Here is a 113,235-nt window from a genome sequence, read left to right as displayed (position 1 = left end):
TCCCACCACTCGACGTCATTACCCCAACTGTCGAACATCGCTTCGTCCGCTCCGTACCCGACGGTTACGCCGTCGATTTCGGGCACGTCCGCAGCTGTCTCGTCAGACTCGCCTTCGAGCAGCCGAAGGACGCCGTACCGCAGGTACTCGTGCGCTGGCTGATCCGTCGATCGCGCTATCTGGTCGTGTTGTTCTGCAACTCGTTCCGCCTCGTTGAGGACAGCGGACAGATACGGTTCACTCATAGTTCGTAGAGGCGTGACTGCGCCTCCGCCCCTCGGCGGGCGCTGATAGACTTAACCAACGAAATACCGTCTTACTGCCAGCTGTTGGTTAACTAGAAGAACCGCGTGTTCAGCCCTCTACAACCGTGTCGATGATCTCCTGTGCGGTCGAACTGATCCGCCCGAGACGCTCCTGAATGCCCTCTGCATCGTCGTCCTGCCACGCGGCGAGATAGAACGCTGATCCGCTCGTATCCAGGTCGAAATACCGCCCGACAATGTACGCAACGGCTTCCGCTTCGACCTCACGCTTCGCGCGCTCTGGCTCGTCGTCGACATCGAAATGGAGCAGCGCGTGGGCGTACTCGTGAACCAATGTCACCGCGAGATCGGCCTGATTCGAGCGGGCTTTCGCTTCGACGACGGGCTGGCCCTCGTGGAAAGTCCGGTGTTTGCAGACGCCTTTCGCGTCGCCATGCTCCCACTCAGCAGCATCGATGACACGCACGTCTATCTCGAGCGTAGCTGCCGCATCAAGGAGCCCTGGCACCAGGTCGTCGGCGTTACCAGTGGCCTCGGTTTCCAGCTCGGGGAGCGGTTCGCCCTCGGTTTGAGACACATCGAAGACTGCCGTTGGTTTGAATCCAACCAGTCCTTTCGACCACTCCTCGGGCGATGTCTCGTCGTAGTCACAGTCGCTTTGCTCGTGGTAGCTCGGTGAGTTCTCGCACTCGGGGCACTGCTTCGTAATAATGGGTGCCCAGATCCAGATCGCCTGTTCGCCCTCTTGGACGTGCCGGTCGAACTCCGATCTCCACGTATTGTAGCCCGCCACGCGGGTCGCCTCGGGACATTGGAGCTTGATCAAGAGGGTGTTGCGATGGGAGTAGTCGTGGAATCGGGACTGGACATCGAGCCACTCCTGGAACTGCTGGCTGGCTTTTGCCTCGTCGACATCTGCGACGAGCTCGTCGATCCAGTCTTCGATGGTACTGTGCATCTCGTCGTGTCGGGTGTCGGTCTCCTCGAACGAGACCTCCGACTCACTGGTTGTCAGCATGGATTGCATCACATCGAGTACGACGACGTCTCCGAGAAGTCAGGACGCGCCGCGCCCCTCGGGGGCGCACGATAAACATCGGCGCGACTTCGGGGGGTTTAGATCGGGGCTGCTATCGGAGGCTAGGATTAACAGCCAGTGCGACACAAGCACAGGAAGGATGGGTCTCGTCGAAACGCTCCGCGGGATCGTTGGGACTCGTGTGTCCACGATCTCCACCCTGTATGAGTGCCGACACTGCGGAACGACCCTTTCCGAGGACGCTGAAACGTGTCCGACCTGTGGTGGAGAAGACGTTGCATGCTACCGGTTCTAAGTACACGTCCTCCTATCTGGACAAGTTGCGGTCAGACCCGTTTCTGTTCGAGCTAGTACCCGGTCAAACACCCCGTAGTGTGAATGGCGGACCGGTTATCGAAGCGCTGCCTTCTCGTCAGCGAAGCCGATCGTGACGAGATATTCGAGGAACGCATCGAACTGGTTGACATCGCTGGGTGTGTCCGCCGCGAGGTGTCGTGCCCATTCGATGGCCCACTGGAACGCAGGATCGGTTCCGCCCTTACCATGTATATACCACCAGCGGGCGGCCTTCAGGACGACGAGCGGATTCGTCGGCGGCTGCTCGCTCGCGAGTCCACGAGTGATCGACCGGATCTCCTCGGGTACCTCAGCGGGATCGACCTCGCCTGATTGGGTGTTCGATACGTCGACTGGAATGTCGTCAATCGAGACATCGTTCGGACGCTGTTGTTGACTCACGGAAAATCACCATCTCTGAGGACTCTCTGGATCGAGCCCTCGCCCTCTCTGGAGGGCACGAAAAACAGCTCGCTGCGTCACGCCGGCGGGAGGTAGACGCTCTGCTCGCCGGCGATTTCCTCAAGGTTATTTCGATGGCGGTGGGCAAAGTAGCAGTCGTAACTGCAGTATCCACAGACTGCGCCGGTATCATACTCGGCGACGAATGGACCGCGCTGAGTCGTCCAGACGTTCGCTTCGCATTCGGTACACGCAGCACCATCGAGATCCCTCGGCGATGGCCCCTCATACTCGATCTCGAAGGAGTCGTCCTGTGGTGTCGATTCGGGCCACACACCGTGAGACTGCCAGAAGGCCTTGATCCGGACGAGACTGTGTCGGACTGTCTTCCGAACTGTGACGTGGGAGGCGTCACGTCCGCTATCATCCCACCCATCAGCTGTCCAGAACTCCCCGAACTGCGCGCCGCGATGCAGCCCGTTCCAATCGAGGCCGACGATGTCGGCCGGTGGGTCGTCGGTTAGTGTCGGTCGGGTCAACTGCTGGATAACGTCCCACTGTTTGGGTGGGCTTCCCCCGAGAATGTGCACACGGCGGCCACGCCAGTCGGTCGGCTCGGAGAACTCGTGCGCCAATCGATCGGCATACCCCCGCGAATAGCCGAGCACAAGGTCGTTCGGGATCGTGTCGATCACCTCGCGGCACTTTGGGACGATGACGAGTTCTGCGTCGGGATAACTCGCCTGAATTTCGCGGGCAGCGGCCACGTACTTGTCGACGTCGTCTCCATCGTACACATCTCCGACCACGCCAACCGTGGGTTCGTATTCGAAAAATCGGGCGACGTACCGATCCAGATCGGGATCCCGAAAGTCGTTATCCAACATTCCAACGGGGATGTTCAGGTCCTGATACTGGGTCTGCTGGTACCCACAGTCTTCTCGGAATCCGGGCAAGAATCCGAGCCGATACGCATCCAGAGCGAACGGCGCTCGATGGAGGAACGCCACGACGTCGGCTTGTCTGGCAGCGGTGATGTCGCGATCAGTACTGCTGCTGGAGTTGATTTCGAGCGACATGAACATGGGCTGCGAGGGCGAATCCAGCCGCCCTGCACCCTCTTGGAGGGGCAATAAACGGAGCCGCAGTCCGATATTAACCAACACCAGTCTCCAGGACCTGCATATTGTTGGTTAATACAGAGACGACGTAGCCACCGTGTCCGCTCAGCGGAGTCAAGTCTTCATTCGAGTCGGTGGGGAACGACACGATGCCCGCACGGCGCGACTACTGCTTCACTCGGCCCGACGATCGTCACGCTCGCGATTCGGCGATCACAGACCGGACACTGCTGGTGGGCGTTTTCGTTTGCCATATGGAAACGCGAAAAAGGATGATTGCGCTAGTTCGTCACCTGCTGGAACCGCTCGCGAAGCGCCTCTTCACGCGCTTCGAACTGCTCGACGTTGGCCTGCAGGTCCTCGTTCACACGCTCGATGCTCGCGAGGGCCCGCTCGCCGGCGAGCGACGCCTGCGACCCGTCGTCGCCGTCCGCCTCCAGCTGCTCCTCGTAGGCTCGTTCGACGCGCTCGATGGTGCCCTCCGGGTTGAACAGGATGTCGTTCGCAACGCGAACGTACTGATCGAGGGACGTGCCCTCTTTCCCCTGGAAAAAGTGGGTGAGCGCGTACGTTGCGCCGGAGTGCAGCGTCCACATATCGATCTCGAACGGTGACGCCGCGTTCGCCTCGGTATCCTCGGCAGCACGTTCTGCGAGGTAGTCCGGGAAGCCAAGCAGACTGTAGAACTCCGTGACGGTGAACGGGAGCTCGGAGAACTCGAGATCGATCTCCTGCGCATCTCGGATGAACTCGAAGAGATCGTCGGCGACGAGTTCGACCTGTGTGAGAATTTCCTCCCACCAGGTTCGGAAGTCCCGCACGTCCCCGACGTGCTTGATGACCTCTTTATCGGTGAGCGAGCGCATCGAATTCGAGCAGTACCCGTCCTGAGCGAACCCCTCGACGTAGACGGCGTGTTCACCGAAGAAGTCGTAGCCGGAGGTCACGCCCATCGTGATCGGGTCCGACCGCCCCGGCAGCCGGACTTCGAGGCCGTCGAACATCACGTCCATATGGACTTCGCCGCCGCCCCGGTAGCGCCGGATCTCACCGAACATCACGTCGCCGAGCGGCGACCCGTCGATGGTCTCCTCGCGAAGGACCTCTTCCAAGGGCCTGTACACGTCGACCGGATTGATGATCGCGTAACTGTCCGTAGGGACGTGAAATAGTGGGTCTGCGTCGGGCTCAGCGTCTGTCGCGTGGTCGCGCGCTCTCGTCGGCTCGACTAGGGCATTGAAGCGCTCCGTTTCGACCCACTCGTCGGAGTAGGGATTCCGGTATGCGACTGTCGTCTCGACGGCCTGCGGGAGGTCACGAATCGTCTCGGCGAAGGATTTCGGTTCGTCGACCGTTTTCTTCCGGCGATACCAGTCGGGTAGTTCTGTATCGGTTCGTCCGTCGACGCCAGCGAACACGGTTCTGGATTCTGGGTCTTTCATTGCAGTCACCTCGAAATCGAACTCGTCACCCGCGCCGGCGCTCTCCTCACGCGCCCTGCGCCCCTCTCACGGGCGCAAAAACAACCACTCTTAACCAACATTCTACCCAAGAATCCAGTACTGTTGGTTAATCATCTGGACGGTCCCGACACCTGGCTTCGGCTCTTCAATTCACTCGTCGGCGTGGCGTCGACGGCGCACCTGTTCAGGATTCGGTACCCACGGATGGTCGTCCCAGCAGTGGAGGGCGTGCTCTTGTGCCGTGTCGCACAGCGCCTCACACGACCCACACTCGTAGGTGGTCTCGGGCCAGCGTTCTGTGACGAACATCGCCGTCACCGTCGACCTAACTGGATCTGGTGCGGCCGACCGCTGAACGTAATCATAGCCGATCACAGTCCGTCGACGAAGTGCCGACTGCGCCAGCCGTTCGGGCCGGTCTGCTGGGAGGTACACCCAGCGGACGAACGCGTCTTCTGAGTCCTTCGCTGAGGGTTGAAGGATGAACCACCGGTCATAATCGTCGCGGAAGAGATACCGTTCTGTTCCCCGATTTTGGAGATAGAGCGGATCGCCGTACCCGGCAATCACCCGCAGACCGATGGACGGGGAAATTGGGGTGAGGAGTCGCTCTTCCAGTGAGAGCGAGCCGGAATCTCCGGATGATGTCTCGCTCTCGAAGTCATCAAGCGTCGCTTCGCCAGTCATGATTCGCCGGGATTCGTCTCGTCTGTGTCTTTCCCAGCTGTTCGCTCGTGCCGGTCGTTGTATCGCTTGAGTTCTCGGCCGATGCACTCCAGCGCCGTGACAGCGCGTTCGATGAGCTGGTACGTTGCTCGCGAAAGTCGGAATTTCTCCATCAGTTGGCCTCCTCTGGCTCGACGAGGTCGTTACTCTCAGCGACGAGTGCCTGAACAGCTGAGGCAGGGTCGTTCTCGACCGGAAGTGTTCGATGGTCAAGCGGGGCGGGATACGCCCGGTCCCCCTGCGCACAAAGTATGATCAACCACTCTTCGCTCCCTTCGGCGAGGACGACGTAGTGGTCGATATCTCGACGTTGGAAGACTGTCCGATCTGTCCGGCTCACCGCACTCCAATTCGCCGGCAGTGACGATGACGGCGTCCCACCATCTGGCGTGAGTGCTCGGTACTCTTCGAATTCGGCAAGTGCCGCCTCGATATCCTCCCCGGTGAGGTGCCAGCAGTCGGCCGGGCCATCACACACCAGCTGACTGACCACGTCGTTGCGGAACTGGATGTAGTGTTGCTGGGCGACGGTTTCGTTGTCGGTGGAATCGAGGAGGAGCGCACAGGCGAGCTGTGCCGGTCCGCTCCCAACGTAGCCCCAGTCGAATCCCGCCGGGCTATGCCGCACGAGACCGAGACTTCGATTTGGGGAGAGGCGTTCGTGTGCGGTGAGGTTCAGGACCACTGGCGTTCCCTCGACACGCATTCCGACGTACTCAACGCAGTCTGCACTCGCCTGCCATCGCTCACTCGCATCCTGTACGACTGCTCGTGGGTCGGTAGTCGAATTCGTCTCCATCGGTTGAATGCGGGCGTTCGGATTCCCCGCACCCCTGCTGGGGGTCGAAAAACCACCACCGGTTGTTAGCCCCTCAGCGTCGCTTCAAAGTTAGAACTCAGACTATTATAGTTCAAACTATAATATTTCTACAGATAACTAATCAATAGGGACTGTTTATTCTTCGAAGAGACAGCGAGCGGCTGCATCGTCGCCAGCGAGGGTCTGCTGATCCTCGTCCGTATCAGCGAAGAGTGTTGACTGATCTCCTTCGGTTGATTGCTCAACTGCGGGTCGATCGTCGACGCCGAACTCACTCGCCTCGGGCTGATCAAGACGCGAATCCCGGTCACGATGATCCACGTCAGCGCCGAAATCCTTGAGTGAGGTCTCGACGCTCGTTTCGGTTACTTCGAGTTGGCCATCGTCACCGAACGCGGTCTGTCGTTGAATCTCGATCTCTGGTCGATCGCTCATTTCATTCGAGCCTCCACCCACCGAGGCTCCGACAGACACCTCCGACTGCTGCGTCAATCGTCTTGTGTGCGGATTTCGCTGGCCCGATCTTTGAGCTGGCGAAGAATCGGGATCCGTTGCTGATTCGCGTTCTCGTAGGCGACACAGGCTCGCAGCGTCTCCATATCGTTGATCGTCACGATACCAGCGTTGATGAGTCGCGTATTCGGGGGCTCGAGCCGTTGTTCTGGCGAAAGCTCGCTTGCGTCTGTTGTTTGACCGTCTGGATTGCTCACTGATAATCGCCTCCGCCACTGCTGAGGCGACAAAAAACAGCCCTCGTCGTTACCCGTCTTCTTCGGGTTGGATTTGGCGAGCGTCCTCCGCGAGATCGTGGATGTACTCCCGAAGGGTTTCCATGTCCTCGCGAGCGTCTTCGAGGGTCTTGCCTTTCGCTTTCGCGATTACCTCGTCCTGGTCCCTGGTGCCGGTTCCCCGCTTGAGCTTTACGGTGAGGGAGACGCCGACATCACTGCGTTCGACGTACTCCGTTCGTGTCGCCTGTTCACTGGTTTCGGCCGATTCGCCATCCGCACGAGATGGTTGGGTATGTTCTGACATGGGTTACTTTCGGTGATTGGTATTCAGATGGACGGTGCAACCGGCTCGCCGGGTGTTTCGTGAAGGACTGCGTCGATCTCAGGCCCGGTGAGTCGCCAGCTTCCAGCAGACCCAGCACAGTCCAGCTGGCTCACGACCTCGGTTTTGAACTCCTGGTAGTGGTCGAGGGCGAACGCCTCGTCTCCCGTGTAGTCGAGGAGGAGTGCGAGCGCGAGTTGCGCCGGACCACTACCACCATATCCCCATTCGAATCCCGAGGGACTGTGATTCACCAGCGCGAGACTCCGCTCTGGTGTGAGCCGTTCTTGGCCGGGACGTTTCTCAACGATAGCCTGCCCACTCTGCCGATACCCGACGTAGGCGATGTCGCAGTCGCTCGCTGGGCGCGTCTGTTCAATCGGATGTGTGTCGCTAGGTCTACTCATCGGTCTGTTCGGGAGCTACTCGTTCGAGCACCCCCGCACCCCTCAGGGGGCGAAAAACAGCCACAGGAACTGCTTTCCCCTACGCGAGATGGGAGACATCGGCTGGTTCGTCGACATCGTCGAACTCGCCTTGTTCGACCGGCTGCCAGTCATCGCCGGGTGCTGGACTCCACCAGTCGACCTTGTAGGCACCCGGTGCGCCGAGGATCTTCACCCGTGCCGACCCATCGGGTAGGTCGCGACGGAGCTTTTCGTCGACGTGGAGGTTCCACGTCGAGTGGGTGTCGAAGCAGGCGAGGACGGCCTCCTCGTAGCCGCGTGTCTCTCGGGATTCTTGGAGTTCGACCTGCGTGTTGCAGTTCTTGCAGAACACACCTTCGAACGGAATGTGACTGAATACCTCGTGCCCGCAGACGGGACACCAGAGGAACTCGAACAGTGCTTCGCTGTGACGGTCGATGATTTCCAGACTCATCTGTGGATCTGGCCCGATTGAGACGGGCCACCCATCCCGGCCCAGAAATAAACGCCATCGCAGATGCGCCCTTATCAATCAGCGCTCGGCGCCGTAGACAATTCGCGAGGGGGCTTCGCACCCGCAGTTCCGACACTCGAACCAGCGCTGAACCTTCGCACCGTCAGCCGTTTTCCCACCGATTGCTATATCGCTGTTCGGACACTCGGGACAACTCAGTTCGGGCGCTGGCCGGTCACGGAGCTCGTCACGGAACGATTTCGCGTCTTTCGTCTCGTACCCCCGCGACCACACCGGGTAGCCGTCGACGAGGATTACGCCACGCCACTTGTAGCGGTATGAATCCGGCGCTCGGTGTAAGACCGCCCGAGCGCCGGTCTCGGTATTCCGGTATGCGAGTGTGGGCGTGCGGCTCTCGCGCTTCCAGTTTGTGATCCGGGACATCTGTTAGAAGTGGACGTCGGCGGGCACGATCCAGAGCTCCTCGCTCTCCTCCAGCACTCGATCCAGCTGCTCACGGTGACGGATCCCGTTCGCATATTCGTTGTACAGGAAGATCGTTGGCCCGTCGTAGGCGCCAACCTGGTGGAAGGCGTGCCGAGCGAGATCTTCGTCGCGCATGATCTCCTCATCGGAAAGTTCGTCAAGTGCTTCCCTCACCCGGTCGAGGTTGCGCTCGAACTCCTCTTTCGTCGCCTCCCAGCCACGCTCAAGCAGGTCTTGGCCGTCATCGGAGTCGACGGGGGCTGCAGTCGGCAACTCACCCCATCGCGCCTTCCCCGCAACGGACGTGTCCTCCTCATCAAAACAGACGTAGTAGTCGAAGACGGCGCTGGCATGTGGGTCCGCGCCGACCAGGCGGTCGAACACCGTCTTTCCGGTGGCCAGTGCGTCGTCGTGGGTCGATTCTTCTACCAGAGCGTAAATCACCATGTGCATCTCGAACACCTCGAAGCGCCGACGCACCGGGAGTCGTTGCTCGCTCCAGCTGCGCCGGCACCCATCGCCGGCGCTCGAAAAACCCATCTCGAAATACGTGCGTTTCAGAATTTTCCGCACGCTCAACGGATGGAATGATCCCAGATTGTTACCTTTGTTTTGGCTGTTAAATCCCTATGAACGGTGGTCTAAGTCAGAAATCCTCAATCTGATATTTCTCATTCAGCGCTGAACGATCCGATAACGCTGAATCTGTCACCGTCACAATCACCTGATACTCCGGCAATTCTTCTGGCAACGCCAATACAAAGTTTGTAATATCGGGTGCATTTCCTGTGTCCGGGATATCGAAATATGGAGAGTCAAATATGAACATCCGGATCGGCAGCGTGTTCGACTGCTCTGCCAGCTGCTTCAAGACGGCCGTATGGAACAGTAAGGCCAGAATCTTCCCCTCGTTCGAGTACTCGTTATGCCGATCGGACGGGACATCATTCCCGTCCTCGATCACGACGGTGAAATCGTAGCCCCCCTGTGGATTGAACACAACATTCTGGGCATCGGCAAACCGACCATGTTCGAAGTAGGAGAGAAGGTTATTCATCTCCTCCCGTAAGCTGTTCTTGAGATCAGTTCGCTCTTCCTCAATATGCCGACGAACGATCCGCTCGAAAGTTTGCAACGCTTGTCGTTTCTCCACCTTCTCACGGCGGCGTTCGTACGCCCCTTCTAAATCTTCAATACATCCAGTAGTGTCGTCAAGTTCGTCCTCCTTGGCATTGATCTCCACTTGGACCGATGTCGCATCCCGCTCCAGCGAAGATATTTCTGTTTCCAATTCATCCCGCCGGTCGATTAACTGGGTGACATCGCTCTCCGCGATCTGTGATTCTATCGTTTCCAGCTGTTCCTGATGATCTTGAACCCGTGACTCAAGAAGATCTAGTTCCCCCTCGAGTTTTCGTTCCCGGGATCGCAACTCGGTCAGTTGCTCTTCCACCTCTTCGCGTTCCATGGCCGATTCACGTACGTCCCGCTCGGTGGCCGTTTCAATCCTCTTGTCTGGGACCTCCTTACGACACAGCGGACAATCTCCATCATTCAACAGCCGGCGGCGTTGCGAATCATCGACATCGTTTGTACAGATTGGGCACCGTTCCGGGATGCTCATCATCTCCTGCAGGTCCTGAGCTGTTGAATGAACCTCTTCCCCCATCTCCATCTCCTCATAACGCTCGATACTCAGCCGGGTTTCCCGCAAATCACCGCGTGTCTCCCGTTTTTCGGACTCCAAGTTGTTTATTTGCCGTTGCAGCCGCAGCTTCTCTGACTCCAGCTGTTCCAGCTCATTATCCTGTTCTAGCGTTTCATTGATAGAGCGAAGTTCCGCTCGACGATCCGCTAATTTTGTTTCAATCTCCTTCTTGTTCTCCTGTAATTCGGCCAGCCGTTCCGCCAATTTCTTCTCTCGGCTCTGGGCGGTTTTAAGCTCTTCTGCGGCTGTTTCTTCTTCTTCGGTCAGCTCATACTTCTCAGATCGCCGTTTCTTGCTCTGGTTGATCACAGCGGCTAGGTTAATGCCGAACAGAAGGTCAATGAAATCCTCTTTGTCCTGCCAGCGGAGGAACTTCTTGTACTCTGGCGCCATCAAGCAGAACAATGAGAAAATGTTGTACCGACCAAACTCCCGGGATTCAACCGGCCAGATACCGAACGCCTCGGAAACATCCTGCTGTGTGTTCCGGGCTTGGAAGGGGATGTCATCCTCCGACGATGGATCTGTATTCAGCTTTGGCCGATCGTCACCTGAATACCCGCGGCCGTCCCGGTTTAAAAGCCGTTGAACCAAATAGTGGTTCGTATCGACCGACCAATTCCCGGTTGTTTCTAGCGAATCCTGCTCGGACTGGATCGGATCGGTCAGTGTAATTCGTTGTTTTTCCTGACGGCCGAACAGGTTAAACCGAATTGCCTCAAGGATCGCAGTCTTTCCCTGATCATTTGGGCCGTAGAGAGCTGTATCAGTGTCATCTAGCCGGACCACCCGGTCATCCAGATTTCGGAACTGTTGCGCCCGAATCCGCCGTATCGTTACCCTATCAACGGGAAACTCCGGTTCGTGGTAGTTCGCTTCGAGCAGCTGGCGGCACTCGTCAATCTGATCCGGCTCCATGTCCTCTGCCTCCAACGCCTCAATGATACTCACAATGATCTCCTCACGCTCAGGCATGTGCGAACTCCCCCGTTAACTCGTCTAAGAACTCGATTTCGTTCGCTTTGAATTTTCTCCGCGGGCCGACGAGGAGTTCTGCTCCAGTCGAGGCCTTCTGGAGACGGTCCCCCTCACTAATATACTGAACAAAGTCATCGTGCGTCATGTGGGCGATTTCGTCGATTACCGTTTGCTGGGCATAGTTCCAAGATGAGAGCATCATACTATCGGCGTGTTCGATCCGGTCGTAGAACTCGTTCACCATGATTTCGCCCGCAGGCGCTAATTCGACACCATAGCGGCGTTCGTGTTCTCCGACCTCCCCCGTCCCCTTCTGACCGATAACAGGTTCCTCAATTAGTTGCCAGGCGAACAAGCGGTTCTTATCTTCGTAGACGTCGGACGAGAAGGGGCCGGAGCTACGTTTCGTGAAGCGGTAACGGTATCCAGTACGGTCAAGCATTCCGAGATCGCCTTCTAATTCTCCGATGGCAGCGTAGTCATCTTGTTGCGCGATCCTACGGTTCACGAGGTAGACCAGCTTCTGTAGGCGGTACCGCGATTCAATCATTCCAGTGTCGGACCGGTCGCCGTAATCCTTCACCAGCTTCAGTAGCATTGCGAAGTCAATGAGCTCGTCAATCCGGAACCGGAGCTCGTTCCACGTTTTCACCAATTCGTCGCTGGCGATCGTCCCGTCGCGGAATGCAGCCAGTTGCTCCTCCGAGAGCCCGAAACTGCTGAGGGTTGAGATGACGCGGTCGTCCGAGAACACCTCTCGATTCAGGAACGAGTAGTACTCCTCTCCGAATTCCTCAAACTCGCTCCTAGTCGCCATGGCCTCGCCGTAGACTTCGGTGATGGTCCGGACGTATTCCTGCCGTTGCTCGGGATCCAATTCGAACCGGTCAACTGCGCGTTCGAGGACTTTCCATTCGTTCGGCATCAGGGCACCCCCAGTTCATCACAAACCTCGTTGTTCCACTCGATCACCTTTTTCGTCCCACCTGAACAGGCCGGATTCGCCGTGTTCAGGTGGCCCAGCGCGTACGCCACGAGGTATTCCTTTGACGGAGCGACGGAAACTCGCGGATAGCGAGATCCAACTGTTTCCGCCTTGTCAGAGCCGTTGACGCAAAGAATAATCTCGCCTTCATTTGGGTAACTCCGCGTCTCAAGATAGTGCTTGAGATGAGGATACGGTTCGTTTTCAAGGCATTCCTGCCAATGGATGATCCAGACGCTGTTCTGAATCAATTTGTCTCGGTCTACGAGGTTGTCTAGTGAGTGGAAGTATTCCTGGATCAGGAGCTTGTCGCCGTGGATTCCGTCCCGGATCTCCTGCACGATGTCGGTGAAGTCTTGGCCGTAGCAGCCGCCGCTCTTGGTGAGAATCAGTAGATTTTCTTCGTGCGGGACGGCATCTTGTGGCGAGTTATACCGGGTAATCATTTCTGTTCTCCAGCGATAATCCGGAGCCTTCGTTGGATCGATTCCAGTTTTTGATGCTCCTGCTCCAAACGTTCATTCTTGTTCTCTCCTTGTCCTTTGATAATGGTTTCCTTCGACAGTTCACTGTGCGTCTCAAAATCGTCTCTCCATGCCTCGAAATCACGTCGTAGCTCTCTCCCGTGGACCGTCTTTGCGTTCGATAACAGTTCTGATAAATCGTTCATCCGATCAGTGAATTCATCATATGCGTCTTGCTTGGCGTGGCTACGATCGTCCTCGCTGACCCATGCGAGGGAGTCTTGCCACGCTGTGACTGTCCCTGTGATAGTCTCGCGGTCGGGTTGTTTGTCAACGACCCGTGCGTGGTACCCGACGGCGAGTAAGGCGGCGAATAGGGTAGTGAGCATTACGGAGAAGATGTAATCCAGACGGCCGATACCAGTTCTACCGGTTGTGGCGAGAATGAGGAGGAGGTAGCCAAATGTGATGACAACGCCTGATGCGGCGATGTAGCAAAGGATGGAAATGGCGAGGCGACGCACTTGTTGGAGTGGTGGGGAAAAGGTGCGTTTCCTCATTTTGGCTGTGAACAGGATGAGGATGCCAAGGAAGATGACAGAAGTAGCGGCGTAGACGCCAATGAAGAAATTGGGGTTTGATATTTGGAGGAGGAGGGAGCTGGAGAACTGGAAGGTAAGAAAGACGGAGGCGAATTCAAGGAGAAGAACTTGAAGGAACAGATGGATCCCGTGACCGAATGTTATGTGATCGATGAGGCGTTGGATTGTCCGCTGAGCCTCCATATGGCTTCCATGGATGCACCTGACATATAAAAAAGTGGACCTGCCCCAGAGTTTCCTTTCTCAGGCCTCCTCCACTCGTTCGACAGTGATGGTCAGGTCGCCCGATTCGTAGTCGGCCTCGAAGTCGACGGTGAACGCATCCGAGTCGTACGCGGCGTGGTAGGCACGGTGTCGTTCGAGCGACCCCGTCGCCTTGAAGTGGAAGAACGCAGCTGAGGTGTAGGGCTTGCTCTGGGTCTCGACCTGCGTCTCGACAGAGGCCGGGAGCGCGATTTGTGGTGTGTCCGTGTCGATACTCGCAGCGAATTTCTTCGCTTCCTCGACGGTCGCCTGCGAATGTGCAGGCGTCTCGCCGGTTAGCACGTTCACCGGTGTTTCCGTGTCGTCGGTGAACAGGATGTCTTCGAAGGTGCGTGTCCCGAGGACAGCGGCGGGACCTAACTCGCAATCGTGGAATGGGTCGTCGTCTGGTTTCTCGGGCATCAAATCACGAGCCTACGATGGGGGTCAGTCCTTTCTGCCCCAGAAAAACCACCATCTGCTTCGACGCAAATCGCCCTACGAGCGGCTGAGTGTCGCGTCCGGAGACGGTGCTTCACCGCTCGGGATGCGCAACTCTTGGCGCTTCCCGATCCACTCGCCGAGCTTCTGTGTGAGGTACTGGCGAGCCGTCGACCGGGTGAACACACCCTTGTTGACCATATCGCCAACGACGTCTTTCAGTGCCCGGAACTGCTCCTTCAGATGGCCGTCGCCGACCGGCTCGCCGTCGTGCCACCGAACGGTCGCGAGCGCACCGTTCCCGACCGTCTCGCCGTGGTCGATTGTCTCCGAATCGTACTGCAGGCCGAACCACAGCGTCCGATAGGCGGTCACCTCGAAGGTGGGTGACACCACGAAGAACGCCTCGTGGTGGAGGTAGTCGAGGTGGTCCGCGACGATCTCGTCGAGGGTAAGCCCGGTGGCGCGTGGCTTCGGCTCGACGACCGTCGACGGGCGGTCTTCGCCGGCGAGGTAGCCGTCGACGGCATCTGCCTCGAGGCCATCGGCCAGCTCTGCCAGCAGTTGTTTCGCCCACTTGGAGTCGGTGTCCTCGCCACCGAACGGCGACTCAGCCGAGATTCGGTGCTTGAGCTTGAGATTCGCTGCACCCCAATGAGAGTAGTGGAGCGTGTACTGTCCGTCAGTTCGTTCGTACGCAACGAGTGCGCGGTGGCCCATTGAACAATCACCTCGCAGGACGACCCACGACTGGATCGCCCCGCACCCCTCCCGGGGGATGAACAACGCTACTCGTCGATCGGGTCGGGGGAACTGAGGTCCGCGTACAGCACCTCACCGTCGCGGACGACGTACCGCTTCGCCAGCACGGGAAAGCGGCACTTGGTAAATCCGGCTGTCTGAATGTCGAATTCTTCGTCCGGTTCGAGATACTCCGCGAGCGACCGGAGGAACTCGTGGGTGACGATGCCACCGTCGTAGTCAGGAAGTCCGTTCTCACGAGCCTCGTACACTTCGAAGCTGTCGTAGCCCCAGATGATCAGTTCGCCGTCGTCGTCCACCTCCCAGTTGAGCGTCCCGAAGCAGTGGTTCTCACAGAGCTCGCGGACTGCCTGTGGATCCGATACGAGCGCGCCGGTCGATGTCGTTGCGGCTTGGAGTGTTGCCATGGGTTGTTCTCGGGAGCGGTCTCGCGCCCCCGCACCCCTTCAGGGGGCGAACAACCGCTCACGCTGTGTCAGCCACAGGACGTTGCGCTGCCGACGCGTCGAGCTGTCAGGATTCTCTGTTGACGTCACCGTCCCTCGTCGTATTCGGTTGGGTGAGAACATCCACCTGCTCGAGGAGCGTCGTCGCGGTGCTAATTCGCTCTTGATCGGCGGGCTCCAATTGGTCGCTGTCGATACTGGTGAGGCTACTGAGCGCGCGGTGGACTCGATAGCCAGGGGTGTCTCGTGGGACCATGTGTGCGCCTCCGCCAATTCTCGGCGCCGAAAAACACCGGCGGGCAGTCAGCAGGTGTGGTATCGTCGGGTGGTCGCGAGCTGGCTTCTGTTAACCAACAACTCCGAGCCGACACCAGGATTGTTGGTTAATTTGACGTCGTCTTTACTGACCGGCTTCGGGTTCGGGCCCGTAGCGTGGCGTGCCGCACCGCTGACAGCCCCACATTGGCTGCCCGGTCCACTCGTCATCGGGGACAGCCTCGAATTCGCGGAATCGATGCTTAGTCTCCCGATCACACTCTCGACACTCGAGGTGAGTTCTGTTTGGACGCTCACGTCGTGGCTGTTCGGTATCGGTCTTGTCAACGGATTCCTGGAGCGCAATCGCTGGCACCAGCCAGAGGTCGTCGTCTGCGTCCTCACGTAGGCTTGCAAGACGAGCTTCGGTGCGAACCACGCTCCCGGTTTCGTCGTAGAGAAACGTCGCGTGCTCGCCGTCGTGACGGGACTGCGTCGTCTCTGTCCACGCCGTCCGCTCACGAGCAGCCGCGAGCAGCTGATTACCACATTCAGACGTGACCCGTGTCGCCGAGGGGAGTGAGGGCCACTGATCGACAAGCTGTGGGGCCGGTTCCTCGTCGAGATCGTAGATTAGCTTGCAGTCATCGACTACTGGGTCATCATCTCCCTTCGCGAGGAGGGTGGCCGCAGCAGATCCCTTCCCGACGGCGCCGTAGAACGTCGACGCCTCTACGAGCAGCTGGATGACGTGGAGGAGAGTCCGTTCGACATTCGATGTGTCCTGGTCGTCGGCTCCTTCGAGATGGTTGGTGAGACAGAACCGGCACTTCGACTGGCCAGCGGGGATTGACGCTCCACAGGAAGCGCACTCGGTCTCATCTGCTGTCGGGTCGTCTGGATAGTCCGTGTCGACGCCACCAGAGCGTTGCCGCCGGGGCTCGCCACTACTACTGGCGAGTTGGTCATCGGGAACGTGGGTCGCTTCGCCGAGCGGTCGGAGGGCTTCGTAGTCGGCGTACTGGTCGGTCATAGAGTGATCTGGCCGTATCATGCTTCGTCTTCGGGTTTAAACAATGGCTCTCACATCAATCAGCCTACAGACATACAACCGAAAATCAGCAGTGTGGGCTCTACACAGCCAGCTCGTCCAGCGTGTCGCGGTGGGTCCGCACGGTGACCACCGAGACGTTCGCAACGTCAGCGACGTCCGACTGGGTGAGCCACTGTCCGTCTTCGCGTCCGGCCTTGTACAGACAGGCTGCGGCGAACCCGGATGGTCGAACCCCCGTGGTTGCTCCGGTCGATTCGGATGCTTCTGCCAGCTGCCGAGCCCGCTGCCGGATTTGATCGGAGACGTCGAGCTCAGACGCCAACTGCGGAACGAACGCACTGGGCGTCACCGGCTGGGCCGGCAGGCCAAGTTCCGTATTCAGCGTCGTGTATGCGTTCGTCACCCGCGATTGCTCGACGCGCGCCGACTCGGTGATGTCGTCGAGCGTTCGTGGTCGTCCGTTACACCGACACGCGCCGTAGACGCTCGCGGCGGCCATCGCCTCGATCGACCGGCCCTGCAGGAGGTCCTCGTTCTGGGCACTCCGGAAGAGCTGGCAGGCCTGGTCACGAAGCGTCTCGGACAGTTCGAGTGCACTACTGATCCGGCGAACTTCACTGAGTCCGTGTGCAAGGTTGCGTTCAGCTTTCGACTGAAACCGCCCACGGGTCTGTTCACGCCGCATCCGAGCGAGCCGCCGTCGCTTCTGTCCTGAGAGTTCGTTCCCGTTTGCATCGGTCCCGCGGCCGATCTCCGTCGACAACCCTCGATCGTGTCGTGCCGCCGTCAACGGAGCGCCCGTTCGCTCCCGTTCGTCTTCGTCGAACCCTCGCCACTCTGGCCCGTGGTCGATCCGCTGCTCGTCGATGACCAGCCCACAGTCTTCACAGACCGTTTCGACCGCGTTCGTGGTGACCCGGCCGTCGCACTCGGGACACTGGTTCGCACTCGATTCCGTTCGGACGTCTTCGTCGAATCCGCTCTCGTAGATGTCTCTAGTTGCCATCGTTCTCACCGTGGTCAGGGAACTCGCCAGTACAGCGAGCCCCTCGCCCATTGAGGGGCCGACAGAAACCGATGGTATCGGTACTCCAGTCAACTAGAACACAATCCAGCTGATGATCTACATGTAATGGTAGTAATGGATGTCCAGACTGGTGTTTTGAGCTTCGGCCTCAGCTAAGATGTTCCCAACGGCATCTGAAATTCCGATTGTAACCGGAAGCTTCGTGCAGAAATCCGAAGTGTTCCAGTCCAGTTTCGTGAACGCCAGCATTTCTCGGCACAGCTTCTGTGGCGATGAATCACTGACCTCCGGATCCGGCTTGACCACGATCGGCTCAGGGATGTTCGATGCTGGATACGTCGACAACGCCGGGATGTATCCCTTCGTGTACAGGTAGTGCTCCTCGTTGTTCGGTGCGGAGACCATTGTGCCTCGAAGCGCTGGATAAATCCCGGAACTCAAAGCCCGGACTGGGTGCCGCTCTCGGACCGTGACGAAGTCCATCAACTCGATGTTCCCAGCACCTTTGATGAAGCCCTCTCGCTCCTCTTCCCAGAACTCCGACCGCTTGTGAAGCACCAGTCGTCGCGGCTCAGTCTTCTTGTGACTGCGGTAGTGCCTGAGAATCTTCTTGACCAGTTGCTCGGCATCGTCTTCCGCGAGATGGTTGTTCCCTGGGCCGTGTTTTTCTCCTTCGACGGGGTCACCTCGAAGGATGAAGTTCTCCCCGGTCTCCAGGAAGACTTGAGCCATAGCTGTCCGTGTCCGGGACTGGTCTCCGCCTCGCTCTTTGTAGAAGGATATCCCGGCGAAGCACGTCCCGTCCTCCAGCTCTGTTAGTTTCCAGGGATGCCCTCGCTGCGCCTTGTACAGTGTTCCAACCGCGATGTTCCATGCAATCTCAGATTTATCTTGGACGTCCTCACCGCGGAGGGTCTTCGGCTGCATCAGTTGGGTCGGCACCCCGACTTCCATCCCCAGCAACTTGATTCGGTTATGGAAGTCGCTGGTCTCTGACTGCATCCGGGCATGGTCCTGGTGGGATGGAGTGCATGCGTCCCACATTGCTTCGGGAATCGCGATGAACACGACGTCAGGCGGCGTCTCCTTAGCGTACAGGACTTCGAGGTTGATCTTGATGATCTCGACCGCTTCTTCCAACCGGTCTTTCCGGCTGCGGATTTGGTTCAGGTCCCGGATCTCGCCTCGAGTAATCGTCTGCCGCCACCGCTTCTGCGTATTGAACGTAAAGTTCAGCGACGATCGCTCGCCGAGGCCAGGGAACGGTGGTTTCCACCGCTTCGACTTGTCTTCGTCGGCGGTGATCGCCAGCTCCATGTCCTTGAACAGTTTCTCGATTGCGCCGAGAGACCGTCCAGATCCGATGTATCCGATGTTGATGACCTGGTGTTCGGATTTGCCGGAAGGTGTTCTCGGGCCGTACTCCATTAGCCCGACTCGGGGGTCGATGGCTTCCTCGCCGTTGGCAAACATCAAGCCTGGTTCGTCAAGGACTTCGGCTGTGAACTCGTTCATTGGAACTCTCCTAGCCACTTGTTCTGCATGGTGTCGTCCCGTTCGTCGGTGTCTCTGGGCGGTCTTTTGTTGACTTCGAGCATCACGGGTTCTGTCCCGATATCCAGCTCGTCCTGTTTGGGGCCGCCATAGTCCAGGATTTTCCACCAGTGGTTGATCCGGCTACGTGTTTTCCGGTTGTTCCCGTGTCGGCTGGGGCTGAACCTGTCGTGTAACGGCTTGGCTTGTTCTCCAGTGATTCGGTTCTCTTTCCCGTTGGAGGTGAACAGAATAGCTGGTTTCAGGGTCAGGAAGTACTGTCCCGAGTATTCGAGGATGCCAATACGAAGTGAGTGGTGCCGGAAGAACGGGGAGTCTCCGTCACCGAAGTACCTAGAGACCTGTCGTCCCTCTTCTTTCCGGACCTCCGCTTCAGGATCTTCGTGTGGGAAGTAGAGGTGGTAGTCGCTACGGTAGTTTATCGCGATGCAGCCACGGTCTTCACCCTTCGAGAGGACAACGGCTCGGATCAGTCGTTTCCCGATATCGGCGTTCCCTTGGTCGGCTTCTACCCACGACCGGAACGCGATCTCCTTGACAGTGTCCAGGTCGATAAACTGCTTGACCGCTCTCGGCATTTCCTCTGGCGGCAACAGGCTGTACACCTTGTTCGACTTGAACCACGTCGGTACCGTGAAGGGGCGTAGCTTGAATGCGACCTCTTGTGTCGCTCCCTCCACCTGATCTCCGATGTACAGAGTTTCAGGGTACTCTGTTATCTCGACGAGGTTGGTGGTCAGCTCTGACCTGTCGGTGATGGGTTCGGCTTCACGCTGGAAGAAGTCGGGTTTGAACCGGTCGTCTTTCTCGAACTCCTCGATCTTCATCAGGAGCGAGTCGTAGTCGGCCTGGTAGACGTGGGTGTCACTCAGGAACTCCTCGAAATCGTCCATCTGATAGCTCTTGATCTTCCTCCGGTGGTCCTCCGAGAGCTTGTCGTTCTCGCAGACCCGGTCGTAGAACTCTTGGATGGCTTCGTCGGTCTGCTTGGTGACGTCGAAGATCTTCCGCCACTCTTTGAAGTTCTCGAGATTCCGCCCGAAGATGGCCACATCGAACCGTTTCTCAGGAGGCCGATCCATGTAGTGGAGGAAGTACTTCCCCATCTCCTCCAGGAATTTCTTCCCGTGACGGCGCTGATCTGTCCACTTCAGTTCGACCCAAACCTCCCGGTCTCCCCTAATCTCTGGGAGTTCGTATTTCTGGTCGACAAGCCCGCCATGGGTGGGCGATGTTTCCGTGATGTAGTATCCCATCGCCTCCATGTACTCTTGGACCTTGTCACCATAGATTTCCGAGTTTTTAGCGAGAGCCTCGCGTTCGCCTAGGAGGTTGGTGAGCGCCACGTTATTCCGAACCTCACAATGGAGTACCTAAATCATTTCGTCGCAGTGAACGGTCCCGGATTCAGGCTGAGAATTGGATGCCTAACTACCGTTTTGGGGGTTCATGATTCAGATTCACTGTTTTCAATACAGTAATTAGATGGGGTCCTGTTAGTCTCGAATAAGCATGACCTCTACACTAAGCGTAGGGGAGGTAACGGCTCTTCTCTTGGACGAGAGATTCTACTCGAACCCATTACGCCCTAAAACCTTCTACAAACTGCTATACTTCGCGGACAAGGAACTCGACGACGTAGGATTGGACACGGATATCCAGCACTTCTGGTACAAGTTCGGAACCATGGCGAAGACCGGTGGATCCCCGGTCACGGTAGACTGGAGTGACGATAGCCGAGAAGTCCGTTGTAACCTTTCAGCTTCTCAGGTCAGCCTCCCCAGGGAGGAAGAGACAAAGGCTCGACTCGCACTCTCCCGAGCACTCAACCGTCTGTACGAACAAAATACGGAGGGGCTGACCGATGACATGTACGAGGACGCGCCTTACGACGTCCAACGCCACTACCGACGACTCGACAAACAGCTCAGTGACGCTATCGACGACAAACCAGATTACCCCGAAGTAGACTCCAGCAGGGAAGCAGTCATCAACACGGTTTTCGATATCATCGATACCTTCCCGGTCGACGACTACCCGTGGCTGGTGCAGGACCTGGATCTCTGGTACTCGGTCGTAAGTGCTGAACTTGATGCCGAAGAGTACCGGCCGCAGAAGGCCCTGAAGGTCTCTGAATTGTTCTGGACCATCTTCTGCATCGACCTCGCCCAACGCGAAAATACCGGGTTGACCCCCGAAGAGATCGCCGAGGAACTAGACACGCAGGACCTCGAAGGCCGACAAGAGGATATCCGGAAGGAACTCGAACTGATAGAGCGAGAACGCTCCCGGCTACACACAGACCTGGAAGAGAACCAAGTAGTGTCCGAAGCCGCTGACGGGGTTGCAATCGCCCTCCTCGGTCTCTCACCCGCCCCCTAACCAACCCCCTCCATGACCCGGTACTTCGTAGACACCAACTGCCTGCTCGGACTCACCTTCATCAATGACCGGTGGTACCCTGACGCCAAACGATTGTTCGACACCGACAACACGATCTACACCGGGAAGAACGCCGTCTACGAGTACTGCTCCAGCACCGGGGACAACAGTCGGCGTTCCGCTGACATCCGGTTAGACCGGGACGAAGGCCTGTACGGGGAGAAACGGGCGAAGCTCCGGTTGAAGCTGAGGCAGTTCGGGAAGATGCTGCAAACCTACAGTGACGACGAGCTCGATATTGAGACGGTGATGGACGAGTACGTCGAGCGGTTCGACATGAAGGAGTCCGAGGAGAAGGAAGTGCGGCCTCGGCTCCAGAAGTACTTTGAGTGGTACTTCGAGAAGGAGGGCGAGCTCACTCGGCGGACAGCTCGGGAGGCTGCTCGGAAGCTGAAGGACGTCTTGATGGAGCGGTCGATCAAGCACAAGGACCAGATCGAGGCCCGTGTCTATCTGGAACCGATGCGGGACCGCGAGTACCCCGACGTCGAGAAGCGGTTGAAGGAATGGCCAGTCCATATGAAGAACAACGCGGATATCGCGTTGATCTGTGACGCCGTGTTCCTGAAGGAGGAAATCGGTATCAGCCACTTCGTAACCGGCGACTTCACGGACATCTACTCGAATCAGGAGTGGATTCATGAGAATCTCGGGTTCAGTGTTCTGTACTTACTGGAGACGTTCGCGGGTGAGGAAACACCAACTGCCTCAATAGACTTGGACAATTAGAGTAGTATATCAATTGGATCCTCTGATGTCGATTTAAGAACGATACTCTAGGTCGTGGCTGCGCGCGCAGCGAAGCGAGCACGGAGCGGAGGGTGGGGCGGCGGGGTCAGGGCCGGTCCGGCACACAGCAAAAAAGAAGGCTGCGCTAACTGGCTATTCTTCCCACCACCGACCGCGCTCCGGGAACTCGATCCTGCTCCAGCCCGTGATGGCGAGACTGCACCGGCCCTGGTACCAGTTCTTCTTGACCGCTCTGAACCTGACCGTCTGCCCCTCTCGAACCACCGTTTTCCCGCTCTTCTCCCAGACCGTGAATTTTGTTCGCCCGCTCTCGTCCTCGATGAGCCCGACTTGTTGGATCGAGTTGTCACTTGGAGTCCAGAGCTCGGTGATTTCACCCTGGACCGTCACCTCACCGACGGGCACGTCCGGCACATCTGCGATGGGCACGATTGCACCGGGGACCGCCTTCTGCTCCTCCAACGTCTCCAGCACCGCCTTCGTCACGTCCTGGCCGCGCTGCACCTTCTCGGCCAACTGCTTCGCGACGACCGCTCTCGACCAGCCGCCCTGCACTTCGTCGCTGATCCGCATCGCCTGCTTGTTCACCGCCGCGAGTTCCTCCTGCGTCAGATTCTCTCGGGGATCCGTGCGCTCCACCGGTTCGGGCTCGTCCCGGCCACACTGCTTGGTGACGACCTCCCGCGTCCGCTTCGCGCGTCCCTCCTGCTCACTGAGTTCCGCCTGGGCACTGATGTGCTCCAGCTCGGCTTCCCGGGCCTCGATGCGCTCCTCCTGTTCGAGAGTCTTCCCGAACATGTGATCCGGGCCTTCCTCGACCCGCGCATCTGGGTGGTTGGAATCGACTTTCGCCTGCACTTCCATGTCGACCGTCGCCCGGAACTCCGGGGTCTCGTCGACGACTTCGAATCCGTCCTCGTCGACCTCGGCTTCATCGTGTTTCTCGAAAGCCTGTTCATCGACCGAAACTACTTCACTGGAGACGTTCTTACTTGACATTGGAACTCACTGGTTCCTGAAGGCGCTCACGCGCCCGACACCGCGATGCTCCAACATCGCGGATTCCTCGACGACAACGACCGACAGAACCATCTGCGCGCTCTCGCTCGCGCCTTCGCGAGCGCCCTGTGGGCGCGAGCGAGAGCGCGCCCGAGGCGGACGACCATCCAGCACCGCGCGCCGACCCGCCCGGAGCGAGCGGCCAGCGGGATATGCCCGCTCGTGTCCGGCCCGATGTGCGGGTTCGTGTCCAGAGCGACTGTCGCCGAGAACGCGCGCCGCGGTGTGGCGCGCGACAGCGCAGGCGGCACCAAGCGCTGGAACGCGAAAGCCCGCAAGGGGCGCAACCGACGGGGATACCCGCTGGCGCCGAGGGCACATCCATTTTAGCCCGGAACGGGCGCGGGCGGTGCGGAGAGCGCCCGCACGCCCGGAATGGTCGGTCGCGAGCGACGCGGAGGGCGGCAGCGGCGAGCGGGGCGGGCCGTAGAGAAACACCGTTCAACCGAGCCCGACGCTCAGTGACACAGCCGATATCCTGGTGGACTCAGAAAGGGCGAGGCCGCCTCGGTCGTCCCCCGACCCCGCTAGCACCACAGGAACGAGGAGCGCAGCGTGGGGCGCGGGATGCCGAGCGGCCGAGGGCTTTCGACAGTGATGCTTTACAATCGCGTGCTCACTATCGGCACCCGAATGTCTGGCCTCTATGATGCGATTATGTCCTGGGCTGCGGACAGTGAGTACATCGACGTCGAACACGTGTGGCCGCTCGGAATTGGTCTCACTGTGGTCCTCATCTCGTTCGCCGACGTTCGTGCTCTGAATCATCTGCTGGCGTCGCTTGATGAATTTACACAGCTACGGCACCTGGTAGTAATGGCGTTGAAAGGAGTTGGCGCGGGGATAATTGCCCATATTGCCTACAGTACAAGCGAGATCTCGTTTCGAAGCCGACAGACGCTCCAGAGTAAGGAACGTGCGTTGCTGATCCTTCTTGTGGTTGGTGTCGGCGCCGGCCTCTTTGTGGACGTCATCATCCCTCGAATGGTCGAACCCTTCCCGTTCGTTGTTGTTCAGACTACTGGGCTTTTGCTGGTGGCCGGTATGTGGTATCTACACTTACTGATCGAAAATTGGAACCTCTCGAACGAGTGGCCCCACCTACTGAGTGGGCTCTTTATTGCCTTCGGTCCATATATTCCAAACCTGGTATAGCAAGTCGCAGGTATACCATGGATAGGCCAGTTCCAAAACCAGACGGTCAGTAGTACCCTCCATTAATAAGAGCCACGCGGTATTTCGTGTGCGTAGATGCCACTCTCCAGTGCTGAAATCATCCAACATCTACAGAATATAGAGCCGGACGAATTTGAGCATTTCATCGGTGATCTCTGGGAACGACTTGGTTGGGAAACAGAAGTTACCACTGGATCGAGCGATCGTGGAATTGATGTTATCGCTAAGCGGTTTCATCCGTATCAGCAGAAAATCCTGATTCAGGCTAAGCGATACCAGTCTGATAACCGAGTCGGGAGCCCGCAAATTAGAGAGTATAGTTCGCTCCGACAGCAAGAAGAGAACGTCGATCAGGTCCTTGTTGTAACCACGAGTGCATTCACGTCGGAGGCGCGTGCAATCGCCTCAGATCTGAATGTAAAATGCATCAATGGAGAGCAGCTTGCTCAGCTGGTAGAGGAGAACGACGCGATGGATTTGGTGGAAACTACGACTGGAGGCCTTCCCCCATCGAGCTCCGCACCACGAGAGACAGATGCAAAATCGAGGGGGAGAAATCGCGAAACAGCTGGATTACCCCGGGGAATTGGTGATGACGTCATCGCAGAATTACTCGGAATTGCACGCGTTAATTTCTCTTCCGAGAGTGATATTTCTCGACACGAAATGGATTTCGATGGGCTCTTCGTAGCCCTTACTCTCCATACTCGTAGTCTCCAAGATAGTGTCTGGCTGGCTATTGGGGCCACACAGGAGGTTGACGTCGTTGATAGCACCGGGTCAAAGCACAATCCGATTTCCCTCTCCGAGAAACCACTTCGAAACGGCTGGCAGACACACGATCCGGAGGTGAGAACGCAAACCGGCCCACGGAATCTTGATATTGACATCCGCATACAGGAGACTACGAAGTATCTTCTGGCAGTAGATCTGAGCTCAATACGCGACCTCTCCCGAATCGAGATCGATCGTTACGGAATCGAGATTGACTTTACCGAAGTGGATCTTGCCGACACTCTGAGCTTGCCTGACGACCTCAAAACTAGTCTGGAGTCAGTTAGAGGAGTTTCGATACATACGAGCTAAAATGGTCCCTTTCGGGAGTCTGGAAGTCACTCTGATGGCGATCCGGTTCGAGCCGCCGCTAGAGAGGATCTTTGTACCGGAAACGGGTCTCGTTGAGCACCAACCATGGGGACGAAACTACAACCGGCGTTGCGGTGCGGTAGTGGGATGTCGAGCGGCCAAGGGCTTTCAGAAACTGTATTTCAATCGTCGTGCTTCGCGTTCAATTCTGTGAGGAACTGGGCGGCTGCTGTCCCGATACGAACACCGTCGACGTTGGACATTTCGAGGCCGTGAGTAGCGGTCCGGAAAGGCATGCCGTCGACGAGGACGCGGTGAACGACGGTGCGGATGGGATCGGTCCCGTACCTATCGACGACAGTAGCCATCATCTCGTCGAGATGTGCGTCCCGGTGCTCCGTCCGGGGATGCTGTGCGCGTTCGAGGATGAGTTCGACCACGTCATCAACTGATGCGTGCTCGGGATTCTTGGTTCGTTCACAAACGTCGTAGAGAGCGTCGTTATCGGACATTCCAAATCACTTCGAAGGATCCTCCATGGTGTCAGGGCTCCTTGAGCAACGAGCGAGCTCGCTGCACGTAACTGTTCGCGCCCCAGCTACGGGCGTCACTGATCGCATCGAGGAGCAGCCGCGCGTCGGCAGCTGATAGGTGTTCAGTTCGAACGAGCACCGAGAGTAGTGTCGGTGTCGTGACGAGCCGGGTATCAGCGAGTGAGGCGTGGATCAAGCCAAGTTGGTTGAACTCGTCACAGAGGAAGAGCGCAGCATCGAGATTATTTGCGAGCGTCACCGCCGCGTTCTCACCGTCATCGAGCGGGAACTCGACATCGAGGTCGACCGACTGTGTCGTGAATGCATCCACCTGGTCAAGGACGGCGGACGCGGCGTGTCCATGGACGTCATCGTAGGAGGCGATCTCTCGGAGCTCATCGATGACCGCCGTTGGGACGACGACCTCGTACCGGGAGAGACAGAGTGCGAGTGGATCGGGATCGTCGTCAGTAACGATTCCGAGACTCACGAGGGCGGAGGCGTCTGCGATAAGCCGCGACATCTAAGCGTCGGCGACCTCGTCGATGAAGTCCTCGTCCAGCTGCTGTTTCAACACTCGGAGATTTGCCGCCTCCTCGGCCCCGACGAGCGCTTTGAGTTGCTCGAAGGTGATCTCATCGTCGTAATAGGCGGCAGCGATCTCCTGGGTGAGTGCGTCGTCGTGAGCGGCGTCTTGGAGGTACTCCCGAAGCGCGGTCACGAGGACGTCTGTTCGGTCTTCCCCGAGGACTGCGGCCAGTGCGTCGGCCCGGTCGATGAGCCGATTGGGGGCCCGAAACTGCACGCGCTTCTTATCGGTGCTCATGATGTGTACATTGTGAGCCAACGCACTTAGCCGTTTTCGTGTGTACGATGTGAGCCTCACTCGGCCAAGCGTCACTCGGCCACGAGGTGCTCCGTGAGGTCACGCGTCCAGTACGTCGCAAGCCCACCAGGGCTACAGCGAGCACACAGTTGGAGCGGCCCCTCGAGATGGCCGAGTTCGACGCGGAACCGGGTAAGTGCCGCGAGGACGTCGACGACCACTCCGCACCCGTCGCAGGCGTGGTGATCGCGCTTCTCGGGATCCGGTCGCTCTTGGATGGCACAGTCGACACAGATCGGGTGAGTCACCCGTTCGTCTTTCCCCCACGTATGCGCCTCGCCCATTTCTGACCCGGGCAGCGCCTCGCAGAACGCACACCCGGAAAGCGTCTGTTGCATCAGTCGTCCTCCGGGTCTCTGGCGGCTCTCCATCCGCGATGGAACACGGCGATCTGGGAGATTGACTCGAAGGCCTCGTCACTCGGCTCGTGAACGAGGACGCGCTGGTCTGGGACCGGTGTCACCACATCGTCCTCGATGAGTTCATCAACGAGACGGTGGGCACTCCGCTCGTCGACGTCCGCCGTCGAGACCCGGGCCACATCCCGGTCCTGGGCAACGAGTTCGGTTTCGAGTCGTTCGTAGTCGTCCGTCGTGTCGTCGAGGATATCAGGTCCAGTCATGGAAGCTCTCACTCTGGACGCGCTTCGAGCGCGCCTCACGCCTCCTGGCGCCGATAGACACACCTACGGTGCGGGCACGATGTCCTACGTCAGCGATCTGCCTTCAGCTAGCCTCGTTCCTGGTTGGAAGAGAGCATAACGCTACTCCAACACCTACTGTGAGCCACCCCTTGCTGTCGGTCCCCGTCGGTCTGTTAGAGGGCGATCACGAGCCCGGTCACGAGTGTTACGAGTCCGAGTGCCAGCCACGTCGTCCGCGCTGCAAGACGCTGCCAAACTCGCTTCCCCAGCTGGCGGAATTGATCACGGAGAGCTGCCCGCCGTTCCGTTTCGAGGACCGCAACTTCGTCGTAGTAGTCACGGCGATCTGCGGGAAGCGTCCGGAGTGTCGTCTGGCACTCGCTGCAGGTGTATTCGAACTCTGCCCGGACGTGCTGCCGGCGAAATTCTTGTTCGCCGCCCTCGTCGTAGCCGGTGACCTCGTACACGAGAAGTTTCGAGACGAATCGACGATTCCCACACTCCGGACAGTGGTTCATCCTGAGCGTTGGTGTTCCATCCTCGCTGCTCGTATCGTCTGGCCATGACGGCTGCGAATCTGTGTCCTCGGTCTCTCGGGGTGGGCTCGTGTGGTTTTCTGACGGCGATGCACTCGCTGTCTCGGAGTTACTGAACGTCGACATGGATTCACCTGTGACTGCACTCAGCTGACTCCAGGCTGGACACCACGACGACTCTCGTGGTGGTGCCCATCGCGCTGAGCGCCGTCACCCTTGGTCGGCGCGGTGAATCGCCTCGGGGTCAAGCCCCGAGACTTCCCGTTTCTACGACGTGACTTGCAGACACAGACTCAAACTGAGTCGTGTCCGTAGCGGTCACAGTCTCCACGGGCGTGTCTTCGGGCCATCCCAGCCCTAGTTCAGAAAAGCCTCTCTGCAAAACATTCATCGCCGCGTTCGCATCTCTATCCGTTTTGAATCCGCACGACGGACAGGAGTGTTCCCTGACCCAGATGGGTTTCGCGGTATCCACGCCACACCGAGCGCACTCTTTCGTGGTGCCGCGTGCTTCAACCTGCACGACGTGACAGCCGTACAGATCGGCCTTGTATTCGAGGAGCGTGATGAACTGCCGCCACGCCGTATCCTGCTTGTTACGGGCGTTATGCGACTGTTCGAGCATCCCCTTCACGTTCAAGTTCTCGACGAATACTGCGTCGTACTCGCGGACGAGCCACGTCGTAATCTTGTGCTGGTAGTCCAGCACCTTCCGCTTGATGTGACGCTTCACCTTCGCCACTTCTCGGCGTTGCTTCTCGTAGTTGTTCGACCTTTGCTCCTTGCGAGACAACTTGCGTTGCTCGCGTCGGAGCCGTTCGTACTCATCTTCAAGGTCGAGCCAATCCACAGTATGGCCGTCCGACGTGTGGATATAGCTCAGGATACCGAGGTCAACGCTGACGCTATTGCTCGCGTCTAGCGAGTCCACGTCGGGTTTCTCGGGCAGGTCTGCATCGTCGGTTTCGAGGCCGAAGGAGACGAACCACTCGCCGGTCGTCTCCTTCTTGAATGTGACCTCTTTGATGGTGGCGTGGTCGGGGATTGGGCGGTGGTAGCGGATTTTGACCCAGCCGATTTTGCTGAAGTGGACGTAAGCGAACCTGTCACGGCCCCTCTTTTCATCGAGGTCGAAACCGGACTGGTTGTACGTCACGCTTCGGTACTCGGTGGGTGCTTGTCGATTGAGACGACCAACGTTGTATCCTTTCTCTTTCTTTTTGCGAAGGTTTGAGAGGTTGCGGTGGAAGCGTGCGACGGTGGCTTGTGCGGCTTTCGAGTGCAGTTCGCTGAACACAGGCCACTTTCGCTTCCACTCGGGAAGTTTGTTGTTCTGGTCGTATTCACTCGGCTTGTCGTCCGTTGGGCTGTTCTCGTAGTCCCAGCGGACGTGGTTGTAGAGTTGTCGATGAACGTCAAGATGGTGTTCCAGTCGTTCCGCTACCTCGTCTGTCGGGTAGGCTTGGTAGCGGTGACTGTGTTCCATCGCTGTCTCATGATTAGCGATATATTCACTTAATGGCTTGTGTCCCTGCGTGTCGGCTTCATCCCCGAGGTCGAGCCTCGGGGTATTCGCCTTGTCCGCTGATAAACGCCACTGCGGGGGAGTCGTCTAGTCGTCCCACAGTACTGCGATCCGGTCTTCAATCTCGTCGAGGACGAGTCGCAGGACATCACGATGATCGGTCGGCCAGGAGTCATCGTCACCGGGCGTCGGGGCGGTGGGCGGGGGATGGAAGTGGTCGCGCGTATTGTGGGGGTTCGGATGCCGATCCCATCGGCATTCCCAGATGTGCTCCGAATGGACCTCTCGATAGTGGATTGTGAAGTCGTCGTTTGTGTACCAACGGACCGTCAACTGCGCCTCGTCGACAGCTGTCGGGTAGTACGACGGGGCAAAGACGACCTGAAGCTCGAGATGGCCGCTGGCGTCCGTGACGGTTGCTCGGGAGACCTGCCTCGTCGCTTGGAGCCGTGTCTGAAGGAACTCGAGGATGGGGCGATCGATGGGGGCGGGGCTCCCGCCATCGCCTGTCGGTGGCACCATCGAGCGGGCTACCCGGATGCCTGTTCGCGCTCGCCACCCGTGCGTTGCTGGCGGGCGCGCTCGTAGCGGTCTCGCTCCTCGCGGACGGTCGCCCAGTCACCAAGGTCGCTGTACACGTCGTCGATGGTCCGTTCGTCGTTGTCCTCCGCGGCGGCGACGGCGTCGACGGCGGCCGGTGACGCGGCGTCGTACGTCTCTTCATACTCGGTGATGCGCGTCGTCAGCTCACGAACGCGATCCTGCAGGTCCTCGACGGAGTGGTCGGCTGCGAGCTGGTTGATGCGTCGCCACTCGAAGTACGCGTCATTGCGTTCGTACGTGGCTGGATGGCCGTCGTGCCGGGTGACGATGCCGAGGTCGTCGAACCACCCCAGATACTTCCGGGCGGTCTTGGGGTCACAGTCGGCAGTGTCGGCGATCGCGCTCGCCGTCGTCGGCTCGCGGGCCTGCAGGATGGTGCCGTAGATGCGCTGTTCGACGTCGTCGCTGCTGAACGGCTCCTCGAAGGGGGGCGGCCCATCGGCGGCGTCTGTCCCGGACATACGTGGGCTTGCAGAGCAAAGGATATAGTTCTTACTTCGAGGAATAGTTTCCCGAACTACAGTCTCCTGCGGTAGCCACCGTTTTGCGGCGGGATTGAACGTAGTTAACCAACAAATAGCGCGATATAGCGAATCTGTTGGTTAACCCGTCTCGGCTCGCAGAACCTGAACGCCCGAGGGAGGGCTTTGGGGATGGCGGTGAAGCGGCGCCACTACTCGGACTGGTCACCGAAGAATCGACTCAACAGAGAGGCTGGCTCTGGGTCATCACCGGTCTCGTCCCCCGTACCGGAGTCTTCCTCGTGGGATTGCGCAGTCTCCTGATCACGGGCATCGAGTTCGTCGGTGAGTCGTTCGATTTCTGCTTCGAGGGTCTCGATCCGCTCAGTCTTCTGTTCGAGTGCTGCCTCGAGTTCGTCGACGCGCTCGCTCAACAAGCGGTTTTTCTCCGACAGATACGCACGACTTTGGTCTGCCTCGTCAGGCGTCCCGCCAGCAATGACCCTGTCAGGTGCGTCGTGGGAATCTGCGGCGTCGTCGCCGGCGTCCGGGTCGTAGAACTCCGACGTGGTCGCAATCGCCCGCTCGATGGTCTTCTCGCCGTACGTCGACCCGTCAGCGTAGTGGACCTCGTCCCACTTCTCCCGAAGCAATCCTGACTGGCGGAACAGCTGTTCCATTTGAGTCCGGTCACCACCGGTCCAGAACGCCAGCAAACAGCACAGCGCCATGTCGGCCTCGGACTGACTGTCGTAGCCGACCGTATTCCCGTTCCAGAGCCGCTCGAACTTCTCGCCGTTCGATGCGTTTCGCGCTTTTTCGAGGAGATCATCGTCTTCGAGGTCGCCGTCAACGTCGACGTCGACCGCATCGGTCGTCGGAGGCCGGGCGGCAGTGCCATCACGCTGCTCGGATTCGGAGGCTGTGTCGCGCTCGATGTCCTGGACGTACTCACGGTGAATCGCTGTGAGCGCGTCCTGCCGGCGTGCAACGCGCGTCGGTGTCCGCTCGACGTGATCGCCAGTGACGGTGAAAAAGCGTGCCGTGTCGTACAATTCGACGCTCCCGCGCCGGTTCCGCCCCTCGGGGAGTGCGCCAGTGATCAGGACGTGATAGCCGGTACCGGACGGTGACACCTCGGTGTAGGAGTCGAGTCGCTCAATGATGTCCAGCGCCGCGTCGTCGACGTCGTCTGTCTCGGGATCGCGGCAGTCGTCCAGATCGATGCCGACGATGGAGTCGTCGTCAGTAAACACGAACCCAATACCATCGGCGTGCTCTGTCTCGCTGTAGTCGAGTGCTGCCTCGAAACTCGCCCAGGTCTCCGACTCTGTTGCTGACGCGAACCCCCCAGCCCCTGGCGTCACCGGAATCTTCGTCGGTTTGCCGTTTCGCTCCTCCTCGCGCCAGCACACCCACTGGTCGCGTTCGCGTAACGTCTCCGGAATCGCCTCCGGCTCGTTGACGATAGGGTCACTCATCCTCACGTAGCACCTCGCATGGCTCTCACTGGCTCTGAGCCAGCACAGAACGCTCTCTGCTGTACGTCGCGATCCAATCCCTTGGTCCCAACGGGGACCCCCCGTTCTATCTTAGTTGGTTGTTGGGTGGAACACCCGCTATAGCAGGTTACAAATCGCTGGACGTGAGCGTGTTCCACCCATTTCGCTCGGTTCGTTGGTGTTCCACCCATTGGGAATTTGGGTGGAACATACCGCTGTCGGGTGATTTCCGACCTTCGAGTTTGATTGGATGAGGTCATGATTCAGCTTGGGTGGAACAGGTCTCAAGAAGTCCCGATGATATCGGGAATTGGACCGTGTACGTCCATTTCATGGCTGAAAGTCCTCTTCAGACCGGATGCGGACACCAGTGTAATGTGGGACGGGTTCCCCGTCGATTCGCTTCTTCGTGGAGTCCACCTTGATGTGGGTGTTGAGCTTCCGGGTGAACCAACTCTTATTCAGCGGATCGTCGATGCCGTGTGCCTCTGCCCAGTCGTTGTAGAGACCGAATACATCGTCTTTCGGCACGGCTTCATCCGCGTCTTCGACGAGATATTCGTCGACGAACGATTCGAACGAGGGTGGCGATTGGTCTTCCTCGACCTTCTCATCGGCCTGGTCGGTCTGACTGGGTGGTTCGTCAGCGGCCGCTGATTCAGGCGATGCGGGACGGAATGCCCCGTCAGTGATTGCCGAGAGTGGCCGCTTCTCACCGTCTTCATACACGACCGATTTCGCCTCATCGTGAAGGATGACGATGCCGTACGTCGAACGTGTGTAGTCTGGTACGGGGAGTTCGGCTTCGGGGACGAATGGCTTCTTAACACGCACCCAGTCATCCTCGAACGCCGATTTCGTCTCGTAGATGTGTTGCTCACCATGCTCATAAACGACGTACTCGTCGGCAGCGTGGTCGTAGCTGTAGATGGCTGGAACACGATCTTTCGAGAGTGTTCCAAGCGATGGGAGACGGATGTGTTCCGTCCCGCTGGTATCACGAAGGACGATCTCGTCGCCATCACGCTGCCAGATGTTCTGGGTCCCGTTCTCGTCGTCGGTCGCCGGTCGCACGGCCGTCACTCCACCTTCTTCGGTCGCTCCGCCATTGAACGTGAGATTCGAGTCAGTCGTGTAGAACCGTGTCTCACCATTCTGGAGGGTACGAATGGGTGGTGTGAGAATGCCGTCAACGCGCTTGGCCCACTCAGTTTCGTCGTTTCCTGGTCGAACGACAAACAGCGGGATATCCCCTGCTTCTTGGGCTTTCCGGAGATTCGTGAGTACCTTTGCGGGATTCTCGGGTGTCGTCGTTTCGACTTCGATGGCGAATCGGTCGTCAACGTCGGGGTGACTCGCCCTCGCGTCAGGTTTCTCGCTGCCATCCTGTGCGAGGATCGAGACGGTGAAACCGAGTGCGGTGAGCTCTTCTTCGATCTGGCGGAGTGCTGCGTCGTGGGCACTCCCACCAGCGGCCTGCACGCTACCAGTATCGGGTGTCGAGACATCCTCTCCGGCTTCAGTGAGCCGGATGCGGAGCTCGTCAGCGTCGATATCGACGGTCGTATCGAGGTATCGTGATCGTTCTCGAATGTCCGCGAGTGCATCATACGATGGCGGCTCGGCGTCGACGTCGTCGAAGAGCCGTCTGAGTTCGTCGTCAACTGCTTCAACGGCCACCCAGCCGTTCTCCTCGCGGCACCCCTCTCGAAGCTGCAGACTCCGAACCACCTTCGCAATCGCGACGTCCAGGTCATCGCTCCCGATATCGAGCACCTCGTGTCCGTCGGTCGGTGTTCTCGTTGTTGAGGCGTCTGTTGCGGCCGGCACGCCGTGTTCGTCACTGATGTCCTCGTGCATCGAGGAGAGTGTCTCAGTGAACTGCTCCTCTTCACGCTCTGTGAGCGGGGATTCGCTCTCGGGGTGGCCCGGTGGAATCGGGAGTGGTTCGAGACTGAACGGATACGGCCCCGTTTCACCGAACGTCGGGCTTGGCAGGCTGGCGATCCACTCCCCTCGTGGCAACGAACGAATCCGATTGGCGAAATCCGCGGGGTCCATCTCTTCGTGGGCCATCGCTCGCGCCAGTTCTCGGTCGACGTTGATTTTCCCGATGAGTGAACTGCCGATGTTGTTCAGAGCGTTCAGGTAGATCTTCCGCCCACCTTCAGCCTCCATTTGTTCGGGGAACTGCATCGACAGGCCAACAGAGAGCCGGAATCCCCGCCCTTTCTCGAGGAGATCATTCATGATGTCGGAGACCACGACCGATGCTGCCTCGTCGACGAGCAAGTTCACGACGTAGTCGTCCGAGTGCTGGGAGAGGGCCTGTTTGCGGTCCTTGAGAGCTGCATCGAGATTGGTCAGGATCACACCGGTCATGATCCGGGCAGCGTCGTCGCGGAGGTCTCCGAGGTCGAAGAGGATGACCGTATCCTCGTCGAGGACATCCCGAAAGTCGAACTGGTTCTCGGTATTGTTGAAGATCTGCCGCAGGTGCGTATCCTGAGAAATGTACGCAAGGCGGTTTCCGACACCACCCATCACGTTCGCGAAGGTGTTCGGATCTAACTGGAGTTGCCGTCGAATCGTCCGCGTGACCTCCTCGTCGCTCGACCGTGGGGCGTCGCCGATGTTCTCGTTCGGTGGCCCGGCCTCCCAAAGCTGGTCGACGACGTGTTCGAGCTGTCGGTGGGCGAAGTAGTCCGTCGACGCTCGGTATAGCCCGTTCTCACGCCCGTATTCCTCGTCGAACAGGGCCTTGATGAGTGTCTTGATGAGAGTCGGGGCCACAGTCGCCCGCTCGTAGCGGTCGGTTCCCATCACGAGCTTCAAAATCTCTTCGTAGTGGTCGGCCTTCCGTTGGACGGCGTCTTCGCGGCGCCGTCCGCTCTCCATCGACGGTTCGAGATCGAAAAACGAGAACCCGGGGAGGACGTCCGGGATTGGGAAGTGGACGACGTTCTCTTCGAGGTCGGTCATTCCGAACCGACGCGCGTGAGCTCGCATATAATTCTGGGCCATATCGTCGTTCTTCGGGATGATGAGGATCGTCGGCCCCTCGGTGTTGTCGTACAGCGACAGCATATCGTTGATGAGGGCTTTCGATTTCCCAGAGCCGGTTGTTCCGAACCGGCCGTAATGAGTGGGCAACAGTCCGGGTGGAATGTGTGTCGGCACGTCTTCGGCCTCGCCGGTGTCGTCGAGGGCATACCCGATTGCCATCCCGTCTCGGAACTCACCCATAAGGTCCTGGTGCGGACGGGGCAACGGATTCCGACTCTGCTGTTCCGCACGCGTCCCACGTGCCCCCTCGACAGTAAGCTGCTCCGAGGAGGGGACGAGTACGAAGTGCGCGAGTTCTCGACCACTCAGGACGAACTCCGGTCGGGTCGTCCCACGACCGGTCGTGATCTCACGATCCAAGAGCCGCCGCAGCGCCGCTCGTGCGTTCCGTTCTTTTGTGGCTGCCCGCAAGCCGCTGTCACGTATTCGTTCGGCTGCAACCTGGTAGTACGGCCCGTCAAGCGGGTCGAATACTGGGACAAGTGACTGTATCCGCTCATCGAGATCATCGCGACCGTTACCACCGGATGGAATCCCGACTGCTCGGATGTTCGCGGTGAACGACCGCTTCGGATTTTTCGCCTCGATTGCTGCGACACGTTTTGCAACCGCGTCGCTCAGCTGGTTTCTGTCCCGGTTCTCCGGCTGATCGTCAAGTTCGAAGAGGGAGCCAATAATCTCCTGAGCGAGTGTGTCTCGGCCGTCGATGACGTCCTCCTTGCGAAGGTCGGCATCGGACTGCCAGCTCTCGCGTCGCTGGAAGACGACTTGGAATGCTACTGGTGCTGTCGCCTCCATTAGGTGGTCGACGAGCGACGCGAGCGCACCTCCTGGCTGATCGACGGCTGGGAGTTCCGCTTCGTCGTCTGCAGTAAATGGCGAGAGTGAGGTCATCCAGTCTTGCTTCCGAGTTGCCGACCCTTGCCACCGCACGCCGAGTGGGGAGACGGATTCGGTCGCTGGCCGCGCGAGTATCGTCCCCTCCGATGTTACCGTTGGTTTGGCAAGCGTCGTGAGTGGCTCATCCTCGGGAATCGCATCTGGTGGGGCGAGTTCGAGGGCAGTATCGCCGATCTCGATGATGTGGTCGGCAGACTGGTCACCGACCGTTCCTCCATCCGCGACTGATTCGGCGTCCCCTGGCCCCGATTGTTTGTTGTCGTCAGTGCCACGTTCGTATTGCTCGTCAGGGTCGAATTCGTACTGGAGGTCGCCCGCCTCATAGTGCTCGACGAATGTCTCGCGGTCGAATTCGACAGGCTGTACGAGTCGGGATGCGATGTCGACCTCGGTACGCTCGATGTCGAACGTCTCGGGATAGACCGACCGGAGCCGCTTCTCAAGGGTATCCAGATGGTCGTCGGCACCGTAGTAGAATTCGACGGGGTCATCTTTCCCCTCGCTGAGTGCGAGGAATTCGAAGCGTAGCGGTGTGTCGCTATGTAGCGGATTGAGTTTGTCAGCTAGCCCTGTCGAGTCCGTGGAGGTCAGTTTGTGGAGGCTCTCCAGTGCCTGCGGCAGACGCTCCGGATTGAGCCGTTCGGAGGTTGGCGTCACGCGAAGGTACTCACGCATCGCCGTCACCTCCCGCTGCGCCACCATCAGTCTCTGCTGGCGTCTGCTCAGGTGGGCGTTGTCCGTTGTCGGTCGCTCGGCTTTCAATATCGTCTTGGAACGCCTGCACCTCCGCGTCCACAGCATTCTCACCAGTCCCCGGGAGTGAGTCTCGCCGTTGCTCGGTTGGCTCGAAGTCGATGACCTGCTTCTCCTTGGGCATCGCTTTGACCTGAATGCCGCGCCACTCGCCGTCGACGCCCACGAGGGCCTCGGAGAAACCGGCGTCCTCGTTGCCAGGAACGGCGTCCTGAACGAACCGCATCTGCGCGTAGTTCAGCCCGAACTCGTCGGCCCACTCCTTGTCCATCCCGTCGAGGCGGTGGAACTGCTTGACCGCACACTGGTCCAGGATGGCCTCAGATTCGGCGTGCTCGAAGAACTCGTCGACGGTCTGCGTGACCAGTCGGATCGAGAGGTCGTGGTGACGGTGGTGGCGGAACACCGTCTCGAGGAACGCTAGACTCGCGGCGTCCTGCATGATGTAGCGGGCCTCGTCGATGTAGAACACGACCTCCTTCTCCGAGACCTTCGCTCGCTCGTAGACCAGCGAGATGAGCAGCTGCATGGTCAGCGCCGTACTGCTGTCGACGCTCCCCTCCTGCTGGGCGAGGTCGAGATAGATGACCTTCTCGTCCCGGATGTCGAAGTCGGATTCCTGGCCGAGGTTGGCGTGGCGACCGTCGTCCTCGAAGGGGCGGAGCTGGTCGAGGAGCCACGTCGCATCCTCCTTGATCTTCCCGGCCTCCTCGTCGGATCGGACAACGAACTCCTCGGGATCGTTGACCATGTCCTCGAAGACGTCCATCATGTCCCGGATGGTCGGACTCGGGTTGCCGTGCGTCGAGATGTCGTCGGTGATGTCGTTACGCTTGTACGCTCGCTTGAGACCCAGTTCCAGTGTCGTCCGGCGGTCACCCAGCGAGATCCCGCGGAGCGCGAAGAAGTTGGTAAGGAAGCTCATCGCGTCGTCGAGCTTCTCGTTGAACGGGCTCGCGTCCTCACCCATCGCCCGCTGGACGTGCTCGGGTGTCTCGCGGATCTCCAAGGGATTCAGCCCGAGTGTCCCGCCGACCGTGATGCGTTTGGCATCGAGCGCTTCGGCGACTCCTGCCCAGTTGTTCAACGGCTCGAGGATGATGCCGATGCGGTCCTTGCTCTGCTCGATGGAACGGATGAAGTTCTGCTTCGAACTGAACGACTTCCCCGAACCCGTGTCGCCGACGGTGAACATCGCGTAGCCGTTATCCCGTGCGAAGGGGTCGATGACGACCGGGCTTTGGTTGTCCTTGTGAATCCCGAATTCGACGCCGCCCTCCTCGAGAATCGTCGCGTTGTGCGGGGAGGAGAGTAACGCGCCGACGGCGCCGCCGAGTGCGATCGACGTCCGGCCGAATTCGTTGTCGCCGATGGGCGCGGCGGACTGGAGGGCGAGATCCTGCCGGCAGATGGCGGTCTTCGGCGTGAGGTTCGCCGGGTCGTCGCGGAGCGCACTCTTGACCGTCTGGACGGCATCTCTGAGCTCGTCTTTCTCGTCGGCTCTGACCGTGATGAACATCCCTTGGTCGAACACGTTCGCGCCGTTCTCGACGGCCTTGTACGTCGCTGCGGCCTCGTTGGCGCGTTCCTGCAGGTAGGCACTCCGGATACTCTGTTCGAGGTCAGCATCGACCTGGAGGTCGTCCGCGATGTCCTGCAGTTCGTTCCGGGCCCGCTCCTGGTTCTTCGGCGTGATGTGGGCCGTCAGATCGAACTGCACGTCGGTCATCTCGAAGAGGTCGCTCAGATACCCGTCGTTGGGATAGTCGGCATAGTTAGCGATGTACAGTGTCGTCGTCCACTGCTCGCCGACCCGTGCGGCTCGCGTTTCCCACTCGACAGCTCCGGGCGCGGTGACGGTCTTGTGCGACTCGGAGATGTCGTCGAGGAGCTTGCGTTCGGCCTCGCCTTCTTCGAGTGTCTCCTCGTCGAGGATATCGGTGAAGTTTACCTCTGGTTCATCATCCGCAGTGAAGCGGTCCCAGAGGTACTTACTGCCGACGCCAAGGCCGAGACCCGCTGCAAGGGCAAGTACTGCACTCTCTGCTGGCGTCAGATTCTGGAGCCACCCGGCGACGGAGCCAAGCGCACCACCACCGGTCTGGAGGATCACATTACGCATCGTGTGGGTCCTCCCGGCGCGAGTGACCGATGATCGATTGGTCGCGAATGACACGTTCCGCCTCATCGTAGTCATGTTCGCGGCCGTTCCAAAAGTCCATATTCAGAACGAACAGCTCGACCGTGCTGAGTCGACGTGCGGACCACCCCGACGCCTGCTGGATGAACTCGGATCGCACGTCGTTGACGCGACTGTCGAGCTTCTCGAACATCTGTGCGCGGCGCTCGACGTCGGTAAGATCCTCGCGGCGGGTGACGAACGGGTTGAACAGGAAGCCGATGACGGGGAACTGGGTCAGCTTCTCGGCGGGGGTGCCCTCGTCGCGGAAGCGGTCGTAGACCTCTATCGGGCTGACTTCAACGCCGATGTAGTACCGGACCTGCTGAATACCCCGGTCACGCATCTCCTTCGGCCGTGTCTCCCGGTACTCTTCGAGGAGTTCCCGGAAAATCGGGTTCTCCGTAACGTCTTCGTCAGTGAGCCGCTCCTCAATGGTCTCAGTGATCTGCTCGACTGGGAAGGAACGGGTTGTGGCGTGGAGTTTGAGCTTCGAATCCAGCTCTTTGTTGGCGAACTCTTCGCCGGCGTCTTGCAGCTGCGCCCAGTCGTCGGACATCGCGAAGTCCATGTTGGCCGGATCGATCTCGATGAACGCCTCCATCGCGCCGTCTTCACGCTGGATGGCACCAGCGCCCGGCCACGCCCGCTTGATGTTCGTGAGGTCCTGTGTCCGCTCGTCCGGCTTGAACGGCGTGTAGTTCGCGAGTCCGCCCTCGTTGCGCTCTGACTCGTTGGTACTCGTGTCGGCGTCGGCGGGCGCACTGAACGTGACCTGAGGCCGTTTGAGGTACCGATAGACGTCTTTTGTCCACGTCCAGGCGTTCAGATGGGTTGGTGAGACGTAGATGACGGCGACGCCAAAGCCAAGCCCGCCAGCAACGAACGGCAGGGCCAGTGATTCGATCCCGGTGAGACCCGCGATAAACAGCCCAATAATGGGGAAGGCGATGAGCATGCCAACGTCTCCTTCCTCGATATTGAGATACGGGATGCGACTCTCCTCGCCGAACTGATCCATGATGCGCCGTGCGGCCGCGTCTTGATCTGCTGACATTGTTAGTGGATTCCTCGATCAAACTCCATCCCACGGTCGTCACTCGCCGATTCCGCTGTCGCTCCACCAGGGTCATTCTCTGTTCGACGGTACGATGGCGTCCCGCCATCGTCTCCTCCATGCCCACCGCGGGCAGCCGCTTTTTGCGCGACGGCATGACCGGCAGCGGCCTTCGGCCCCCACCGAGCGGCAGTCGTCGCGACGCCGGAGCCAGCAAGGTACCCACCGGCGGCGACACCACCAACGAGTGCTGCGCCTTTCGTCGCACCGCCGACGACTTTGGCCGTCAACGGCGTCGCGTATTTGAACGTCTTCCACGTGATGTAGAGGGCGACGAGTGGAAGCGACGCAGCGACGAGATACTTGAGGAACGCTGTTCCTGGTGTGAGCGTCCCACCGCCGTAGATCAAATCGTACCCCTTGAGGACCATCGCTGCCGGGAGCGGGAGGACAGCCAACGGGACAAACCGTTTGCAGAACCCCATCGCGATATCGGATACGACCGGAATATTTCCGTAGGCCAGGGCAAATGCAATCGGCATTCCGTACAGGTAGACATACAGCAGAATCATCCGGATGTAGAACAGCGCCTCCAGCGCCCACATCGAGATTCCACCAATCACGGCGAACAATAGCCCCAGCCCTGGGTTTGTGATAGATACTTCCAAGAATCCAATCATCGCCTCCGTAACCGAGGAAAGCTCCGGCATCAGGGCGATAGTGAATCCGTCAACGAGGTAGAGCGCGAGAGTCCCAATCCAGTACCACGTAATGATTAGAAAAGCACCGACCCAGGCCGTTTTCTTCGTTTTTCGGGCTTCGTAGGTACTTCCAATATTGAAGATCCGAACCGTGTGACGGCCCTGAACGCTCATCACAAGGAGCAAGAGGGCAACTAGCATGATTTCGCCGCCGATGAGAGCATCGTGAATCGCTGGCCAGGGTGCATTGGTCGGTTCACCGAAGACAAAAGCTCCGTTCGTCTCTGGAGTGGGTGTCCCGAACATTCCCTCAGTCAGAGTTTCATACCCTGATCTGAGACCGTCCATGAACAGCCCAATGAACCACTCAACGACGCCCTTGATACCCTCAAGGACGACATCAATGAGATCGACCATCGTTATACCTCAGTGATCGTGACCTCACAATCAGTCATATCGTCGGAACTAGTGTATTGAACGTTGTAGGTGCTTGAGACCTGATTTCCACCGACCCGTGTCTCAACGATAACAGTAAACTGGCCACTATTCCCGTCTGGGGAACATCCCATCCCGTCCTCAGTTTCTGTGCCGAACGGAAACGAACTACTGAACAGGTCGGCCGTCTCGCCAGGGGAGACTACTACCCGGTCGGTTTCGTGCATTCCACTGCCTCTGGGGTTCTCAATTGGATTGGGAACGTCCCCGGAGAAGATTAGTTCAGTTATCGCTTCCGGACCACTTCCTGTGTTCTCTACCGTGACGAATGCCTCGCCATTCTTGATCCGGTCTGTCTCGGACTCACCATAGACTTCGTCCCACGGCTTATCTGGATTATTCCGATAGAGTCCAACATCCTGTATCTGGATCTCTGGACGCAGTTCAGTCGTGGTCTCGACTACTGTCTCCTCACCCTTCAACGCGAGTACGCGGTACTCACCGGGCGCATACGCGGTGCCGATCTCGAATGAGACCTGCTGAGCACCCGCGGCTACGTCGCGCTCCCCGAATAACTCGCCGTTCGGTTGGATGAGGTTGACTTGGTCGACGTCGGCTTCTTCGGAGAGTTCGACGACGAGTGTGGTTCCCTCGAGAGCAATACGCGCGAGTGGGCCTTTGCCATCTGAAGAGGTCGTTCCGTCACCAGGCGTCCCAGAACCGCCATTGTCGTTCAGACAGCCCGCGACGCTCACGAGGGCAGCACCTGCGACTGTTCGGAGGGCGGTTCGCCGACTGATGTGTGGGTGGTTTCTAGTCATGGACTATGGGTTCCGTTGGAAGATGTCTTCTGGACCGAGCATTCGGAGGAGCCGCTTGCCAGTGTAGAACATCACAAGAAACGGGATGAGCTGCCAGGCAACCTCGAAAATGAACGCGAACCAACCGTCGATGGTGCCGAGCGGATGCCAGCGAGCAGTAGCCGTCGCACTCACATACGCGGGGTCGTGTCCGAGCCACGAACCCGGATGGTACCGAGCCGTGTAGATACCCGGCTCGTCGATCGTCACAATCGCCACCCCGGAGGCGTTGGTCTCGACGCGTTGCTCGGCGACGGTGATGTAGCCGTTGCGAGTGGTCCCGCCGATTGGATATCGTCGGTCGGGATCGCTGAGCACGATTGGTGCGCCGGTCTCGTTGTCTCGGAGTTCGATGCGGAGTGTGGCCTGGCTTTCGTTCTGCTGAAGCACCTCAACCGTCAGATTACTGCGCCGGAGCTGCCGCTCTGAGCCAGCGTCAGGCGCCACAATCGAGGCGTTCACACCCCGCACGATCCCCGCCACCTGGAGCGCGTCGCGGTCAACACTCTCGGCGCGAACCGCAACACCGTACGTCGTCGTGTACGACTGGTTGACGATGTCGATGTTGATGTTCTCGCCGAGCGTGCTGACCGGAGACGGTCGGTCAGTGCCCCAAGTGTCGATAATCTCTGGGCCATCGCGAACTGGTTCAGCACGCGGGCCGATTCGCGACGGGTACGCGTGAACATAGACCGGAATCGCATCCGACTCGACGGTGGCGCTGTCGGTCCGGTTCGATCTGACGAGTGTATCCCAGTTGGTGTTCCGAGCGGTGTAGAACCGCCAGACGCCACGCACTCGTGCGTTTCCATTCTCCGTCAGCGTGTACCCCTGCCACGGTCTGGACTGGAAGATAGCCACACCGGCGTCACCATTGGGATACTCGGCGTAGTAGGGGTAGGCCGAGAGATCGTAGATCTCGACGGCGATCGAATCCGAGACGTTGAGCGACTCGGTTCGGTACGTGACCTCGACATCGGTCTCGTCGCCTCGGTCGATTCGCGTGGTCTTCTTCAACCGGACGCTGATCTCGGCTTCAAGCGTGAGGTTTGCACTCCAGTCATCCTCGATCTGGTAGTCGAGGGCCGGCGTGTGCGAGCCGTCGCGCTCGACGATGGTTTCGCCGTCCTTCTGCAATCGAACCTCCTCAACCTCGTTGCTCGTGAGCGACCACTCAATCGTCGTGTTTCCCGCAGAGCTTCCGTTCGGGACGCGAACGCGATAGTCAACGAACCCCCGAATCGTGCCGTTCGGCGCGATATAGAGCGGGGTTTCACCCGACTCCAAGTGACCTCGCGTCGACGGCTGCACTGCGAACACTGTGGCGTGGGCGTCCTCGATGAACACCCCGTCTTCGAGCGATGCGTGGCGCGGATGCACGGACGTATCCGACCCACCGGGTTCGAGATCAGCGAAGTCGTTTCGCGTCCACGTTGAAGCTGTCGCCGGCGGGCGCGTGAACGTGATGTCTGTCCCGTTTGCGAGTTGGTGCATCGCGGTCCGGCTCTCGCCGTAGCGCTGCTGGTACTCCTCTTGGCTGATGTAGTTGTCCGCGTCGCGAGACCACAGCGTCGCTGATTCATTCTCAGTCAGCCCATTCCCCTCCGTGCCTGGCCGTGGCGGGGTTGCAGTAACGATACCTGTGACTAGGCTCGTCACGAACAGGGCGGCCATTAGCACGGAGAGCTCTCGTTGTGTCATGGGGGCTCGCGACGGGGGGCAGTAGTCGCCTACCAGGGGGCGAGGTCGACGCACTGCGCCAGCGGGAGGTTCATCATCGACCCAGCGACGGTGTAAAGCGGCCCGAGGGCGACGAGGACGACCGCGGACTTCATCGCCGACCGTTTGTGGCGCTTGAGGCCCTTCTTCTGCTCGGGCGTGATCGTGAACATCTCGATGAGGGAGTCGGCCTGCCACACGACTGCGAGGCCGACAATGCCCAGCGCCGTAGTAAGCTGGAAGAAGCCCTCGATCATACTGGGGAGGTTGTCCGCACTACAGACGGCGTTCGTCTGTGCGGCGGCGGGTTCCACAGCGAACAGGCTCAGGGCGACGACGATGAAGACAGCTTGCCTGGGAAGCCTACTCGATGCCGTGGACTGGCTGTCGGCGCGATTCGAAGCCGTCTCGGAGGGCGTATTGTCCTGTGACATAGCGGGTTACTCCTCTGCGTCGTCGACGAGTGCTTTGAGATCAGCGTAGCGATTGGTCTCGTCGACGATCTCGTCTTTCGTGTAGCCCTGTTCGCGGGCCCGTTCGAAGAGATCTCGAAGCTCGTCGGGGTCGACGTCGCGAAGCTCCATCTCATCTCGGAGGGCGCGGCGATAGAGGGCGGAACCGTTGATATGGCTGTTCCACGTCAGGTACAGATCATCGATGTCTTCGATGGTGACTGCCCGTGTGATCATATGTGCGGGGTGGGTATGCACCGGTTGAGCCCCGGTCCATGGTGGTGCGATAGCTAGAAGATCGGTATATGCTTTCTGGCCACCAACTGGCGCAAAATTCTAAAGTAAATTATAACCAGAGAGCTCGTTCATCTCGCAAGGGTATAGTTAACCAACAATGAGGGTTAGATACCGCTGGCTGTTGGTTAAGATTAGGATGGTACTCTACTCGAGTTCCACGACCTCTCCACGCCCGTTGTCGAGGATTTCTCGCACCTCGGCCAAGAGTTTCTGACCTTCCTCGTGGAGCCTTGTCCCTTCATCGAGGTCACACTCGTCCGCATCGAGCTGCTCAATAATTTCTTCGACACGGGCCAGCCGATCGTGGATATCTTGGTCGTTTGCCACGCTTAGATCACCCCCAACCAAAGCCCAGTGATGGCCAACAACAGCAACAACAGTACAGCGATTGCGGCCTTGTAGTAGACCGGCGGGAGCCCCTCGGATGCGGCCGCCTCGTCGACTGCTTCGGCAAGTTCCCGTTCATGTTCATGCTCTTGCTGGAAGGTTTCGTACGCGGCGTCGAGTTGCTGTGCCAGCGGCTTGACTTCGCCCGCGAAGAACTCCTCGCGGGAATTCACGATATACTCGCCAGCGGCCGTCGGCGTGATCGTCGTTACATCCGCGACCTGATCTGCGATTAACCGGTCGTCAGTATGCCCAATCGCGGTGACCACCGGGGTATTGGCGGTGAAAATCGCCTCCGCGACCCGCTCGGTGTTGAACGCCTGGAGGTTCGAATCACTCCCACCGCCACGGCCGACGATGATCGAGTCGACCTCCTCGGAGCGGTCCAGATGGTGGATGCCGTTCGCGATGGATGTGGGCGCCTCCGACCCTTGGACGGTGGCGTCCTTCACCAGGATGTCGACGGTAGGGTCCTGTTCGTGGATCGCGTTCTGGATGTCATAGCGGGCATCGCCACGGAGGGAGGTTACGACCCCAACCCGCTCTGGGAACGCCGGCGGGCGCTGTTTCTGCTCGTCGTCGAACCAGCCACGCTCTTCGAGTTCGCTTCGTAGTCGCTCGACGGCAGCTGCTTGATCGCCGTCGCCGACGACGATCACCTCCCACGGCTTGAGGTCGATTTTCCCGCCCTCTGTCCAGTAGTCGATATCGCCTTCGAGGATGACCTCGGTCCCGTCCTCGAGGTCAGCGTCCATCTTCTGATAGCGGTTCGCCCAGAGCATACAGGGAAGCTCGGCGTCGCCGTCAGTCAGGGTGAAATAGAGGGCGGTACTGTTCTGATGGAGATCCGTGACCTCGCCAATACAGCGGACGCCGTTGAGGGCAGGCGTGTCCTGGACGACCGATGCAATTCGGTCGTTCAGCTCTTGGACTGAAAGAACATTCCCGGACAGGACATCATCTACCTCCCGTTCGGCATCAGCCATCGCACTAACTTAACACGGGGAGAGCAGATTCAAAAATGTACTCACCAGTGCCAGTATACCCTGCCAACTGTTCTGTGTCGTTGAATTACTCCAGTAACCCGAGGTCAGTGAGCCGGTTTTCGATCACTGTAAGCGCTTGTTCAGCATCGTCAAGCTGTTTTCCGCCCGTGATGACGAGCTTGCCACTCCCGAAGAGGAGTGCGACGACGTCCGGGTCGTCAAGCCGGTAGACGAGCCCCGGGAACTGCTCTGGTTCGTATTCGATGTGTTCGAGACCTAGGCCGATCGCAATCGCATTCAAATTGAGTGTGTGGTCGAGGTCCCCACTTGAGACAATATTCTGGATTTCGATATCTGGAGAGGTAGCGACATCGACACCCAATTCACGGAGCTCGTCGAAGACGTATTCCAACGCAGTCGTCACATCGTCGACGCTTTTTGCACCCGTACAGACGACTTTCCCCGAGCGGAAAATGAGCGCTGCGGCTTTAGGATCATGCATCCGATACACGAGTCCAGGGAAGTTATCAGGATCGTAGTCGGTGGCTCCTAAATCCTCAGAAAGCGTTTCCAGATCGAGTTCTTGACCGATATCGGACGACGCGACCACATTCTCGACTTGAATTGATTCGGCTGTGACACTCATAGGAGTACCTTCCAGTCACAACCCTCTTAAAACGGGGAGTGACTTCGAGCGTCGGTGTGGTACCTTCCGAATTAGAGGTCGCGGGGCTGGACCGTCTTCCGGTCGTTGGCCTCAGCACGCTTTGCGGCGTCGTCGAGCAGTTCGGCGACCTCTTCGTTGAGGGCGTCGTAGAAATCTGCCGAGACGTTCTGGTCAGAGAGTGCGTCCTTCACGGCTGCTTTGACGATGAGGTCAGACATTCCATCGCGGACTTCTCTCGTCTATGCTATAAAGGTTCGAATTCTCGGTTTGCCATTCTGAGCGTCAGTGAGTCTCACAACAAGAAGATACGGAAAATCATTACGCGGGTGTTGACCGTGACGATAACCGGACTCATCTCAGACTTACGCCCACAGCTGGCAACATCAGGAACCCCTTGTAACAAATTATAAATTTAGTCCCGTCTAATTTCACTCTAATGCTGAGCGCCATCATGGAGGACTATCTCAAAGCGATCTATTACCTCCAGGACGAAACGGATGAACGGGTGCGGACCTCGACGCTCGCTGAGCATATGGACGTAGAACAACCGTCAGTCACCAGTATGGTGAAAAAATTGGCCGAGCGCGATTTTGTCCATTACGAACCCTACAAGGGCGTTGTACTCACAGACACTGGAATCCCGGTCGCGCTCGAAATCATTCGCCATCATCGGCTCTTAGAACGATACCTGACGGAGCGTCTCGAGTACGATTGGGCTGAGGTACACGACGAAGCAGATCGCCTCGAACACCATATAAGTAGTCAATTCGCTGATAGAATTGCAGAGCAGTTAGGGAATCCGGCAGTTGACCCGCATGGCGACCCGATTCCCACAGCGGATCTGGACGTTTCACCGTTACAATCCGGTGAAACACTCGCTGATCAGCAGGTCGGCGACAAGGTTCGAATCGAACGGGTGCCAGACAATGACCCAGATCTACTCCGGTACCTTTCTGAACACGAGATTACCCCAACAACTGTAGTCGAAATTGTTGAGACCACCTCATTTGGGATGGTGACGCTTGTTCCCGATGGCACCAACGAACGAGTTGCACTCCCAGAGGAAGTGGCCCGATCCATAACCGCTCAAACGCTCGCTGGGTCTTCAAACTAAACTGATGAGTCTCCAGTAGTGAGGCTATTAGTTTAGACACAATCTAAGTTTAGATACGTCTAATTTATGTATTGGGTGGGACAATGGGTGTGTATGGGTATGCGAAGGCCTGACCAGCGGAGGAAATCATGCCATCGATAGATTACAGTAGCGCAGCAGACGTCACAAAACGACTTGAAGAGCGACTGGTCGAATCACTCACTGGTGAAACGAGTGTCAGTCGCCGCACGGTCCTCGGCGGGCTCGGTGTTGCAGGCAGTGCAGCAGTCGGACTCGGGAGCTCCCGAGCAGCTGCCTCGTCCGATCACGACGATGAGGGTGAACACGGTAACTTCGGTGCAGTGGGCGAATACCGGGATTTGGATTTCGACCCCCACGAATTCCTCACTGCGTTCAATACCGGAGAGAGCGGACAGGATAACGTTCCCCAACAGGTCTACGAGGAGGATGGCCAAACCGTACGGGAATTCGAGTTCACTGCCGTCGACACGACGATCACGATTGCGCCGGGCGTCGAGTTCTCGGCGTGGGCGTACAACGGCCAGGTACCGGGCCCGACGATCCGTGCCGTCGAGGGCGACCTCATCCGCGTGAAGTTCACGAACCTGGGACGACACGCGCACACGATCCATCCACACCTGAAGAACCTCAACCCGCGAATGGACGGGATTCCACAAAACGGGCCTGGCGTTCTCGATACGGGTGAGTCATTCACGTACGAGTGGATCGCCCAACCCGCCGGCACGCACTTCTATCACTGCCACTCGCTCCCGCTGAAAGAGCACATCCACCGCGGACTCTATGGCACGATCATCGTCGATCCGGACCCCGAACGCGTCAGGGAGAATCCACGCGAGTACGTCAATTACCCGGGCCCGATTACCGACGACTTCCGAGAGCAGCTCGTCGAAGAGGCGAAGAGCCGGAATCACGAGTACGCCGAAAACGACGCCGTCAACGAGATGGTGATGGTGATGAACTCGTTCGATACCAACTTCGATGGCGGTAACGAGGTCTATGCGGCGAACACGCGGGCGTTCGGATATGGAGTTGGTGACACCGACGGTGAGGGCAACTGGACGGCGGGCGAGACGAAACGTCCCATCCAGATCGACAAGGACCAACGCCAGCGCGTATACCTCTCCAATGCAACGGAGTTCGACCTCATCAACTCGTTCCACACGCATTCGCAGTTCTTCGACTACTACGACCACGGGACGACGCTGACGCCGACGAATAAGACCGTGGACACGATCATGCAGTGTCAAGCCCAGCGCGGAATCATCGAGATCGACTACTCGGACCACGAGCCCGGGCTGTACATGTTCCACGCGCATCAGTCGGAGTTCGCCGAACTCGGCTGGATGAGCTTCTTCGAGGTGGTCTAATATGGCGGATAAGACACAAGACACGACGACGGACGGTGGTGTAACGGCTGACGAAGAGATCACACAACCGCTCGGGCTTCCGCGATGGGTCAGCGCGTTACTCCCGATTGTGTTGCTCGTACTCGTTTTGGGCGTGTTCGCGTTCACGTCCCCGCTCGCCGGAGTTCAGAGCGGCACACCGCTTCCCGACGTGACGATCACACATACGACCCTTCCGAGCGACGAAACGGTCGTCTTGCACGTGACGAACAACGGGCCCGAATCTGTGACGATATCACAGGTTCTCGTCGACGAGGCGTACTGGGATTTCCGAGTCGAAGGAGCTGGTGGTGACCAAACGCTCGCCCCGATGGAAAGCGCACAGATCGTGATTCCGTATCACTGGAATCCGGGGTGGGACCTCGGAGTCACCCTCGTACTATCTGATGGAGCAACGTTCCATAATACGATCGTCGCGCCGAGTCAATCACCCGGGTTTAGCCTCGGGCTGCTCGGGACGCTTGCAGTCATCGGGCTGTTCGTGGGCGTGATCCCAGTCGCCTTAGGGATGCTGTGGTTCCCCTACATCAAGACGATGAGCGATCGGTGGCTGCACGCCGTGCTCCTGTTTGCGGCCGGCGTACTGGGCTTCTTGGCGTTCGACGCCGGGTTTGAGGCGTTCGAGCTCGCCGAGAGGATTCCAGGCGCATACGAGGGCAACCTCTTGGTCGTCTTCGGGATATTCGGCGCACTATTACTCGTCCAGGCGATCAGTGCGTGGCGTGAGGGCCGTGTCGCCGCTGGTGATAGTCGGGCGAGTAGCGGTCTCTGGATCGCCTATCTGGTCGCGATAGGAATCGGCTTGCACAACCTCGCGGAAGGACTTGCTATCGGGAGTTCGTTCGCACTCGGGCGCGTCTCGCTCGGTGCATTCCTCGTGATCGGGTTCATGCTCCACAACGTGACGGAAGGTCCGGCTGTCGTCGCGCCGGTCGCCCGCGGGGAACGCCCGTCGCTCAAGCACTTCGCCGCACTCGGGGTGATCGCCGGCGCACCCGTCATCCTCGGGGGCTGGATCGGTAGTCTTGCATACTCGCCGACGATCGGGGCCTTCTTCCTCGCGATCGGGGTTGGCGCAATCCTGCAGGTCGACTGGGAGATCGCGCGAATGGTTCGCGATGCCGGCGGTCGCGTGGCGAGCGCGACGAACCTGCTCGCGTTCCTGTTCGGCCTCGCCATCATGTACGTGACCGATCTCTTCGTTGTCCTCTAATAGGATAACACTCGTTTTCGTTACAATGGTCTCGAAGTTCTACAATCGACGATCGATATTGCGACTCAGCACCGCGACCCTAGCGACTCTAACCACCGCCGGGTGTCTAGGTGGACAGTCATCGTCGGCCCAGACCGTCACGATGCCCGGCGACCTCACGTTCGAGCCGAAGACTGCAACGGTAGAAACAGGAGAGACGGTAACGTGGACGAACGAGAGTGACATCGATCACACGGTCACAGCGTATGAAGAGGAGGTTCCAGACGAGGCCGCGTACTTCGCAAGTGGTGGCTTCGAATCAGAGCGTGCTGCGAGGAATCGGATCACCGAGGGGCTCATCGCTCCGGGCGAGAACTACGAGCACACGTTCGAGGAACCTGGAACGTACGGGTACTTTTGTATCCCACACGAGAGTTCGGGGATGGTCGGGACAGTTCGAGTAAGATAACGAAGTTACTGTAGACAGATCTCCAAGATTGAGCGTGTCATATCGCCAGCTGTTCGACGCTAATCTGTTCATTGATCGATTGACTGACGCTGGATATTCGGTCGGATGAGATAAATTTTCTTCTTCGAAGACAAGTTGGTTTAATCAAAATATCTTTACATCAAAGTGGTTACACGACCGCGAGGAGGATATCCGAAGCGGCGCTGACGATTGCCTCCCAGAGGCTGTTGTGACCGAACACCGCTTCCGGGCCGGTTGCTATCCCTAAAACCGTGTCCATCCCGAAGAACGCAAACAGGGCCGCCCCGGCGTAGTGGGCCTTCCGGACGTCGAACCGGTGTGAGAACGTGTGGAAGAAGTATGCATTCGCAAGGCTTACCGGAATAATGACCAACATTTCGCCTGCCCAGATGGCAGCACTAGCCCCGTACTGTGCCGCCAGCCCGATGGTGACGAGTTGTGTCTTGTCGCCGAACTCCCCGGCTGCCATCATCGCGAAGATGGTGAGGAACTCGCCCAGCTGCCCGCCGATCGTGTGGCCGAACGCTTCGAACTCCGGGTTGATGTCCGTGATCCGTGTCCCGACGACGCCACCGTCCGTCTGTGTGGCGCTCTCGACTGGGACGTTGTGCCCTCCAGGGGCTGACCGGACGAGTAACACCGCGAACAGCAGGAAGAGCGCCGCCGTAATCCCGTCGAGGACGACGCCCGGGAGCGCCTGCTGGAGCGCCTGACCGAACAGGATCTCGAGGACGGTCCAGCCCGCGAACGCCGTCCCGGCCGCCGCGACGACCAGCAGTGGCTTGAACCGGGTCGAGAGCCCGGCGATGATGAACTGGACCTTCTCGCCCGGCAGGACGGTGAGCTGCGCGATGGCCGCGATTACGACGATCTCCAGAAACGGCGTCATGCGTCACCCCGGTGCTCAACGCCCGCCGGGTCGTCGGCGTCGTTCAGATGGGTCACGCTGATTGACGTCGCAACCCCTTCGGGAATGGCTTGCTCAGTGTCGTCGACATCCAGAGTAATCATGCCGAACGGGGCGACATCGACAATACGGACCGCCGTTCCTGGCGTGATCCCGACGTCGGCCAAGTACGCAAGATCATCCTCGTCGCGATCACTGACGCGAGTGATGGTCACTCGATCGCCGACCTCACAGGCTGACAGGGGTGTCATCGGGTCCTGATTCGGTGGCTCTAGATCTTCACCTGGAATTGGATCGCCGTGGGGGTCTCGCCGAGGATTCTCAAGCGTCTCGGCGAGCCGGCGTTCGAATTCCTCGCTGATGTGGTGTTCGAGTCTGTCGGCTTCTTCGTGGACCTGCTCCCAAGGGTAATCGAGGTGGTCGGCCAGATAGGTTTCGAGGAGCCGGTGATGCCGGAGTACTTCGACTGCAACGGTTTCGCCGTCGTCAGTGAGTTCGCTTCCTTGGTACGGTTCGCGTGCGATCAGTCCCTGCGCTTCAAGTCGGTCGAGCGTACTCGTGACCGTCGCCTGTGCCTTGTCGAGACGGTCGGCGATAGCGGATGTCGCAACCGGTGGATCCTCCTCCTGCTGGAGATGGTAGATCGTTTTGAGGGTATCCTCGACAACTGGACTCGGAGACATATAACTACCATTTAGATTTGTCTAATTTAATATTTGGGGACCATCGTGAAGGATCCCGATTCAGTCGAGTTTCACGAAAAGCCATCGGGAGAATTCATCCCATTAGCAGCAGGTGAAGTGCGTACACTGAGGGAAAGTTGCTGAAAAGATGTTGACCGTCTTTTGAGACATTAATTAGGAAGCCTACGAACACAGTTGGGATAGAAATTTGGTCAAGAGCGGTATCGATCGCTGTTGTAAGTTCGTTGAGTGAGTCGAAGAACCGGTTGCTGAGAGCTGCTTGGGGCTGTCTCCAACATTCCTCGACAGGGTTCAACTCCGGCGAATATGATGGGAGCGTCACAAAGGCGAGGTCGTCACGGGCCGCGAGGTCCGTGACAGCCGATGTCTGAAAATACGGTGCGCTATCGAGCACGACGATCAGATCCTCTTCAAATTCGTCGCATAGTGCTAAAATGAAATGTTTTGCGTGATCGGCGGTGACGTACTCGGGAAGCCGTGAGAAAAAGCGATCGCCGTCCTCGGTGATCGCGCCGAGCAAGCACGTCCACTTCCGTTGACCGGATAATTCGACAGAAGGCCGCGTGCCGCGCGGAAACCACGCGGCACGCGGCTCGACTTGGACGGATTTCTTGGTTTGATCGATACAGACTACTGTGGCGTCTATCTCTCGCCGCTTTTTTTGATCTCGTCGTGAAACGCTTCTTGATCGTCTTCGTCGGATTCAGTGGCTGAACGGCGTGGCTTTTGATAGTTCAATCCTGCCTCTTTCAACAACCGCCGACAACTCGGAAGTGAATACTCGACGCCGTACGTTTCTTCGAGAAATTCTTTGACAAGCACCGGCGTCCACGCCGGCGCGTCAAAACCGATCTCTTTGGGTGATGCGTGGACAGTGTGTCCGAATTCTTGCTGCTGTTTTTCTGATAATTTTCGCTTTCGACCAGATCGATGAGCATCAGTTACAGCCTGTTCAAGTGGCTCGTCAGTATCGAGTCGGTTGAGCCAGCTGTAGATCGTTCGTCGGCCGGTGTCGTGCCACTCGGCAAGTTCAGTCTGTGTGACGCCGTTTTTGTACGCGATCGCAGCTAACAACGTTGCGTCGGCTTGTTTCCGTCGACGTTGTCAAGCGCGTCTTAGAGTTCTTCGACGGAGATCTCGTCGAGATGATCCATTAGATACTGTACAGCACTCCGTGCGGATAGTTCTAATGTCTACTATAATTAAGCCATGGTCACCCCAGCGGTTGATATCGTGGAAGCATCGGCGTTGGAACAGTGATGCCGATTGTCATCAATCCATGTCCCAACAAAACGTATCCCAGCAGAATGAAGGCGATACCGAGGAGACGATGGAGTCGTCGGCGATGAATGGCATCGACGGACTCAATAAGCGTTCCATAAGCGAAAACGGCTGGTATCGTCCCAATACCAAGCGTCGCTAACGCGAGAAAACCGGATACAGCAGATCCCGTCGCGAATGCGAACAGGTACGCGGGATACAGTATCGGACAGGGGAGCAACCCATGAAGCGCACCGAGGCCAACGATTCCAGGAGTATTTACGTATCGGTCAACGCGAACAGCGATCCAATTGGTTACTCTCTGTACTCCAGGAATTCCGAGACCAGCAGCACCTCCGAGAAGATATTTCACACCGGATACGATGATGAATATCCCGATCAAAATACCGACGCCGCCCCGGACGGAATCGGCGATTGCGGTTATTTGGTCCGCTGAAATAAACACGAAACCACCAAGCGCGCCGAACACCCCACCGATGAGCGCGTAGCTGACCGTCCGCCCCAAATTAAATAGAGCGTGTTGACGAACCTCATATGTGGTAAGATGTCCACGTTGACCCGGGGTACCTGACCTCACCGTCCCGGCGTCTCCACGGGGAGCCATCCGCTCGGCATACATGGTCACCAGCGGCCCACACATACCGATACAGTGTGCCCCACCAAGCACACCAATAGTCAAAAAGAGAAGAAGATCAACACGGAGGACTGCGTCAAACATCGTAGGTCGATCAACCCTTTACTACGCTCTCTATTACTAATTCTGGTTCAATTGCCGAACATAGATTCCGTTGTAAAACCGTTGAAGACGGGTTCGAGAATCATACCAGAACGGGCTTGAGCGTGACTTCCCAACTGTCGAGTGATGACTGACGAGAGGGGAATCCCCCGAAGAGAATTTCTCAAGTCGGCCGTCGCTATCGGCGGAGTAGCAGGATTTAGTGCCTGTTTAGGCCGTGAAGAAGTCGATATCCCGACGGCCCCGGATGATCTCTCATCGTATCCACAGCGTCAACACGCTTGGAATGAGGTCCTCTCACGAGACGACCACGGAAACGTCATCGCCCCGAGCCATCGGGTGCTTCTCTATCTGAATTACCGAGGAGACGGACAACCGAACGAAGACCACCGCGATCGGGTTGAAACAGCTCTCCGTGGCATTGAACACGCCTACGAGCGAAGCGGAGACGGATTATTGTTCACGGTGAGTTATTCTCCGGCATACTTCGACCGGTTCGACGAATCACTTCCTGATGGCGTTGACCTCTCCGATCCGGAAGCACTTGCTCCGTTCGAGGAGCCCGAATTAGATACACCGGATGCGGTCGTCCATCTCGCGAGTAACACGGCGCAGGCGGTGATCGGTGCCGAAGAAGCTCTCAAAGGGAGCAAACCGACCCTCAACGATGTCGATCAGCCTAAGGCTACATTGACCGATGTCTTCTCACTCGCCGACCGGCGGACGGGCTTTATCGGGAACGGGTTACCGGCGGAGAATGTAGGTGACGCTGAGGGTGTTCCAGCCGACAAAGTTCCGGAGGACGCACCTCTGTTTATGGGGTTCAAATCAGGGTTCACAAAGAACCAGGCCAGTGAAGATCGTGTGACGATCCAGTCGGGGCCGTTCGCCGGTGGCACGACTCAGCATATCTCCAAGCTCCGGCTCAACCTCAACCAGTGGTACAATCAGGACGACCGCTGGCAGCGCGAGGCGAAGATGTTCTGCCCATATCACGCCGAGAACGATGTCGTCAAGGGTGCCGGAGACAACCTCGGCGACAGCAACGGAGTCGATGAGTGTGAGCCGACCAATAAAACCGCCCGCGAGATGGGTGTCGTCGGTCACGCGCAGAAGAACGCCCGTGTTCGCGACGATGACGGCTCGCCGCTGCTGCTTCGTCGTGACTTTGATTCGACTGACGGAGGACGAGCGGGCGTACATTTCCTCTCGCTCCAACGGCGGATCAGCGACTTCGTCGACACGAAAGAGGCGATGAACGGAACCGATATTTCCGAGAAGTCGGCCGTCGGGCAGCGAAACAACAACGGTATCCTCCAGTATATCCGGACGGAGCGTCGCGGCAATTACCTCGTGCCCCCGCGGGGTTTGCGCGCGCTTCCGCCTGTATACCCAACCGGCAGCAACGGGGAGGAGGTGACGTATGCGTCGTCGTGATGTGCTCCGGGTCGCCGGGAGCACTTCGATCGTCGGCCTCGCTGGGTGTGCCAGCGTGTTCGAGACACCTTCTGCTTCTGCCCCACCAATGGCCGGGAATCGGCCGGATACAGTCTACCATCCCACCCACTACGAGGGAATGAAAATGGCTGGAATGAAACAGCAGGATGGGTACAAGTGTGCGCTCACGTACTCGTATCCGCATCGCTTCTGGCTGATGAAGCCAAACGGGACCACGAAGGTTGACATCCAGTCGGCGGATTCCGTTCATATAATGCCGGTCGTCTGGGACGCACAGACAGGGATCATTCCGCCCGATATCAATCCGCAGCTCACGATCACACAGAATGGGGAATCGATTGATCAATTCGCGCCGTGGCCGATGCTCTCTCAGCCGATGGGCTTTCACTTCGGCGATAACGCCCAACTTCAGGGCGACGGCACATACACTGTCGAGGTCAGTATCGGCGGGCCGTCGACGCGGCGGACCGGATCGCTGGCCGAGAACCAGGGGAACGCCTCGTTCGAGTTCGAATTCGAGTTCAGCGAATCGACGCTCGATGAGATCTCGTACACAGACATCTCCGACGACAAGGAAGGCACGAGGGGTGCTGTCGATCTAATGGACATGGAGATGATACCGGACTCGCAGGTGCCGACGCCGGACGCACTCCCCGGTGACGTGCGTGGCTCGGAAACGACCGGAGACGCGAGGTTCGTGGTTACGGTCCTCGAAGACGCGTCGCGTTTCGGTGGTGACGGGGAACAGAAGTACCTCGCTGTGTCTCCGCGCACGCCGTACAATCGGACGATGCTGCCGATGATGTCATTATCTGTAATATTACAGCGCGATGGTGCGTCAGTATTCGACGGAATTCTACAGTCAACCATCAATCCAGAGCTCCGCTATCACTACGGGACAACAGTTTCGGACGTACAGACGGGAGATGAGCTGACGATCACAGTCGATTCGCCCCCACAAACGGCTCGCCATGAGGGATACGAGACAGCCTTCGTTGATATGCCGGAGATACAGATGACATTGTGACTTTTTTGCTCTGTTGAATCCACAGAAGGCGTCGTTGTCGGTTCACGCTGTACTCGACTCAGGAGCGCTGTCGAGAGATCGGAATTCCCGTATCGTCATCGGATTCGACCGAGCAGACCGAACTAAAACCCGAAAAGGAACGGATTAACGCATAAATTAATAATTCAATTTTATTTTTTGTTAGAGATTATTATATTAGGGGGGCTAAATGGCAGCTAATTTAATAAGTTTGTAGTCGTTAGCGGCGTGTAATGACCCAACCTGACGAAAGATCCCACGACGAAACTGGTGAACCACGGGGTCAGACCCACGAGGATGGTCATACGCACGACCACGATCATGGAGATCACGAACACGGTCATCACACCGGACAAGATGACGAAGATGTTGTTTCATCGGTAGATAGTGAGGACGTTGCGCAGTTATCGGTCCCGGAGATGGACTGTCCATCCTGTGCCGGAAAGGTCGAGAGCAGCGTCGGAAAGCTGGACGGCATCGACAGCGTCGATCCGCAGGTGACGACGGGGACGCTGACAGTCTCCTACGATCGCGAGCAAACGAGCGCCACCGCGATAACTGAACGCGTTGAGAAAGCGGGATACGCGGTGGAGAACGCTGGCGAACTGACCTCGAAATTCACCGTCCCGGAGATGGATTGCGCATCGTGCGCGGGCAAGATCGAAAACGCCCTCGACAGGGTCGACAGAGTGACAACGTACGAGACACAGCCGACGACCAGAACCGTCGTTGTCACGTACGATTCGTCGAGAGGCGGGGAAGCGGATGTCATCGACGCGATCGAAAGCGCTGGGTATGAGGTCACAGACACAGCAGGCGACGGATCGGAACGTCAAAACGCGGCCGGAGATCGTGAGAGCATTTGGACAAGCTCTCGCGCGCTCAAAACGTGGGTCAGCGGTGGGTTCGTCGCGCTTGGGCTCTTCTTCGAGTTCTTCCTTACCGGCCAGAACGCTCTCGTAGCCGAGGTCGTCGGTCGCGAGCTGCTCATCGCGGATCTCTTCTTCCTCGTGGCCGTCGGAACCGCCGGGCAGGTCATCTTCCGTAACGGCTACTACTCCGCGCTCAATCGGAACCTCGACATCGACCTGCTGATGAGCATTGCCATCAGCGGTGCCATCGTCGCGAGCCTCGTCTTCGGCGAATCGCTCTACTTCGAGGCCGCCACGCTCGCGTTCCTGTTCAGTATCGCCGAACTCCTCGAACAGTATTCGATGGATCGCGCGCGCAACTCCCTCAGAGAATTAATGGATCTGTCTCCGGACGAAGCGACGGTGAAACGGGACGGCGAGGAGGTGACGCTTCCCGTTGATAACGTGGCGGTCGGCGACATCGTCGTCGTGCGTCCGGGAGAAAAAATTCCGATGGATGGGAACGTGATCGACGGAGAGAGTGCCGTCAATCAGGCCCCCATTACCGGTGAGAGCGTGCCCGTCGACAAGACGCCGGGGGATGAGGTGTACGCGGGGACGATCAACGAGCAGGGGTATCTCGAAGTCGAGGTCACCTCCGAAGCGGGCGATAACACGCTCTCCCGCATCGTCCAGATGGTCGAGGACGCGCAATCGAACAAGACGGAACGCGAGCAGTTCGTCGAGCGGTTCTCCTCGTACTACACGCCGGTCGTCGTCGGCTTCGCGATCGTGGTAGCGGTTATTCCGCCGCTCCTGTTCAGCGTGTCGTGGCCGACGTTCATCGTCTACGGACTCACGCTGCTCGTGCTGGCGTGTCCGTGCGCGTTCGTCATTTCGACGCCCGTCTCGGTCGTCTCGGGGATCACGAGCGCCGCGAAGAACGGCGTTCTCATCAAGGGCGGCAACCACCTCGAAGCGATGGGCGCGGTCGAAGCGATCGCGATGGACAAGACAGGGACGATCACGAAGGGCGAACTCACGGTCACGGACATCGTCCCGCTCAACGGCAACAGCGAGGGAGACGTCCTCCGGTGTGCCAGCGGGCTGGAGTCGCGGTCGGAACATCCTATCGGCGACGCAATCGTCGAATTTGCCGAGGAGAGCGACGTCGATGCCCCTTCGGTCGACGATTTCGAGAGTATCACCGGCAAGGGGGTCGAGGCTGATCTCGACGGCGAGAAACATTACGCAGGCAAGCCTGGTCTCTTCGAGGAACTCGGATTCGACCTCGAGCACGTCCATGCGACGACTGACGGCGGTGTCGTGACGACGAGGAGCCGTCGGATATGCGAGCGCAACGACTGTCTCGACCTGCTTGAGGAGACGGTTCCCGAGCTCCAGTCACAGGGAAAGACCGTCGTGCTCGTTGGTACCGAAGACGAACTCGAGGGCGTCATCGCCGTGGCTGATGAGATCCGGCCCGGAGCGAAGCAGGCGATCCAGCGACTCCACGACCTCGGTGTCGAACACATCGTCATGCTCACGGGGGACAACGAACGGACCGCCCGTGCGATTGCGACCGAGGTCGGCATCGACGAGTTCCGGGCGGAACTCCTGCCTGATGAGAAGGTCGAGGCGATCACGGAACTCGACGAGAAGTACGACGGAGTCGCGATGATCGGCGACGGCGTCAACGACGCGCCGGCACTCGCAACGGCGACTGTGGGCGTCGCAATGGGCGCGGCCGGAACGGATACCGCGCTCGAAACAGCGGATATCGCGCTCATGAGCGACGACCTATCGAAGCTGCCGTACCTCTACGACCTCTCTCACGACGCGAACAGCGTGATTCGGCAGAACATCTGGACGAGTCTCGGTGCCAAGGGCCTGCTCGCACTGGGCGTCCCGTTCGGCTTGGTTCCGATTTGGGCGGCCGTCCTCATCGGTGACGCCGGGATGACGCTCGGGGTCACTGGCAATGCGATGCGTCTCTCTCGAATCACGCCGACAGCAGACGACGAAACCACCGCTTCGGATGGGTAGTTTGAAACCCCAGATCCTTCGCGTGTCCGGCACAGGGCTCGGTGTCGACAGGTGGAGATCGGTCGAGGAGATCCGTCCGCGAAAGTACAGTGGCTTCCGAGTCGAAACAGCAGCGCAAACGTAGAGTGATGACCGTACACGAGCATACACACGGAGAGTCGTCAGAGCGCGATCCTCCGTCTGACACGAGTAATAGTACGCGCCGACTGGCACTCGTCGCCGTCGTCAACTTTGTGGGGTTCGTCGTAGAGCTTGCTGGCGGACTGTTGTTCGGTTCGGTGGCGCTCATCAGCGACGCGATTCACATGTTGTTCGATATGCTCGCGTACGCGGTGGCGTACGGCGCAAGCTACACCGCCGAGCGGTTCGAGGGCGGCGAGGCGTGGTCGTACGGTCTCCACCGACTGGAGCCGGTTGCGGCCTTCCTGAACGGCGTCTTGCTCCTTCCGATGGTCGGATACATCCTCTGGGAATCCTACCAGCGGTTCCTCGAGCCGGTGGCGATCGACCCGGAGTTAACGCTGATCATCGCCACAGGCGGCTTGCTGGTGAACATCGGCTCGGTGTACGTGTTACAGGGCGGAGAGATGAGCCTCAACGAGCGCGGGGCGTTCTATCACCTGCTCGGTGACGCCGGTGGTTCCATCGCTGTGATCGTGTCCACGGTCGCTGTCGCCGTCTTCGATCTCCCTATCGCGGATCCTGTGGCTGCCGTACTCATCGGACTGCTAGTACTCGCGTCGGCCGAGAACGTCCTTCGAGAAAGCACAGCTATCCTGCTGGAGCGGAGCCCCGTGTCGCCAGCGGACCTCCGAGATGAATTGACGACACTCGACGGCGTCGACGGGGTCGAGGACCTCCACGTCTGGCAGGTCTGTAGTCAACTCACCGTCGCGACCGTCCGCCTCACCGATACGGCGACCACGATCGAGGAGCAACAGACGGTCCGGTCGCGGGTCCACGACCATCTCACGGACCAGGGCATCGACCACGCAACCGTCGAGTTCGGCGAGCGGAACGACCAGATCGATACCACGAATCACACCCACTAATGATGGCTACGACCGCATTCAGTCGAATGTTCGAGATACCAGACGAAACTGGCGAGAACCATGTAGTGCTTCGCGTCGGTCGAGAGACGCGAAAGAAGACCGGGAGCTATACTCGTTCCTCGTTGAGAGGACCGACCAGCACGGGCGTACCCACCAGGTCAGTCGTAACAAATCACAACTATGAGACGTATGGGGACGGACCGCATCGAAATCGACCAACCAAAGCCGACTTGTGGGATAGAACCCTACGATAACATCTGAATAATGTCATCGATATCTCGTTTCCGATCCGTCGCCTCGGCGATCAGTCTCACGTATGGATCGTACGTCGCGGGGACAGTCATAGTTCTGGCCGTCGTGACAGTCGTCAGGCTGTTCGGAGTCGACCTCGCGTCACGTCCAGCACTCAGGCTGGTTGTGAGTACACTCTTCCTTCAAGGGGTGACGTTCGGGGGCATCACCGTCCTCTATCTCAAAGGCCGTGACCTCGGGTTCGGATTCGTGCCAGTCCGTCTGCCTGACAAACGTGACGGGGCGGTTATCGTCGGGGGGAGTATCGTAATCCTGGGGTTGCTCTTTGCTGCGTCCTCCGTGATCGCGGCCCTCGGTCTGAGCACAGCCCAAAACCAAATCGTCGAGGTCGGGCAACAGAACCCCAGCGTATTCCTCCTACTTATTCCGCTCCAATTCCTGTTGGTCGGCCCAGGGGAAGAACTACTCTTCCGAGGACTCGTACAAGGGACTCTCCGTGAAACTCTCCATCCGGCCCGTGCAATCGTCCTCGCAAGCGCCCTCTTCGCGTCGATCCATCTCTTTTCGTTGTCAGGAGAAGGCAAACTGGTGTACATCGGTATCGCGTTCCTTCTGGCCCTCGTACTCGGAGCAGCGTACGAGTACACGGACAACCTCGCGGTTCCAGCCGTGATACACGGTGCGTACAATGCGATACAGTTCGCAAGCGCATATCTGACCGCCACGGGCGGAATGTAACTGTTCCCCAGACCGTTTACTCCGAATGCCGATTTTCGTGGCGGAAAATACCGGTCTGCTTGTAAGACCTGTTCGGCTAATACCGAACATGTTTGCTCGCTTTCTCAGGTACAGGGATTTCGCGGTCCTTCTTTAGCCGTACAACAGAGTGTTCCAACTGTACTATGACTCGATCCTTCGGTGCTCCTGGAACCGGACTGTCTCGACGAGAATTCCTCACCGCGACCGGCGCGACAGGCCTTTCGGCGTTGGCAGGTTGTTCATCGAAGACGATTAACGCGCCGACGGCGGCCACGAACTCCCCGAACGAGGCACAGACATCTTCGTCGGATCTACCCTACACCAGCCCTCCGACGGTCGTCAACGTCGACGAGCAGGGCGGGTCAGTGACGATGGGGACGCAGCCGGCGCGACACGCCGTTCACCCGCTCGATTCGATGGGCGGCCCGGTCGAGTTCCCGCGGGTCTGGGCCTGGCAGGCCGACGACCACGACCCGAGCGTCCCGGGTCCGATCCTCAGGACGACCGAGGGGAACGACATGGAAGTGACGCTCGACAACACGAACGGACGCCGACCGCACACGATCCACTTCCACGGCGTCACCAAGACGTGGAAGAACGACGGCGTCCCGACATCGACCGGAATACAGGTCCCAGCGGGCGAGAAGCACACCTACGAAATTCCGGCGAACGTTCCGGGGACGCACCTGTACCACTGTCACTTCCAAACACACCGGCATATCGACATGGGGATGTACGGAATCTTCCGAGTCGATCCCGAAGGCTACGAGCCGGCGGACCGGGAGTACTTCATGACGATCAAAGACTGGGACTCGCGGATCCCGAAGACATGGGCCGGCGAGGGGAACTTCACGTACGATACGACCTCGCGGACGCCGGATGTCTTCACCGTCAACGGGAAGAGCGCGCCCCGGACGCTCCATCCCGAACAGGGGTCACCGATCATCGTCGATCAGGGCGATCAGGTTCGCATTCACCTCGTCAACGGCGGGTACATGTCGCACCCGATGCACATCCACAACCATCGCTTCCAGCGCGTCGAAAAGGACGGCGGGGTCGTTCCGGAAGCCGCCAGACACGACATCGACGTCACGAACATCGCCCCCGCGGAACGGCACACGATCGAGTTCACGGCCGACGCGGACCCCGGGATCTACCTCATGCACTGCCACAAGGTCAACCACGTGATGAACGGGTCGTTCTACCCCGGCGGCATGCTTACCGGCGTGGTGTACCGCTCCGTCATGGACTCGGACATCTTCAGTCAGCTCATGGAGTACGCCGGCTACGAACCGAACTGACGCGATCTGATACGCATTTTTGAACCGTCCCGAAGGACTCTACAGGACGGTTCCACGCGTATGCAGACCCTCGGGCCGGTCACGAGGTGCGTCTCGAGGGGAAACGAGAGAGACAGATAATTGTGTGTGAGTCACTAACCCCTCGCAATGACTCAGAAAGGCCGAAGCGAGAACGCTGATGCCGATAGACAGAAACCTCGGCGAAGGTCAATCCGGCTACTCGTCTTAGTTGCTGTCGGGATCAGTCTCCTCTCGCTGGTCCCGACAGTTTCGGCCCACGGTGGTGCTGAGTCGTCGGCACTCTCACAGTCGCACGGGTTGGCGATCGCTGGTATCGGTGCCCTCGGAGTTGGTGCTCTCGTCTTCCTCAAGCGCAGCAAGCGGATTTCGCCGAGAACCGCTCTGTACGGAATTGCGATCGGTATCGGTATTGCTATCACCGGCGCAATCCTTTTCGAGGGTCTAGCTCCGGATCCGACGTATCAGGCGGGCTCGATGCCGTTCCCGCGGTCGTGGTATCAGCCGCTCGCGATCGGAACCGGCCTGTTGGTCGTGGTCGCGAGTTTCATTACCGGACTCGTGCGATGGACGACACGTCCTCGGTATATGGCTCTCGGCATGCTGCTTGGCGGCTGGATACTGTACCCGTATCTGCTGCCCGGATTCAGCGGCTACACCAACCCGATCGGGTACGGGATCGTCCTCGCGACACCACTACTCGTCGGCTACATTCTCTGGAACGACGTTGGCACGGCACTGTCGACGATCCTTCGGGATCCGGTGGCGCGTCGGTTCGGATTCAGCGTCGGAGCCATGGTGAGCCTCTTCTTTATGGCGACGACTGGATACCTATCCTTCTTTAGTGAGGAGGGCGCTCCGCAAGAGACGACCGTGGCGGTCCTGAACGTACTGTATCAGATCGTGCGATGGCCCACTCTCGAGGTCCTGCTCCCCGACGTTCCGTTTTTCATTGCGATCTCTCCCGGTGTGGTCATCGTGCTCGGACTCCTCGGCGTCCTCGTGGGGTTGAACGCGGCCGCCGTCGCTCACTCGTGGCGTCTCGATCAGCAGGCGGGAGCGACACAGAGTACGGCCGGGACGGCGACGGTCGTCGGTGCGTGTACGTGTGGGTGTTGTGGCCCCCTCGTCTCCCAAGTCGCTGTCATCGCGGCCGGCCCGACGATCGCGGCGCCGATATACTGGATCTTCGTCGATTCGGCGTCGCCGCTCAGTTCGATATTCCTGTTAGGGAGCATCGCACTGTTCACCGGAACGCTCGTGTATTCGATCGACTCCCCGACGCCCGTCCGGCAGGACGCGTCTGAGCTCAGTGCGGGAGTTACCGAATAAACATCCCGGCCACGTCGACCCCCGGCTGCTGATCGTTCATCGAGACTTGTTGAAAACGAAGTATGGACCACCGGGGGTGGTAACCGAATGAGGACGCTTCAGACGGAGTGACACTGTGAGTTTGGGGGCGGTGCCGGACAGGGCCGCTACGGACTAGCGCGGAATTCGCCGTGTTTCATCCCGAAGAAGTACGCGACCACCGAGAACGCGATCATCGAGGGGAGAACCATCATGAAGACGGTCGAAGGTGCCATCACGGCGGTTAGCGCGACCGTTGCGACGGCGACGATCACGGCGAGCGGAACCACCGAGCGCACGAAGTCGAACTCCATGGTTGTAGTAGTGTCTAGACAAGCATAGTCCTTTAGAAACAGAAGCGATTCGGATCTTTGGTGACGGCCGTACCGATCGGATCAACGATGCTCGAATGATAGATAGCCACCCTTCTATGTCAGTAGTACAACTCGGCTCCGAGTTCTGTCGGCGGCCGAGCCTCGCTACCCGAGGAGTTTTCGTCGAGTGTTTACCGCGATCAACCCACCGCCAGCGATGACCGCGGCCGCTGCCGTCAGCGGATTGAAGAACCCGACGGCCAACGCCGCGAGGGCAATACCGTTGTAGGAGAACGCGAGGAGGTTGTTCTGTTTCACACGACGGCGAGCCGCTCCCGCGAGGTCGAACGCGGTTTCGACGGAGCGGATGTCGTTATCGACAATCGCAATGTCGGCGGCGTCGGCGGCCAACGCCGTCCCCCCGCCCAGCGAGATGCCAAGATCGGCGGCGGCGAGCGCCGGTGCGTCGTTGGTGCCGTCACCGACCATCGCGACCTGCCCGTCAGATTTGAGTCGCCGGATCGTCGCCGTCTTCCCCTCCGGCGGAACCGTCGCAAAGACGTGCGTCACGGCGTCGTGTCGCTTGAAGAAGTCCGTCGCTTCCTCGTCGTCGCCGGTCAGGACGACGACCTCCGTGCCTCGTTCTCCGAGCCGAGAGACGGTGTCGTCCCAGCCGTCCCGCGGCTCGTCCCCGACGACTATCAGCCCCTCTGCTGCCCCGTCACGACCGATCACGACCGGCAGCTGACCGAATCCCTGAGCGTCGGCGACCCGCGACCGGATATCGTCGTCGACGGTCCACCCCTGTTCCGCGAACAGATCGAGGTTCCCGACGAGATACGACGTGTTGCCGATCACGCCTTCGATACCGGATCGGTGGTTCGTGAACTCCCGTATCCGATTGTCGCCTTCCGTTCCGACCGCGTCGTCTGCCGAGCCCGACTGATCCTCCGTGTCGTCGCCTCCATCTCTGCCGGCGAACGCCGTCACAATCGCGTTCGCGGCGGGGTGTGACGCTCGTTGTTCGAGCGCGGCGACGGCGTCGAGCAACTCCGCGGGCGCGTCCGCTTCTATCACCTCCATCTCTCCGGTCGTGAGCGTCCCCGTCTTATCGAAAACGACGATATCGACGTCGCGGAGCCGTTCGAAGACCGTTTCGTCGAAGATGATGATCCCGCGCCGGAGCGCACTGGAGAGACTCTTCGCGACCGACAACGGCGTCGCGAGTCCGAGCGCCCACGGCGAGCCGGCGAGGAGGACCAACAGCGCGAGGAGGGCAGCGTCGGGCGGGGCCATCCCGAATGCGAGCGCCCCGACGCTGCCGACCGTGACGGCGGCTCCGACGACGAGGAACACGGCGTACGACGCGAGTTGGTCGGCGTGCCGCTGGACCCCGTGCGTCGCGCTCTGTAAGTCCCAGACAGCGGTCGTTATCCGGTCGATACTGCTCGTCACGTCTGGGCCGACACGGACCAACGCAGCGCCGTCCGTGACGATCGACCCCCCGATCACGTCGTCGCCGGCGCGTTTCACCACCGGAAGCGACTCACCGGTCACGATCGCTTCGTCGACGGTACAGCTGTCTTCGACGAGTTCGCCGTCGACCGGCACGCGTTCCCCCTGTCGAACGAGGACGACATCGCCCGCCTCGAGGTCCTCGACGCGAACGTCCTGAGTGGTTCCGTCTGCGTCGTACGTCCGCGCCTGCTCGACCTGCGATATCGTGAGCTCGGTGAGCCGGTTGAGTGCGCGCTGTTTGATCGACGACTCGTAGAACACCATCGCGGTGACCGCAGCCGTCACGACGATCGCGAGGTCGTAGAAGATATCATTCTGTCCGAGGATGACGGCGGCCGTACTGTACAGATACGCACTCACCGCAGTGATCGCGACTAACAGGTCGGTGTTTGGCCGACGCATTTTCAGACTGATGTACGCACCCCGCAACACCGGAAGCCCGGTGAAGACGAGGATGATCCCGGTCATCACGAAGTAGAGTCGGAGAAAAACGAACGCGCCCTGACTGTCCAGCCGGAACGCACCCTCGAATATCGCGAGCGCTTGCCAGTCGAATATTGATGCGAGCTGCGCGGGATACAGAATCGCGACGTACGGGACCAACAGGAACGCGCCGAAAAGGAAGCCAACGGAGTACCGCATGCCCAAGAGTTGGTCGTCTCGCCGCTTTCGAATACCACCCATCTCCCGTGACCGGCGCGTCGTCCCGCCGGCTGTATCCGCCTCTGTCGAGGCGTCGTCACGGAGGTATGCTGTGTACCCGAGCGTACTCAACGCGTCACGCAGTGTATCCTTCGATACGGTTTCTGGGTCGTGGTCGATGCGGATCGTCTCTGTAACGTAGCTCGCTTCAGCGGCGGTCACTCCCGCCTGGCTCTCAGCGACCGATTCGAGATATGCCTCACATGTCGCAGAGTACATCCCATCGATCCGTAGAAACGTCCGAGAACCGTCTCGTTCGGGCGGATCTGCGTCTCCTGTCTGTGTACTTTCGCCCCCAGGTGGGGATTGGGTGTCGTCGAGGGAACCGACAGCTCCGAGTGTCGTGTACACATCGTAGCAGCCACTCGAACAGAACCCGCGGTCACCGGGAGCCTCGAATGTGGAAGGTTGAATCGGTCGGCCGCACAGGGAACACTTTTCAGTCATACTGTGATGGGAATGATACGTTCTATTATTTTGACAGCACTCCATCTCAATTGGGTATTACTGTACATATTTCTATGAAACGAGTATCATAATAAGGAGCCAATCAATTGTGTAGCATTACGAAGGTTATGTTTATGTGGCTGTCGCTATCTATCGTATAGAATTTCTCTTTGAGATCAATGTAGAGTCAATCAGGTTCTCAGTACAGTCGCAGTTAAAAATGAAGGCCCAACGCAACATCGTTTCAATTAGACAGGCCAGCATCTCTTCGAGGAAAAACGAGCCGCTGAATAGCTCCTTAGCGGTCATTGAGAACGCAGCGAAGTGTATTCCGAATTCGAACTCAAAGACTAATTTGGTCGCTGTTCCAACGCCAAAGCTGACCGCAAAGATGTGGGTCCAGAATTAACGTAACTGTTCGTTCACTGGCTGTTCAATACGAATGTCTTTCCACGTGAAACAAATGAGAAACGGTAGGTATCATACTTATCCTGAGAAATAATTTTATGACTTCGACAGGTCAAACGAGGGCGGCGTCCTATGTATTGGGAATCCACCTTAGCCACTTATATTGGGGTGTTTAATCGCTAAGTATGGAGCGGAGACAGATTCTCAAGACCGCTGGGATTCTCGCTACAGGTAGTGTAACTAGTCTTGCCGGATGCAGTGGTTCAGGGAACGGAAACGGTGAGAGTGAGGCGACGACGACAGAGGATACAAATGGAGATTCAGGAGGAGAAACGAATGCTGGATCGGGTGGCTCAAACACGGTAATGATGGTCACCGAAGGGAGCGAGTATTATTTCGATCCCATCGGGTTGTTCATCGAACCCGGAGAAACCGTGACATTCAAAAACCAGAGTGGGAGTCACTCGGCAACTGTCTACAAACAAGGAACGAGTTCAGCAGAGGTGACACGGATTCCCGAGGGAGCAGAAGCGTTCAATAGCGAAATCCTGAGTGAACAGGGGGCAACGTTTGAGCATACGTTCGAGACCACGGGCACGTACGATTATTTTTGTATCCCGCACAAATCCTTGGGAATGGTTGGGCGGATTGTCGTTGGCGAACCCGGCGGTCCCGCGGAGGGGGGTATGCCGCCGGACGGAAATGTTCCCGAAAGCCAGACCATCGTCGATCAAGACAGCGTTTCGTACAATTCATTTTCTGAGTAAATAATTGGTCTTAAGTATAGTTGGTGTATTTATACGAGCCGTCACACCAGACAACGAACCATCTTCAAACGACTTTCCAGAGTTCCCACGGTGAGGGTTAATTAACGGGCAACTGTACCGAAGAGTAGGACTCGGTCAGAACATAGCGAATTCCCAGCCAGTTTTCAGAGGAGGTCTGTCCGCCCACAAAACAAAGCAATATCCGAAAACGAAATCGGTGAGCGCAACATCTTCGAAGAGTGTGCCCGAATACCGACTGCTCAAAGCATACAATAAAATACTTCCGATTCTGCTGGCGCCTGCCGTACACCGCCGTGACAAAAGCAACGCAGGGATACTGTACACAGTCCAGAATAGGGACGGCGGCTTGGCACCACCAGCAATCCACTAGTCCGATGCTGTGGGACTACCTATGGCTGGACTACAAACTTGGGACTCTCACCACTCGGGATTTCTTCGCGTTTACGCGGAAGAGGAGATCAATAATTACGCACAGGTTCGGCGAGATTCGATCCGGCGAAGACTGTAATCGTCACGAGCACGAACGCGATCAGTGAGAGATTCGGAATCGTGAGTCCGATCATCGGAGCCTGCCACTGGACGACTGCACAGGGGCCAGCAAGGGTACATGAAGCCGTCGTTGCTTGGAGCACGGAGTGATATCCCGCGATTAAAGCACCCACCAAGGATAGTGGCACAACTGTTCGCCAGACCGTGTTGTGACTCTCGAGGGCGGCAACGCCGAGAACGACGACGAGCGGATACATGAGGATACGTTGGTACCAGCAGAGGGTACACGGAATGAGATCGAGGCCGAGACTGAACCAGAGGCTTCCCAGGGTCGCAACCGTCGCGACGCCTGCCCCGCCTGCAAGCCAGAATTGACCGTCGGACGTCCATGACTCAGTTTGATTCAGCTGCATCTTCGATCAACTGTCTTGCTCGTTCTTCGTTTCCGAGTGGATTGACCGTCGTGCCATCGATGAGGAGCGTGGGTGTGGCGTCGACACTGGCATCGCTTGCAGCACTGTCAGTCGCCCGAAGCGCGTCGTCGTACTGATTTTCTTGGATCGCCGTGCGGATCGACGCTGTCTCAGAGACGCCTACGGCCTGAGCAAACCCGACCAATCTTCCGGTGGTCGCCCACTGGTCGCTCTCGGGTGGCTGATTCCGGAACACGTATTCGTGAAATGCCCAGTATGAGGCTGGGTCAGTGTTCCAGACGGCTAATCCGGCCTGCCCGGCTGCCGGTACATCGGGGCCCAAAAATGGGTCGCCACCGATATATGCGAGATTGCGGAACTCGAGCGCGATCGTACCTGGTTCCACGTAGTCCGTCACGAGTTGTGAGAGCATCCCCGTACTGAACTGGGCGCAGTACGGACACTTCCAGCTCCCGAAGTATGTCACCGTGACATCGGCATCAGCGGATCCCATCGTCGCATACCGGAAGTTCCCAGGCGAGTCCGGAATTGGGGCAGTGGTGACGGCACCCGCATCACCTCCAGCATTTGCGCCGTCATCCGGTTCAGTACCCGTATTGTTAGAGAGAGCGGTGGCGCCGATCACGACACCGGCAGTGGCGATACCACCACCGGCGAGGAGAAGCTGTCGGCGGGTCAGTCCTCCGACAGCAGCTCCGGCACCTCCCTCGGAGAGCCGCTCTGAGAACGTGTGTGAATCAGCGGCTGTATCCGCCCGTTTGTAGTCCACACGTGAGAGGTAATCCGGATGCGCGGCGAGCCAGTGTCTGTAGAGCTGTTCCTCAGTTTCGTCACCGAGTTGTTCACCACAATAATGGCAGGCGCTGTGAGCGTTCCATGTGTGGTCACGCGCTGCTCCAGCTGTTTCGAATTGATCAGTACAGATCGGGCAGGTATGAACAGTCATTCGTGATCACAGCTCCAGGTGGCAGATTTCATAGGCACCGTGCTGTTCTCTCATAGTGAGCTGAACCGTCGGTATCTGTGGCATTTTTATACGCAAGGTGTCATTAGTGGCGGAGATATGCGACGAGGCAGGTCGTCAGGAGACAGAGGAGAATGAGGATTGCCACGCCCAGGTGGGTCGTCACGATAATCGGTTGGAGATTTTCCGTGACAGTCAATCCTCCGAGGATAACCTGTAACGGAAGGAGGGCGAGAGCGGCCGTGGCCGACCATTTGATAGTCGGGGTATTCCGGTGTGTCACCCACGCTCCAAGGGTCGTGCCGACGATCAGAACTCCGGCCGTCATCGCCAGTCCACGGTGAGCCCACTCTGCGAAGATTTGTAGTGCAGAGTATGGCGAGTTAGCAATGATCTCGGGTTGAAGGAAGGGAACCCACGTCCCGTAGCAGGTTGGCCAATCGGGACAGGAAAGTCCAGCACCGATTGCACTAGTGTAGGCTCCGAGAAGCATCACGATATACGTCACTAGTAGCGTGAAACCGGCGATATGCCTGTACTCGACCGGAATCCTTGAAATCGTGGTTCGGACGTCGTGCCAGCGGAGTCGGACTTGAGACATAATAGTGGGTGGATAGTCTAAATGGCGATATCCCAAGTTGATATCTTGGAAACAAAGTGGTAGGCCGAATTCCTACTGAATGGGACACCGCCCGATGTTCATCCCTGAGTATGTCCATGGAATTATCAAGGAAACTCGCCGTTGTGGGGAAACCCAAATGCGTCAACATTATCATGTCCAAAGAACACACTCGAGAACAGCCGGCAGAAGAAAGTGCCTGTGACGAGACGTCTGTCAACGACAATATCTGTCCCGAATGTCAGGGTCAGATTACCCGGAACGCCGATAGTAGTGAAGCGGCCTGCGAAAGCTGTGGCCTGGTTTTTCAAAGCGATCCAATCGATCACGGCCCAGAATGGCGCACATTCATGTCAGACGATCGGGATGAAAAGGGTCGAGTCGGTGCCCCAATGACGCAACTAATACATGACAAAGGATTAAGTACAAAGATTGGCTGGCAGGATCAAGATTCGTACGGACACGCAGTTCCCGAGCGCAACCGGTTTCAACTACACCGCCTTCGGATGTGGGATGAGCGGTTTCGAGCAAAAAATGCGGATGAGCGGAATCTTAAGCAAGCACTCGGTGAAATTAGCCGAATGGCATCTGCTCTGGGAATTTCAAAACCGATACAGGAAACTGCCAGTATGCTCTATAGGCGTGCTGTAGAAGAGGATCTGCTACCTGGCCGATCAATTGAGGGGATGTCAACTGCATCATTATATGCAGCTACTCGGAAGCATGGAACTCCACGACCACTTGATGAATTTGCTGTGGTGAGCCGTGTTGAAAAGATTCGGATACAGCGAGCGTATCGATACCTGTCACGTGAACTCAATTTGGAGATTGAGCCCGAAAATCCGGCCCAATATATACCTCAATTTGCGTCAGCACTTGACATAAGCGACGAGGCAGAACGCCGCTCTCGTGAACTCCTTGAAGTGGCAACAGAGAAGGGAATTCATAGTGGAAAGAATCCGGCAGGAATGGCTGCTGCTGCTCTGTATGCAGCAACCCACCTAACCAACGAGAAACATACTCAGGAAACCGTGAGTGAGATCGCCCATGTTAGTCAAGTAACTATTCAAAATCGGTATAAGGAACTTCTAGAGGTGTACTCGGAGCATGACTAATTTGAAGCCTGTAAGAACAACGTGCTCCTACAAGTAGAATTAAAATGGATAGAGTATTAGCTTTAGTAATAAACGATTCTGTACACAAATCAATAACTAGTTCCAAGAGTTCCACGGAATTGCTGGAGAATGACCAATTCTACGAAAGATAAGATTTTTCAGGAGACGGTAATCGAACAATGGAAGACAACTCAGTACCGGCCGAAGATAAGCCGGCACTACAGGATGTGCTCGATGCACTTGATGATCCTGATTGTCGATCCATTCTTCGAGAAATTCATGAACCCATGACAGCAAAAGAATTGAGCGAAATTTGTGACATCCCGAAATCAACGCTGTATCGTAAGTTAGATCTTCTCAGTTCTGCTTGTCTTGTCAAAGAACAAGATACGATCGGAACCGAGGGAGGACGAGTAACCTACTATGAGCGATCATTTAATGATGTGATGATTTCTATTGATGATATGGGTGATTTTTCAGTGAATATCCAACACAGATCACGATCTACCGATAAACATCTTGTAGACATCTGGTCGATGATGGGAGATGAAATATGACTGCCATTGTAACGGCGATCGCAGTCGTCAAGTTCGTCATCCTGATTCTTGGTGGTAGTATTACCTATATTGCATTTAAAGCGTATCGACACACAGGTGAGGAGTCACTACAGATGATGGGCGTTGGCTTCGGGATTCTTACACTAGGAGCCGCTCTGACCGGTATAGCAAATCAGTTATTTTCTGTTGGGTTGGCGCACGTTGTACTCATTAATAGCTTGTTTGTCGCTTCAGGCCTCGCAGTGATCGTATACTCTCTGTATATCCAGAAATAATCGCGATAGCAAACGATTGACCCAGATTAGTCGTTATACTCTGTACTGGCGGTTGAGATAGAACTGCTCAGTGGAATCCGCAGAAGACGTCGAAATTGGGCTACTCTGTGCTCGGCTCAAGAACACTGCGGAGAGAATTCAGAGTTAGTACTTAGCAGAGAGGGAATAGATCGAGACCACTGAGAGGATCTATCCAACTCCTCGACGTCGAATCGCGAAGTAATCGTCTTTTTAGAGATCGTGATCCTTGTGCCGTCATCGGATTCAACAGAGCAGAACAAAGCCGAAAAACAGTGAGTGCGTTTATGACTCTCAGAAGAGGTAGAACAGCGGAAAAATGAACACCCAGACGATGTCCACGAAGTGCCAGTAGAGGCCGAAGTATTCGATCGGCCGCTCGTCGTCGAGGTAGTGACCCTGATACGCCCTGACGAACAGGAAGATAGCGATCAGGAGGCCAATGACGACGTGGACTCCATGGAGCCCCGTTGTGACGTAGTAGATCGACGCCTGAATCGGGTCACCGTGGGCGTTGGCCGAAATCGTCACACCACGTTCAAAGATCTCTTTGTTCCACTCCCATAGTTTGATGCCCAAAAACGCAAATCCAAGTACAATGGTTGTACCGAGGGATGCGAGCAATCCTTTCCGGCTTTCCCGGCGAGCGGCCACCAGCGCCAAAATCACGGTGAACGATGAGGTGAGCAGGACGAACGTGTTGATCAGTCCTGGAAGTGCATCCGTCAGCGGCTCCCAAGTCATCCATCCAGCGTTGTACCGGACGAAGATAGCTGCTGAGAGGAACGCGCCAAAGACGATCACGTCCGACGCGATGAAAAACCACACTCCCAGTTTTACTTTTTCAACGCTTTCAAACGGCCATCGCTCTGCAAACTCGGTCGGTGGAGCGTAAAAGTCTTCGAGCCCCCACTTCACGCCGGTCCATATAACTCCGACTAATCCGATAACTATGAGTATCGGGTATATCGGGTTTGAGATTGTTACGCCCGTCGATGCGAGCGATTCACCCAGCTCGAAGACAACATTATCGCGGAACCCGGTGAGGCCTAGGAATAACACACCAACAGCTAGCGAAAGAGCAAGCGGCCAGATACTTGCGTGGCTCGGATGCTTATCCCAGTATGGGTACTTTTTGATATGCTTTGGATGTGTGTCACCACCGTCAGTAGCCCTGTTCCCATCCGTGTCGGTCTTTACCGCAGGACCACCGTCCGGAACATAGTCTTTTACGAACTCCAGCTTTCCAGAAGCATACGACGGCCGGTTCGGCCAATTCTCTAGCGGCGGCGGCGAGGAGACCGCCCACTCTGCCGTCCGTGAGTAATCCCATGGGTTCGCCCCAGCATCAGGACCGGAAACGTACGACTTCGCAAAATTATAAAACATGATGAAAAAGGAGAACCCGAGGACGAATGCACCGATTGTGCCGAACTGATGGTAAATCTGGAGCTCAGGGTTGTACTCGAAGACGCGGCGAGGGGTTTCCCATCCGAGGAACATTGAGAAGTAGACGGCATTAAATCCGATGAAAAACAACACGAAATGGATCTTCCCAAGAAGTTCATTATACATCTTCCCAGTTATTTTTGGGAACCAGTAGTACGCGGCACCAATTAGTGCCGTGGCACCGCCAAACATAACGTAGTGGAAGTGTGCGACCACCCAGTAGGTGCCACGGAACTCGTAGTCGAGGACGATAGCACCGAGGAACACCCCGGTAATGCCACCGAGAATGAACAACAGTAGCGCCCCGAACGCAAAGAGGAACGGCGTCGTAACCTGAATACGCCCCTTAATCAGTGTATAGATCAGCGAGAACACGATCAGGTCAAAGGGTAACGAGATTCCGATCGTTGTTGCCATCATCAGGGTCTTGATTTCCAAATTGATCGTGGTGAGGAACATGTGGTGCATCCACACGAGGAACGACTGGACCGAAACAAGACAGATAGCAATGATAACCCATTTTCGGCCGACAAGCCGGCGTCCGGAAAACGTCTGGAACAACTCCAACATCGCACCAAGTGCAGGGAAAAAGACGATGTACACTTCTGGATGTCCGAAGAACCAGAACAGATGCCCCCACAAGAGGGACCCACCCTCAGTGGCCGAGAAGTAGACGCTCCCTAGTACACGGTCGGACGCCAAAATAAGTCCCGCGGCAAGCAGCGCAGCGAACGCGAACAGCATCATCCACACCGTCGCAAGGATGGTCCAAGTGAACATCGGCATATCCATGATACCCATCCCTTCGGCTCTGGAGTGATGAATTGACACAAGGAAATTCACTGAAGAGGCGGTGACCCCAATAGTGAACATTGCAAGCGCGAGTATCGCTCCCGTCGAACCGATGCTCGGCGTGTACGCGGGTATGTTGAGCGGTGCGTATATAGTCCATCCAGCGCTCAGTGTGCCGCCCTGAAAGAAGCTGATTGATAACAGCACGCCAGAGAACAGATACATCCAATACGAGAGTGCGTTCAGTCGCGGGAACGCAAGGTCATCGGCGCCTATCTGGAGCGGGACAAAGTAGTTCGCGAACCCGAAGGCAAACGGGGAAAGGAACCAGAACACCATTATCAGCCCGTGGGCTGTGACCGCTTCGTTATACGCGAGCCCAGACAAGATTTGACTCGTCGGCTCCCACAGCTGGATGCGGATCAACAGCGCGAGCACGCCGCCGAACAGCAGGAAGAACAGCGCGGTGATCGTGTATAAAATTCCGATATCCTTGTGATTCGTCGTGATGAGCCAGCGTTTCACCGAGCTCGTGGGTGGAAGATCACTCATACAGGGACACCTCCGGTGGGCGCGGCGTCGATGCTGGATGCGTTCGTGCCGCTAGATGCGTTTTCACTTTGAGTTCCAGCGTACCACTCTTCCCACTCCTCTTGCGGGAGCACCGTGATTTGACCAGTCATCGCGGAGTGACCGGCACCACATAGCTCAAAGCACTCAACCCTGTACGTTGCTTCGCCTCCCTGTTTTTCCACTTGTTCAGAACTTACAGAAAACCAGACATTGCTGTACTCTCCGGGGATGGCATCAGATTTTATCCGCAACTCCGACGATCCGAAGTTGTGCCACACATCGCGTGATGTCACATTGAGGTCAACACGCTGATCGGCCGGCACGATCATCTCGCCGGTCGTGGTGTGACCATTCGGGTACTCGTACTCCCAGCCGAACTGGTACCCCTCAACGAGAATCTCAATGTCACCCTCGTCGCTCGTGTCGGGCCCCTCTTCGACGTAGAGGAGAAGCCCATACGCGTACACCACGAGGCTGATGACGACGATCGCGCTCAACCCGAACGACAGGAAGAGCTTCTTGGCTTTGGGACCGCCCTGTCCTGTCGGAAGCTCGCCGACTGTGGGCGCGTCGAAGTCCGCTTTTGGTTCACTCCCATCGTCACGGTACTTATACACATTCCACAGTGTGTACGTGACGACAATCGTACCGACGAGCGTCCCGAGTGTGAGGAAGACGAGAAAGATCTCGTCAAAGACCTCAGCCTGTGCCCGCCAGTCACTTCCCTGTTGTAGGACGGTTGGGTTTATCATACGTGTCTCACGACTCTTGCGGGGCGCTTCACGAGGATTCACTTATTACTTTGTTTCGAATGCGTTATTCAATCCGATCACGGCGCCAAGACACTGTTGCCGTCTATCACGAATAGGATATCAAGTACGTCGACGACGAAAAATCCTCGCGAGACCGCATCGTCCTCGGTCACGAAAAACACCTCAACGCATCTACCTACGATACGCAGCTGGTCCGAGCTGTCGAGAGTATATTATTTCGCTTTGACTGGAACAGGAGCGACATCCGACACGAGCTCAGTGGAATACGTGTAGTTGATTTCACGGACTGGGTCTGACCTCCTCCCGATTTTGAGTTGTAAACTCGTGACGAGGGGAAGGAGTGAACAGGAAGAGGAACCACACGGGCTCGCAGTCAAGTCCGAACTCGACGACTACTACGAACAAGAGATCAATCATGGGCGGCTCTATCCAAACCTCGATGACCTCGTCGACAAAGGCCTCCTGGAGAAGGGTGAACTCGACAAACGGACGAACGTGTACACGGTCACACAACGCGGATTGCGGGAGATCGAGGCGCGACCGGGGGTGGGAAAGCCAGTATTTAGAAGACGTGAACGCACCCACTACGTCGTAGAATCATCATAAAAGCGGGACTGCTTTACCCACTTCCCACGAATACACAGTGAGATGGCTCGGCTCGTCTTCTATCACCACCCACAGTCCGAGAATTTCTCACTCAAATATAGCTCAGCATCGGTAGCAAAGATCCGGTCTCAGCGAGATCAATCCGAGGAGTCGACAAAGCTCATCGGGTACCCCTTCGAGACACCGGTCTATGTGCTCTACGAAGGCGATTCAGAGATCGAATCAGCCCAAAATATCGACTTCGATCAGGAATGGCTGAGCGACCGTATTCGTAATCTCCCTCGTGCTGGACAAGTTGTCACATTCCGATTAGTAGAATTGCTCGAAGCAGCTGTCGATGTTCGAGATGAGGATGAGTTCCGGCTCTACAAGGAGTTCGAACCACAAAAGATCCAGCAGGCACTCGATCACGTATCTTGGGGCGCACCACTGCCGACCGTCGCTGGAGAGGTGATGTCGAATTTGATCCTACGACATTCCCTCCCAAACGCGAATCACCGAACTGGCATCGCGATGCTGCAGTTCGGTATTGAGAGTGTGGAGCCGGATTTTGAGATGCCACGAACGCACGTCGACGACGATACCTGGCGAGAGTGGGTCGACCCCTACATCGTCGATTCCAAGCGGCTCATCACGGTCCGCCGGAACAACCTCCGTTTCAAGCAACTCGAAGAGCTGGACGTCGACCTCGTCGAACGGAAAGACGGGATCCAAATCCGATTAGCCGAGTTCGAGCTGGATATGCACTGGCGAGAAGCCCTCTCAGAGTACGCTGAGCAACACGAATCACACTGTACAGACTTCGCTCAGGCAGTCCTCCAACGTGCAGGACGGGACGATCTACTCGACCAGCAAGGGCCAACGAAACAAGAGTTCATCACGTATCTGGAGAACGGACTGGTCGAACGGGACTTCAGAGAAATGTTCTGATCAGTCGCGAAGCTCGGCGACCGACTGTCCGACCTCGCGAACGTGTTCACTTCGCTCGAGGTCAAGTTCCTCGGCGAGGTAGTCAACCGTCTCTTCGAGGCTCATATTGGAAAGAAGTCCGTCAAGCGCTATAAACCTAGTGCTGACGCAGCAATGTCGTCCATCAGAGGAAGCGTCTGTGTATACCGATCTACGTACCTCTCGGGAGAACTGTGGAATCGCTGACCGCATAGCGATACCCGCCGAAATTACGCAGTGTCGCCATTTGCTGTCCACCAACCGAACTCAGTGGAAAGAAGCTCCGAAGCGATCGGGAGCGTTTCAGTCTGCAGGTTGTGCGTCAGTCGCTGGTGTCCCGCCTGGAAGCTCGGGGATGGACAGGTCCACGCGGCGGAGCAATTGGGCGTTGATCGCGACGATTACTGTACTCAACGACATCAGGAGCGCACCCACAGCGGGGGACAGCAGAATCCCAATCGGTGCCAACACGCCTGCTGCAAGCGGAAGCGCGAAGACGTTGTAGCCGGCCGCCCAGACGATGTTCTCCTGCATCTTCCGGTAGCTCGCCTTACTGAGCTTCACGAGTCGCACCACATCCATCGGGTTGTTCTGGACGAGGATGACGTCGGCCGACTGGACCGCAACGTCGGTGCCGCTTCCAATAGCGATGCCGACGTCGGCTCGCGTCAGCGCCGGCGCGTCGTTGACACCGTCGCCGACCATCCCCACGAGCTTCCCCTGGTCTTGGAGTTCCTGCACTTTCTCGTCTTTGTCTTCGGGGAGAACCTCCGCGAACACCGTGTCGATACCCAGTTCGTCCGCGACGGCGTTGGCGACATCCTGGGAGTCGCCAGTCAGCATCGCTACCTCGATACCCAGATCGTGGAGCGCGTCGACGACGCGGAAACTCTCCTCGCGGATCACGTCGGCCATCGCGAAGGCGGCGATTAGCTCTCCGTCACGAACGAGATACACCACTGTCTGGGCGTTCTGTCCGGCCTCGTCAGCGAAGCGCTGGAGATGGTCGGGTATCTCGCTATCGAGCTGGGTCAACAGGTTCGGCCCACCGACGTACACCTCGTTTCCGTCGACGTTTGCGCGAACCCCTCGACCTTTGATCGCCTCGAAGGCGGTCGCGTCGGGAGTAGTTAGGTCTCGCTCGTCGGCGGCCTCGCGGATCGCTCGGGCGATCATGTGTTCGGAGTCACTCTCGACAGCCGCCGCCAGTCCGAGCGCCTCGTCCTCGTCGACGCCGTCGACGGTCGCCATATCCACGACGCCGTGTTCGCCCTCGGTAAGCGTGCCTGTCTTGTCGAAGATGATGGCGTCCAGCTTCCGTGCGTCCTCCATCGCGATGCGGTCGCGAACGAGCATCCCGTTGCGAGCGGCGAGCGACGTGTTGATCGCGACGACCAAGGGGATTGCGAGCCCGAGGGCGTGCGGACAGGCGATGACGAGTACCGTGACGACGCGCTCGATGACGGTCGCATCGAACGACACCGCTACCGTCCACGCAATCGCGGTCACGACTGCCGCCCCGAGCGCGACATAGAACAGCCAGCCGGCCGCCCGGTCGGCCAGTACCTGCGTCTTGGACTTGCTCTGCTGGGCTTCCTCGACGAGACGCATGATGCCCGCGAGCGTCGTCTCCTCGCCCGTCGCACCGACGCGAACACGGAGACTCCCGTCGCCGTTGATGGTGCCGCCGATGACCTCGTCGCCAGGCTCTTTCGAGACGGGCTTGGACTCGCCGGTGATCATCGACTCGTTGACGTCGGAGTCTCCCTCCTCGACGGTGCCGTCAGCAGGGACACTCGCGCCCGGCCGGACGAGCACGAGGTCGCCTTCGGAGAGCTCACTGACGGGGACTTCCTCGGTTTCCCCGCCGTCGGTGATGCGCTCTGCGGTGTCGGGCATCAGCTTCGCCAGCTCGTCGAGCGCGCTGGAGGCCCGCCGGACCGACCGCATCTCGATCCAGTGGCCGAGCAACATGATGTCGATCAGCGTGACGAGCTCCCAGAAGAACGCCGACTGTGTGGGGAAAATCACGCTCGCGAGGCTGTAGACGAACGCGACGGTGATCGCCATCGAGATGAGCGTCATCATCCCCGGTGACCGGTCTTTCAGCTCCGGTACCGCCATCTGGAGGAACGGGACCCCACCGTACGCGAAGACAATAACCGCGAAGACGGGGTTGATCCATTCGCTCCCCGGAAATGCTGGGACAGAGAAGCCGAGCCACTCCTGCAGCATTTCGCTGTACAGGAGGACGGGGACCGACAGGAGCGTCGAGACGAAGAAGCGCCGGCGGAACATCTGTTCGTGGCCTTCGTGCATCCCGCTATGGCCCTCGCCGTGTCCTTCGTGGGAACCGTGGCCGTGCCCGTCGCCCTCGTGTCCGGCGTGTTCGTGCTGCTCGTGGGACGCCATCTCACCTGCCGCAGCAGGGTGAGCTTCCTCCTCTAGTAGTCCCTGTTCTACCCCTTCCTCGTCCGATTCCGCGACCGCTTCATCGTGCTCACCGTGTTCGTGCTGGTGGCTGGTGGTGTCCGGCTGGTCCTCTCCTCCCGAGGAATTCTCAGTTGTATCTTTGTGGTCGTCCATGAGTCATGTTCTCTATTGAGGTGGTTCCGCCGGCTTCCTGAATCTTCGGCCCTGAAACCGTACAGCAAGAGCAGCGTAGACAAGCTCCGAAGACAACGGTTAGTCGTCGTCTCGAAGCGACTTGTGCTATCCGCAGCGCACGATACTCAGGCGTGAGCGGTGTATCCTGCGTCTTCGACGGCCGCCACGAGGGCCGTGACCTCTGCCTCACCGTCGACGCTTGCCTGTTCACTCTCCCTGTCGACGGTCACGGAAGTCACGCCAGAGACCTCTTCAAGGGCCTCTTCGACCGTCTGCTCACAGTGGCCGCACGACATTCCTTCCACGGTGATGGTCGTCGTCATACAGAGGTACATACGACTCCCTCCCTTTAGCGGATTTCCCCTTCGATTATACTGGTCTCTTGGAGATTAAACTTTAGATTCCAAGTGATACGTGCAGCCGCAACGAACCAAATCTCAGATACAGCAGCTGACGATGCCGGGAAGACTTAGGTATCGTTGTGGCGCTCCAGATACGTCTTCGCCGCTAAAAGGACGTATAGTGCGCCGATAGCCCGAATACCCGAGCAGAATCGCTCGTTCCATTCGATCGACTCCGGACGCTCGTACAGGAACGCGGTGGCAAATCTTCGATACAGATCGGGAAACAGGAAGACGATAGCGCCGAACACACCGGTAAGATTCATCAGCCACGCGTATGCTCGCCCGTTGAGGAGGGAAATCGCAGCTATCAGAACGCCCTCAGACCGGATAGCTGGGCGGACCCACCCTCTCACCGTTCCCTCGCTTGGATTCGCAATCGCGAGTTTCTCGAAGAGCTTGACGATTTTGTCCGGGAACAGCGCTGAGAGAGCGCCAAGGACACCCACGAGTGTTCGAATCATACGATACTGTACGACCGGTACGGACATAATTCCCGCTGCGACCCTACACTGGCGAGAATAAGGGGAATCCGAACAATAGCGACTTCGAATGAGGAACAACGCCCAGAGGCCGCTTCTCGAATGAACGTCCCGAATCCTCAGGGGTTCGGGGCATACAGGGCGTAGAGAATCGACAGCATCCCGGCGGCGGTGACGAGTGCTGCGACGAATCCTGCTTCGAAGATCGACACTTCGAGGATCTCGAAGAGCACGCCTTCGAGGAGGCCACCAAGACCGACCAGCGCGAAGCCAGCGGCGACGTACAGGAGTAACTGCGTGTGATTCCGTTGGTATCCGCGATAGGCCTGGTAGGCGATCACCAGTGCCAGGGCGGTCGTGAACAGCTTGCCGATGACGAATAACGTGTGTTCCATGAGTCAGTCTCCCCGCATCTCCTCGAAGATGGACGTGATCCGGTCGGCGGGGTCCGGCCGGACGTCGATCTGCACGTCGAACCCCTCCGCCTGCAGGAGCACTTCGACGCGTTCGAGACGCGCTTCGTACTCGCTGTAGTGCCGGCCGCCCGGGTCGACGTGCGTGTACTCTTCGAGGAGGCCCTGCTCGACGAGGCGGGTGACCCGGCGCGAGACGGTCGGACGTGACATGTCGCATTCCTCGCTGAGTTCCTTCGCAGACAGGCGGTCGGTCTTCGTCGCCACGAGGATGTCGCGGGCGTACTCGTCGTCGAGCGTGGCGAAGATGTCCGACGGGTCGGCCTCCTCAGTCACACGTCCGTACTCGCTACAGGAGGGTAATATAGCCCGCCGGTTTTCTGACTCAGAACGCCGGCTCGCTATTATATCGTCTCTACTCGCCTACTGATAGTTGAAGGTGCAATAATTATGTCCACACTCGACTCCGGCATGAACCAGCTTGAGAGCAGAGTCGGCGGGCTGACCGTCGGCGGGAAAGTCCACAGCCTCAGCGCGTGGTTCGTTCTCGCGCTTCGCCTTATGATGGGCTACGCGTTCGCCTACTCCGGCTTCACGAAGATCACCGGTGAGTTCGCCGCCGGCGGCTACCTGTCGAACGTTGCGGCGACGAACGGCAACCCGCTCGCGGGGATGTTCGCGTGGATGGGTTCGACGCCGTGGTTCGTTGAGTTCGCGAACGTCGCCGTGCCGTGGGGCGAGCTGTTCATCGGCCTCGGCCTGCTTGTCGGCGCGCTCGTCCGCCTCGCGGCGTTCTTCGGCGCGCTGATGATGCTCATGTTCTACTTCGGGAACTGGGACATGGGCCACGGGTTCATCAACGGCGACTTCGCGTACATGCTCGTGTTCCTCGCGGTCGCCGCGTTCGCCGCGGGCCGCATCCTGGGCCTCGACCAGTACATCGAGAACTACGACGTCGGCGGCGAGACGCTCGTCGAGCGCTACCCCGCCCTCGAATACATCCTCGGCTAACCACGCCGAGACCTTTGGGAGTACAACAATGCAAAATCCAATTCAAGCACGTGGGATTCGTTCTCTGGGATTCATCGTCGTTGGAGCGCTGGCTCTGGCCGTCGTCGCCGGAATGGCGCTAACACACGCGACCGTCTCGGATGCAATGATGTGGAGCTGGCACGACGGTATGTGGAACGACGGCCACATGGCCGGCTGGGGTAGCTGGGGCTGGGGGATGATGCTGTTCGGGCTCCTGTGGATGGCACTCCTCATCGCCGTCCCGGTGTATCTCGTCTACTGGCTGGGATCCCGGTCGCAATCGAACGGCCCCGCCGAGGATAGTGCACTCACCGTTCTCCAAGAGCGGTACGCCCGTGGCGAGATCGACGACGAGGAGTTCGACCGCCGTCGCGCCCGTCTCACACCAGATGATGGACGGTAGCGGACGGTCGTTTCCTACTCGCTGACTTCAGTTTTCACGACGGTTGCCGGACGCGTCGTCAATCGGAGAACGCGGTCAGTGACACTTCCGAGCAACGCACGATATTCGTCCGGCCGGCGTTTGGTGCCGAGCACGAGGAGATCGGCGTCACAGTCGTCTGCGTGATTCACGATAGTTTCAGCGGGGCGGCCATGTTGCATCGACATATCGACGTCGACATCAGTCTCTGCGGCTCGACGTCGGAGTTCCGAAAGCGTCTCCTCGCCGTGTTCTTCGAGGCCATGTTCAGGACCTTCAGCCTCGTCGACGTACTCGTCCCCGCTGTACGCAGTCACGACATCCTCGTCGACGACAAAGAGCACGTGAAGAACTGCGTTGTGAGCGGCTGCGAGCTCGAGTGCGTGCGTTGCAGCCTCTTTAGATGCGACAGTTCCATCGGTCGACAGGAGAATTCGATCGTACATTTAGCCGAATTTCAAAGGAAGTACCAATAAATCTGCCCTCCAGTTTCCATCGACGGGGACCAACTATACACCACTCCCCCCCACCTCGTCTAGTCGGATTCGCGCTTCAAGCCCGAAGGGGCACCGAGAATACGCTTCCCACTCTCCTCAGAGGGGGAAGGTATCTTTGATTGACTGGAACGCAAGGCGGCCGAGTAACTGCGCGGGACCCCGCTTGGGGAGGTCGCGGGCAACGCTCATCGCGCCCGGTGGGTCACTCCCACCGCTATCGAGGTCCCAGTCTGTCTCCGACTTGAAGCGCTCAATAGCCGTCTGCACACGGTCGCGTACGGCGTCGGCGTCCATCGTCCTCACGTCGCCATCCCGCAGCAGTATCTCGCCGTCTACGATGGTCGTCGTGACGTCGCCGGGGACTGCGTTGTTGGCGACGTGCGCGGGAATATTCGTCACCGGCGTGAATTTGGGTTGGTCGAGGTTGAGCAAAATGACGTCGGCCCGCTTGCCGGGCTCGATACTCCCGATTTTGTCACCGACGCCCAGCGCGCGTGCCCCTTCGATGGTGAGCATCCGCACTAACTCCATCGAGTGGAACTGCCCGGCCGAGCGCTTGAGGTTCGCCGCGAGTCGAGCCTGCCGCGCCTCGCCGAACAGGTTGTACGAATCGTGCCAGTAGTGGTCGTCGATACCCAGTCCAACGTCGACGCCCGCCGCCCGGAGTTCCGGTACCGGCGTCCACTGCACGTCGGGGCCCGGGTTCCAGTAGCAGAATATCGACGGACAATGTGCGACCGCTGCACCCGCGTCTGCGGTCCGTCGGATGTCCTGGTCGTCGGCCATGCGATAATGAGCAGCCACCAGTCGTTCGTCGAGGAGGCCGACGTCGTCGAGCAGGTCGAGCGAGTCTTTCGCACCGTTCGACCGCGCCATCGTGTTACTCTCCTCAAGCTCAAGCAAATGCGTGTGAACGAGCAGGTCGGGGTATTCGTCCGCGAGGTCCGCAGCGCGCTCCCACAGCGTGCGGGTACACGACCAGTCGTCGTGGGGGTTAATCGTCGCTCGGATTCGGCCGTTGTACGTCTCGTGGTACTCGTCGATGAATTCGCGAGCGCGGTCGAACTGCTCGTCGACGGGAACGTCCCAGAAGAGATCGGAGAGTGCCGGTCCGAAAAATCCGCGAAGTCCCGCTTCGCCGAACGTTTCGGCGCCCGCGCTCGGCCGGACATCTTGGGAGTTGACAGTGGTGACGCCGCCGGCGAGGAAATTGAGCGCCGCGAGTTCGTACCCGGCTCCGGTGAGGTAGTCGTACTCTCCGTCTGCGATTTCCCCGTAGATAGCCGTCATATTCCCCATGAGTTCGGCCATGCTGAGGTCGCTGAACGCGCCGACCATCGGCGTCAACTCGAGATGCGTGTGGGCGTTGACCAGTCCTGGCATCACCAGTTTTCCTGCACCGTCGATGATGCAGTCAGCTGCTGTGTTCGCGTCGTCGCCCCGGGAAGTCCGGACCTCGGTGATGGCCCCATCTTCGATGAGTACTGTGCCGCGTTCGTAGAGCCGATTCTGCGCGTCGACTGTGAGCACGAATGCGTCGTGGATTGCGATATCAGCTGTCATTTAAATCACCTCGGGAGGGGTTGCTCCGTGGTGTGATTAGCGCCCGGTCGCCCCAGTTGAAGGGGACGAGAGTAACGAGTCGGAGCGTTCTTTCGCGGACTTGTCTCGGGGGAAGCTATACTGGCGAACAGCATCCACTGGACAGATGCACCGAGCGATACGGCGTCATCGATACGCGGACTCGGTGAAGAGGCTGGGCGGTCTTGCCCGGCAGAGTTCCCCTTGCCGACTGGACACGAACGCGAATTAATGGTCGTGGTCATGGCCTTCCATCACCATCGGGTGGCCGGTGGCGTATTCGTCGGGGTTTTCTTCGAAGGTCTCCTTACAGGTCTGTGAGCAGAAGTAGTACGTCTCAGCGTCATGGGTCGTCGATGGCTCGCTGTCGTCAGTCCGCATCCCACAGACGGGATCACGGTACTGGCCAGGCGCACCAAGGCCGCGACGATACACGTACAGGAGAAAGCCGGAAAGCGCGAACGCAATGAGGTTGAGGTAGAACGTGTAGTTGAGCTCGAAGTACGTTTGCTCGGTCGCCGTCTCGCCGCCCGCCAGATCAGGGACGATGTTGAGGGCGTCGAACAGCAGCTCCATGAGGAAGCCGGTGAACGCCATCGTGGCGAAGAAGACGCCGAGAATGTACAGCATCACCTTCCAGCCGTAGTATTTCCGGTAGACGTTCAGCACGGGAATCGTGATGAGATCGGCATAGACGAACGCGATGACGCCAGCGAAACTGATGCCACCGCCCCAAAGCGCGACCGCGAACGGGACGTTGCCCATGCTGCCGACGAAGCTGATAACGGCGATGGCGACGCCCATAATCGCGTTCTCGGCAGTCACAAGTAGCCCGTCGCCCTGGATGAACAGGGTGTTCCACACCCACTGGGGGACGAACACGATGACGAACCCCGAAATGAGGAAGCCGGCGATGACGTCCTTCCAGATCATCGACCACTCCTTGCGGTACTGGTTCCCGACTTTGTACCAGCCACCCCACGACAGCAACTCGTCACGCCACCCACCGCGACTCGACATCTCCTGGCGGTAAGTCTCCATACACCCCTCCGAGCAGAACTTGAGCGTCTCACCGCCGTCAGTCGTAAGCGTGTACTCGTCTTTGCCTTCCATCCCGCAGGTTGGATCCTCGGTGACGCCCGCCTCGTGATCGCGCTCGTTGAGCGTCTCTCGCACCTCATCGAAGAGGTTCTCCGGGAGCGTGAGGTGAACGATGACGGCCATCACGGCGATGAGAATGAGTCCGCCGAGTAACTCTGCGACTAGGAACTCCCAGCCGAGCAGAATCAGGATCATCAACCCGAGTTCGACGATGAGGTTCGTCGACGCGAACATGAACGCGAGGAAGTTCACCGCGTGCGCCCCCTTCTTGAACAACCCCTTCCCGATGGCGACGGCGCCGAAACTACAGCCACTACTGGCCGCGCCGAACGCAGTCGCCTTGGTGAGCCCGCTCAGATCGCCATCGCCGAGGACCTGCGCCATCCGCTCCTTGGAGACGTAGACTTGGACGAGGCTCGTGATCGTGAGGCCCATGATGATCGCCCACGCTGCCGTCCAGAGGAAGCCCACTCCGATACGTAGAGCTTCGGAGATGCCATCAATCATCGTCGCTACCATAGGTATCAGTTCGAAGGGATCATCTATTGCAGTTTTCCTTCAGATAGTTCGGGTCAGAGCCGTGATGAGTAGGTATTCAAAAGAATTGTGGCGGGTGGAACACGTAGGTCAAAGGCACAACCGCATTGAATAGTTAGTGCGTAGTATAATCTGAGAACCCCAACTCAGGGAGGGATCACAATATGCCGACAAATTCAGACGATACGCGACTTGTTACGCTCCTCCTCGTTATCATCGGTGCCGTCTTCATCGTCCCGTTGTTCTTCATGGGCTTCGGGATGATGGGGTTTGGTCCGATGATGGGCGGGATGTGGGGCGGTCACATGTGGGGCGACGGGACGATGCCTGGCTGGATGTTCATCGTCGGCATCGTGATGCAGCTGCTGTTCCTCGCTGCCCTCGTCGGTGGTGGGTACCTCATCTATCGCGCAGTTACGGGAGCTGCGAGTGATTCGGACCAGGCACTCGAAGAGCTTCGGCTTGCCTACGCTCGCGGGGAGCTGACTGACGAGGAATACGAACAGCGACGCGAAGCACTCGAACGAGATACCTGATTACGACGAGACATCAAAGCTGAAGGATGACCGGCTACCCCGACCACCGTCAACAGTCTCCCCGTCCGCAACTTCCAGCGTGGCTTGACCGATACACGACGGTGGGGTTATACGGGCTCCTCATCGGGACTGGACTCTGTCTGGTCGCGTTCCTCACGAATCCCGTTCCCGATCCCTCGTTCCCGTGGGCGACGCTGCCCGAGTCTCTACGATTACCGATTGCACAGCCCCGGATCGAACACTGGCCGGTGACCTACACTATCGGTATCTGGCTGTGGATTATCGGCTTTCCCGCGCTGTTCCTCGCTGGCTATAGACGATTCGGAGACTGGATGCCGTTCGGAACACCGATGTGGCTTGCTGGACTTCCGGCGCTCGCGATGCTCAGCTGGACGACATACTGCCGGTTTTTCTGGCCGAAGCTTCATCCGCCGACCTGGAACGCTCCCTCCTACACGGTCGTCTGCTGGCTATACTGCTCCTCGTACAACGTGCTCTGGAGTAATCTTGCCTATCTGATTGCGTTCGTCGGCGTCGCCGCGACAGTTCTAGCTGTGCGACGCCGGCACGTAGCCGGATACATCCTACTCGGGTTCGGAGTCTTCGCACTTCCCCTCGGATTGCCAGCTGTGTATGAGGGATATCGCCGGATAACTAAAACACACGGTGAAGTGAGGCCTTGACAGCGGTACAGGGCGCAAGCTCAAGAATCTCGGTGCGCACGAACGAACGCCCGGCGGAGGACAGTCAGGAGCACGTAGGTTTCGTACTTCTGGGTCTGACAGTGCTCACACGGCTGCATATCTGCGACGATCTCCGCTATCGCGTCGTCGTGGTCTTCTGTGAGAGTATCGAGTGAGTCCCTGATCTGGGGTTGAACGGCCTCGATCATCTCCTCAACAGCGTCATCAGCTGACTCTGGCAGCGAGTACGAGAGGACGATCGTATTCGCGTGGTAGTACTTCGTCGTCCCACCGCGCCCTTCCTCGAAGCGGACGACGTCGACGAGACCGGCATCCCGTAACTCGTTGATGTGATGACGAACCGTGTTCTCCGTGCGGTCGACGCCGCGGTCCTCCAAACGGCCGTGGACCTCAGTTGCGGTCAGCGCCTCCTCGGAGAGGATATCGAGGATCATCGCCCGCATCGGTTCATCGATGGCATCCGAAACCCGGGTGTCTCGCACCGCGATGTCCTCAAGCCGGTGGTCGGTACCGGAACTACTCATACGAGAACTGAGTATGAGCAGGTGGGAAAAGCTAGCGGGACGCTGCTTAGAACTCAGGTCGCTGGGTCCGCGATACCGAAAGCCCTAGACAGCCCGTTTGACTGTTCCAATCACCTATATCTGTATTCAAACATATCATCTAAAAAATACTTATTGGGGTACGGGCACTACCTCAAACTGTAATGAGCGACACAACCCAGTTCCGCGTCCTCGACTTCGACTGCCCGACCTGTGCGAGCACCGTCGAACGCGCCCTATCGAACGTCGACGGTGTCCAGCACGTCGAGGTTCACTACGCGACCGGCCGCGTCGAGATCGAATATGACGACAGCGTCGCTGATCCCGACGCCTTCGCACAGACCATCGAAAACCAGGGGTACACGCCCCAACCAGCCTAACACCATGAACATTCAATCGATCACGCAGTACTACCGGAAACACCGGAAGGCCATCGTCACGGCGACGAGCGGTCTGCTGTACGGCGGTGGCTGGAGTCTGGGCTACCTCACGAGTTTCGAGATGGCAAGCGCCGCCATCCTCGTCCTCGCGACGATCGTGGGTGGCTACGACATCGCCAAGACCGCCTACCACGAGGTCACGAACCGGACACTCGGCATCAAGTCGCTGGTGACGCTGGCCGCTATCGGGGCCATCGTCATCGGGGAGTACTGGGAGGCTGCCGCCGTCGTCTTCCTGTTCAGCCTCGGCAGCTACCTTGAGGGCCGGACCATGCGGAAGACCCGGACGGCCCTCCAGGAGCTCCTGGAGATGACGCCCGACACGGCGACCGTCCGTCGCGACGGGGAACTCCAAGAGGTTCCCGCCCGGGAAGTCGAAGAGGGCGAGGTCGTCGTCGTGAGGCCGGGCGGGAAGATTCCGGTCGATGGCGAGGTCGTCGACGGCGAAAGCGCCGTCAACCAGGCGCCGGTCACCGGCGAGAGCGCCCCCGTCCACAAGGCCGACGGCGACGAAGTCTACGCCGGGACGGTCAACCAGGAGGGCGCGCTAGAAATCCGGACGACGGGTGCGGGCTCGGACACGACGCTCGAACGTATCATCCGTCGCGTCGAGGAGGCCCAAGAGGCCCAGTCGCCCACGGAGAGTCTCATCGACCGGTTCGCGAAGTACTACACGCCGGCCGTCATCGTGCTGGCCATCGGCGCATATGCAGTCACGCAGAACGCGATCCTGTCGTTGACGCTGTTGGTCATCGGCTGTCCGGGCGCGCTGGTGATCGGGCCGCCAGTCAGCATCGTCTCGGCCATCGGCAACGCCGCCCGATCGGGCGTGCTGATGAAGGGCGGCGAACACCTCGAACGCGCCGGCAAGATCGACCTCGTCGCCTTCGACAAGACCGGCACCCTCACCAAGGGCGAAACCACCGTCGCCGACGTCGAGGGATTCGGCGTCGCCGATGACGAAGTCCTCTCGCTCGCGGCAACCGCCGAGAAGAAGAGCGAACACCACCTCGCTGACGCCATCGTTGACGCAGCCCGCGAGCGCCCGACTGCTGCGACGGACGGTGGGGCGGCGGTCGCCCAGGCGGACGAGACGGACGCCAGCCTTCAGTCGATTCCCGGTCCGGACGATTTCGACGTGGTCGCTGGTAAGGGCGTTATCGCCCATACCGAGGGCACCGAAGTTGTTGTCGGCAATCGCGCACTGCTGGAGGACCGCGACATTAACGTCCCCAGTCGGATCGCCGACTACGTCCGCGAGCGTGAGGAGCGCGGCGAAACTGTCGTCCACGTCGTCCGGGACGGGGACATCATCGGCGCAATCGCGCTGCGGGACGAGCTCCGGAAGGCAGCTCCTGGGGTCGTCACGGCGCTTCAGGACGTCGGCATCGAGACGGTGATGCTCACCGGCGACAACGAGCGGACGGCCGCCGCCGTCGCCGAGGAGGTCGGCATCGACGAGTACCGCGCCGAACTCCTCCCCGAGGACAAGCAGAGAGTCATCGAGGCCTACCAAGCCGACGGCCACGTGGTCGCGATGGTCGGCGACGGCATCAACGACGCGCCGTCGCTGGCGACCGCCGACGTTGGCATCGCGATGGGTGCCGCCGGGACGGACACCGCCATCGAAACGGCAGACATGGCGTTGATGGCCGACGACCTCGACCGCATCCCCTACGCGGTCAAACTCAGCAAGGCGACGCGCTGGAACGTCCTCGAGAACGTCGGGCTCGCAGTGCTGACCGTGACCGTCCTGCTCGCGGGCGTGCTCACCAGCTACGTCACCCTCGCCGCGGGAATGTTGGTCCACGAGGCCAGCGTCCTCGCGGTCATCCTCAACGGGATGCGACTGCTTCGCCACTGACCACTAGATACGATCATCACCACCACTCATGACATCAAACTCGACTGCGACCGCCGAGACCCAGACTAGAACCAATTGGAAGGTAGACTACGACGTCGATCCGATCGAAATTCGCGACCCTGTCGCGGAGGCCCTCGGCGTTCTCGAACCGGGTGACCCGTTCGTCATCACCTATAGAGACGCGGTGAAAGAGGCGGGACATTCCTGTCCGACTGCCTCGGGCGCCTACCGGATCGTCCAGTTGGGGCTCGACGCCCTGTATCCCGACGACTATCCAGTTCGGAGCGAAATCGAGGTGCAGGCGGCCGGCCCGCAGGACGATGCTGCGTATGGCGTGATGAGCCGCATCATCTCGTACGTTACTGGCGCGACCGAAGACGACGGATTCAGCGGGCTCGCCGGCGGCTACGGCGGCCGCCGCGACCTCCTCGTCTTCGACGCGTTCGACCCGGACACGGCAGAGCCGACGTTCCGGTTCCGGCGAACCGACACGGACGAGACCGTCGAAGTGACCTACCACGTCAGCGACGTTCCTGACGGTGGACCCGCAATCGGGAACCTCCAAGGGATTCTCGACGAATCGGCAACTGAACAGCAACGAGAGGCTTTCGCTGACGCCTGGCACCGCCGGATACAGGTCGTCCTCAGTGACGACTCGCTGTTCACTGTCAAAGCGGTTTGACGCGACGGTCTACCCCTCTCACTCGAAATAAGTTATTGCGGTACACTATCGATCTCCTCGAGGGCCTCAGTAGCGACATCACCTAACTCACCAGCCTCGATATGCGAGTACCGCTCACGAACCATCTCCTCAGAATTATCGAGATATCGGGCCGCCACAGTATATCCGAATGCCCGGACCAGAACCTCGCCCATGCCACGACGGCCACCGTGCGGAGCAAGATAATCGTGTTTCGGATGGTCGATGTCGATCTCCGCGGCCTCCGAGAGTCGTTGGAGAATCGACCGTGCGCCGTCCGTCGTGATCGACGGCGGCCGAATATTCTCATCGAGCGCCAGCAAGAGGTCCCGGGCGTGTGCCTCACGTCGCTCGTCGATTACTTCTGGGTGTTCCCCTCGTTCGGCTAGCTCTTCCCGGACGAGCTCTGCGAGCGTCCGTTGGTCGAACGTCGGAAACACCGGCCAGCGGTCCGTCGGCGGGTCCACCAGCTGACGGTAGCTCCGCAACGGAGAAATCACCGGATCGGGAAGACTCGCGGCGTCCCACTGCTGTTTCTTCCGGTAGACGTCCATACTCCCGTCGTCGAGGGAAAAGTCCTCCCAGCGAACGCCGCGCCGGCGTGGGTCATTCGGGTCCCGTAGGAGTTCCCCGACCCGGACACCTGTGTACGCGAGGACGAACACCAGAGCTCGGTTACGAGCCGCCTTCAGCGCCGCGTAGCGCGCTCGCTGCTTGTCGAGGGGGCCAGTATCCTCCGGGAGTGTCGTGTACGCCTCGACGGCGTCGCGAGCCTTTTCGTCGACGTGGCGGGTGAGGGCGTGGCGCTGTTCGGACGTCCAAGCCTGCTGGTCACCGGGCTTGCGGCCGTCGTCTTCCGGCAGCGGCGCCATCGCACTCGCCCGCTGCGCGTAGTGGGCCTCAAGATACCCCTCGTTGACGCACCAGCCACACCACGCAGAGATATAGCGGTAATAGGTTTGTACTGTGTTCTGCTTGAGTCCCCGATCCCCACCGAGATGCCGGGCGTACTCCCGGAACACGCGTTCGTCGAGATCGTCGAAGGTCGATTCCCGGTCGACGCCGTCGGGGACGATCCCGGTCCAGTCGTCGGCGCCGCGGTCGCCGGCGGCCCACTCGGCGAACCGCGCGAGCTCGCGTGCAGCGTTACGTCGATAGTTCCCACCGTCCCCACCGCGGCCTTTCCCCTTGTCCTGGAGGTAACGCTCGAAGCTATCTTCGAGCGGCGTCGAAAGTGCTCGATCAGGCATTCACCGGCCCTCCACCGTCCTGCGGGCCCGGTCTCGGTGCCTCTACCCCGGGGGAAGCGCCGTCGTGAGGCGGTTGCAGCATTCGTGCTTCACCGACGGCGTCGGGGTACTTCAAAGTGGTCGTGATTACTATACTAATCATAACCAACAGTGACAAGAGTCTCATATCCAATTTTCCCCATGTAGAGGAGTTCTATCCTCCGAAATACGGACTTGGCCAACGGTATAAATCATATAACGCTATACCAAAACCGCGACCGCCGTTCGAACCCAGTTCCGAGAATAATCGCAAGACCGCAAGCAGATAGGTTACTACACAATCTACATAATGTACAATATGCGCAAAATCTGAGTGGTGGAGGAAATCTACCAAATCCGATGCTAGTCGTTCGTAGCTTGCTCGCTCAGCATCTCCACAACTTCCTGTACACGTTCCTCATCGGCTTCGATACCACGCTCCCGGAGAATCTGAAGGGCGACCTCATCACCGTGGTCCGCAATCACCCGGAGACACGCATCTTGAAACTCTCTTCCCTCAAATTCGGGAACATCAAACATAGAGCACGCGGCAGTTACCGAGGACCGCATCCGGGTGACGCCATTCCACGTCTCCTCCCGGACATAGAAGCCGTGCATATCGGTCTCGTCAAAGGAGAAGGCCGGTCCACCGGTGGATTCGTCTTCATCCTCCTCATCCTGCTCAGGAGTGGACTCAGTCTCCGACTCTGTGTCCTCAGTAGTTATCTCCTCATCCGATTGTGGTTCATCCTGGGTGTCAGTACGTTCGTCGTCGTCCGAGTCTACTCCTTCCTCCGTTTGTTTGAGCTGTTCAGCGACGTCCCCGAAACGGTCGTCCTCATTAGGCATGGCTGTGTTCCTCCACGAGGTCCGCTAAGTGGTCGAAATTCGGGATCTGGTCGCAATCCTCGTCGAATTCCGAGACGGGCATTCCTTGCTTGAAGGCGCGGGAAATCGCAGTCCGTTCACGAATCCCTGGCTTCGGGATACTATCGATGGTGCGTCCCGAATCGTTGAGAGCATCGAAGATCTCCGGATCCACACGAGCGTACTCAGGGACGAACGAACCGAACTCTCGGTTGAGATTTTCGACGAGAGTCCGATGCTCGTTGTGTTGCCCCATCGTTTCGCGGATCATATTCGGAGTGACTGCGAGGATGTCTAACCCGATATTCTCCCGGATTGGAGAGATCTGGCGTTCAATCATCTTATTGAGGCCGTTGATCGAGCCAGCACGCGGAATTAGCGGGATAATGACGCGCTGGACAGCGATGAGGGCGTTATCGGAAAGTTTCCCACGGCCGCCGGCGGCATCAATTATCACGTAGTCGTATCCGTTTTGAATGAGTGGATCGACAACGTTTCGCCGAAGTTTGACGTCTGCGAACCGCTCGTCCTTCAGCCTCGTCTCGACGTTCTCGAGTTCGTTGCTTGACGGGAGGAGGTGAACGCCGAAGTCCGTCTCGATAAGCAGGTCTTCGGGGTCTTCACCATCGATAAGGGCGTCACCGAGGTTCGCATCGCGGTCGTACGCATCGTCGTACCCAAGCTGGGTCGTCATGTGCCCGTCCTTATCCAGATCCAGTAGTACCGTCTCATGGCCGCGATCAGCGAGTCGATCAGCGATGTTGAGCGCGATCGTGGATTTTCCTACGCCCCCCTTGAGCAACGAGACAGCTGCTCCGGGGAGTCCTTCAAACTCGTCAGCACTCATGGGTCAGCACCCCGCGATGGTTGAATTTTGTACATTTTGTGGACAATCTACATTGTGTAGATTTTGAAGGTTGCGCACATTTCGTTAATAATGTGAGTTTTGCCTTGCTCATACGCGGCTAATGAAGTTCGCCCACCTTAATTCTGCGTCAGACAAATTGGGCGCGCTATCTACACAATCTACATTTTGTACATTATTCTAATTGTGAGCACAATCCCAATTTGCCCTTATCTCCACCAGTCAAACGTAATCTACACGATTTGCATTATCTACATTTCGCACACAGCCATCACAATTATCGCTACACCTCAGGCGCTGATTATACACTGTACGGAGCTTACATTATCCACATTATTCACATTATGCTAATGGTGTGCGATATCGACATTGTCCAGCCATTCCGATATGAGAAACCGGGGTGGTGGACAGCCTCGGATTCCCGCCAGACCGAGGTACGATGGTCGTTCGGCTATCTACACGACCCCAGACAGGAACAGGAGGTGACCAGTGGGATAGTGACGACGACGGCCTGAGTAATCGATGGATCGGTACTCGTGGTAGTGAAGCTCCATGGTAGCCACGAGACGGATTGCAAGTTAGTTAGCGATATGAAGTACTGAAACCCAGCAGAAGCTCCGAAGGGCATTGGGAACGACACAGACAGAGAACCCTACGACAGCTTACGAATAGGCGTCGTTGAACTCCCGTTCACGGCGCATCAGCTCCTCGACACCGTGATCGAGAATACCCCGCCCCATTGCCGTCGGCCGATAGTACGTGTAAAAGCCCTGGCTGTCAGCGGTCCGTCGCTGGCGCTTGTCGACAAGCCCGACGTCGACCAGTTCGTCGAGATGGTAGTGGAAATTGTGAGATTCGACATCGACCGCGGTCTTGAGATCGGCAGCACTCAGTTCGTCGTTGGCGACGAGCGTGCGGAGGATCCGGAACCGCGTCGGGTGGCCGATCGCCTGTTGCATGGCGAGGTACTCCTCGAGTGTCAGCCCGCTATCCTCGGGAAGGGGTGGCTCCGGCTGGCGAACCTCCTCTGTTGGCTGGCGATCGGTTTCGGACATTTGGGGGTGCCTCGAGTCCTACGTTGGGACGCCACGTACTTAGTCGTTCTCGACTATAATATTCCTGAGAACACGGATATTTATATACTACCGTTCCGAATCGACGAGTCGAATGCGGCAACGGATTATCGACAATCTCCCTCGTGCCGCCGGTAATTCAGATGCGCTCGCTCCAGTCCGGCGGGAACAGTTTCTCGTCTATCTGATGGGCCCATATCGGACATTCGACGTCGACGCGCTGCTGCCGGCGGGCGCCGATGTCGAAACCGATGCTCCGTCATTTGCGACGTGGGACGAGACCAGCGGCGAGTACGCCGAAGACGAGGTCTTGCGGCTCCTGCAGGAGACGCGGGACTGCCTCCGCGACCGCGGCTTCAATGCTTTTCTCGCAATCGACGTCGGGATTCCGCTCGACGAGATGGATGCCGCCACACAGAGTATCGCCTTTGCGAAGGCGAGTAATGCAACGGTCTTCATCGCTCCACAGGTCGGCGATAATCTCGGTGTCGGGATCGAGATCGGGAGCGTCCTCGAGGATATGCTGTCAACAGCTGGAATGCAGGGGCCGGCAGCCGATGCAACGCCACCAACACGTGCGCGACGGGTCATGGTCGCGACCGAACCAGCAGTTCGGAGTGCGATGCTTGGCGCCGTCCACGCGCGCTGGGACGCCAGTGTCCGGACGTTCACCGATGCCGCGGACTGCTGTCGGCTCTGCGCACAGTTCTGTACCCACATTCAGAACGAGGAGCTCTATGGATCGCTCGACCGTCTGGACTGATCGGACTCGCGGTCAGCTCGGGAAGACCTCGTCGCCGGAGCTGCTGCGAGAGTCACCCGAGAACGATACTCAGTTACTGCACCTCGGAACCTGTTCGAAAGCTCGTGAGTTCGTCGATCCGGTCTTCCAGGTCCTCGATCTCGCTGCGAAGGACATCTGCCTCCTCGCTTTCAGTGGCCGCGAGTCGGTCCTTTAATCCCTGCAATCGCGTCTCTTTCACGTCCTCGTTGACGTCGGCTTTCCTGACGTACGCCCGCTCGTCGATATCGTAGACGTCCTGCTCGTGGAGGTCAGTCACGTCAAGCGCGTCATCGACCTTGTCCGGGTCGACGCCGAGGACACGATCCCGATCGATGCCGGCGTCCTCCAACGCAGCGAGCACCTCTGTGTCGTCCTTCAATGACTTCGACCGGCGCGAAGTTCGTTGGACGGAGCCATACTGAGCATGAACTGGCTGGTCGTGATGGACTCGATCAAGGAGGGTATCGGCGATGTCTTTCCGAAGGTCGTTCGCGCCACGTTGCACGTCCGAGAGTAGCGTGTAAAGGTCGATGAGTGTCTCCGTATCCAGCGTGTCCATGCTGGTCGGATCGTGGCGTTCTAATTCATCGATCAACAGGAGTGCATCAGCATAGACGCCGACATCCGGCTCAGTTCTATCGTCAGTCTCGGTCGGGCCCTCACCAATCACCTGGGTGGCAGTCGAGGCGTCCGTTTCAACGAGGATCCCAGCGTCCTCGTCAATCTCGAATTGCGGATGAAGCGTTAGCACGGCAGCATAGGGTTCGGCATCCGGCGGAAGGCGGTCAAGCTCAAAGCCGCCGCCCGCATCCTGGACTCGGCGATAGAGCGTTTCGAACTGGTCGCGCTGGAGCGGCTGAGATTCATCCGAGTCCAGAATTTCGATGATGACGCGGTATTCCTGTGTGTCGGTAATACGAAACTGGGTGTGAGAAAGCGGTGTGATGAGAGTGGCCTCCGGAGAACGCTCCTCGGCCGCTTCGAGGAGCGTGTGCCAGTTCTCACTGAACGACATATCTATACTCTCGCTGCTGAGAGCTTAAAATCCCCAGTTCGTCCAGATTGCAGGGAGGACAGAGCTGTCGACAGAAGCTCGTCATACTGGCGTACATCCCTATAGCGATCCACTCTCTCCGAACAACTCATCAATACAGTCGGTTCGCATACCCGCATCGTCAGCGAAGCGGACGAGCTGTCGCCGAAGCCACGCGCATACTTGTACGAACGGGTAGTAAGATCGGCTATGACGGATGAGAATGAGCCGGTCCAGCATTACACGGTGGATGAGCCGGTGAATCTCCCGGCAGCACTCGAGGCAGCCGCAATCGAGTATCTCGACGTCGACGACCAGCGGACGATCGTGATCTATCAGCAGGCGATTCTGATGGTTATCGCCAGTAAGGGACAGGCAACGGAAGCGTGGGAATTTACAGTCGAACTCTGGGAAGAGCCACCGGACGGCCTTCCTCGCGACCCGGATGATCTCATCACAGCATTCCTCGATGAACTACTGGCGACTACCGATGCAGTCCGTACTGGGTTCGAAGGACAACAGGATTCCGAAGACCATGACTGAGACAGCCACCACAGATCGCTTCGTCATTGAGGTGAGCCGTGTCGGGACCGTCGATCACATCGTCGGACTGGAAGCCGAGCCAGCAAGCGGGCCGTCGTATTCATCTCGACGGGAGTTACCGGGCGAGAAGCTGTGTAATCGAAGCACGCGCTCACCCGCAAGCGAGCACAACTGTTCCAGTCTCGCACCGTCTCCGATAGCGCGGAGATTTGCTTCGAGGGCAGTGTTTGGCATCTATTGGTTCATCTGGGAAGTCCATGCTTACAAAACTAGCCAGCTACTGTGGCTGCTTTGTTGACTTCTCTCGGTTATTGAGGAATTGATCACACCACGTCGGAAGGGAATCCATCGGTCCATTTTCAGCCACTGTCCCATCGCCTACAATCCGGGTAAACACGCCGTCCCGCCCCCACGCACACACGACTGGCTCTTGGTCTTGATCGGGTCGAGTTACGATTCGCTGTTGGAGTCGCGACGGATCCTCACTCACATCCTGCAGTACTGTGAGGAGCTGCACCAGAAGTGGATGACCTGGCGCAAGATGCTGAACGGATGGGAACTCGTCAGCACACACAGCCGAGAATGTCACCGCCACTTCATCAGCACCAGTCGCAATAGCCTGTGCAATCGTCTGTTCCCCATTCCCGGCTGGGACCTCGATCGGTGCGTCACCTACTGAGAGGCGATATGTACTGTCCGCAAAGTCGAAGTCCCCGTCATCGTACTCGAAGTCAATCTCGTGAACCGGGGTGAATTCAATACCGGCCTCGGCAAGCGCATCGTTATCGACCAACACTGACTGAAGACTCGGTGTCTCGAACGGGGGTTGATACTCGTACTCCTCCTCGCCGACGTCGACGAGATCCGGGTGACTGTAGGACTGCCACGCATCAAGTTTTGCTTCGTCGACGACGTCCTGAGCGACGAGGTCGTCGACGTCCTCGAGTGACTCTCCGACATCGACGCGGTCGCCCTGGTCGCGTTCTTCGAGTTCTTCAGAGAACTCACGGTCAGCTGATTCGACCGCAGACTGGTCGTCAGCGCTGTCCGCGTTCAAGGTCGCATCCCGAATCTGTTGGCTGACGCCGGAGAGTATGGGTTGCATCTCACCGACGACGTTTTCGAAGAGGCCAATCCGGTCGTCAAGGCGATCATAGATGTCCGTCTCAACCGTATCCTCGTAGCTGTAATTGAGAATGCGAATCTCGTCGAATCGTTGGCCGATGCGGTCAATCCGACCGATACGCTGTTCAACCCTCATCGGATTCCACGGTAGGTCGTAGTTGATGAGTGCCCCACACTCCTGGAGGTTTAGCCCCTCACTCGCGGAGTCGGTACAGACGAGGATATCAACTTGCCCATCATCACGTGAGAATTCACGCTTCACGCGCTCTTTCCCGACGTGCTCCCACGTTTCAGAATCGGGGTCGTACAGCTCGCCGCCACGACCGGAGTACGTCGCGATTGTCGCTCCAAGAAGGTCCGCCAGACTGTCCCGAATGAAGTCCATTGTGTCCGCGTACTGCGTGAAGACAATCACCCGGTTGTGGCCAGCACGGTCCAGCTCGTCGAGGTCGTCGTACAGCTGCTGAATCTTCGGGTCAGTATCAACCAAGTCTAAGTCGTTGACAAACGCTTCCAGGGCCTCGATTTCTTCCTCGATAAGCTGTTTCCCCTCTTCAGTCACGCTCGGGATGAGTTCAGAGAGGTCCAAGTCGTCGCTACTAGCGTCGAGTTCATCCAGAACGTCTCCGTCGTCGAGATCAGCGTTTTGTAGCGTTTCGAGGACGACCTGCTCCGCATCACCATAGTCCCGATCACGGGCGCGCTCCCGTCCGGCAAGCACGGTTCGTTGCGCCCGGAGTGTCTCAAGCCGGTGTTTCAGACTCTGACTGATCGCATAGACACTCGACGTGAGTCGCTGCCGGTACGTGGTCATCACGAACCCGATGGCGCGTGTTTGGGCTTCGTCAGTCTGTTGGGCTCGCTTGTAGAACTCACGTGTGTACTCGTCGATCTGGTCGTAGACCGCCCGTGTCTCCTCGGTGAGTTCAATTTTCCGTTGTTCGGGATTTCGGTTCGGAACGGTCGTATCGAGGAGACCGACCGCCTCGTACTTCCGGAGTGTATCCCGTGTATTCCGGTGAATGAGCGCGTCGACGGGCGTGGACTCTGCGAGAACATCGCGGATGACTCGCCAACCGCCCGGGGAAAGTTCGTCAAGTGCGTCCTGTCGGTCGCTACGGGACGCCATCAACCACTCGTCGGCGTCTTCAGGATAGAGGAGCCGTTTGAGTTTCGTATCCTCGCTCGCCTCGAAGCGGTCGATGTCATAATCTGCCATCGCGTCGTCGACATGGTCGAGATAGCCGTCGTAGGCGTCTCCATAGGCTCGTGCGAGCCGGCACGCAGTCAGCACGCGCTCTTTGGCAATGGCACGGTCCTGTCTGTCCTCATTGATCTCGAGTTCGTCTGCAAGCTGCTGGAAGACTTTTGAGGAGAATGGTCGGTCCATCGGGAGCCGATCTTGGTGTTCCAGTCCATCGAGTGTGGCTTGCGTGTCCCAGGAAGCCTCCGCTTCGTCGGACTCTGAACTTGGGTCGAGAACCTCGTTGAGGGCCTGCGACAGCCCGTCTCGAGTTTCGAAGAACTCCATGAAGGTATCCCGGTTATCCCAACCACCCGGAAGATCCAGCAACTGCATCAGGTCGTAGAGTTCGCCAGAGTGCAATTGCATCGGGGTAGCCGTCAAGAGGTAGTAGGCGTGCGTATAATCGCGAAGCTGTTCGAGAAGAGCGTAGAAATTACTGCCACGTCGGGCGTTGTGCGCCTCGTCGACGATGACGGCGTCCCACACGCCCATCCGGTCTTCCGTATCGTGGTCGCGCCCGCGACAGCTTGCCGGGATGACGTCCCGAGACCGGTCGGAAACCCGGTCTAAGGGAGCGACCTGATTCCACCGGTCGTCGAGACGAGCCGTGTGCCAGGACATAATGACGACCGTCGGTCCATCCAGCGGCGACGATGCGTCGGTATCAGTCGACTGCTGTTCGTAGAGGAACCGCCAGATGGGGCTGTCCGCCCATTCGCGCTCTCCAGTGAGGTCAAGGTCCGTTGCCGATGGGGGATAGTGGTCGCGACCGCGGACGTCCCGGAATACGTGATCGCCCGCTGTGTCCCGGTCGAATCGGACGGCGTTGATGTTGAACTTCTCCCAGAGCTCTTCCTGCCACTGCCGCTTCAGACTCGCCGGAACCAGCAACAGTCCGGTTTCAAGCTCGCCGGTGAGTCCAAGCCGGGAGAGTGTAAGACCGGCCTCGATCGTCTTCCCGAGCCCCACCTCGTCACACAGCAAGAAGCTCTGTGGATACGTATTGACGAGTGTGTCCGAGACGACTCGTTGATGAGGCCACGGCGTAATCGTGCTCGCTTCCTCGGCCAGTGCGAGCCCACCGGGCGATAGCGGGCCATCGTGAATGATGTTCGCTTTGTCGCGCTCCGTTGGGGGAGCTGTACCGTTCGCGATCTGAATCGCTTCCTGGAGATCGCTCTCGGTGTCTGGGGCTTTCCAGTCGATGATGTCCTCTTCGATCGCCTCGGGGAGGTCATACACTTCGACAAAGGGGTGTTCATTACTCCACAGTCGCTCGAAGGTCTCCTCGTCGCCGGCGACGTAGTCCGCCTGTTCAGGAACCCACGAACGGTGGACTTTGAACCGCTCGTAGTTGCGAGCCCAGCCGCCGACCGTCTCGTTGACACTGCCCTCGAACGAAATCGTGTTTCCGTCGCTATCGTGGAAGAGTCCAACTTTCGGATGGAAGATCTCCCAGTCGTGAGAGGGAGAGCGTGGATAGGCGACCTTGATGTGGATCCGGCCCTCGCGGAGGAGACGCGCGAGAATACGGAGATTTGCATCCAGGCGTTCGTCATCGAGGTCCTCGAGGTTTTCCTCGAGGCGGTCGGTGAGCGTCTCTAGAACCGGACGATCTGACTCGTAGAGTTCGGTGCCAACGATGAGACGCATTTCACCATCGTTCTCGACGAGGGCGTGAATGCCGTTGGCAGCAGCCGCGAGTGCCGTACTGGAGAAGTAGCCCGCAATCCGGTCGTATTGCTGGCTGCGTTCCAGTGCGGGCTCGTAGAAGTCCTTGACTAAGTGGGCTCGCCCCTGCTCGGGCTTGCTCTCGTAGATCGACTGCCACTCGCGGTCACGTAGATTAGTCATACTGGAGAGGTTTCGAGTTAGGCGTGGTCACCGAGTTCGCTCTGTTCTAGGGTGTTTTCCGAGGGGTCAGTAAAATCGGTGGGGGTGAATTCCAGACCAAGCGCATCGTGGGTCCGGCCTAAGGCGAGGTCGCGAGCAGCTTCCCATTCAGAGTGATCCTGGGGGAGTACCTGCAAGAGTGCTTTTAAAGTGGCTTTGAACGGAGCATCCGTATCGAAATTCCGTTCCTTGAGCCAATCAATTGCAACGTCTTCACCTTGCTTCTCGTAAACATGCATCGCCGCGTGAACCGCATCTAGCGCAATTGTGAATGAGATAGCATCTGGATCGACTGGTTTCCGGCTAGACCGGTCCTCTTTTGGGAGAGTTATATCCTGAACTCTATCGTCGTAACCGCGCAATTTGATGTCTCCTCGGCGCTTTCGCCAGAGTTTGGTTGATCGCTTGATATCGTCGATATCAACCCCAATCCCGAGTCCTAATTGGTGCCCCTCGTCGTAGTTGAATGTATCTGACTCGTGAACAAGCCACGAGAGGACATACCACTCTGTAATGTCGTCCAATTCACCAAGACCTTCCCCCTCTAGATACTCATCGACAAGAATCTGTGTCACCGCTTCACGCGCTTCCTCTAATGCACGCCGCGGTGGTACTGGTTCATCTTGATCATCAACAACAGGATAGGCATCAGCGTACACTTTTAGAGTTGGCCCGAATGCAGAAATGATAACATCAGTCTTCGTGAGAGAGAGGCCTGAATCAAGAAGGTCTCGTGCAGCGTCTTTCGCGGCTAACCTTGTGTCGGCGCGCACATCGGTCCAAAGAGTCGGTACATCGCTATCAAGTGGGGATGAGCCCTGGGTAGTCTTCCGTCCAGTAAGCAACAGAGTACTATCAGCCGATCCGCTATCCTGAGTGTCGATTCTAGCCGGCATTTCACTAGAAATCGGGTGTGTTGATGTTATTGTGAACCCGGAGTTGATTAAGGATTTAGTGAGGGTGTCCCAAGCATCTGTTTCTTTATGAGTGAACATCACGGTCATTACTCCACCAGGCTCGAGAACACGGTATAGTTCTGAGAATATCTCACTCATTTTCTGCTCATATTCATTATTTGCCAGTTCTCGCTTAGAATCAGAGCCGCCCGCAATACCTTCAAATCGGCTGGGATTCGCAACCGCTTCGTCATCCTTGTTTGTGAGATCTGACTGGAACTGGTCAGGATAGACGTCGTCCAAATATTCCTTCATCCAGACGTAGAACATATCCGATAATTCAGCGTACATGATACTGCTATAATAGGGAGGATCTATCACAACTGCCTCGATCTCGTTATCCGGATAAGGTAGATTCGCAGCATCCCCCGTAGATAGTTCCGCGGGAGAAGCGTCATCGGGAAGATAAGATACTAGTTCTTCATAAGATTCAATTATTTTCCTGATGGCAGATTGATAGCTCCCCATACCACCGACTGACATATTGATATCTGCAAACGATTTAGCAAGGGACAGGTGTTTGCCCCCCATTGCGTTTGAGGGATATCCTTTCCCAGTATGCCACGGTGAAAAGCGGGAATTATAGTCAACGAGTTTACCCGGGACTAAGGAGAGAACAGTCAGAAGCGCCTCTGCTTCATCTTCCGGATGCTCTTCTTGAATTTCGTCTTTCCTATCTTCAAACGCCCTATAATACTCGTAGTGAGAAACCAGCTGGCGTGGAGTGAACATATCTCTCCATTCATGAATCCCATGTTCCCGTGGTTCTCGAGTCTTTTCGCCATCTGGGAGAGGAGTAGTCAAGAAGGATGCAAGATCAAAATCAGACTCAATACGTTCTTCAGCGCTCTCTAAAGCTTGATAATCAGCTTCATTAGGTGCTCGGAAGCTGTAGTTACCAGAGGAGTCCATATAACGGACACAGAATATGTCATAACTGAACTCCCCGTCTTGATGCATATCTACGATATCCTCTGATTCAGTGACTATCCCACAATTTAGACACTCAGCATCACCACCTCGAGAAACTGTCCCCTGTTTATGATCAAATCCGTCTAGTTCCTCCTCCGTCGGTTCAATGATGCAATCGTACTCAATCGAGCCATCTTCATCCACTTCAGGAACAGAGATAACCGTATCTGCACTCCTTCGGGTACGAATGGACCACTTCGAAACTAACGGTATGTCTGTCCCACAATCGGGACAAGTAACGACATGAGCGCAGACATAGGAATCAACGGAGTCGTGCTCTCCTTCCGAGGGGAAATACTGTTCCAGTCTCTCCTCCGCGAGATTATCAATACGCTGACTCCACCGCTCTAAATCGTCCTTTAATGACCCAACGCTTGGTGCGTAATTCAACAATACCTGTAATATTACCGATGGAACGGGGTTTAGCTCGTTAGCTTTAGTCGGCAAACCGTATCTGATCGCCTCGTATGGAATTACACCTCCACCCGCACAAGGGTCTAAGACGGTTGGAAGTTCACCATCCCACGTCTCTTCCAGTATTTCATGGATTTCATCTCTCTCTTTTTTATTCGGAGATTGTGTAAATGGACGTGGATAACCGTAATGGTCGCCCAGAGAACCGCTTCTATCGCCCTCACTAGCTTTCTTTTGTTCAACGTACTCCGAGATATCCCCTTCAATTCCTTCTTTGGGGCCAATTTGAATCCAGCTAAGTATTTGATCGGAATCAACATCTTCTGGGAGGATTGAGGCCAAAGTCGCTAACCTAGCCGCAGGTGTAGGGCGGCGGGCAAACCAAGGGTGAAGGTAGCGATGGGGAGGCATATGTTTGGGATTTGCCTCCTTCAGGTTCTCTATCCCTACGGCTTTCAGCGGGAGTTTCCCCTCTATTGCAAGATTCTGTCCTTCAATAGCATCCGGGTTAGACTCGTTCTCGTTCATTGTTCTATTTGATGTGGTCCGTCAGCAACACTCGAAGGGCCTTTTCGCCGTTCGGACTCGACGGAGACCGACACTTTGCATACCAGTAGTAACACTCCTCATCGCTCATCCGTGCAACGCCTCGAGCCAGCGACCGCATCCGGTCGATACGCTGGATCGGCTTCACGCCACGGAACGCAACAGCAAGCCGGACGCCTGCCGTTTCGGGTAGGAACACGAACCCAGCCCCCCCAGTGAGAACTTCTGATGAATCTCCTGGCGTGCCTTCGATCGCTTCCCGGACGACGTCCTGGAGCGCACGGACGCGGGTCGGGTCAAGCCGAGCGACCTTTGCGCCGGCCCACTCATCCCACGTCCAGCCGTCGAGCTTGGAAAGGAGGTCGTCGCCAGCGATGTCCGACACGAGATCCTCAACTGGTGTGATACTCAGCGAACGACCATCCCGCTCCAAGCGATCACGGCGGGCTTCAGCCTGTTCGCGAGGGAGTAGTTCGTGGAGCGTCCACTCTCCGCCACCGTCTGTCTCTCGTCGGACGAGCGTGAACGTCGGGCGGCCACCGAACATACTCGTCCCGTAGCGGACCAGCCGATCCTCCTCTGTCCCCTCGGCGGGTGAGGTCTCAAATTCCGAACCGCGACTCGCCATCAGACCGTCACCTCCGAGCTCGCCCGAATCGGGCCACGCCCTTCGACTCGGACGTCGATGTTGCCTGAATCGAGGTCATTATCGAGGGCAGCGAGGAGGTCGTCGCCCTCGTTTGTGATCGGTTCGGGCTCGTCAAACTGGAAGCGGAACTGGATGGTCTCTCGATCATCGCCGAACGAGCCGGGCTGGTCAATCACGTCCCGGAATCGGCTCGGTGACCCCGTGAATTCCGCGCTGTACGTCCCGTCGTCAGTCCGGGTTTCGTACTGCATTCGGACCGTCACCGCGTCCTCACGGGCTTTGAATCCGGGACGCTGGCTGACGAACTTGGCCGCCTGGAAGGGATCCTCTCCACCGACTTGGATTGTCACTTCTTCGATCAGCGGCGTCCGGTCAGTCCCGGCCTTCGATTCCGCATCGCGACGAACCTCTGAGAAGGCCCGCGAAGCGGACATCATCTTCTTGCTCGCCTCCCAGGATTCCTCGGGTTGGCACTCCTGGCAACGACCGCGTTCATCCAGCAGCTGCTCGCTATCGACCTCTTTGCCGCAGGAACGACAGGTCGTATCGGACTGGTGTTCCTCACAGTAGTAGGGTTCGCTGCCTTCTGGGTTTTCAACCTCCGCCCCACACTCAGCACAAGTGGCAACCGTCTGTTCTGGCCGGTCGATTTCGTCGAGGTGGTCGTCGACGAGCGCGTCGATCTCTCGGTAAACGACGAAGGCGCCCCCGATCTGGACATCGCTGTCCCGAATCGAGGTCTCGACATCGGGGGATTCCGCGAACGGTTCCGGGTGTGGCCACGTCGACGGCTCTGTCGTCCCGGCCCAGTACGCCGTCCCAGACTCGCCATCCCAGTATGCGTATCCGTGGTCACTAACGAGAGAAGAGACAGTCTCTCGAATCGGTTTCGTGCTGAAGAGGTAGTCCAGACCCGGCTTCTTCGCGTATTGGTTGACTAGCGCTTCGGTGGACATAGCGTCCTGGGTCTGCTGCCAGAGTTTCTGTTGGACGTGAGCGGACCCACGAGCGCCGGCGTCGCGTTTCACGATCTTATCCTCGAGCGTTGTCTGGACAGCGTCGACCAGTGTCGTCCCGCCGTTGGATTCGGTTGCACCGATGGTGATGTGGGTGAGCCCGTCCCGGTCCGGGTAGTAGAGGTGCCGGTAGACGTTCCGAACGAGCTCTCCGAGCATCAGCTGTGCCTCGTCGCTCCGTTCTCGAAGCTCCTCGATTTGTTCCGAGGAGAGGTCGGCTTTCTGTTCAGGGCTATCAAGCAGGGCCTCTATAGCCTCGAGACGCCGAGCCTCGTCGATCGCTGCATCCATTCGGTCGTTGTCAGGAGCGAGGAACAGAGCGTAGTTCTTGTAGATACGCGTCTCTGTCTCCCCGTCGTGTTTTGCGGCTTGCTGCTCGTAGAGCTGTGTCACACGGTTCGGTGGCGTATCGCCGCCGTCTTCGACAGCCGCACTGTCTGGATGCATCACCGCGAGCTTCGGCGTATCCGGGGTATCCGGTAAATCCGCCGGCGATTCAGGGAACTCCACCGGCTGGAAGCCACCATCCCCGATTTCCTTCGAGGTGAGACGGTTCTCGAAACGCGAATGAGCGCTCGCTTCGGGGGTAGACTCGATCCGCTGGTCGATAATTCGGATCAGGTTTGGTTCTTGCTTGAACCGGAGGCGCTCTTCCTCGTAGAGGAAGTAACAGGCGACGTCCATATCGTCGCCCCGGAGTGCGGATAGTGCGGCATCGTAGTCGTCGAAGTTCAGATCGGGATGGCCGATGGCAAGGTTCAAATCCGCGTGTGTCAGGCCAGCTGCCTGCTCACCATACGCGAGACTGTGCCAGAGAACCGTCGTTGTCAGATGGGTACCGAGCGGTGGGATGCCGTTTTCGGTCCACTTGCGGTCCTCAAGCTGGGCGTGCGCGGTACCATCGTCGTCGTAGATGTCGGCGGTCACTGCGGGACCGAGATCGACGAAGTCGAATAGGCGCTCACGAAGGATCGTCTGAATCCCACCGCCAGGATCGTCATCAGCGACTGTGAGGTCGTAGATCCGAATCCAGTGGCGGTCGTAACTGTCGGGCTGGTGATTCCAGAGGTAGTAGACGGCTCGAGCAAGTAAGCGGAGGGCATCACGCGTGCGCTGGAATCGAGGGATCGTATCGATCTTGTCCGTGAGAGCGTCGATTAAGGAGGGATGGAAGGGGTATTCGCGAGCGAGGACATCCACGTAGCCAGCGTCGGTGGCTTCCTGTGGATACTGCCGGTCTTCCTGGTCATAGAATTGGAAGTATGAGTCGGCGGCTTCGTGCGCGGCGTTTTCTGGAACTTCCGAGAAGAGTCGGTGCTGAAGGACTTGTCCGATCTCGTTTTCGTCGGTCGGCGTGACCGTCTTGTGCTGCCGCCGGCCAATCTCATTGACCTCCTCGATATGGTCACGGACGCCATCACGAACCCGGTCAGCCTGCTCACCAAAGGCCGTATCCGCGATAGAGTAGACGACCGTGACGTGCTCCGATTCGGCAGCCGCTTCGAGGAGCGCCATCACGAACGAAAGCGTCTGATCGGCGAGCGTCTTGTCGCCGACAGGCGTGCCCGCGGCTTTGTTCATGTAGTCGGCGATTTCGTCGATCAGAATGAGGGCCGGCTGGTCGTGCTGAGCGAAGAGTTTCGAGAGGGTCCCCTCACCGGGGGCGTCCCGGTCTTGGTCGTAGTCCTTGAGGTACTCGTAGCCATCGAGCCCATAGAGCTGGTACGCGAGTTCACCCCACATCGTCCGGGTATTCGGAGCATCCGGATCGTCGTCGGCATGGCGGGCATCCTTGCTATCAGCCTTCGTTCCGATGAAGACCCCCGTCGCAATATCGAGGCCCTCTGCCACCGCATCTTGATAGTCGGCCGCAAGCTCCTCGTCGCCGTCCAGCAGGTAGTGCGAGAGGTCGTCAATATCTACGGGGTTCTCAGCAAGATGGTAGGAGGCGATGAGGTCGTGCGTTTTCCCACCACCGAACCGTGTGTCGAGACAGAGAATGCTCGAAGTATACGATCCGGGGTCGTACTTTGTCGTCGCCAAGAAACGCCCCGTGAGATTGGAGAGCAGCGTGCGGAGACCCTCCGTGGGATAGGTCATATCGTAGAACGAGTCGGGATCTCGATAGACTGGTGCTGCCTTCTCAGGGTTGTGGACGACAGTCGAGAGTTTCGCAGCGAACTGTTCCTCCTGGAGCGAGCCGTCTAAGACATCGTCTCTTGGCTGGCAGCTCTCAAAGAGAGAGGGGTACTCACTACTCATCGATTTTCTCCGTTTGTGAGGAATCAGCTTCTGGTTTCGAGACGATTACGAATTCACACTCCGTGCTGTTCTCGATGATCGCCTTGGCGATCCCCTTCGACTCGGCGACATCGACCTTGATAGCGTCCCCAACTTCCGCATCGAATTGGGCGAGTTCTGGTCCCGACAGATTCACCCGGCCTGATTGGCCGGTGTTCTGTCCAATTGTCTTCTGAGTCATCTAGATACTCACATCACCTGACGGGAATGTTATAACCTTTACTTAGTCTAAGCTTCCAATTGAGTATGTACTATCTATTCTATATCCCACTCCTTACCATCTCCCAAATACTTGCCAGCATTTCGACAACGATTTTGATCTCTTCGAGCGTCGCGAGGTCATCGGAGATCTCCTCAAAAAGTGACACCCGCTTGCTCGCGACTGCATCGCCGGCGATCGTGTTGATTGCCTCAATGCGGAGCCGACGCTTCTCCCGCCAGCCACAGTTCCAGCAATCTCGTACGACTTCGAGACGGCCGTCTTAAGCCACATTAAGGATCGCGTCAGTCAACGACGTTGACGGCGGCCAATCTGGCCCGAGTTCAAGAGTGACCGACCCTCACACGTGGGGGGACTCCATATCCCAGTCAACACCCGTCTTCGTCATCAGCATCGGGACCTGAGGGTCAGCATCACAGATGTCATCTCAAGACCGACCATCACGAACAAACCATACAGATTCATTATGTTCACCAGAATCTCGATGACGTGAACTCTTGGACGGTCGCCACTATCGATTTGTTGTGTGAGCGGCCACCACGATCTGTAGACCCACCCCTATCGACTTGTTCCTGTCACCGATGGAGCTGAGTCATCGATAACACCCTCACCCCTATCGACTTGTTCGAGCAACAGCCTACTGGTTGAGCTGCGCGTTCACAACGGTGCGGAGTTCGTCCCCGTGGACGTCGTCTAGCCGCGAATCTTCTCGGAGCGTCTCGATGATGGTCTCCGGGTTCTCACCAAACGTGAACTCGAGGTAGCTGCCTGAGTGTGGCCCCTGACTCTTCCGTTCTGTCTCGACCAACGAATACGTCGTGAGTTCTTTCATCTTATTCACGTACGTCTCCTGGTGGTACTGATCCGAATCCAGGGTACCTGTCAAGTACTGATACACCCGGTATCCAATCGGGCTCTTTGCTGCACCAGTTCCGGCCTCACGGGCCACAGCTGCAGTCGCGAACAGACAGAGCTTCTTCTGCGTACTAATCCCACGTGTCACCTCCAACACGCGGTTCTTCTCAACCTTATCTTGAGCCTCTCGAACGTGCTCCTCACGGACTTCGTCTGCACCTGTTTTTTCTGCAATCGACCCCGCTGTTCGCATCAGATCGATCGCCTTCCGTGCATCCCCATTGGTTTGGGCAGCGAATGCTGCTGCAAGCGGGATGACGTCGTCGCTGAGTGCATCCTCGTGGAAAGCATCTTCCCGAGCCCGGAGAATTTCCCGGAGCTGGTTGGCGTCGTAGTCACTAAAGTGAACGTCCTCGGGGGTAAAGGAACTGAGAGCGCGACTTCCCACACTCTCCATCATCTTTGTGTCGTTCGTGATGGCGGTAACAGAAACTTGGGCGGTGATCTCATCGGTGCTTCCAGCACGAGAGAGCTGATAGAGAAGGCGGGAGAAGGCTGGTTCGTCCTTGTCGCGACGACCGACGAGCATGTCGAGTTCATCGAGAATGAATACGACTGTATCGTAGTGGTCGTTGATCAGACGGTAGAGTTCGCGCCATTTTTTCTTGTTTGGAACCCCGTGTTCCGGAACGTCGACAGTCGTTCCGATGTCGTTCGATACCTTTCGCGCCAGTTCGTAGACGGCTGCACCGAGGGTGCCCACGTTCTGGCAGTTCATCTGGATGACACCGAACCGGATGTCACGACTTTCACAGAGTTCGACGATGTTCTGGCAGACGGCGTTGATGATGAGCGATTTCCCGGTCCCGGAGGGGCCATAGAGGAGAAGGTTCGGTGGCCGCTCGTTACTTATCGCGACACGGAGGTGCTGAGTGATATCGGTGAGTTGGGTGTCACGACCGACGATACGTTCTTCGTCGACGATCTCGTTCGGTTCGAGGAGTGACCGGTTCTTGATGAGACTCGCGGCTTCTTCCTGCTCGAGAATGAGATCTTTGATAGAACCCGTGGACTCGGAGGTTTCCTCGGGACCAGGATCCGTGGGCATACCGAGACCCACTCTATCAGGATACTAAAAGATTCCCCTGTCGATTTCTTTTCTACCGGTATGACGTTCAGAACGAGGATATCGGAGGGTTACACCGTTGTCCTCTGCGACCCCCGACGATTTGTTAGGACCCCTTCGTCTCGACCGATCCAGGAGAACTCCCGAACACCCTCTCACCCCTATCGATTTGTTCTAACCAATACGGTGGGTGGGGTGAGAGAATTCTCGAACGGGCTAACGCTCCATCTACGTCACGATTAGCACGGGATCGAGAGCTGCTTTCATCTTCTCTTTCTCTTCTTTCTACTTCTAGCTACTAGCTAGCTAGTAGAACACACGTCTATCGATTTGTTCTAACTGCTCTTATTCGCTCTATTCTCCTCCTGATAGAGTATTTAAACAAGGGTCGAGAAACCAAGGGACGAAGACCAGGATCGGGCTGCTTGTACACTGTGGTGAGAGGTGTCTTGTTGTTCCTTCTGTTTCTTCGGCTAACTACTCTACACTCTCCCCTATCGATTTGTTCAATCCCCTCTCTGCACACCGATTATAACAAGAATCGAGCTAATAAAGATGGATTTAGCCGAAGGATATTATTCTGATGAACCATATCCACCTCGGTTCCCCCGTGATTGACTCCCCCTCCCCACCCTTTCTCGTTAGAACAAATCGATAGGGGTGGGTGTGTGGTCCTGGCGACACGGTCGCGGTGAATCAACCCGGCTACGTGTAGGAGCGGTCCTATGCTCAATCTTGATCAGAGATGGAAACCCCTCACTAGGGCGGAGAAGGAACTTCTCTCCACTGGTTCAATACCGATCTCCTGTGGGTGACTCCTCGCTAAACAAATCGATAGAGGTGACCCTCTGCATGCAGGTGGTTTTGTTGAACAAGTCGATAGGGGTGCGTCTCTTCGATGTCGAAATCAGAGTGCAATTTTTCAGTTCCTGTATTCGGATTTCCGACCGAATCGACAAGACTGAGGACATCAAACGATACGGGACCGATGCGAGTCCGCTCCACGACTTGAGCGCTGACAGCTTTCGTCTTTCATTTTGTAGACGGGGATACTTTTGAACAACTGGCCCTCCAACTCA

General features: G+C 58.0%; 110 protein-coding genes and 2 pseudogenes (1 of these 112 only partly in view). 30 read left to right on the top strand and 82 right to left on the bottom strand.

The features are described 5' to 3' along the window. The 27 genes from AXA68_RS15795 to AXA68_RS15695 form a co-directional block, all read right to left on the bottom strand. Positions 1-245 carry the beginning of a hypothetical protein gene (locus AXA68_RS15795; protein ID WP_066419286.1) on the bottom strand. The gene continues 607 nt to the left of window position 1, outside the view, so 245 of the gene's 852 nt are visible here — the first part of the coding sequence; its start codon is at positions 243-245; its stop codon lies off the left edge, out of view. Between the two features lie 109 nt (positions 246-354). Further along, entirely contained in the window at positions 355-1,284 is a 930-nt protein-coding gene (locus AXA68_RS15790; RefSeq protein WP_066419314.1) for an ArdC-like ssDNA-binding domain-containing protein, read from the bottom strand. Positions 1,285-1,695: 411 nt separating this feature from the next. Next, positions 1,696-2,043 (bottom strand): hypothetical protein, encoded by a 348-nt coding sequence (locus tag AXA68_RS16395; protein WP_080505359.1) that lies wholly within the window; start codon positions 2,041-2,043, stop codon positions 1,696-1,698. Positions 2,044-2,120: 77 nt separating this feature from the next. Continuing rightward, positions 2,121-3,122 (bottom strand): DUF6610 family protein, encoded by a 1,002-nt coding sequence (locus AXA68_RS15780; protein ID WP_066419312.1) that lies wholly within the window; start codon positions 3,120-3,122, stop codon positions 2,121-2,123. A 323-nt stretch (positions 3,123-3,445) separates the two neighbouring features. Continuing rightward, on the bottom strand, positions 3,446-4,606 hold the full coding sequence (locus AXA68_RS15775) for a hypothetical protein (protein ID WP_066419281.1): 1,161 nt from the start codon (positions 4,604-4,606) through the stop codon (positions 3,446-3,448). Positions 4,607-4,777: 171 nt separating this feature from the next. After that, the gene (locus AXA68_RS16390) at positions 4,778-5,314 is read right to left on the bottom strand and encodes a hypothetical protein (protein WP_080505358.1); all 537 of its coding nucleotides are present in this window, start codon (positions 5,312-5,314) and stop codon (positions 4,778-4,780) included. Further along, positions 5,311-5,466, bottom strand: a complete 156-nt coding sequence (locus AXA68_RS17200) for a hypothetical protein (protein ID WP_198530094.1) — start codon at positions 5,464-5,466, stop codon at positions 5,311-5,313. Before AXA68_RS17200 ends, AXA68_RS16390 begins: the two co-directional genes overlap by 4 nt. Continuing rightward, positions 5,466-6,152, bottom strand: a complete 687-nt coding sequence (locus tag AXA68_RS15770) for a DUF6166 domain-containing protein (protein ID WP_066419278.1) — start codon at positions 6,150-6,152, stop codon at positions 5,466-5,468. Before AXA68_RS15770 ends, AXA68_RS17200 begins: the two co-directional genes overlap by 1 nt. Positions 6,153-6,308: 156 nt before the next feature. Further along, positions 6,309-6,608, bottom strand: coding sequence for a hypothetical protein (locus AXA68_RS16385; RefSeq protein ID WP_080505357.1), 300 nt, complete (start codon positions 6,606-6,608; stop codon positions 6,309-6,311). A gap of 53 nt (positions 6,609-6,661) precedes the next feature. After that, complete coding sequence (locus AXA68_RS16380; RefSeq protein ID WP_080505356.1) at positions 6,662-6,883, bottom strand: hypothetical protein; 222 nt, start codon at positions 6,881-6,883, stop codon at positions 6,662-6,664. Between the two features lie 49 nt (positions 6,884-6,932). Beyond that, a complete protein-coding gene (locus tag AXA68_RS15765) occupies positions 6,933-7,208 on the bottom strand; it encodes a DUF7389 domain-containing protein (protein WP_066419275.1) in 276 nt (91 codons plus the stop codon). 23 nt (positions 7,209-7,231) lie between these two features. Next, positions 7,232-7,633, bottom strand: coding sequence for a DUF6166 domain-containing protein (locus AXA68_RS16375; protein WP_080505355.1), 402 nt, complete (start codon positions 7,631-7,633; stop codon positions 7,232-7,234). 79 nt (positions 7,634-7,712) lie between these two features. Next, positions 7,713-8,108, bottom strand: a complete 396-nt coding sequence (locus AXA68_RS15760) for a DUF7567 family protein (protein WP_066419272.1) — start codon at positions 8,106-8,108, stop codon at positions 7,713-7,715. Positions 8,109-8,186: 78 nt separating this feature from the next. Beyond that, positions 8,187-8,552 carry a DUF7568 family protein gene (locus AXA68_RS16370; RefSeq protein ID WP_080505354.1) on the bottom strand — a complete coding sequence of 122 codons (366 nt, stop codon included), beginning with the start codon at positions 8,550-8,552 and terminating at the stop codon, positions 8,187-8,189. 3 nt (positions 8,553-8,555) lie between these two features. Further along, positions 8,556-9,047 (bottom strand): hypothetical protein, encoded by a 492-nt coding sequence (locus AXA68_RS15755; RefSeq protein ID WP_066419310.1) that lies wholly within the window; start codon positions 9,045-9,047, stop codon positions 8,556-8,558. 193 nt (positions 9,048-9,240) lie between these two features. Next, entirely contained in the window at positions 9,241-11,277 is a 2,037-nt protein-coding gene (locus tag AXA68_RS15750; protein ID WP_066419268.1) for an AAA family ATPase, read from the bottom strand. Further along, entirely contained in the window at positions 11,270-12,205 is a 936-nt protein-coding gene (locus AXA68_RS15745; RefSeq protein WP_042661778.1) for a hypothetical protein, read from the bottom strand. Before AXA68_RS15745 ends, AXA68_RS15750 begins: the two co-directional genes overlap by 8 nt. Next, the gene (locus AXA68_RS15740) at positions 12,205-12,711 is read right to left on the bottom strand and encodes a hypothetical protein (RefSeq protein ID WP_042661777.1); all 507 of its coding nucleotides are present in this window, start codon (positions 12,709-12,711) and stop codon (positions 12,205-12,207) included. The genes AXA68_RS15745 and AXA68_RS15740 overlap by 1 nt, the downstream gene beginning before the upstream one ends. After that, on the bottom strand, positions 12,708-13,514 hold the full coding sequence (locus tag AXA68_RS15735; protein WP_042661776.1) for a hypothetical protein: 807 nt from the start codon (positions 13,512-13,514) through the stop codon (positions 12,708-12,710). Before AXA68_RS15735 ends, AXA68_RS15740 begins: the two co-directional genes overlap by 4 nt. 60 nt (positions 13,515-13,574) lie before the next feature. Beyond that, positions 13,575-13,997: a hypothetical protein gene (locus tag AXA68_RS15730; RefSeq protein WP_066419262.1), complete on the bottom strand. Its 423-nt coding sequence runs from the start codon at positions 13,995-13,997 to the stop codon at positions 13,575-13,577. Between the two features lie 75 nt (positions 13,998-14,072). Next, positions 14,073-14,735, bottom strand: coding sequence for a DUF6735 family protein (locus tag AXA68_RS15725; RefSeq protein WP_066419261.1), 663 nt, complete (start codon positions 14,733-14,735; stop codon positions 14,073-14,075). Between the two features lie 68 nt (positions 14,736-14,803). Beyond that, complete coding sequence (locus AXA68_RS15720; protein WP_066419258.1) at positions 14,804-15,184, bottom strand: hypothetical protein; 381 nt, start codon at positions 15,182-15,184, stop codon at positions 14,804-14,806. Between the two features lie 106 nt (positions 15,185-15,290). Beyond that, positions 15,291-15,479 carry a hypothetical protein gene (locus AXA68_RS17410; RefSeq protein WP_066419256.1) on the bottom strand — a complete coding sequence of 63 codons (189 nt, stop codon included), beginning with the start codon at positions 15,477-15,479 and terminating at the stop codon, positions 15,291-15,293. A gap of 144 nt (positions 15,480-15,623) precedes the next feature. Then, positions 15,624-16,511 carry a biosurfactant protein 1 gene (locus tag AXA68_RS15710; protein WP_066419305.1) on the bottom strand — a complete coding sequence of 296 codons (888 nt, stop codon included), beginning with the start codon at positions 16,509-16,511 and terminating at the stop codon, positions 15,624-15,626. 100 nt (positions 16,512-16,611) lie between these two features. Next, entirely contained in the window at positions 16,612-17,538 is a 927-nt protein-coding gene (locus AXA68_RS15705) for a transcription initiation factor IIB (RefSeq protein WP_066419303.1), read from the bottom strand. Between the two features lie 117 nt (positions 17,539-17,655). Further along, the gene (locus tag AXA68_RS15700) at positions 17,656-19,074 is read right to left on the bottom strand and encodes an argonaute/piwi family protein (protein WP_066419254.1); all 1,419 of its coding nucleotides are present in this window, start codon (positions 19,072-19,074) and stop codon (positions 17,656-17,658) included. After that, the gene (locus AXA68_RS15695; RefSeq protein WP_066419249.1) at positions 19,071-20,459 is read right to left on the bottom strand and encodes a hypothetical protein; all 1,389 of its coding nucleotides are present in this window, start codon (positions 20,457-20,459) and stop codon (positions 19,071-19,073) included. Before AXA68_RS15695 ends, AXA68_RS15700 begins: the two co-directional genes overlap by 4 nt. A 166-nt stretch (positions 20,460-20,625) precedes the next feature. Between AXA68_RS15695 and AXA68_RS15690 the strand changes: the two genes are divergently transcribed. Then, positions 20,626-21,495: a hypothetical protein gene (locus AXA68_RS15690; RefSeq protein WP_066419247.1), complete on the top strand. Its 870-nt coding sequence runs from the start codon at positions 20,626-20,628 to the stop codon at positions 21,493-21,495. A gap of 12 nt (positions 21,496-21,507) precedes the next feature. Then, positions 21,508-22,284, top strand: coding sequence for a hypothetical protein (locus tag AXA68_RS15685; RefSeq protein WP_066419246.1), 777 nt, complete (start codon positions 21,508-21,510; stop codon positions 22,282-22,284). 153 nt (positions 22,285-22,437) lie between these two features. On the opposite strand, the gene AXA68_RS15680 is transcribed toward AXA68_RS15685, so the two are convergent. Then, positions 22,438-23,304, bottom strand: coding sequence for a DNA-binding protein (locus AXA68_RS15680; protein WP_066419243.1), 867 nt, complete (start codon positions 23,302-23,304; stop codon positions 22,438-22,440). Between the two features lie 693 nt (positions 23,305-23,997). Here AXA68_RS15680 and AXA68_RS17405 point away from each other — a divergent pair. After that, positions 23,998-24,519, top strand: coding sequence for a hypothetical protein (locus tag AXA68_RS17405; RefSeq protein WP_232745148.1), 522 nt, complete (start codon positions 23,998-24,000; stop codon positions 24,517-24,519). A 96-nt stretch (positions 24,520-24,615) separates the two neighbouring features. Next, the gene (locus AXA68_RS16360) at positions 24,616-25,626 is read left to right on the top strand and encodes a restriction endonuclease (RefSeq protein ID WP_080505353.1); all 1,011 of its coding nucleotides are present in this window, start codon (positions 24,616-24,618) and stop codon (positions 25,624-25,626) included. Between the two features lie 182 nt (positions 25,627-25,808). Here AXA68_RS16360 and AXA68_RS15670 read toward each other — a convergent pair whose 3' ends face one another. The 22 genes from AXA68_RS15670 to AXA68_RS15570 all read right to left on the bottom strand — a co-directional run bounded on the left by AXA68_RS15670 (position 25,809) and on the right by AXA68_RS15570 (position 46,992). After that, positions 25,809-26,138 (bottom strand): hypothetical protein, encoded by a 330-nt coding sequence (locus AXA68_RS15670; protein ID WP_066419241.1) that lies wholly within the window; start codon positions 26,136-26,138, stop codon positions 25,809-25,811. A 31-nt stretch (positions 26,139-26,169) separates the two neighbouring features. Continuing rightward, positions 26,170-26,682, bottom strand: a complete 513-nt coding sequence (locus AXA68_RS15665) for a hypothetical protein (protein ID WP_066419240.1) — start codon at positions 26,680-26,682, stop codon at positions 26,170-26,172. After that, positions 26,683-26,985: a hypothetical protein gene (locus AXA68_RS15660; RefSeq protein WP_066419238.1), complete on the bottom strand. Its 303-nt coding sequence runs from the start codon at positions 26,983-26,985 to the stop codon at positions 26,683-26,685. Between the two features lie 71 nt (positions 26,986-27,056). Next, positions 27,057-27,383 carry a DUF7558 family protein gene (locus AXA68_RS15655; RefSeq protein WP_066419227.1) on the bottom strand — a complete coding sequence of 109 codons (327 nt, stop codon included), beginning with the start codon at positions 27,381-27,383 and terminating at the stop codon, positions 27,057-27,059. Then, on the bottom strand, positions 27,383-27,667 hold the full coding sequence (locus AXA68_RS15650) for a hypothetical protein (protein WP_066419225.1): 285 nt from the start codon (positions 27,665-27,667) through the stop codon (positions 27,383-27,385). Before AXA68_RS15650 ends, AXA68_RS15655 begins: the two co-directional genes overlap by 1 nt. Positions 27,668-27,861: 194 nt before the next feature. Continuing rightward, positions 27,862-28,350, bottom strand: coding sequence for a hypothetical protein (locus AXA68_RS15645; RefSeq protein ID WP_066419224.1), 489 nt, complete (start codon positions 28,348-28,350; stop codon positions 27,862-27,864). Positions 28,351-28,468: 118 nt separating this feature from the next. Further along, positions 28,469-29,710: an RNA-guided endonuclease InsQ/TnpB family protein gene (locus tag AXA68_RS15640; protein ID WP_066419214.1), complete on the bottom strand. Its 1,242-nt coding sequence runs from the start codon at positions 29,708-29,710 to the stop codon at positions 28,469-28,471. Between the two features lie 126 nt (positions 29,711-29,836). Further along, on the bottom strand, positions 29,837-30,271 hold the full coding sequence (locus AXA68_RS15635; protein WP_066419211.1) for a hypothetical protein: 435 nt from the start codon (positions 30,269-30,271) through the stop codon (positions 29,837-29,839). Between the two features lie 8 nt (positions 30,272-30,279). Continuing rightward, a complete protein-coding gene (locus AXA68_RS15630) occupies positions 30,280-30,813 on the bottom strand; it encodes a DUF7342 family protein (protein WP_066419209.1) in 534 nt (177 codons plus the stop codon). Between the two features lie 212 nt (positions 30,814-31,025). Continuing rightward, positions 31,026-32,294 (bottom strand): phage NrS-1 polymerase family protein, encoded by a 1,269-nt coding sequence (locus tag AXA68_RS16945; RefSeq protein ID WP_066419207.1) that lies wholly within the window; start codon positions 32,292-32,294, stop codon positions 31,026-31,028. Positions 32,295-32,645: 351 nt separating this feature from the next. Continuing rightward, positions 32,646-36,983, bottom strand: a complete 4,338-nt coding sequence (locus AXA68_RS15620) for a primase-like DNA-binding domain-containing protein (RefSeq protein ID WP_232745147.1) — start codon at positions 36,981-36,983, stop codon at positions 32,646-32,648. Further along, complete coding sequence (locus tag AXA68_RS15615; protein ID WP_066419204.1) at positions 36,949-39,156, bottom strand: VirB4 family type IV secretion system protein; 2,208 nt, start codon at positions 39,154-39,156, stop codon at positions 36,949-36,951. The genes AXA68_RS15620 and AXA68_RS15615 overlap by 35 nt, the downstream gene beginning before the upstream one ends. Then, a complete protein-coding gene (locus AXA68_RS15610; protein WP_066419201.1) occupies positions 39,149-40,270 on the bottom strand; it encodes a hypothetical protein in 1,122 nt (373 codons plus the stop codon). The genes AXA68_RS15615 and AXA68_RS15610 overlap by 8 nt, the downstream gene beginning before the upstream one ends. A gap of 2 nt (positions 40,271-40,272) precedes the next feature. Continuing rightward, complete coding sequence (locus AXA68_RS15605) at positions 40,273-41,388, bottom strand: hypothetical protein (RefSeq protein WP_066419198.1); 1,116 nt, start codon at positions 41,386-41,388, stop codon at positions 40,273-40,275. Between the two features lie 2 nt (positions 41,389-41,390). Then, positions 41,391-42,227 carry a hypothetical protein gene (locus AXA68_RS16350; protein ID WP_080505351.1) on the bottom strand — a complete coding sequence of 279 codons (837 nt, stop codon included), beginning with the start codon at positions 42,225-42,227 and terminating at the stop codon, positions 41,391-41,393. Between the two features lie 3 nt (positions 42,228-42,230). After that, a complete protein-coding gene (locus AXA68_RS15600; RefSeq protein WP_080505350.1) occupies positions 42,231-43,967 on the bottom strand; it encodes a hypothetical protein in 1,737 nt (578 codons plus the stop codon). 29 nt (positions 43,968-43,996) lie between these two features. After that, the gene (locus AXA68_RS15595; RefSeq protein ID WP_066419193.1) at positions 43,997-44,419 is read right to left on the bottom strand and encodes a hypothetical protein; all 423 of its coding nucleotides are present in this window, start codon (positions 44,417-44,419) and stop codon (positions 43,997-43,999) included. Between the two features lie 6 nt (positions 44,420-44,425). Further along, positions 44,426-44,674 (bottom strand): hypothetical protein, encoded by a 249-nt coding sequence (locus AXA68_RS15590; RefSeq protein ID WP_049987855.1) that lies wholly within the window; start codon positions 44,672-44,674, stop codon positions 44,426-44,428. Between the two features lie 204 nt (positions 44,675-44,878). Then, on the bottom strand, positions 44,879-45,061 hold the full coding sequence (xseB, locus tag AXA68_RS15585; RefSeq protein WP_066419191.1) for an exodeoxyribonuclease VII small subunit: 183 nt from the start codon (positions 45,059-45,061) through the stop codon (positions 44,879-44,881). Between the two features lie 2 nt (positions 45,062-45,063). After that, positions 45,064-46,107, bottom strand: a complete 1,044-nt coding sequence (gene xseA / locus AXA68_RS15580) for an exodeoxyribonuclease VII large subunit (protein WP_066419188.1) — start codon at positions 46,105-46,107, stop codon at positions 45,064-45,066. An 85-nt stretch (positions 46,108-46,192) separates the two neighbouring features. After that, positions 46,193-46,753 (bottom strand): TATA-box-binding protein, encoded by a 561-nt coding sequence (locus tag AXA68_RS15575; protein ID WP_049987858.1) that lies wholly within the window; start codon positions 46,751-46,753, stop codon positions 46,193-46,195. A gap of 71 nt (positions 46,754-46,824) precedes the next feature. Then, complete coding sequence (locus AXA68_RS15570) at positions 46,825-46,992, bottom strand: DNA-binding protein (RefSeq protein ID WP_066419186.1); 168 nt, start codon at positions 46,990-46,992, stop codon at positions 46,825-46,827. A gap of 218 nt (positions 46,993-47,210) precedes the next feature. Between AXA68_RS15570 and AXA68_RS16345 the strand changes: the two genes are divergently transcribed. The 4 genes from AXA68_RS16345 to AXA68_RS15555 all read left to right on the top strand — a co-directional run bounded on the left by AXA68_RS16345 (position 47,211) and on the right by AXA68_RS15555 (position 50,976). Further along, positions 47,211-47,888 (top strand): metal-dependent transcriptional regulator, encoded by a 678-nt coding sequence (locus AXA68_RS16345; RefSeq protein WP_080505349.1) that lies wholly within the window; start codon positions 47,211-47,213, stop codon positions 47,886-47,888. A 128-nt stretch (positions 47,889-48,016) separates the two neighbouring features. Further along, positions 48,017-49,276: a multicopper oxidase domain-containing protein gene (locus AXA68_RS15565; RefSeq protein WP_066419182.1), complete on the top strand. Its 1,260-nt coding sequence runs from the start codon at positions 48,017-48,019 to the stop codon at positions 49,274-49,276. A gap of 1 nt (position 49,277) precedes the next feature. Next, entirely contained in the window at positions 49,278-50,528 is a 1,251-nt protein-coding gene (locus AXA68_RS15560; RefSeq protein WP_066419180.1) for a ZIP family metal transporter, read from the top strand. A 25-nt stretch (positions 50,529-50,553) separates the two neighbouring features. After that, on the top strand, positions 50,554-50,976 hold the full coding sequence (locus tag AXA68_RS15555; protein WP_066419178.1) for a cupredoxin domain-containing protein: 423 nt from the start codon (positions 50,554-50,556) through the stop codon (positions 50,974-50,976). Positions 50,977-51,145: 169 nt separating this feature from the next. Here AXA68_RS15555 and AXA68_RS15550 read toward each other — a convergent pair whose 3' ends face one another. The 4 genes and pseudogenes from AXA68_RS15550 to AXA68_RS16335 form a co-directional block, all read right to left on the bottom strand. After that, complete coding sequence (locus tag AXA68_RS15550; protein ID WP_066419176.1) at positions 51,146-51,886, bottom strand: TMEM165/GDT1 family protein; 741 nt, start codon at positions 51,884-51,886, stop codon at positions 51,146-51,148. Beyond that, positions 51,883-52,587: a metal-dependent transcriptional regulator gene (locus AXA68_RS15545; protein WP_066419173.1), complete on the bottom strand. Its 705-nt coding sequence runs from the start codon at positions 52,585-52,587 to the stop codon at positions 51,883-51,885. The genes AXA68_RS15550 and AXA68_RS15545 overlap by 4 nt, the downstream gene beginning before the upstream one ends. A 190-nt stretch (positions 52,588-52,777) precedes the next feature. Beyond that, a pseudogene (locus AXA68_RS16340) lies at positions 52,778-53,762 on the bottom strand (IS630 family transposase); the annotation flags it as partial. 59 nt (positions 53,763-53,821) lie between these two features. Next, complete coding sequence (locus tag AXA68_RS16335; RefSeq protein WP_080505348.1) at positions 53,822-54,607, bottom strand: sulfite exporter TauE/SafE family protein; 786 nt, start codon at positions 54,605-54,607, stop codon at positions 53,822-53,824. Between the two features lie 144 nt (positions 54,608-54,751). Between AXA68_RS16335 and AXA68_RS15540 the strand changes: the two genes are divergently transcribed. From AXA68_RS15540 to AXA68_RS15510, 7 genes are all read left to right on the top strand, one after another. Continuing rightward, positions 54,752-56,062 (top strand): DUF7405 family protein, encoded by a 1,311-nt coding sequence (locus tag AXA68_RS15540; protein ID WP_066419171.1) that lies wholly within the window; start codon positions 54,752-54,754, stop codon positions 56,060-56,062. After that, positions 56,049-57,110, top strand: a complete 1,062-nt coding sequence (locus AXA68_RS15535) for an iron transporter (RefSeq protein WP_066419169.1) — start codon at positions 56,049-56,051, stop codon at positions 57,108-57,110. Before AXA68_RS15540 ends, AXA68_RS15535 begins: the two co-directional genes overlap by 14 nt. A gap of 251 nt (positions 57,111-57,361) precedes the next feature. Then, positions 57,362-60,025: a heavy metal translocating P-type ATPase gene (locus tag AXA68_RS15530; protein WP_066419167.1), complete on the top strand. Its 2,664-nt coding sequence runs from the start codon at positions 57,362-57,364 to the stop codon at positions 60,023-60,025. A 128-nt stretch (positions 60,026-60,153) separates the two neighbouring features. Then, positions 60,154-61,077, top strand: coding sequence for a cation diffusion facilitator family transporter (locus AXA68_RS15525; RefSeq protein ID WP_066419159.1), 924 nt, complete (start codon positions 60,154-60,156; stop codon positions 61,075-61,077). A gap of 264 nt (positions 61,078-61,341) precedes the next feature. Then, positions 61,342-62,067 carry a CPBP family intramembrane glutamic endopeptidase gene (locus AXA68_RS15520; protein WP_080505347.1) on the top strand — a complete coding sequence of 242 codons (726 nt, stop codon included), beginning with the start codon at positions 61,342-61,344 and terminating at the stop codon, positions 62,065-62,067. Positions 62,068-62,231: 164 nt separating this feature from the next. Continuing rightward, positions 62,232-63,389 (top strand): multicopper oxidase domain-containing protein, encoded by a 1,158-nt coding sequence (locus AXA68_RS15515; RefSeq protein WP_066419155.1) that lies wholly within the window; start codon positions 62,232-62,234, stop codon positions 63,387-63,389. A 147-nt stretch (positions 63,390-63,536) separates the two neighbouring features. Beyond that, the gene (locus AXA68_RS15510; RefSeq protein WP_066419153.1) at positions 63,537-64,739 is read left to right on the top strand and encodes a hypothetical protein; all 1,203 of its coding nucleotides are present in this window, start codon (positions 63,537-63,539) and stop codon (positions 64,737-64,739) included. A gap of 146 nt (positions 64,740-64,885) precedes the next feature. On the opposite strand, the gene AXA68_RS15505 is transcribed toward AXA68_RS15510, so the two are convergent. The 3 genes from AXA68_RS15505 to AXA68_RS17645 all read right to left on the bottom strand — a co-directional run bounded on the left by AXA68_RS15505 (position 64,886) and on the right by AXA68_RS17645 (position 68,131). After that, positions 64,886-65,071 carry a DUF7333 family protein gene (locus AXA68_RS15505; protein WP_066419150.1) on the bottom strand — a complete coding sequence of 62 codons (186 nt, stop codon included), beginning with the start codon at positions 65,069-65,071 and terminating at the stop codon, positions 64,886-64,888. 165 nt (positions 65,072-65,236) lie between these two features. Beyond that, positions 65,237-67,738: a heavy metal translocating P-type ATPase gene (locus tag AXA68_RS15500; RefSeq protein WP_066419148.1), complete on the bottom strand. Its 2,502-nt coding sequence runs from the start codon at positions 67,736-67,738 to the stop codon at positions 65,237-65,239. 150 nt (positions 67,739-67,888) lie between these two features. After that, complete coding sequence (locus tag AXA68_RS17645) at positions 67,889-68,131, bottom strand: cytochrome ubiquinol oxidase subunit I (RefSeq protein WP_449272155.1); 243 nt, start codon at positions 68,129-68,131, stop codon at positions 67,889-67,891. 200 nt (positions 68,132-68,331) lie between these two features. Here AXA68_RS17645 and AXA68_RS16330 point away from each other — a divergent pair, with 200 nt between their 5' ends. Beyond that, complete coding sequence (locus AXA68_RS16330; protein ID WP_080505346.1) at positions 68,332-68,913, top strand: plastocyanin/azurin family copper-binding protein; 582 nt, start codon at positions 68,332-68,334, stop codon at positions 68,911-68,913. Between the two features lie 479 nt (positions 68,914-69,392). Here AXA68_RS16330 and AXA68_RS16325 read toward each other — a convergent pair whose 3' ends face one another. From AXA68_RS16325 to AXA68_RS17620, 3 genes are all read right to left on the bottom strand, one after another. After that, positions 69,393-69,836 (bottom strand): disulfide bond formation protein B, encoded by a 444-nt coding sequence (locus AXA68_RS16325; RefSeq protein WP_080505345.1) that lies wholly within the window; start codon positions 69,834-69,836, stop codon positions 69,393-69,395. Beyond that, positions 69,817-70,803: a thioredoxin domain-containing protein gene (locus AXA68_RS16320; protein WP_080505344.1), complete on the bottom strand. Its 987-nt coding sequence runs from the start codon at positions 70,801-70,803 to the stop codon at positions 69,817-69,819. Before AXA68_RS16320 ends, AXA68_RS16325 begins: the two co-directional genes overlap by 20 nt. 103 nt (positions 70,804-70,906) lie before the next feature. Continuing rightward, positions 70,907-71,422, bottom strand: coding sequence for a COX15/CtaA family protein (locus tag AXA68_RS17620; RefSeq protein ID WP_066419146.1), 516 nt, complete (start codon positions 71,420-71,422; stop codon positions 70,907-70,909). A gap of 173 nt (positions 71,423-71,595) precedes the next feature. Here AXA68_RS17620 and AXA68_RS16315 point away from each other — a divergent pair, with 173 nt between their 5' ends. The 3 genes from AXA68_RS16315 (at position 71,596) to AXA68_RS16305 (ending at position 73,387) form a co-directional block, all read left to right on the top strand. Further along, on the top strand, positions 71,596-72,555 hold the full coding sequence (locus AXA68_RS16315) for a transcription initiation factor IIB (protein ID WP_080505343.1): 960 nt from the start codon (positions 71,596-71,598) through the stop codon (positions 72,553-72,555). Positions 72,556-72,734: 179 nt separating this feature from the next. Then, positions 72,735-73,112, top strand: coding sequence for a winged helix-turn-helix domain-containing protein (locus tag AXA68_RS16310; RefSeq protein ID WP_080505342.1), 378 nt, complete (start codon positions 72,735-72,737; stop codon positions 73,110-73,112). Further along, positions 73,109-73,387, top strand: a complete 279-nt coding sequence (locus tag AXA68_RS16305; RefSeq protein ID WP_080505341.1) for a DUF7521 family protein — start codon at positions 73,109-73,111, stop codon at positions 73,385-73,387. The genes AXA68_RS16310 and AXA68_RS16305 overlap by 4 nt, the downstream gene beginning before the upstream one ends. A gap of 312 nt (positions 73,388-73,699) precedes the next feature. On the opposite strand, the gene AXA68_RS15490 is transcribed toward AXA68_RS16305, so the two are convergent. Together AXA68_RS15490 and coxB are read right to left on the bottom strand one after the other, a co-directional pair. Beyond that, complete coding sequence (locus AXA68_RS15490) at positions 73,700-76,198, bottom strand: cbb3-type cytochrome c oxidase subunit I (protein ID WP_066419144.1); 2,499 nt, start codon at positions 76,196-76,198, stop codon at positions 73,700-73,702. Beyond that, positions 76,195-76,971 (bottom strand): cytochrome c oxidase subunit II, encoded by a 777-nt coding sequence (gene coxB / locus AXA68_RS15485; protein WP_066419138.1) that lies wholly within the window; start codon positions 76,969-76,971, stop codon positions 76,195-76,197. Before coxB ends, AXA68_RS15490 begins: the two co-directional genes overlap by 4 nt. Before the next feature lie 327 nt (positions 76,972-77,298). Here coxB and AXA68_RS16300 point away from each other — a divergent pair. Continuing rightward, positions 77,299-77,587: pseudogene (locus AXA68_RS16300) on the top strand (helix-turn-helix transcriptional regulator). A 53-nt stretch (positions 77,588-77,640) separates the two neighbouring features. Next, positions 77,641-78,528 (top strand): hypothetical protein, encoded by an 888-nt coding sequence (locus AXA68_RS15475; protein ID WP_066419134.1) that lies wholly within the window; start codon positions 77,641-77,643, stop codon positions 78,526-78,528. A 321-nt stretch (positions 78,529-78,849) separates the two neighbouring features. On the opposite strand, the gene AXA68_RS15470 is transcribed toward AXA68_RS15475, so the two are convergent. The 5 genes from AXA68_RS15470 to AXA68_RS15450 form a co-directional block, all read right to left on the bottom strand. Beyond that, a complete protein-coding gene (locus tag AXA68_RS15470) occupies positions 78,850-81,132 on the bottom strand; it encodes a heavy metal translocating P-type ATPase (RefSeq protein ID WP_066419131.1) in 2,283 nt (760 codons plus the stop codon). Between the two features lie 146 nt (positions 81,133-81,278). Beyond that, a complete protein-coding gene (locus AXA68_RS15465) occupies positions 81,279-81,476 on the bottom strand; it encodes a heavy-metal-associated domain-containing protein (RefSeq protein ID WP_066419296.1) in 198 nt (65 codons plus the stop codon). Positions 81,477-81,622: 146 nt separating this feature from the next. Beyond that, positions 81,623-82,018, bottom strand: coding sequence for a hypothetical protein (locus tag AXA68_RS15460; RefSeq protein ID WP_066419295.1), 396 nt, complete (start codon positions 82,016-82,018; stop codon positions 81,623-81,625). 137 nt (positions 82,019-82,155) lie between these two features. Next, positions 82,156-82,431, bottom strand: a complete 276-nt coding sequence (locus AXA68_RS15455; RefSeq protein WP_066419129.1) for a DUF7521 family protein — start codon at positions 82,429-82,431, stop codon at positions 82,156-82,158. A gap of 3 nt (positions 82,432-82,434) precedes the next feature. Beyond that, positions 82,435-82,785 carry an ArsR/SmtB family transcription factor gene (locus tag AXA68_RS15450; RefSeq protein WP_066419127.1) on the bottom strand — a complete coding sequence of 117 codons (351 nt, stop codon included), beginning with the start codon at positions 82,783-82,785 and terminating at the stop codon, positions 82,435-82,437. A 114-nt stretch (positions 82,786-82,899) separates the two neighbouring features. On the opposite strand from AXA68_RS15450, the gene AXA68_RS15445 reads away from it, so the two are divergent. Then, positions 82,900-83,460: a DoxX family protein gene (locus AXA68_RS15445; protein ID WP_066419124.1), complete on the top strand. Its 561-nt coding sequence runs from the start codon at positions 82,900-82,902 to the stop codon at positions 83,458-83,460. A 112-nt stretch (positions 83,461-83,572) separates the two neighbouring features. Next, on the top strand, positions 83,573-83,884 hold the full coding sequence (locus AXA68_RS15440; protein ID WP_232745146.1) for an SHOCT domain-containing protein: 312 nt from the start codon (positions 83,573-83,575) through the stop codon (positions 83,882-83,884). Between the two features lie 14 nt (positions 83,885-83,898). Here the strand turns inward: AXA68_RS15440 and AXA68_RS16295 are convergent, their stop codons facing one another. From AXA68_RS16295 to AXA68_RS15425, 3 genes are all read right to left on the bottom strand, one after another. Then, positions 83,899-84,348, bottom strand: coding sequence for a universal stress protein (locus AXA68_RS16295; protein WP_080505340.1), 450 nt, complete (start codon positions 84,346-84,348; stop codon positions 83,899-83,901). 147 nt (positions 84,349-84,495) lie between these two features. Further along, on the bottom strand, positions 84,496-85,962 hold the full coding sequence (locus AXA68_RS15430) for an amidohydrolase family protein (protein ID WP_066419118.1): 1,467 nt from the start codon (positions 85,960-85,962) through the stop codon (positions 84,496-84,498). A 246-nt stretch (positions 85,963-86,208) separates the two neighbouring features. Further along, positions 86,209-87,600, bottom strand: a complete 1,392-nt coding sequence (locus AXA68_RS15425) for a permease (protein ID WP_066419114.1) — start codon at positions 87,598-87,600, stop codon at positions 86,209-86,211. Between the two features lie 182 nt (positions 87,601-87,782). Between AXA68_RS15425 and AXA68_RS15420 the strand changes: the two genes are divergently transcribed. Next, the gene (locus tag AXA68_RS15420) at positions 87,783-88,154 is read left to right on the top strand and encodes an SHOCT domain-containing protein (protein ID WP_066419111.1); all 372 of its coding nucleotides are present in this window, start codon (positions 87,783-87,785) and stop codon (positions 88,152-88,154) included. Between the two features lie 26 nt (positions 88,155-88,180). Continuing rightward, a complete protein-coding gene (locus tag AXA68_RS16290; protein WP_015299307.1) occupies positions 88,181-88,837 on the top strand; it encodes a hypothetical protein in 657 nt (218 codons plus the stop codon). 20 nt (positions 88,838-88,857) lie between these two features. On the opposite strand, the gene AXA68_RS15415 is transcribed toward AXA68_RS16290, so the two are convergent. Then, a complete protein-coding gene (locus AXA68_RS15415; RefSeq protein WP_006183491.1) occupies positions 88,858-89,382 on the bottom strand; it encodes an ArsR/SmtB family transcription factor in 525 nt (174 codons plus the stop codon). Between the two features lie 182 nt (positions 89,383-89,564). Here AXA68_RS15415 and AXA68_RS15410 point away from each other — a divergent pair, with 182 nt between their 5' ends. From AXA68_RS15410 to AXA68_RS15400, 3 genes are read left to right on the top strand one after another with little or no spacing between them, the layout of a single operon-like run. Continuing rightward, positions 89,565-89,780, top strand: a complete 216-nt coding sequence (locus AXA68_RS15410; protein WP_006183492.1) for a heavy-metal-associated domain-containing protein — start codon at positions 89,565-89,567, stop codon at positions 89,778-89,780. Positions 89,781-89,784: 4 nt separating this feature from the next. After that, positions 89,785-91,704 carry a heavy metal translocating P-type ATPase gene (locus AXA68_RS15405; protein WP_066419108.1) on the top strand — a complete coding sequence of 640 codons (1,920 nt, stop codon included), beginning with the start codon at positions 89,785-89,787 and terminating at the stop codon, positions 91,702-91,704. Between the two features lie 28 nt (positions 91,705-91,732). Continuing rightward, entirely contained in the window at positions 91,733-92,386 is a 654-nt protein-coding gene (locus AXA68_RS15400; RefSeq protein ID WP_006183494.1) for a hypothetical protein, read from the top strand. Positions 92,387-92,418: 32 nt separating this feature from the next. Here AXA68_RS15400 and AXA68_RS15395 read toward each other — a convergent pair whose 3' ends face one another. From AXA68_RS15395 to AXA68_RS15380, 4 genes are all read right to left on the bottom strand, one after another. Beyond that, entirely contained in the window at positions 92,419-93,654 is a 1,236-nt protein-coding gene (locus AXA68_RS15395) for a phage integrase SAM-like domain-containing protein (protein ID WP_066419106.1), read from the bottom strand. Positions 93,655-94,035: 381 nt separating this feature from the next. Next, positions 94,036-94,521, bottom strand: coding sequence for a hypothetical protein (locus AXA68_RS15390; RefSeq protein ID WP_066419103.1), 486 nt, complete (start codon positions 94,519-94,521; stop codon positions 94,036-94,038). Next, positions 94,514-95,386: a ParA family protein gene (locus AXA68_RS15385; RefSeq protein WP_066419102.1), complete on the bottom strand. Its 873-nt coding sequence runs from the start codon at positions 95,384-95,386 to the stop codon at positions 94,514-94,516. The genes AXA68_RS15390 and AXA68_RS15385 overlap by 8 nt, the downstream gene beginning before the upstream one ends. 680 nt (positions 95,387-96,066) lie before the next feature. Next, positions 96,067-96,459: a winged helix-turn-helix domain-containing protein gene (locus AXA68_RS15380; protein ID WP_066419098.1), complete on the bottom strand. Its 393-nt coding sequence runs from the start codon at positions 96,457-96,459 to the stop codon at positions 96,067-96,069. 112 nt (positions 96,460-96,571) lie between these two features. Between AXA68_RS15380 and AXA68_RS15375 the strand changes: the two genes are divergently transcribed. Then, positions 96,572-97,240: a DUF7509 family protein gene (locus AXA68_RS15375; protein WP_066419095.1), complete on the top strand. Its 669-nt coding sequence runs from the start codon at positions 96,572-96,574 to the stop codon at positions 97,238-97,240. Positions 97,241-97,313: 73 nt separating this feature from the next. Here AXA68_RS15375 and AXA68_RS15370 read toward each other — a convergent pair whose 3' ends face one another. Continuing rightward, a complete protein-coding gene (locus AXA68_RS15370) occupies positions 97,314-98,276 on the bottom strand; it encodes a hypothetical protein (RefSeq protein ID WP_066419092.1) in 963 nt (320 codons plus the stop codon). 228 nt (positions 98,277-98,504) lie between these two features. On the opposite strand from AXA68_RS15370, the gene AXA68_RS15365 reads away from it, so the two are divergent. After that, positions 98,505-98,837, top strand: a complete 333-nt coding sequence (locus tag AXA68_RS15365) for a hypothetical protein (RefSeq protein ID WP_066419090.1) — start codon at positions 98,505-98,507, stop codon at positions 98,835-98,837. A 277-nt stretch (positions 98,838-99,114) separates the two neighbouring features. Here the strand turns inward: AXA68_RS15365 and AXA68_RS15360 are convergent, their stop codons facing one another. From AXA68_RS15360 to AXA68_RS15335, 6 genes are all read right to left on the bottom strand, one after another. Next, on the bottom strand, positions 99,115-103,062 hold the full coding sequence (locus AXA68_RS15360; protein WP_066419087.1) for a helicase-related protein: 3,948 nt from the start codon (positions 103,060-103,062) through the stop codon (positions 99,115-99,117). Between the two features lie 17 nt (positions 103,063-103,079). Further along, positions 103,080-105,971, bottom strand: coding sequence for a DUF1156 domain-containing protein (locus AXA68_RS16275; protein WP_080505360.1), 2,892 nt, complete (start codon positions 105,969-105,971; stop codon positions 103,080-103,082). A 4-nt stretch (positions 105,972-105,975) separates the two neighbouring features. Next, positions 105,976-106,617 (bottom strand): DUF7680 family protein, encoded by a 642-nt coding sequence (locus AXA68_RS15350; RefSeq protein WP_066419074.1) that lies wholly within the window; start codon positions 106,615-106,617, stop codon positions 105,976-105,978. Further along, on the bottom strand, positions 106,617-109,916 hold the full coding sequence (locus AXA68_RS15345; protein WP_232745144.1) for an ATP-binding protein: 3,300 nt from the start codon (positions 109,914-109,916) through the stop codon (positions 106,617-106,619). Before AXA68_RS15345 ends, AXA68_RS15350 begins: the two co-directional genes overlap by 1 nt. Beyond that, on the bottom strand, positions 109,909-110,136 hold the full coding sequence (locus AXA68_RS15340) for a hypothetical protein (protein WP_066419072.1): 228 nt from the start codon (positions 110,134-110,136) through the stop codon (positions 109,909-109,911). The genes AXA68_RS15345 and AXA68_RS15340 overlap by 8 nt, the downstream gene beginning before the upstream one ends. A gap of 676 nt (positions 110,137-110,812) precedes the next feature. Further along, positions 110,813-112,138 (bottom strand): orc1/cdc6 family replication initiation protein, encoded by a 1,326-nt coding sequence (locus AXA68_RS15335; protein WP_066419070.1) that lies wholly within the window; start codon positions 112,136-112,138, stop codon positions 110,813-110,815. Between the last annotated feature and the right edge of the window lie 1,097 nt (positions 112,139-113,235).

This window comes from Halorubrum aethiopicum (assembly GCF_001542905.1).
Taxonomy (GTDB): domain Archaea; phylum Halobacteriota; class Halobacteria; order Halobacteriales; family Haloferacaceae; genus Halorubrum; species Halorubrum aethiopicum.
The sequence above is the reverse complement of the archived record's forward strand: the minus strand, read 5'-3'. Positions and strand labels throughout refer to the sequence as shown.

What these genes read in the sequence shown, in the direction of transcription:
- AXA68_RS15690 (WP_066419247.1), top strand. Translation starts at nt 20,626, where the DNA reads ATGACCTCTACACTAAGCGTAGGGGAGGTAACGGCTCTTCTCTTGGAC.
- AXA68_RS15755 (WP_066419310.1), bottom strand. Translation starts at nt 9,047, where the DNA reads ATGCACATGGTGATTTACGCTCTGGTAGAAGAATCGACCCACGACGAC.
- AXA68_RS15570 (WP_066419186.1), bottom strand. Translation starts at nt 46,992, where the DNA reads ATGTCTGACCTCATCGTCAAAGCAGCCGTGAAGGACGCACTCTCTGAC.
- AXA68_RS15565 (WP_066419182.1), top strand. Translation starts at nt 48,017, where the DNA reads ATGCCATCGATAGATTACAGTAGCGCAGCAGACGTCACAAAACGACTT.
- AXA68_RS16325 (WP_080505345.1), bottom strand. Translation starts at nt 69,836, where the DNA reads ATGCAGCTGAATCAAACTGAGTCATGGACGTCCGACGGTCAATTCTGG.
- AXA68_RS15680 (WP_066419243.1), bottom strand. Translation starts at nt 23,304, where the DNA reads ATGTCAAGTAAGAACGTCTCCAGTGAAGTAGTTTCGGTCGATGAACAG.
- AXA68_RS15790 (WP_066419314.1), bottom strand. Translation starts at nt 1,284, where the DNA reads ATGCTGACAACCAGTGAGTCGGAGGTCTCGTTCGAGGAGACCGACACC.
- AXA68_RS15665 (WP_066419240.1), bottom strand. Translation starts at nt 26,682, where the DNA reads ATGTCGCGGCTTATCGCAGACGCCTCCGCCCTCGTGAGTCTCGGAATC.
- AXA68_RS15595 (WP_066419193.1), bottom strand. Translation starts at nt 44,419, where the DNA reads ATGTCACAGGACAATACGCCCTCCGAGACGGCTTCGAATCGCGCCGAC.
- AXA68_RS16310 (WP_080505342.1), top strand. Translation starts at nt 72,735, where the DNA reads ATGGAAGACAACTCAGTACCGGCCGAAGATAAGCCGGCACTACAGGAT.
- AXA68_RS15655 (WP_066419227.1), bottom strand. Translation starts at nt 27,383, where the DNA reads ATGCAACAGACGCTTTCCGGGTGTGCGTTCTGCGAGGCGCTGCCCGGG.
- AXA68_RS15410 (WP_006183492.1), top strand. Translation starts at nt 89,565, where the DNA reads ATGAGCGACACAACCCAGTTCCGCGTCCTCGACTTCGACTGCCCGACC.
- AXA68_RS17410 (WP_066419256.1), bottom strand. Translation starts at nt 15,479, where the DNA reads ATGGTCCCACGAGACACCCCTGGCTATCGAGTCCACCGCGCGCTCAGT.
- AXA68_RS15705 (WP_066419303.1), bottom strand. Translation starts at nt 17,538, where the DNA reads ATGGCAACTAGAGACATCTACGAGAGCGGATTCGACGAAGACGTCCGA.
- AXA68_RS15380 (WP_066419098.1), bottom strand. Translation starts at nt 96,459, where the DNA reads ATGTCCGAAACCGATCGCCAGCCAACAGAGGAGGTTCGCCAGCCGGAG.
- AXA68_RS15590 (WP_049987855.1), bottom strand. Translation starts at nt 44,674, where the DNA reads ATGATCACACGGGCAGTCACCATCGAAGACATCGATGATCTGTACCTG.
- AXA68_RS16360 (WP_080505353.1), top strand. Translation starts at nt 24,616, where the DNA reads ATGCCACTCTCCAGTGCTGAAATCATCCAACATCTACAGAATATAGAG.
- AXA68_RS15535 (WP_066419169.1), top strand. Translation starts at nt 56,049, where the DNA reads ATGCGTCGTCGTGATGTGCTCCGGGTCGCCGGGAGCACTTCGATCGTC.
- AXA68_RS16290 (WP_015299307.1), top strand. Translation starts at nt 88,181, where the DNA reads ATGACCGGCTACCCCGACCACCGTCAACAGTCTCCCCGTCCGCAACTT.
- AXA68_RS15415 (WP_006183491.1), bottom strand. Translation starts at nt 89,382, where the DNA reads ATGAGTAGTTCCGGTACCGACCACCGGCTTGAGGACATCGCGGTGCGA.
- AXA68_RS16375 (WP_080505355.1), bottom strand. Translation starts at nt 7,633, where the DNA reads ATGAGTAGACCTAGCGACACACATCCGATTGAACAGACGCGCCCAGCG.
- AXA68_RS15775 (WP_066419281.1), bottom strand. Translation starts at nt 4,606, where the DNA reads ATGAAAGACCCAGAATCCAGAACCGTGTTCGCTGGCGTCGACGGACGA.
- AXA68_RS15710 (WP_066419305.1), bottom strand. Translation starts at nt 16,511, where the DNA reads ATGACCGACCAGTACGCCGACTACGAAGCCCTCCGACCGCTCGGCGAA.
- AXA68_RS15505 (WP_066419150.1), bottom strand. Translation starts at nt 65,071, where the DNA reads ATGGAGTTCGACTTCGTGCGCTCGGTGGTTCCGCTCGCCGTGATCGTC.
- coxB (WP_066419138.1), bottom strand. Translation starts at nt 76,971, where the DNA reads ATGATAAACCCAACCGTCCTACAACAGGGAAGTGACTGGCGGGCACAG.
- AXA68_RS15555 (WP_066419178.1), top strand. Translation starts at nt 50,554, where the DNA reads ATGGTCTCGAAGTTCTACAATCGACGATCGATATTGCGACTCAGCACC.
- AXA68_RS15605 (WP_066419198.1), bottom strand. Translation starts at nt 41,388, where the DNA reads ATGGTCGATCTCATTGATGTCGTCCTTGAGGGTATCAAGGGCGTCGTT.
- AXA68_RS15780 (WP_066419312.1), bottom strand. Translation starts at nt 3,122, where the DNA reads ATGTCGCTCGAAATCAACTCCAGCAGCAGTACTGATCGCGACATCACC.
- AXA68_RS15395 (WP_066419106.1), bottom strand. Translation starts at nt 93,654, where the DNA reads ATGCCTGATCGAGCACTTTCGACGCCGCTCGAAGATAGCTTCGAGCGT.
- AXA68_RS16370 (WP_080505354.1), bottom strand. Translation starts at nt 8,552, where the DNA reads ATGTCCCGGATCACAAACTGGAAGCGCGAGAGCCGCACGCCCACACTC.
- AXA68_RS15700 (WP_066419254.1), bottom strand. Translation starts at nt 19,074, where the DNA reads ATGAACGAGTTCACAGCCGAAGTCCTTGACGAACCAGGCTTGATGTTT.
- AXA68_RS16350 (WP_080505351.1), bottom strand. Translation starts at nt 42,227, where the DNA reads ATGACTAGAAACCACCCACACATCAGTCGGCGAACCGCCCTCCGAACA.
- AXA68_RS15765 (WP_066419275.1), bottom strand. Translation starts at nt 7,208, where the DNA reads ATGTCAGAACATACCCAACCATCTCGTGCGGATGGCGAATCGGCCGAA.
- AXA68_RS15640 (WP_066419214.1), bottom strand. Translation starts at nt 29,710, where the DNA reads ATGGAACACAGTCACCGCTACCAAGCCTACCCGACAGACGAGGTAGCG.
- AXA68_RS15425 (WP_066419114.1), bottom strand. Translation starts at nt 87,600, where the DNA reads ATGGTAGCGACGATGATTGATGGCATCTCCGAAGCTCTACGTATCGGA.
- AXA68_RS15610 (WP_066419201.1), bottom strand. Translation starts at nt 40,270, where the DNA reads ATGTCAGCAGATCAAGACGCGGCCGCACGGCGCATCATGGATCAGTTC.
- AXA68_RS16275 (WP_080505360.1), bottom strand. Translation starts at nt 105,971, where the DNA reads ATGAACGAGAACGAGTCTAACCCGGATGCTATTGAAGGACAGAATCTT.
- AXA68_RS15465 (WP_066419296.1), bottom strand. Translation starts at nt 81,476, where the DNA reads ATGACGACGACCATCACCGTGGAAGGAATGTCGTGCGGCCACTGTGAG.
- AXA68_RS15420 (WP_066419111.1), top strand. Translation starts at nt 87,783, where the DNA reads ATGCCGACAAATTCAGACGATACGCGACTTGTTACGCTCCTCCTCGTT.
- AXA68_RS16295 (WP_080505340.1), bottom strand. Translation starts at nt 84,348, where the DNA reads ATGTACGATCGAATTCTCCTGTCGACCGATGGAACTGTCGCATCTAAA.
- AXA68_RS17620 (WP_066419146.1), bottom strand. Translation starts at nt 71,422, where the DNA reads ATGTCTCAAGTCCGACTCCGCTGGCACGACGTCCGAACCACGATTTCA.
- AXA68_RS15575 (WP_049987858.1), bottom strand. Translation starts at nt 46,753, where the DNA reads ATGAGTGTCACAGCCGAATCAATTCAAGTCGAGAATGTGGTCGCGTCG.
- AXA68_RS15460 (WP_066419295.1), bottom strand. Translation starts at nt 82,018, where the DNA reads ATGATTCGAACACTCGTGGGTGTCCTTGGCGCTCTCTCAGCGCTGTTC.
- AXA68_RS15745 (WP_042661778.1), bottom strand. Translation starts at nt 12,205, where the DNA reads ATGCCGAACGAATGGAAAGTCCTCGAACGCGCAGTTGACCGGTTCGAA.
- AXA68_RS15735 (WP_042661776.1), bottom strand. Translation starts at nt 13,514, where the DNA reads ATGGAGGCTCAGCGGACAATCCAACGCCTCATCGATCACATAACATTC.
- AXA68_RS15375 (WP_066419095.1), top strand. Translation starts at nt 96,572, where the DNA reads ATGCGGCAACGGATTATCGACAATCTCCCTCGTGCCGCCGGTAATTCA.
- AXA68_RS15475 (WP_066419134.1), top strand. Translation starts at nt 77,641, where the DNA reads ATGGCTCGGCTCGTCTTCTATCACCACCCACAGTCCGAGAATTTCTCA.
- AXA68_RS15340 (WP_066419072.1), bottom strand. Translation starts at nt 110,136, where the DNA reads ATGACTCAGAAGACAATTGGACAGAACACCGGCCAATCAGGCCGGGTG.
- AXA68_RS15335 (WP_066419070.1), bottom strand. Translation starts at nt 112,138, where the DNA reads ATGCCCACGGATCCTGGTCCCGAGGAAACCTCCGAGTCCACGGGTTCT.
- AXA68_RS15630 (WP_066419209.1), bottom strand. Translation starts at nt 30,813, where the DNA reads ATGTCCGGGACAGACGCCGCCGATGGGCCGCCCCCCTTCGAGGAGCCG.
- AXA68_RS16385 (WP_080505357.1), bottom strand. Translation starts at nt 6,608, where the DNA reads ATGAGCGATCGACCAGAGATCGAGATTCAACGACAGACCGCGTTCGGT.
- AXA68_RS15750 (WP_066419268.1), bottom strand. Translation starts at nt 11,277, where the DNA reads ATGCCTGAGCGTGAGGAGATCATTGTGAGTATCATTGAGGCGTTGGAG.
- AXA68_RS15740 (WP_042661777.1), bottom strand. Translation starts at nt 12,711, where the DNA reads ATGATTACCCGGTATAACTCGCCACAAGATGCCGTCCCGCACGAAGAA.
- AXA68_RS15490 (WP_066419144.1), bottom strand. Translation starts at nt 76,198, where the DNA reads ATGAGTGATCTTCCACCCACGAGCTCGGTGAAACGCTGGCTCATCACG.
- AXA68_RS15620 (WP_232745147.1), bottom strand. Translation starts at nt 36,983, where the DNA reads ATGGTGGCGCAGCGGGAGGTGACGGCGATGCGTGAGTACCTTCGCGTG.
- AXA68_RS15685 (WP_066419246.1), top strand. Translation starts at nt 21,508, where the DNA reads ATGACCCGGTACTTCGTAGACACCAACTGCCTGCTCGGACTCACCTTC.
- AXA68_RS15500 (WP_066419148.1), bottom strand. Translation starts at nt 67,738, where the DNA reads ATGACTGAAAAGTGTTCCCTGTGCGGCCGACCGATTCAACCTTCCACA.
- AXA68_RS15770 (WP_066419278.1), bottom strand. Translation starts at nt 6,152, where the DNA reads ATGGAGACGAATTCGACTACCGACCCACGAGCAGTCGTACAGGATGCG.
- AXA68_RS15520 (WP_080505347.1), top strand. Translation starts at nt 61,342, where the DNA reads ATGTCATCGATATCTCGTTTCCGATCCGTCGCCTCGGCGATCAGTCTC.
- AXA68_RS17405 (WP_232745148.1), top strand. Translation starts at nt 23,998, where the DNA reads ATGTCTGGCCTCTATGATGCGATTATGTCCTGGGCTGCGGACAGTGAG.
- AXA68_RS15370 (WP_066419092.1), bottom strand. Translation starts at nt 98,276, where the DNA reads ATGTCGTTCAGTGAGAACTGGCACACGCTCCTCGAAGCGGCCGAGGAG.
- AXA68_RS15510 (WP_066419153.1), top strand. Translation starts at nt 63,537, where the DNA reads ATGACTCAGAAAGGCCGAAGCGAGAACGCTGATGCCGATAGACAGAAA.
- AXA68_RS15455 (WP_066419129.1), bottom strand. Translation starts at nt 82,431, where the DNA reads ATGGAACACACGTTATTCGTCATCGGCAAGCTGTTCACGACCGCCCTG.
- AXA68_RS15360 (WP_066419087.1), bottom strand. Translation starts at nt 103,062, where the DNA reads ATGACTAATCTACGTGACCGCGAGTGGCAGTCGATCTACGAGAGCAAG.
- AXA68_RS15470 (WP_066419131.1), bottom strand. Translation starts at nt 81,132, where the DNA reads ATGGACGACCACAAAGATACAACTGAGAATTCCTCGGGAGGAGAGGAC.
- AXA68_RS15525 (WP_066419159.1), top strand. Translation starts at nt 60,154, where the DNA reads ATGACCGTACACGAGCATACACACGGAGAGTCGTCAGAGCGCGATCCT.
- AXA68_RS15635 (WP_066419211.1), bottom strand. Translation starts at nt 30,271, where the DNA reads ATGGTGCCACCGACAGGCGATGGCGGGAGCCCCGCCCCCATCGATCGC.
- AXA68_RS16390 (WP_080505358.1), bottom strand. Translation starts at nt 5,314, where the DNA reads ATGACTGGCGAAGCGACGCTTGATGACTTCGAGAGCGAGACATCATCC.
- AXA68_RS15600 (WP_080505350.1), bottom strand. Translation starts at nt 43,967, where the DNA reads ATGACACAACGAGAGCTCTCCGTGCTAATGGCCGCCCTGTTCGTGACG.
- AXA68_RS15400 (WP_006183494.1), top strand. Translation starts at nt 91,733, where the DNA reads ATGACATCAAACTCGACTGCGACCGCCGAGACCCAGACTAGAACCAAT.
- AXA68_RS15430 (WP_066419118.1), bottom strand. Translation starts at nt 85,962, where the DNA reads ATGACAGCTGATATCGCAATCCACGACGCATTCGTGCTCACAGTCGAC.
- AXA68_RS15530 (WP_066419167.1), top strand. Translation starts at nt 57,362, where the DNA reads ATGACCCAACCTGACGAAAGATCCCACGACGAAACTGGTGAACCACGG.
- AXA68_RS15615 (WP_066419204.1), bottom strand. Translation starts at nt 39,156, where the DNA reads ATGCGTAATGTGATCCTCCAGACCGGTGGTGGTGCGCTTGGCTCCGTC.
- AXA68_RS15760 (WP_066419272.1), bottom strand. Translation starts at nt 8,108, where the DNA reads ATGAGTCTGGAAATCATCGACCGTCACAGCGAAGCACTGTTCGAGTTC.
- AXA68_RS15660 (WP_066419238.1), bottom strand. Translation starts at nt 26,985, where the DNA reads ATGAGCACCGATAAGAAGCGCGTGCAGTTTCGGGCCCCCAATCGGCTC.
- AXA68_RS16945 (WP_066419207.1), bottom strand. Translation starts at nt 32,294, where the DNA reads ATGAGTGACCCTATCGTCAACGAGCCGGAGGCGATTCCGGAGACGTTA.
- AXA68_RS16305 (WP_080505341.1), top strand. Translation starts at nt 73,109, where the DNA reads ATGACTGCCATTGTAACGGCGATCGCAGTCGTCAAGTTCGTCATCCTG.
- AXA68_RS15405 (WP_066419108.1), top strand. Translation starts at nt 89,785, where the DNA reads ATGAACATTCAATCGATCACGCAGTACTACCGGAAACACCGGAAGGCC.
- AXA68_RS15730 (WP_066419262.1), bottom strand. Translation starts at nt 13,997, where the DNA reads ATGCCCGAGAAACCAGACGACGACCCATTCCACGATTGCGAGTTAGGT.
- AXA68_RS15515 (WP_066419155.1), top strand. Translation starts at nt 62,232, where the DNA reads ATGACTCGATCCTTCGGTGCTCCTGGAACCGGACTGTCTCGACGAGAA.
- AXA68_RS17200 (WP_198530094.1), bottom strand. Translation starts at nt 5,466, where the DNA reads ATGGAGAAATTCCGACTTTCGCGAGCAACGTACCAGCTCATCGAACGC.
- AXA68_RS16320 (WP_080505344.1), bottom strand. Translation starts at nt 70,803, where the DNA reads ATGACTGTTCATACCTGCCCGATCTGTACTGATCAATTCGAAACAGCT.
- AXA68_RS15645 (WP_066419224.1), bottom strand. Translation starts at nt 28,350, where the DNA reads ATGTCGACGTTCAGTAACTCCGAGACAGCGAGTGCATCGCCGTCAGAA.
- AXA68_RS15385 (WP_066419102.1), bottom strand. Translation starts at nt 95,386, where the DNA reads ATGAGTGCTGACGAGTTTGAAGGACTCCCCGGAGCAGCTGTCTCGTTG.
- AXA68_RS15720 (WP_066419258.1), bottom strand. Translation starts at nt 15,184, where the DNA reads ATGGCAACACTCCAAGCCGCAACGACATCGACCGGCGCGCTCGTATCG.
- xseA (WP_066419188.1), bottom strand. Translation starts at nt 46,107, where the DNA reads ATGGCTGATGCCGAACGGGAGGTAGATGATGTCCTGTCCGGGAATGTT.
- AXA68_RS15345 (WP_232745144.1), bottom strand. Translation starts at nt 109,916, where the DNA reads ATGAGTAGTGAGTACCCCTCTCTCTTTGAGAGCTGCCAGCCAAGAGAC.
- AXA68_RS15560 (WP_066419180.1), top strand. Translation starts at nt 49,278, where the DNA reads ATGGCGGATAAGACACAAGACACGACGACGGACGGTGGTGTAACGGCT.
- AXA68_RS15390 (WP_066419103.1), bottom strand. Translation starts at nt 94,521, where the DNA reads ATGCCTAATGAGGACGACCGTTTCGGGGACGTCGCTGAACAGCTCAAA.
- AXA68_RS15550 (WP_066419176.1), bottom strand. Translation starts at nt 51,886, where the DNA reads ATGACGCCGTTTCTGGAGATCGTCGTAATCGCGGCCATCGCGCAGCTC.
- AXA68_RS15350 (WP_066419074.1), bottom strand. Translation starts at nt 106,617, where the DNA reads ATGGCGAGTCGCGGTTCGGAATTTGAGACCTCACCCGCCGAGGGGACA.
- AXA68_RS15440 (WP_232745146.1), top strand. Translation starts at nt 83,573, where the DNA reads ATGGCGCTAACACACGCGACCGTCTCGGATGCAATGATGTGGAGCTGG.
- AXA68_RS16335 (WP_080505348.1), bottom strand. Translation starts at nt 54,607, where the DNA reads ATGTTTGACGCAGTCCTCCGTGTTGATCTTCTTCTCTTTTTGACTATT.
- AXA68_RS15650 (WP_066419225.1), bottom strand. Translation starts at nt 27,667, where the DNA reads ATGACTGGACCTGATATCCTCGACGACACGACGGACGACTACGAACGA.
- AXA68_RS15540 (WP_066419171.1), top strand. Translation starts at nt 54,752, where the DNA reads ATGACTGACGAGAGGGGAATCCCCCGAAGAGAATTTCTCAAGTCGGCC.
- AXA68_RS16330 (WP_080505346.1), top strand. Translation starts at nt 68,332, where the DNA reads ATGGAGCGGAGACAGATTCTCAAGACCGCTGGGATTCTCGCTACAGGT.
- AXA68_RS15545 (WP_066419173.1), bottom strand. Translation starts at nt 52,587, where the DNA reads ATGTCTCCGAGTCCAGTTGTCGAGGATACCCTCAAAACGATCTACCAT.
- AXA68_RS16315 (WP_080505343.1), top strand. Translation starts at nt 71,596, where the DNA reads ATGTCCAAAGAACACACTCGAGAACAGCCGGCAGAAGAAAGTGCCTGT.
- AXA68_RS15725 (WP_066419261.1), bottom strand. Translation starts at nt 14,735, where the DNA reads ATGGGCCACCGCGCACTCGTTGCGTACGAACGAACTGACGGACAGTAC.
- AXA68_RS15365 (WP_066419090.1), top strand. Translation starts at nt 98,505, where the DNA reads ATGACGGATGAGAATGAGCCGGTCCAGCATTACACGGTGGATGAGCCG.
- AXA68_RS15445 (WP_066419124.1), top strand. Translation starts at nt 82,900, where the DNA reads ATGTCCACACTCGACTCCGGCATGAACCAGCTTGAGAGCAGAGTCGGC.
- AXA68_RS16345 (WP_080505349.1), top strand. Translation starts at nt 47,211, where the DNA reads ATGCTGAGCGCCATCATGGAGGACTATCTCAAAGCGATCTATTACCTC.
- AXA68_RS15670 (WP_066419241.1), bottom strand. Translation starts at nt 26,138, where the DNA reads ATGTCCGATAACGACGCTCTCTACGACGTTTGTGAACGAACCAAGAAT.